Below are 115,343 nucleotides of genomic sequence, written 5' to 3' on the forward strand. Positions count from 1 at the left end.
TCAATGGCGACGGCACCGTGACCTACACACCGGATACCAACTACAACGGCCCGGACAACTTCCAATACACCATTGCGGATGCGGCAGGTAACGTCTCCAACGCAGCGACCGTCGAGCTCACCGTGACCCCGGATAACGATCCACCGGTGGCCGTCAATGACAACGGCAGCACCGCGGAAGACACCGCAGTCACCCTGAACCTGGCGAGCAATGACAGCGACGTGGACGATGGCCTAGACCTTACCAGCATCGTGATCACACAGCAGCCGGACCACGGCACACTGGTGGTCAACAGCAACGGTACTGTGACCTACACACCAACAAGTGGATACACCGGCCCTGATAGCTTTAAGTACACAATCGCTGATGTGGGTGGCAATGTATCGAATGCAGCTACGGTTTCGCTTAACGTGGTTGATACCAACAACTCTGTTGTTGCCAATGATGATGGTGGTTCGTCCAATGGCTTTGTTTATGTTGGTGCGAATGGTGGATCATGGACGGCACAGGGTGTAACTGTTGAAGCCTTTAACGCAGATGGTAGTGCCGGAACAATCGTAAGAAACTCTTCGTTCGGCTTTGGTATTGCGGGTACTCCGGATTCTGATGATGATCGTCAAAACCCGCCGCAGCTTGAATATGACACGGCAACCAATACCTCAGAATCACTCGTATTTACATACGATGATTTTGTGACATCGGCAGAAGTTGATATTGCTCGACTGTATGGAACTGAGTCTGTAAATGGGCAAGTCCATACCGAGCAAGGGGGCTGGATCGCTTATGTCGTCGATGATGCGGGTAATCAGCGTGTTGTGGCAAGTGATGAATTTAGTTTCGGAAGTTCTAGCAACGGTGGCACGATCACGATCACCGCACCAGCGGGTTACGTGTTTAACCGTATTGAGTTTGTAGCGACAGAGTACCGTGATGGCCGGGATACAACGGGCAGCGGGGACGCTTCTGACTATTTCGTTCAAGGTGTCTCAGCGACGACAGTATCGAGTGGCTACCAAGCAGCTGAGGGTGATGATCTAACGCTGTCAGTGAATGACTTACTGGCTAATGACTCGGACCCTGATGGCGACGCTTTCAGTTTTGCTGGTATTGTTGATGTGAATGGCCAACTGGTCACAACAGGTAGTGCTGTTGTCGATGCGAATGGCGCAACAGTGACGATCAGTGGCAGTACGCTGACATACAACTCGGGTAACCAAGGCCTCAATGTTGGTGAGGTCGGCAATGTCGACTTTACATATCGTATTGAAGATGCCAATGGCGCGACGGATGATGCCGATGTATCGCTCACGGTTGTGGGTACGCAAGGTACACCGGGTAGCGTCAATATAGATGGTACATCTGGCAACGATATCCTAGATGGCACCAGTGGCGTGGACACGTTTGTTTGGCTTGATGGAGAAAGCGGGACAGATACGATCAATAACTTCACGGTTGGTGGTCCGGGTGTTGGTGATCGGCTTGACCTCTCTGACCTGTTGGTTGGAGAAGAGAGTAATCCACTCTCTGATTACCTCTCTGTCTCGACGAACGGTACCGATACGACTATCGAAATTCGTCCGCAAGGCAGTGGCGGTAGTGTTGAGCAAACGATCGTGTTGGATGATGTGACGGGCGTTACGCTCCAAGATTTGGTGAATAACGACCAGATCATTACCGACTAACGCTCATAACACGATTGGACTTCAAGCCCGGCTTAGGCCGGGCTTTGTTGTTTTGGTGTGTAATGAGTTAGAAAAAACCAAAAAATTGATCTAAAATCGCCGTTTTTTAACACCTCAGGCCAAACTCCCATGCAAGCAGAAGAGATCGCGACAAACGAAGAGCGCAAAACCAAAACACGTTTAAACAAGTTGCAAAAACGCTTGCGCCGTGAAGTTGGGCAGGCGATTGAGGCATACAACATGATCGAGGATGGCGATAAAGTCATGGTGTGTTTGTCTGGCGGCAAAGACTCCTACGCTATGCTGGATATTTTGTTAAACCTGCAACGTAGTGCGCCCATATCTTTTGAGCTTGTGGCAGTTAATCTCGATCAAAAGCAACCTGGATTCCCTGAACATATTTTGCCCGAGTACCTTGAGGCTTTGGGTGTGCCGCATCACATTGTAGAGCGTGATACCTATTCGATCGTCAAAGAGGTTGTTCCCGAGGGCAAAACGACATGCGGACTTTGCTCGCGCCTACGTCGCGGGACGTTATACGGATTTGCTGATGAGATTGGCGCCAATAAAATCGCTTTAGGGCATCATCGCGACGATATTCTCGAGACATTCTTCTTAAACATGTTTTACGGCGGTAAGTTGAAAGCGATGCCGCCTAAGCTGGTCTCAGACGACGGCAAGAACATGGTGATTCGGCCGTTGGCATTCGCCCGAGAAAAAGATATTGCCGAATACGCGGAGTTGAAAGCCTTTCCTATCATTCCTTGTAATTTATGCGGCTCTCAAGAGAATCTTCAGCGCCAAGTCATCAAGGAAATGTTGCAATCATGGGACCGACAACACCCTGGGCGTATTGAAACGATGTTTCGTTCCCTACAGCATGTTGTGCCATCCCACTTAGCGGATACAGAACTCTTTGACTTCAAACGACTAGCGTTGGGCTTTGCTCATGGTATTGATCCTTCGCTAGGGGAATCGCGGCTAAGTGAGCCTCAGGCAATCGATATACTGTCGCTGTAACGTCGCGCCGATATCTAGTCATTGGTTTTGAACGGTTAGTTGTGTTAAAAAACAACTAACCGCATACACGGATGTAGCTCTAAAGCAACAGCAACTTGTCACCCTTAGGGTTGTGATGGTCGGTTAAATTGCTATTGATGAAGGCGCTTGAGAGGGCGTATGAGCGAAGACCGAGAAAAGCTATTCAAACGAGCAGAGTATCTGCGTAACCTTTTGATCGCGCACGTGACAGGCCGCACTGTTAACATGCTCGATTATCAAAAGCTGCGTCAATATTTTATGCAGCACAAAGAAGCCGGTGCATTCTTACCGCGAATCGTTATTAACCACGGTGATTTGTCTAGCGTTTGGCAGAGCATGAAATACGGCTTTGGTTCGCATGAAGAGCGCCGGGACGCTATCCTCGATCAGTTTCAACCGTTTTTAGAGCGCTTCAGTCCGCAGGAGGCTGCTGCGGATGATGCTGCGATTGAGCAGTTAAATGAAGTTGTTCTGTTTTCTCGTTGGAACGAGTTTATGGAACGTGTTGATAAGGAACCAGAGCTTGCCGTTGATGCAATGCAGCAAGATATCACTGCGTTGTGTTATCAGTTACTGAAAGAGCTCAAAGTTTTCCCTGACCCAAGGCGTAGTTCATTATCACAACTGGTAACGCTAACAGAACATGCGCTGCAGATAAGCCCTGACAGAGAGCACGCTAGAGTTGTCAAGGATATCGTATCTGGCTGTGCGGACTCACTTGCGGCAATTGAACACCTCTACGCTGAAAACTCTAAAGCCAACAGTGAGAAAACTATTGATAAAGAGATCGCGAAAGTGCTTGTGAGTCTCTACATCAGCCTTTCTACAATGCTGCTATCTAGTTGGCGTCTGCACCGCCTTGGTGCGGCTTCAAGTACAACTAAAGTTTAGCATCCTCCCCTGAACGACTCTGATAGCTTGGTTTTTTTAGTTTAGGAGTCGTGAATATGTCTCAGCTTATTGAAGAGTCTATTGTAGATGGTGTCGCTCACGTGACGCTGTGTCGTCCAGATGCGTATAACAGCCTTTCGATGGAGCTGATGACGGCGCTGACAGAGGCACTTGTAAATTACGATAGTGACGAGTCCGTACGCGTTGTTGTGATCGCCGGAGCGGGAAAAGGTTTTTGTGCCGGACACGATCTAAAGCAGATGATTGCTGCTGACAGTATGGAGTTCAATGAAACAACATTTAAACAGTGCTCTACACTGATGCAGACCATCGTTAATTTGAGCGTTCCTGTGATTGCTCAGGTGCATGGCGTAGCAACAGCGGCAGGGTGCCAACTCGTGGCGAGCTGCGACCTTGCATTTGCGGCGCAAAGTGCGCGTTTTGGTACGCCGGGTGTCAACATTGGATTATTTTGTTCAACACCTATGGTTGCATTAACACGTGCTGTCCAGCCAAAGCATGCGATGGAGCTGCTACTTACAGGTCAACTGATCGGCGCTGAGCGCGCGGTTGAAATGGGCTTGATCAATCAGCATGTTGAGGATGAGACGCTAAACAGTCATGTGGTGTCTGTGGCTCAGCTGATTGCGAGTAAGTCTCGCAAAACGCTGACGATCGGTAAGCAAGCTTTTAATCAGCAACGCAACTTAACGCTTGAGTCGGCATATGAGCATTGCAGCCAAGTGATGGTCGATAATATGCAAACGGATGATGCGCAAGAGGGTATTGCGGCCTTTATTGAAAAACGCCACCCCAAGTGGCGACACTCGTAGCGATTTCCTCTGTGCTTCAGATCGATTAGCATAGCGGCATCGACGGAAGAGGTGACAGCAGTGGAAACGGTTTCTCAATTTTCAGGCATCTTAGCAGCGTTAGAGGAGCCAGCTGCGATCCTTTCACCTGACTACAAAATTATTGCCGCTAACGATGCCTATATTGCGCACTACAAAGGCAGTGATGCTGTAGTGGGCCACCACTGCTACGAGGTCTCTCACCACTACGACGTTCCCTGTGATCAAGCGGGCGAATCCTGCCCGCTGCGTGAATGCCAGCGAACCGGGCGGCGTCAGCGCGTGTTGCACCTTCACAATACGCGCCATGGTGAAGAGCATGTCGATGTTGAAATGATACCCATCACTGATAGCTCAGGGCGGGTCAGCTGTTATCTTGAAAAGATGCAGGTTGTCAAAGAGGCCGCTGCTTCACCGGAGGAGCAGGGTTTGGTCGGCCGCTCTCCTGCGTTCATGGCAATGTTAGAGCTTGTACACCGTGCCGCGCCTAGTGACATTAGCGTGTTACTGCTCGGAGAATCCGGCACCGGAAAGGAGCTCGTCGCGCAAGCGATACATCAGGCAAGCCGCCGCAAACAGATGCCATTCGTTACCGTTGAGTGCTCTGGATTAAGCGAAGCGTTATTCGAGAGTGAACTTTTTGGTCATGAAAAAGGCGCTTTTACCGGCGCCGTTAGCAGTAAAGAAGGCTTGGTAGAAGCGGCTCGTGGCGGCACCTTGTTTCTTGACGAATTAGGTGACGTACCACTTGCGCTACAGGTGAAGCTACTGCGCTTAATTGAAACAGGAACGTATCGGCGAGTGGGCAGCGTAACGGTACATAAAGCCGACTTCCGCTTGGTGTGCGCAACTCATAAAGCCCTGCCTGACATGATTGAAGCCGGCACGTTCCGTAAAGATCTTTATTATCGTGTAAGTGCGTTTCCCATTCCGCTACCCTCTTTGTCACAGCGTGGCGAAGATCTTGCGCTGCTCGTAGAAACGCTATTGAAGCGGATTCCTGAGGGGAGTGGGTACCACCTTTCTGCTCGAGCGCTTGAGGCACTCGCAGCTTACGCGTTCCCCGGGAATATTCGTGAACTACGTAATATTCTGGAGCGGGGGATGTTACTCACGGATGATAATGTCATTGATATTGCTCACTTACCTCACGAGTGTGCTAACCGTACCGAACCATTGCCTACTGAGCAGCAGTTTGGTTGTACGGTCGTACCATTGCATGAGCTAGAGTCGTGCTATCTGGCACACTTAGTATCCCTATATCCTCGAAATAAGAAGCTGCTCGCTGAACAGTTAGGTATCAGTGAACGAACGCTTTATCGCAAGCTCACAAAAGCCGATGCCCTTATGCAAAAGTCGTGAGAGCTAAAATTCCTATTGCCATTGCATTAGTATCTGTTAATGTTGTTTCGGTTATATGCTTATCTTTAATTGTTATATGTAGGCGCGTTTCGATTGATGGACGGATAGACGATTGTCGAATAGTTGCTTATAACTAATGCGTATACTTTTATAACAAAAATAATAATAACCGCACGCGGTGAGGGCACATTGGAGGCGTTAATGTCCAGAATAATAAAAGGTTCGGGGACACGCGAGCTATTAGCGCAGTTAGCTGCAGAGTCAGAACACCTATCTACGCGCGATCGGCGCGATTTTCTTAAAAAAGGCATCATGGCTGTTGGCGGCATGGCAAGCGCCGTAACAGCAGGTAATGCGGTAGCCAATACATCGAATTTACCTCCGATGGAACCGCAATGGGGGAAGATGCTTGGGCATGGGGTTGTTGAGTACCCTTATGGTCAGCCGTCTAAGTTTGAAAGTCATGTTGTTCGGCGTACCGTACCCTGGTTAACCGCTGAATCCATCTCCTCTATTTCGATGTCTCCGCTGCAAGATCTTAAAGGTATTATCACCCCCAATGGGCTGGTCTTTGAGCGCTATCATGCTGGGGTTCCGCAGATTAACCCCGATGAGCATCGCTTGATGATTCATGGGCTGGTAGAGCGTCCGATTATCTTCACGATGGAAGATCTTATGCGCTTCCCGTCGGTTTCAGAAATTAAATTTATCGAGTGCCCAGCAAACGGCGGTATGGAGTGGAAAGGTGCGCAGATGGAAGCGTTGCAGTTTACTCACGGCATGCTGAGTTGCTGCGAGTGGACGGGTGTTCCGCTGCGTGTACTACTTGATGAAGTCGGCGTTAAACCCGAGGGCAAGTGGATTCTAGCTGAGGGTGCAGATGGCTCTCACATGAGCCGCTCTATCCCGCTTGAGAAAGCCCTCGACGACACCATTGTTGTTTATGCACAAAATGGCGAAATGCTGCGCCCAGAGCAGGGCTACCCGCTACGTCTGATTAATCCGGGTTGGGAGGGCAACACATCGATCAAGTGGTTGCGCCGTTTAGAGATCGGGGACAAGCCATGGTATCACCGTGAAGAGACCTCCAAATATACGGACCTCATGCCCGATGGTAAGGCGCGTAAGTTTAGTTTTGTACAAGAAACCAACTCGGTTATTACGTCACCTTGTCCTGAGCATCCCATCGTGCGCAAAGGCTTTCTCGAGATCGAGGGGATTGCATGGTCAGGACGCGGCCGTATCAAACAGGTCGATATCTCGTTTGATGGTGGTGTGACATGGAAGCCAGCAAACCTTAAAGGGCTCGTGCTCTCGAAAGCACTGACTCGTTTCAGCTTTGTCACCAAGTGGGATGGTCAGCCTTGGCTGCTGCAATCACGTGCTATCGATGAAACGGGTTACGTCCAACCAACACTTAAACAGCTGCGTGAAGCGCGTGGCGGCAACTCTATCTATCATAAAAACTCAATCCACACTTGGAGTGTAGCTGCAAACGGGGAGGTTAAAAATGTTCAAATTACCTAAGGCCGTTTGTGTGGCATCTCTTGTTGGTACGCTTGCTTTTAGTGTTGGTCAATTGGCCTATGCAGGTGAGAAGTTTGGTTTTGGCGAGACCGCAACACCTGAGCAGATCGCAGGTTGGGATATTGATATTCGACCTGATGGCAAGGGGTTGCCCAAAGGGCAAGGCTCCGTTGCTGATGGAGAAGCGGTTTATGAGCAACTGTGTGCAACCTGTCATGGTCTTTTTGGTGAAGGGGAAGGGCGTTGGCCGGTGCTAGCCGGTGGCCAAGATACGTTGACCGATGACCGTCCTGTCAAAACGGTGGGCTCTTATTGGCCGTATGCCTCAACTCTGTTTGACTATATTCGTCGCGCGATGCCATTCACTGCACCACGATCACTGACCGATGAACAAACTTACCAGTTAACCGCTTATGTGCTTTACCTCAACGAGATTGTAGATGAGGATTTTGTTCTTACGGATGAAAACCTAGCGGCGATCGAGATGCCCAACCAAGAGGGCTTCTTTGTTGATACGCGGCCGGATGTTAAAAATGCTCGCTGCATGAAAGACTGTGCCGACCCAGCTAAGCTCGTTGTTACTGGAACATTGCAAGGTATTACACCTGTTGGGCACTTCATTGAAGGCGCTGATGCACCCGCTGCCTCTCATGAGGCTCAAGAGGAACTTGAGCGTGAGAAAGAGCATCAACGGAAAGCGGCCTCTGGCCATGAGGATGCAGCGCAAGCCGCGACTGAAGCGCCAGCACCGCTATCGGATGCTGCGCTGGCAGGCCAATCCGTGTATAACAATGCATGCCAAGCATGCCATAACTCTGGAATCGCCGGTTCGCCAAAATTTGGCGATGCGAGTGCTTGGGCTCCACGCATCAAGCAGGGAATGGACGTTCTGATGGGTCATGCGATTAATGGCTTTTCGGGCGAGAGTGGCATCATGCCACCGAAAGGAGGCCGAGTTGACCTTAGTGATCAACAAGTTAAAGATGCAGTTGCCTACATGGTTGAGTCGTCTAAATAGTTGTTTGCTATATTAAGTAGCTCTACTATTGCTTATAATTATAAAAATAAACAGTGTCTGCGAGTAAGGCACGCCAAAAGGAGAGTCGAATGCGCAAGTTGACCCTATCGATATGTGCAGCAAGCTTGTTTGCCCTGTCTGCTGGAGGCGCACATGCCGCCTCTGAGGAGATGATCGCAGAGGGCAAGGCAGTTTTCATGGGTAAGTCCCGTGGTAACTGCATTTCATGCCATCAAATCAATGATCCTGATGCAAATCTACCGGGTAACCAAGGGCCGCCGATGATTGCTATGAAGCAGCGCTTCCCGGACAAGCGCAAGTTGCGTGCTCAGGTATGGGATGCCACCCGCAGCAACCCTATCAGTATCATGCCACCACTTGGTAAGCATTGGATCCTCTCCGAGGAGGAGATCGATGCGGTTGTTGAGTATATCTACCAGTTCTGATGTGCCCTTGAGGTAATAAGTAAAGAGGAAAACACTATGAGTTTACATCGTCGCACAGTGATTAAAGCGATTGCCACAGGGGGAGCGCTGGTAGGTGCGAGCGTGCTTATGCCAAAGCTAGCCTTTGCTGCTTGGAATAAGTCTGCCTTTGAAGCCAAAGATCAAACGGCCGCAATGAAAGCCTTGCTTGGCGCTGAAAATGCTGAAAATAGTTCCGAAGTGACGCTAAAAGCGCCAGATATTGCTGAAAATGGCGCAGTAGTTCCGGTCACTGTTTCATCGACTTTGGCTGATGTTGAGTCGATGAGTGTCTTTATCCAAGACAACCCATCACCGTTGGCTGCGGAGTTTATGGTTCCTGCAGGTACAGCTGCAAACGTCGCGACACGCGTACGTATGGGTAAGACCTCAAAAGTAACCGCAGTTGTGAAAGCGGGCGGCAAGCTATATAGCGCGTCTAAAGAGGTAAAAGTCACCATCGGTGGTTGTGGCGGTTAATAGGGGCTCAGGAGAAGAATCATGGCTAAAGGCATTTTAAAAGTAAAAGCAAAAGCGGCTGGCGGTAAAACGAAAGTTAAGATGATGGCTAAGCACATCATGGAATCTGGTCAGCGAAAAGATAAGAAAACAGGTGAGTTAATTCCTGCGCTGTTTCTACAAAACATCATGGTAAAGCTAGCAGATAAAACTGTATTTGAAGCGAACCTGGGGCCTGCAATTTCTAAGAATCCTTACCTTTCATTCTCTTTTGAAGGGGGGGCGAAGGGTGATGAAATGGTGATCACTTGGACAGAGAACTCTGGGAAAACAGCGACAGAAACAGCGAAAATTAAATGATGACACGTTCTGGGCAGGTTGCTAAGCCTTGCCTGCGTGCCTCTTTAACATTAAGTGGGTGCTACCTATGAAAATAATAAAGACACTCTCTCTTGGGGTTGGACTGATGGCTGTATCTCAGTTCGCCACTGCGGCAGGAGCTGGTAATACGATTGAAACGGTAAATCCTGAAGCAGATCGCATGGCGCTTCAGAATTTCTACAAAAAGCGTTTTCCTGATACGGAATTAGACGACTACGTTAATGGTATCTATTCAGTGGATGCCGCCTCACGAGCGCAGTGGGAGGAGCTGGAAGAGTTTCCTCCTTATGAATTTGCGGTTGAGGAAGGTGAGCGACTGTTTAACGAGCCTTTTGCAAACGGTAAAACGTATGCGAGCTGCTTTGCGAACGATGGCGTTGGCATTCGCCAGAACTATCCCTATTGGAACAAGCAAGAGGGTACAGTTAAGACGCTCGAAATGGAGATCAATGAGTGCCGTGAGAAAAACGGTGAAAAGCCGTTAAAGTGGGGTAAAGGCGAGATCGCTCGCATCTCCGCTTACATGGCTTGGACATCACGGGACAATGTCTTTGACATCAAAATCCCAGAAGATGACCCTCGTGCACTGGCTGCATACCTAGAGGGTAAAAAGTTCTTCTATTCTAAGCGTGGTCAGTTGAATCTATCCTGTGCGAACTGTCATCTGCAGGGCTCCAATGTTCGTATCCGTGCGGATCTACCTAGCCCAGCACTTGGTCATGTTAGCCATTTCCCCGTGTTCCGCTCAAAGTGGGGTGAGTTGGGTACACTGCATCGTCGCTACAAGGGTTGCCATAAAGACAGCCGCTCTAAGCCGCAAGAGATGCAGAGTGACATCTACCGCAACTTGGAGTACTTCCAAACCTACATGAGTAACGGTTTGGTAGTTAACGGGCCTGGCGCACGTAAATAGGATAAGGAGAAACCCATGAAGAAAACATTGTTACTGAGTGCGGCTATCCTTCTTACCCCTACGTGGGTTATGGCCGAGACACTACAAGAGGCGTTTGAGACTCACCGCGCTATGTATGGTAAAGACCATACCTTCACGTGGCAGGGAAAAGAGTACTCAACTAATCACCCTGAAGAGTTGGAAGCGCGTGTTGAGCCGACCCAAGGTAATGCAACGGCACTACTTGAGCTTGCGAAAGCGGAAAATAAGAAAGCTGCGAGTGCGGGTTACGAGTGGAAGCTGACGCGTGGTTTACTCAAAAATGCTGAGGCTGCAATAAAAGAGGGCGAGTACCAGCGTGCTCTAAATTTGGCAGCGCAAGCTAAGTACCATGCTCGCATCGGTATTGAGCAACATGCGTACGCGGAGAAAAACTGGCAGCTGTCGGTTCCGCAGTAGTCTGGATGACGAAAATGCCTGTAGCAGAGCGAATCTCTACAGGCATTTTTTATGCTTAAAGGGGAATAATTATGTCGATGTCCCGACGTGAGTTTGCACAGCTTATCGGTTTGGCTGGTGCGGCAGGTATGCTGCCAACAACAGGGTTTGCAGCAGCGAAACAAACGGCTGATCCGTATGAACTTGAGAACTTCGGTAACGTCCGTCTTTTACATATCACCGATTGCCATGCGCAGTTAAACCCGGTTTATTTCCGTGAGCCAAATGTCAATTTAGGTGTCGGCACTGCTTACGGTAAAGCACCGCACTTAGTGGGTGAAAAGTTGTTAGGTCACTTTGGTATTGCACCTAACACATTAGAAGCACACGCTTTCTCTTGTTTGAACTATGAGTCGGCCGCGCGCCAATACGGCAAAGTCGGTGGGTTTGCCCACCTAAAAACGCTGGTTGATCGCTTGCGCGAAACCTACGGACGAGAGAAAACACTCTTGCTAGATGGTGGAGATACTTGGCAAGGTTCGGGCACATCGTACAAGACGCGTGGCATGGACATGGTTAAAGCGACCAATGAGCTGGGCGTCGATATTATGACCGGCCACTGGGAGTTTACTTATCATCAGCAGGAAATTCTCGATAATATCAAAGCGTTTAACGGTGAGTTCCTCGCTCAAAACGTGTTTGTTACCGAGGATGCCCTTTTTGAAGGTGCCGACGAATATATCCACGATGAAGACACGGGGCATGTGTTTAAGCCCTATTCGATCAAAGAGATAGGTGGCGCACGCATTGCAGTGATTGGACAAGCGTTCCCACGTACAAAGATTGCTAACCCAGCGCGCTTTATCCCTGATTGGACCTTCGATATTTACGATGACCTGCTGCAAGAACAGGTTGATGCGATTCGCGCTAACGAAAAAGTTGATGCTGTCGTTGTGATATCTCACAACGGTATGGATGTGGATATCGCTATGGCCAGCCGCGTCTCTGGTATTGATGTCATCTTGGGCGGACACACGCATGATGGTATGCCAGAGCCAACAGTTGTAAAAAATGCGGCGGGTAAAACACTGGTGTGCAACGTTGGTTCCAATGGTAAGTTCCTTGGAGTGATGGATCTTGATGTCACCAATGGCAAAGTCCGTGGCTTCCGTTACCGCTTGTTGCCGGTGTTCTCTGAGCTGATCGCTCCGGACCCGAGCATGGCGCAGTTGATTACGGATATTCGTCAGCCATATACAAGTTGGTTAAACGAGGAGCTTGCACCGGCAGATGAGGTGATGTTCCGCCGGGGTAACTTTAACGGCACATTTGACCAAGTGATTTGTGATGCGTTGCGTAAAGTGAACGATGCGCAGGTATCGCTATCGCCGGGGTTCCGTTGGGGCACAACCGTCCTGCAGGGGCAAATGGTCACAATGGAGCATGTGCTTGATCAAACCTGTTTGACCTACCCAGAGACCTACGTACGCGAAATGACCGGGGCGGAGCTGAAACTTATTCTCGAGGATGTGGCTGATAACCTATTCAATCCAGAGCCATACTTGCAGTCAGGTGGCGATATGGTGCGAGTGGGAGGGTTTGACTATGTCTGCGACCCGACCGCTAAAATCGGCAACCGTATTAGTGAGATGACGCTAGATAACGGTGAACGTATCGATGCCAACAAACGTTACAAAGTGAGTGGCTGGGCAACTGTTGGTGCGCGTTCTGAAGGCGCTGATATTTGGGATGTTGTTGCTGACTACCTGCGTGATCGTAAAGTGGCTAGCATCGACAAGCTTAATACACCGAAACTCAAAAATGTTACCGGAAATCCGGGTATCGTCGACTACCCTGCATAATCCAACCAAGCGAGGTGGGGGCTTCCCACCTCGCTTCATTTCAAACAAGAGCTGATACGCGTCAACGTATTACCATGTAGCTCTACCCCGCATACATTCAAGAAACCTCATCCACTATATTGCTCCTTGAATTCATATAATAAAACAGATAGTTTCTACATCTTGCCTACGGGAATCTAAATTTTTTGTCTACTAGTCTAAAGGGTTAGTTGGCATAAGCGTCTACTACAACAGCTTTAACAACAATAATGGAACGATCCTTATGAAAAAAATGTTTAAAACCGCAGTTGCTGCGATCGCTTTGATCTCCTCTACGGTATCTCTGGCGGCAGATAAGTCTACGCTAGATAGCATCCTAGATGCTGGTGAGATGAAAGTTTGCTTTGATGCTGGCTACATGCCATTCGAAATGAAAGCAAAAAATGGCGGCTTTATCGGTTTTGACATCGATCTGGCGAAGCAGATGGCGAAAGCGATGGATGTAAAATTCACGCCAGTCAATACGGCATGGGACGGTATCATCCCAACCCTGCTGACCGGTAAGTGCGATATCATCATGGGTGGTATGACAATCACAGCGCAGCGTAACCTGAAAGTTAACTTCGCTGATCCGTATGTTGTTATTGGTCAAACAATTTTGGTTCGTCCAGAGCTGAAAGATAAGATCAAATCTTACCGCGACCTCAACAACGGCGAATACACTGTCGCAACGAAGCTGGGTACAACGGGTGAAGCTGCCGTTAAACGTATGATTGGTAAAGCAAAAATCAGCCTGTTTGAAACTCAGGCAGACGCGGTGCTAGAAGTGTCTAACGATAAAGCGGACGCGTTCGTTTACGACCTGCCATTCAACGCGCTATACGCTAGCCAAAACCCTGATCAGGTAAGCCACCTAGAGAAGCCGTTCACATATGAGCCACTGGGTTGGGCTATCCGTAAAGGTGATCCAGATTTCCTTAACTTCCTAAACAACTTCCTACGCCAGATTAAAGGCGACGGTAGCTACGATCGTATCTACGCGAAGTGGTTCAAGTCTGACAAGTGGCTGCAGCAAGTTCAGTAATCACGTTTCACTTAGCGCGCGCTTGCTAACACAGGTGCGCGCTTAGCTTTAGTTTTTCGCGGCCTTCTGGCCGTTTTGTTTTAATTAGAAAGGTCATTTTTACATGCACTCAAAACAAAGAGCATGGTTCTGGAACGCTGTGTTTTTCGCAGTGATTCTTGGGATTGGCTGCTCAGTTTATCTTGCGGGTAAGCGGATAGATTACACTTGGCGCTGGGATCGTGTGACTCCCTTCATTATCAATACCGACCCTATCTCCATTAGCGCTGAGCGCAACGGTACGGTTGAGATTAACGCCGATCAAAGCCAAATCACGCTGATTCCTGACTCGGGTGAAGAGTCATTCGTGATTACTGAGTTTACCGAGACACTGGTGAGCGATGGCGATCTCGTTTTTGAAGGCGACACGCTAGCGGAGCTGCATGGATGGCGCATAGGGCCAATTGTTGAAGGCCTCATTGTCACGGTAGAGATATCGCTCTACTCGCTGTTAATCGCCCTTGCATTGGGCTTGCTCATTGGCTTGATGCGGATCAGTGCGAACCCTGCGGCACGTAAACTCGCCATTGTTTACATCGAGGTGATACGTGGTACGCCGCTGTTGGTACAAATCTTCATTATGTACTTCTTTATCGGCACAGTACTTGAGCTTGAGCGTTTCACCTCAGGTGTGGTGGCACTATCGGTATTTACCGCCGCTTATGTTGCTGAAATCATTCGAGCCGGTATTCAGTCGATCCCCAACGGCCAGATGGAAGCCGCGCGCTCGTTGGGTATGAGTTACCCCAAGGCGATGATCTACGTCATTCTGCCCCAAGCGTTTAAGCGCACTCTTCCACCCTTAGCGGGACAGTTTATCAACCTGATTAAAGACTCCTCCTTGGTATCGGTTATCTCAATCACCGACCTGACCAAAGCGGGCCGAGAGGTTGTGAGTGGTAGTTTTGCACCGTTTGAAGTTTGGTTCACAGTGGCGCTTTTATATCTGCTGCTAACCGGTATTTTGTCTTGGTCTATTCAACGTTTGGAAAAGAGGTTATCAGCCAGTGACTAATACACCTGATGATATGATCGTCGCCAAAAACGTTGATAAGTATTTTGGTGAATTACACGCACTAAAAGATGTATCGGCAACGGTAAAACGTGGCGAAGTTGTTGTGATTGTAGGGCCATCTGGCTCTGGTAAATCCACGTTCTTGCGGACTCTCAATCAGTTAGAAGAGATCGATAGCGGCTCCTTAATGATTGACGGTACCGATATGTACGCCCGCGATACGAACATCAATAAGCTTCGTGAACACGTGGGGATGGTGTTTCAAAGCTTCAACCTGTTTCCGCACAAGACGGCACTGGAAAACGTAAAGCTGGCACCGTTAAAAGTGTCTGGCCGCGCTGAAGCTGAAGTGCATGAGAGTGCAAAAGAGCTGATGTATAAAGTTGGCTTGGCTGAGCGCATGGATAACTACCCCTCGCAGCTATCCGGCGGGCAGCAACAGCGTGTCGCGATTGCGCGAGCACTGGCTATGAAGCCGAGCATCATGTTGTTTGATGAGCCAACCTCTGCCCTCGACCCAGAGATGGTTGGTGAGGTGCTAGATGTGATGAAAGGGCTTGCGAACGAAGGTATGACGATGGTTGTTGTGACACACGAGATGGGCTTTGCGCGCGAAGTTGCCGATCGCGTGCTCTTTATGGAAGAGGGTGCGTTACTGGTGGATAAAAAGCCAGATGCCTTTTTCGATAACCCAGATCATCCTCGTCTTCAGCAGTTCCTGTCTAAGGTTCTGTAAGGGTTGTAAAAAAAGAGCGGCTTAAAGCCGCTCTTTTTCGTTATAGCGTCTGCTTTTTCCGCAGCCAAATTTTGGCATCGTGGAATACCGCTCCACCGCGCGGTAAAGCAGGCTCCGCGCTCACCAAAGCATTGATACCCACGCCCTCAGCAAATGCGGCGTTTGGCCATAAACCTTCTACGATAATGACACCCGGCTGCACACCATCAAATGGCTTCGCCCACAGTGTCACTTGACCAAGTGAGTTACCCAGAGTGACAAGGTCACCCTCGCTGATGCTTTGCTTGGCACAGTCGTTAGGGTGAATAAACGCGGTCGGGCGTTTCTCCTTCTTCACTGACCCTGGTGTTTCGCTAAATGACGTATTCAAGAAGGTCCGTGCCGGTGCGGTAACCAAACGGAATGGGTGGTCGCAATCTGCCGCTTCAATCAGCTCGGCGTGATCTGGCAAGGTAGGCAGCTTGCCCTCTGCATCCCCTAGGCTCTGCCAGTCGGCAAAAAAGTGGAAGCGGCCATCCGCATGACCAAACCCGTTTAAGAAGTGCGCATCAGCGAACGACTCAGCCAGGTCGATACCCTCTTGAGCATGGATCTCCTCTGCGCTAGGCAAACTGCTATGTTTGAGCGCTTGGTTGAGCAACTCCATAGAGGAGTGCGTGAATAACGTACTGCGTTCATGGCCTAGCAGTTGCGCCAATGCGCAGACCACATCATGGTTGCTACGACTATCGCCTTGTGGCGGAATGATCGCTTTGCTGACTTGAACATGCGTGTGGCCACTTGCTGTGTAGAGATCGTCGTGCTCTAAAAACGTCGTCGCAGGAAGCAAGATATCAGCCATAGCGGCTGTTTCGGTCATCATCTGTTCGTGGACGACAATAAACAGGTCATCGCGCTTAAAACCCTGATGCACCTTATTTAAGTCCGGTGCGACCACCATCGGATTGGTGTTCTGAATAAAAAGCGCTTTAACCGGCGGGCCATCACCAAGGTCATCTTGATTGCCAGTCAGTACTGGGCCAATACGCGACATATCCAACTCTCGTGTGGCGTGTGCTGCAAGTGACTTACCTTGCAGTAGGTCTTTATCGATCCCTTTATAGATATCGCCATGGCCGTAAAGGGCGCCGCCGCCTTTAACCTGCCATGCGCCTGTGATCGCAGGGAGACAAGAGACAGCGTGCATATTAGATGCGCCATTGCGAGAGCGGCTCATACCGTAACCTAAGCGGATGTAACTGCGCTGTGTGCCACCGTAGAGTCTTGCAAATTCAATAATCTGCTCGCAACTGAGCCCAGTTATCTCTGCCGCCCACGCGGGTGTTTTGGATGCTAAATGCTCGGCAACTTCGGGGGTGAAGTCTGTGTATTTTTCAAGGTAGTCATGATCGGCATACCCCTCTTTAAGGAGCTGATGCATCACCGCGCAAGCGAGGGCTCCGTCGGTGCCGGGGCGCAGCATCAGGTGCAGATCCGCTTTTGCCGCGGTGGGTGTGCGATAGGGGTCAACCACCACTAACTTCGCACCACGACGTGCCGCTTGCTGAATATGCGTCATCACATTAATTTGCGTGTGCACTGGGTTTCCACCCCAAACCACGATCACCTCACTGTGGCTGAGCTCTCGTGCGTCCACACCACGCTTTGTGCCAACGCCCGCCTGCCAACCTGCATTAGAGATGCCAACGCAGATCGTCTCTTTTTGACGCGAATATCCCATGGCATAGCGTAAACGATGGGTCGCTGCCAGTTGGCACCACCCCATAGTGCCTGCGTAGAAATAGGGCCAGATCGCTTGCGCACCGAACTCATCGGTAATTTGAGTAAAGCGGGTAGCAATTTCCTGTAGCGCCTCATCCCAACTGATCGGCGTGAACGAGGATAACCCTTGCCCCCGTGGGCCTGTCCGGCGCATCGGTACCGATAGACGCTCGGGGTGATGAACACGCTCTGCATAGCGAGCTACTTTGGCGCAGATGACGCCTGCCGTGTAGCTGTTGCGTTTGCTACCGTGCACACGGCCGATGGTGTTCGCATCTTTCTTTTCGACCTCCAGTGCACAGGTGCTTGGGCAGTCGTGAGGGCAGACAGCATAGTGTTTAATCGTTTCGGGTTTGCTCGCTTTCATGATGTTCTCGTACTGAGCAGATGTTGTTTTGGATCTGCTGCGAAAGTCTTATGTTAGGCTCGCTACTCTACACCATCTTCTGATCGGGGTGGCGATTTGGCGGGGCTTTGCTGCAAATTTGTGACAACTGCAAAATCTACCTTGAGACTCGGAATCACAGCCCGTAGTTTGCTAAACTACGCCCTTTCTTGATTTTGGAGCCTGTAGCATGAAGCTAACTCTCTCGATACTGTTTGTGGCCCTCGCATTGGCAGGTTGCCAGAGCACACCAACACAGCCAGAGACAGCAGCGCCGCAAACCGCACCAACCGACGAGCAGCAAACGGCTACGCCACCGTCAAAAGCATCGCAGAATCAAAATATTGACTATCTATCTGGTCAGTTGACCACTATGCAGGAGCAGCTGATCCAAACCCGTGCCGATATGGGCCGCTTAACTCAGAGCCAGCAGCTCTTGCTGGCCAAAACCCAGATGCTGATCGATGCGCAAAACACTGCACCGGCCGCGGCTAATGGTGCTGACAACAGTGTGTCTGTTCCAGCGATGGAGTCGCTCTCTGCGCGTATCGAGCATCTGTCAGATAAGTTAAATGCCGACTTTGATCTGGTATCGGTTTACAGTGCACGCGGTACATGGATTTTAGTTCGCTACAACCGCCGCACCGGAGAGGCTTGGCTGGCGGATGATGGCCGCTGGAATCAGTTAGCTGAGGAGGGCGAGTTACCTGTCTCCTTTTATGCCGTTAATTTACTGCCAGCTGCAAACGATGTGAAAGGCTATGTCGCGGCGCGTGTTGACCAACGAACCGGCCAAACTTGGATTCTAGTGGAAGACCGCTGGGCCTCTTTTTAGTATTTGCACAAGACCACATATGAACCACAACCCGGATGATCTGATTGCCATTTTTAATGGCTGTTTTGCTGACACACTCAATACTCGGTTGTTACGCGGCGACGATGAGCCGATCTATCTGCCTGCCAATGATCAAGTGCCCTATCATGGTATCTATTTTGCCCATGGGTTCTACGCCAGTGGTTTGCATGAGATCGCCCACTGGCTCATCGCGGGGCCTGAACGGCGTTTGCTGGAGGACTTCGGTTATTGGTATGTGCCCGACGGCCGTACTCAGGCGCAGCAACGGCTATTCGAGCAGGTGGAGATTAAACCCCAAGCGACGGAGTGGATATTAGCGCAGGCCGCGGGTTTTCGGTTCCGCGTTAGCGTTGATAATCTAGAAGGCGATCCGGGCGATACCGAACAATTCAAAGATAATGTGCATGCCCAAGTCTTAACTTACTGCCAAAAGGGTTTACCTGAGCGGACGCAAGTGCTGCGTGATGCACTGAGTCAGTTTTACGGTGTAGATCGTGAGTTAACGCCGGATAGCTTTGATCGTAGCGCTATTTAGCCGAATGCAAAGACCCAGTCTCGTTATGGCCTGTTTAGCTGATAAGACCAAAATGAGGAGTTTTTTCGTTCCAAAGTACCATATCTGGCCCACTGATCCCTTTTTATTATCTGTTGGTACCACCTTTCGATAACAAAAATAGAGGATCCAATTATGTGGACTAAACCAGCCTACACAGACCTGCGCATCGGCTTTGAAGTAACAATGTACTTCGCAAACCGTTAAGCCTTCGCAGCAATAGCTCTCCTTGGCCCCAGCGTAAGCTGGGGTCATCTACAGAAAAACTGATCCAATATTTGTCGTCCAATCCGCCACTCTAGCGAGCAGGTGTCGGGATTCGTGCGGCCAAAACTAGAAGTAGAATAATAATGAAAGTACAGGTATTAGGCTCAGCCGCCGGCGGTGGGTTTCCCCAGTGGAACTGCAATTGTAAGAACTGTTCAGGTGTTCGGGCGGGCACAATCAATGCAAAGCCGCGCACGCAATCATCGATCACGGTCAGCGCTGATGGTGAAAACTGGGTGCTGTTTAATACTTCCCCTGATATTCGCGAGCAGTTGGCAAATTTTGCGCCGATGCAACCCAATCGCGCGATTCGTGATACGGGTATCGCCGCCATCGTCTTTATGGATAGTCAGATAGATCACACCACGGGGCTTCTGATGCTGCGTGAAGGCTGCCCACACCAGATCTGGTGCACGGAGATGGTCGAGCAAGACCTCTCAACAGGTTTCCCTGTACTTTCGATGCTAAAACACTGGAATGGTGGCAACGAGGTTCATCGCATACCGGTGGGTGAGGCGGATAATAGCTTTACCATTGTGCAAGCGCCCAGTCTTAAGTTTACTGCGATTCCGCTGCTGAGCAGCGCGCCACCTTACTCGCCACACCGTGATGACCCGCATCCGGGTGATAATATCGGCATGCTCATTGAAGATACACGCAGCGGAAAAACGTTGTTTTATGCACCGGGCCTTGGCCAGATTGAGCCGCATCTACGTCCCTATATGGAGGCGGCGGATGTGCTGTTGGTTGATGGCACTATCTGGCAAGAGGATGAGCTAATCGTCACTGGTGTTGGCGATAAACTAGGTGTGGCGATGGGGCATCTGCCACAGTCGGGTGAGGGCGGTATGATCGAGTATTTAGATACGCTCCAAAAGCCGCGCAAGATTCTTATCCATATCAATAACACCAACCCCATTCTTGATGAGGATTCGCCAGAACATGCCGAGGTGCTGGCGCACGATATCGAGATTGCATTTGATGGGATGTCGATCGAGCTATGATCGCGCAAGAGGAGCCAATCATGACGACACACAGCAGCCAATACCCGCTCAGTCGGGAAGAATTTGAAGCCGCTCTGCGCGCTAAGGGCGACTTTTACCATACTCAGCACCCCTATCACATTGCGATGTATGAGGGGCGCTCCACGCCCGAGCAGATCCGTGGTTGGGTGGCCAACCGTTTCTATTATCAGATCAGCATTCCTGTTAAAGACGCTGCCATTATGGCGAACTGCCCAGATCGTGACGTGCGCCGTAGCTGGGTGCAGCGGATGCTGGATCATGATGGTTACGATGGCGCTGAAGGCGGGATCGAAGCATGGTTGCGGCTCGGAGAAGCCGTGGGCTTAACCCGCGAAGAGATCCTCTCGGGGGAGCATGTACTGCCGGGGGTTCGTTTTGCAGTGGATGCTTATGTTAACTTTGCGCGCCGTGCCACGTGGCAAGAGGCGGCTAGCTCCTCATTGACTGAACTGTTTGCTCCGGGTATCCACAAGAATCGTCTGGATACGTGGCCTAAGCATTATCCGTGGATTAAAGAGGAGGGCTATCAATACTTCCGCAACCGCCTGACTGAGGCACGGCGCGATGTGGTGCACGGGCTAGAGATTACCCTAGACCACTACACCACCCGCGAACAGCAGGAGCGGATGTTAGAGATTCTCCAGTTCAAACTTGATGTGCTGTGGTCGATGCTAGATGCGATGACCATGGCTTATGAGCTTGAGCGCCCGCCGTACCATACGGTGACGCCGAATAAGGTTTACCACCGAGGGTTGTTCAATGAGTAACTCTATTACCTTGCACACGGTGCCCAAGCTCAATCGGATGTTTCGCTTTCAGTGGGAGCAAGCGCAAGAGGCTTATGTGCTGCTCTACCCAGAGGGCATGATCCAGCTCAATGGACCTGCGGGTGAGATTCTCGCATTGGTAGATGGCGAGCGTGATGTGCAGCAAATCATAGTGCAGCTACAGCAGAAGTTCGCTGATGCGGGTGATATCAGCCAAGATATCGTCGATTTTTTGGGAGAAGCCCATGCGCAAAACTGGATCACCTTGTAGTGGGCAAAGCGGGCTTCCTAATCCAGCCTTTGGCCATGAAAAACCACACGGTAAACCCTTATGGTTGCTAGCGGAACTGACGTATAAGTGCCCGCTGCAATGCCCTTACTGCTCCAATCCACTTGATTTTGCCGGTGCTGGTGCTGAGTTAACCACCCAGCAATGGCTAGATGTGTTTGCGCAAGGCCGCGAAATGGGCGCTGTGCAGCTTGGTTTTTCAGGTGGTGAGCCGCTGGTGCGCCAAGATCTCGCAGACCTGATCGCGGGGGCGCATGAACTGGGTTATTACACCAATCTCATCACATCTGGCGTGGGTCTAAATGCAGGAAAAATGGCAGCGTTTAAACAGGCCGGGCTTGACCATATCCAGATCAGTTTTCAAGCCAGTGATGCTGACGTCAACAATATGTTGGCCGGTTCCAAAAAAGCCTTTGAGCAAAAGTTAGCGATGGCGCGTGAGGTCAAGGCGCAAGGCTATCCGATGGTACTTAATTTTGTCACACATCGGCACAATATTGATCAGATCGACCGCATTATCGAGCTATGCGTGGCACTTGAGGCCGACTATGTTGAGCTGGCCACATGCCAATATTACGGCTGGGCGTACGAGAACACAGAGCAGTTACTGCCCACTCAAGCTCAACTGGCGCACGCAGAAGCTGTGACAAACGACTACCGTGAGCGGCTGGCAGCAGCGGGTAACCCCATTAAGCTTATCTTTGTAACTCCCGATTACTACGAAGAGCGCCCCAAAGGTTGCATGAATGGTTGGGGGCAGGTCTTTCTAACCGTTACGCCAGATGGAACGGCGCTGCCATGCCACAGTGCGCGTATGTTGCCATTGGAGTTTCCCAATGTGGCTGATAGCACACTCAAGGAGATTTGGGACGCCAATCCTAGCTTCAACTATTTCCGCGGTGATGACTGGATGCAGGAGCCATGTCGTAGCTGCGATGAGAAGGATAAGGATTTCGGCGGATGTCACTGCCAAGCCTATATGCTAACAGGCGATATGCACAACGCTGATCCGGTGTGCAGCAAGTCGGCGCATCATCACAAAATTGTCGCTGCGCGTGAGCGTGCCGAAACCGTGACCAACGCACCTGATCAGTTCGTGTATCGCAACGAGCGTAACTCACGCGTTTTCGCGAAAGGGTAGAGAGATGCAAGCCGGTTTCTGGCACAGTGATCTTACGGCAGAACAGGCGGTAGCTGGTAGTACCGAGTACGGCCAAACGGCGTTGGATAGTGCAGGCCGCGCCTATTGGGTTGAGTTTCGACCGCACGAGCATGGGCGTAATTGCATCTGCAGAGAGGGCGCCCATAAGGGCACGATCGAGACATTAACGCCGGAAGACTGCAGCGTGCGCAGCCGGGTACATGAGTATGGCGGCACCAGCTGGAGCTTGTTAGACGATGACCGCCTAGTGTTTGTGAACGCAGCGGATCAGCAACTTTATCTGCAGCAGCTCGCAACCGGCACTATTCGCGCTGTTACGCATAGTAAGTCTGCGCGCTACCTAGAGCCGGTCTGGGATGTCCGATGTCAGCGTATTGTCGTTGTGGAGGAGCATCATGCCAGTTCGGGTGTTGATAATCGCTTAGTGTCTATCTCGCTCGATGGTGAACGCAATATCCTGCATGAGCAGCACGACTTTTATGCCTATCCGACCCTGAGTCCATGCTGCGGACAGTTAGCTTTTATTGCGTGGGACCACCCCCATCAACCTTGGACGGCCACTTACGCTTACCGCGCTAAGGTATCACCAACAGGCAATCTATCGGCACTAGCACGCATCGGCGACCAGCTGCCTGAGGCGTTGTCGCAGCCTCAGTTTGATGTCGCAGGCCAGCTCTACCTGATGACTGACCGGGAAGGCTGGTGGAATCTTTATCGCTGGGAAGCCGATGGCTTAACGCCAATACTGATAGATCATTGCGATATGATCATGGCGCCTTGGCAAGCAGGGCTGTGCCACTACGCGTTTAGCGGTGAGGGCAGCCTTTGTTCGGTAAAGCTGCATCATCAAGGCAGTGAGCTGTGTATCGATGGCCAAGCACTATCAACGGCCTTTAACCACTTTCGCTCTCTCGCTGTGCAGGGCAACAGGCTGGTCTGTGTTGCGGGCAGCACTGAGCGCTTAACGGCGGTTATCGCCATTGATCTTACGCACGCTAAGGTGACGGTACTACGTGGTAACGAGCAGCCACTCGCCCGCGAGGATTGTGCCTTACCACAGCCGTTCGAGTTTGGTGCCGATCAGCACCGTTGTTATGGGTATCTCTATCAGCCCGCCAATCAGCAGTATTTAGTAGCAGAACAGAGGCCGTTGGTGATCTTTCTGCATGGTGGTCCGACCGCGGCAACCTATCCGGTATTTAACCTCAAAATTCAGTTTTGGACGCAGCGCGGTTTTGCCGTTTTGGATCTGAACTACCGCGGTAGTGCTAACTACGGACGCAACTATCGTGCTGCGCTACAGCATCAGTGGGGAGAGCTTGAAGTGGCGGATATCCGCCAAGCGGTGGTGGAGCTGGTGGACCGTGCGAAGATCGACCCGCAGGGGATATTTATACGCGGCAATAGCTCAGGCGGATATTCAGCACTCAATGCTATGCGCAAGCTCAATTGCTTCGCAGGCGGTGCGAGCCTCTACGGCGTGACCGACCCGCAGCTGTTAAATGCGGCGACCCACAAGTTTGAGTCACACTATTTGAGTTGGTTGATTGGGGATCCCGTTCATGATGCGCATCGTTATGAAGAGCGTGCGCCTGTTCATGCGGCAGACCAGATACAGTGCCCAGTGATCTTTTTCCAAGGCGAACAGGATGCGGTGGTGTTGGCCTCGCAAACGCGGTCGATGGTGGCGTCGCTTAAAGCACAAGGCAAGCGTGTAGAGGCCCACTACTTTGAGAATGAGGCTCATGGCTTCCGTCAGGCTAAGAACGCGGCATGGGTGTTGGAGCAAGAGTTAGCGTTTTACCGCCGATCTCTCCACAATCAGGTGGATATTTAACGATCGATGGGTCGTATACCAAAGTAGTAATTGGAATCGTTCTGTTGCATAGCAGCATTGTTGGCAAAACTGATCAAGAATAGGGCACGAAGTACGCGCTCTTCGCTTACTGATCATTCTGAGGCTGTGAGTTGCCTATCTAATGCTCTTACCGTCGTTTTGCCTGCCGTTTGCAGGCTTTTTTTTGCCGCTAGATTTTGCACAAAGCAACCCCATTTTTGCGTTCGCAACATCGCTAATATAGTGAAAGCGGGCGCTGCGGAGCTGCTGCGAATCACGACGTGATCCATCGTTTACGTTACACTGCGCGATCAGCTAAAAAACAATAAAAACGAACGTCACATCGGATAGTGGAAGTGGAATGAGTAGAGTCGATGAGTAGCGATATTTCGAATCTGAGGAAGTTTGTTTCCCCAGAAATTATCTTCGGTGCTGGGGCCCGAAATTCGGTCGCCAACTACGCGAAGAATTTTGGTGCCCGTAAAGTGCTAGTGGTATCGGACCCTGGCGTGGCAGAAGCCGGATGGTTGCAGGAGGTATGTGACCTGCTTGAAGCGGCTGATATCGATTATGTTTGCTTCACGGATGTTTCGCCCAACCCGCGTACGTCAGAGGTGATGCAAGGTGCGCAGTTCTATCAAGAGCATCACTGCAATGTGATCGTTGCCATTGGCGGCGGCAGCCCGATGGACTGTGCAAAGGGCATCGGTATCGTCAGCGCCAATGGGCGGCACATTCTGGATTACGAAGGTATCGATACGATCCACTTGCCGATCCCGCCACTGATCTTCATTCCTACCACCGCGGGCACATCAGCCGATGTATCGCAGTTTGCGATTATCTCCGATCCTGTTGATCAGGTGAAAATCTCCATTGTTAGTAAAGCGGTTGTACCAGATGTTGCGCTGATTGACCCTGAAACCACCGTCACGATGGATCCGTTTTTGAGTGCCTGCACCGGTGTGGACGCGATGGTGCACGCAATCGAAGCCTTTGTCTCAACAGGTGCGGGCCCGCTGACCGATATGCATGCACTGGATGCGATTCGCCTGATCAACGAAAACCTGACGGCACTGGTCAATGATCCCTCCGATATCCGATTGCGTGAACAGGTGATGTTGGGCTCGATGAAAGCGGGATTAGCCTTCTCCAACGCGATTCTTGGTGCAGTACATGCGATGTCACACAGTTTGGGAGGCTATTTAGACCTACCTCACGGGCTATGTAACGCCATGCTGCTAGAGCATGTGATCGACTTTAACTACAAGGAAGCTGAAGATCGCTTTAAGGTAATTGCTGAGTCGCTGGCGATCGATACGCGCGGTATGTCCTCAGTGCAGGTACAAAAAGCACTGATCGGCCGTGTCACAACGCTGAAGCAAGAGGTGGGCTTGACCCAGCGTCTTGCCGAGAGTGGTGTGAGCCTTACGGATATTCCGACACTCTCCGAAAAAGCACTACATGATCCATGTATTCTTACCAACCCGCGCAAATCGAATCAGCGTGATGTAGAAGCGGTATATGAAGAAGCACTCTGACAATCCAGATCAAGCATTCGCCAACCTGATCGGGCTTGGTAATCACTCAGCCCGAAAAAGCTATTACTCTGAACTGGTGGGTAAGCTGGATGAGCTTGAGGCGGAGAAGAACCGCTACGAGTGGCTCTTTGAAAACGCCCAGCAGGGCATTTTGCAGGTCGCTTTAGATGGCGGTATCTTGCTGGCAAACCCTGCTATGGTGCAACTGTGTGGCTACCCAGACGCAACGACGTTTTGCCGCGATATTACGCAGCTCGAATCACGTCTGTTCAGTTGTACTGATGCGTACGAAGAGTTCCGTTATCAGTTGGTACAGTCTGGCAAAGTGTTCTGTTTTGAAACGCTGTTTCGCCGCTATAACGGCGAGTGTGTCCATGTCTCTATCAATGCCTTGCTGCGCCACGCTGATAAAGAGCAGCCAACGATTGAAGCCTTCGTTCAAGACATAACCGAACGTAAGAAAACCCAAGCCCGCCTTGAGGAGCTAAACGAAGAGCTGGAAGAGCGAGTGGCAAGCCGCACGCGGGAACTGGTGAAGCTCAATGACCAGCTATGGCAAGAGATCTCAGAGCGAGAGCTAGCCCAACGTGAGCTGAAAGTCGCCAAAGAGGCAGCGGAAGAGGCGAACCACAGCAAAGATAAATACCTTGCTGCGGCGAGCCATGATCTGCTGCAACCGATGAACGCAGCACGTTTGCTGATCGCTGCTCTGCGCGAACGCCCGCTAGCGCAGCAAGATGGGCAACTAGTTGAGCGTGTTCATCTGGCGCTTGAGAACGCCGAAGACCTCCTCACAGACCTGCTAGATATCTCTAAGCTCGACCAAAACGCAGTACAACCGGACATCAGCGAGTTTCGCGTCAGCCAGTTGATTCGCTCGATGGTCGGCGAGTTTTCGCCAGTGGCAGAGGATAAAGGCTTAACGATTAGCGCCTGCGATAGCCAAGCGGTCGTGCGTAGTGATTCACGCTTGCTGCTACGCATTATTCGTAACTTTATCAGCAATGCTATCCGTTATACCGAGCGGGGCCGTGTCTTGGTGGGCTGTCGCCGCCGCGCAGATACGCTGAGTATCCAGGTCTGGGACACCGGCACCGGTATTCCTCAAGAGAAGCAGGACGATATTTTCAAAGAGTTCCAGCAGCTTGAGTGCCATACCATGAAAGAGCGCCAAGGTGTTGGGTTAGGTTTGGCCATTGTCGATCGTATCGCCAAGATGCTCGATCACCCCATCGAAGTTTCATCCGTGGCGGGTAAAGGTTCTATGTTTGCTATCGATGTGCCGCTGGCACAGAACCAAGCGCCTTCGATGCTGATTAGCTCCTTCAGTATGCCCGTGCAGGACCGGCTCCAAGGGTTGCCGGTTCTTGTCATCGATAATGAAGAGAACATTCTGGCGAGTATGCAGGCGCTGCTCTCGCAGTGGGGTTGCAACGTGGTCACAGCAGCGAGTGCAGCTGAAGCGCTTGAGGCGTGTCGTCATCAAGGTGTTGCCCCTGAAGTGATTTTGGCGGATTACCATCTAGATCACGGTAAAGTAGGCACCGATGCGATTGTCTGGCTCCGTGAACAATTTGGTTTAGCGCTGCCTGCGGCGGTTTTGACTGCTGACCGCAGTGCAGACTGCCGTGCTGAGTTTAAACGCTTGGCGCTGCCGGTACTCAATAAACCGGTTAAGCCGAGTAAGCTCCGTGCGCTGCTGACTCATCTCGCTTGAGGGGTCCGAAGTAGTATATGGGTGCGCGATAGCAGCGATTAGAATAGTGAGAATATCTCCGCTGGGTGGGTCTGAATTTTGATGAATAAGCCGTTTATACAAGCCGCCTCCTATAGCCAAGACCCTGCTGTTGCCGCCCATGAGCTGCAGCGCCAACTCAGTGATACACAGCTCGGGTTTGTGCTTTTTTTCTGCTCCGCCGAGTATCCGCTCGATGCCTTAGCTCAGGCTCTCAATAGCGCTTTTCCAACGGTTGATATCGTCGGCTGCACCACTGCGGGCGAGATAACTGCTGATGGGTATGGGCAGGGCTGCATTAGTGCAATTGGCTTTTGCCAAGAAGCGTTCGCGATATCGGCTGCCCCGATAGAGGATCTCGACTCGTTTAAGCTCACCGATGCCCAGCTGCTTGTGGATGGCCTCATTCAGAACTGTCGTGAGCGGGATATAGCGCCGATAAAAGGCCGCTCATTTGCTATTACGTTGCTGGATGGACTATCGATCCAAGAGGAACGAGTCCTTGCAACGCTCAACTCTGTGCTGGGTAGTATCCCTGTGTTTGGTGGCTCGGCGGGAGATGACATCCATCTTGCGAAGACACATGTCTACTACCAAGGCCGTTTCCTCACCGATGCTGCCGTGATTATGCTCGTAAACACCACTTACGAGTTTGAGGTGTTTACCACCCACCATATGGGGGAGCCGTCTGAAAAGCTGGTGGTGACCGAAGCTGATGCCGAGGGGCGCTGTGTTTATGAGCTAAATGCCGAACCTGCTGCGCTTGAGTATGCGCGCGCGATTGGCGTACCGGTGGCTGCTCTCAATCATGAGGTATTTGCGCTAAACCCTGTGGCGGTGAAGCTAGGCGATGATTATTTCGTACGCTCGATTCAGCAAGTTAACCCCGATTTGAGCCTCAAGTTTTACTGCGCGGTGGAGAACGGCATCGTCTTAACGGTGATGCAGCCGCAAGATCTGGCGGCGAATTTAGTCCAGACACTTGAGTCGATCGAGTCGCGTATTGGCGAGCCGCAGCTCATTATTGGCTGTGACTGCTTTTTGCGGCGGATGGAGTGTGAGTTACGTGGGTGTTCTGAGCAGGTTTCCGATCTTCTGCAACAGCACCGTGTGATCGGCTTCAATACCTATGGTGAGCAGTATGAAGGGATGCATATCAACCAAACCTTTACCGGCGTAGCGATCGGGAGCCACCGCCATGAATGAGGCTGAACTAAGGGCGTACATCGCGCAACTAGAGAACGATAACCGCAAACTTAGGAAGATCAACTCGGTGTTGGTTGATCGGGTTGAAGCGGGTGGCTGCCAAGGTGCAAACCCCTATTCGGCGTTTGAGCACTCTGTTGTACTGGCTGAGCAAGTGCGCGAGCGTACCGAAGAGCTCAACCTTGCCCTCAGTGAAATTAAAGCCAGCCACCGCGCCTTAAAACATGCCAATAACGAGGCAGCGCTGGCGAACCAGCGTTTAGTGGATGCTATTGAAAGCATCTCTGATGCCTTCGTGCTGTTTGATCGCGAGCGGCGTATTGTGCTGTTTAATAGCAATTTCCGCGAAGTGTGGGCCGCCACGGGTCAAGAGATTGAAACCGGCGTGACCATCGCCGATATTACGCGCCTAGCTCATGAGAGTGGCTTGATCGATGAAGAGTACCCCGCGGATGTATCGGGCAGCCGTGTGTATCGGCTATGTAACGGTCGTTGGGTGCAGATGTCTGAGCGCCTGACCCAAGATGGCGGTTTGGTTATTCTCTTTACCGATATCACGGCGATTAAAGCGCGGGAAACCGCAGAAAAAGAGCACGCGTTAGCGCAGAAGACCAAGCTTTTGCAAAATGCCGTTGATAACCTCTCGCAAGGGGTTGTGCTGGTGACATCGGAGGGCCGTGTTGAGCTTTGGAACGATCGTTTCTTAAATCTGACTGGCGTATCGCTATCCGAAGTAGAGAGTTACCCGCCGTTTGCTGCATTGATGTTGGGCAACAATGCGATTTTGCAACATGCACTGACCGCAGCACAGCAGGGTAAGGTGCTCGCGTCTGAGCAGCGTGGTGTGCATGGGCAGGTGATTGAGGTACGCACCCACCCCATGCCGCAAGGTGGCTTTGTGAATACCTATACAGATATCACTGAACGCCATAAATACGCCGAAAGCTTGCGTCAGAGTGAGCAGTGGATCCGGCTGATTACTGACAATGTACCAGCATTGATTGCGTTCTTAGATCAGCAACTTAATTTCCGTTTTACCAACAAGGTGTATAACCAGTGGTTCGGGCTAGAGAGCAACAGCTTAAACGGCAGTAACATCTTCTCGATCTATACCCGTGAAGAGTATGAGCGGCTGCGCCCTTACATTGATAAAGCGCTGTCGGGGCAGAGTGTGACCTTTGAGGCGTGGCAGCGAAACGGCCTCGGTGAAGACCGCTATATGCTCAAATCCTATGTGGCCAACATCGATGCTGATGGCAATCCCGACGGCTTCTTTGTCATGATTCGTGACATCACCGAAAGACGACGCTCAGCTGAGGCGCTGCAGCTATCGCACCAACTGCTGGAACAACGGGTAGAGGAGCGCACCTCAGAGCTGACCGCCGTGAATGCAAAGCTGCGTTCAGAGATCACTGAGCGGGTTGAAGCTGAGTCGCGTATGCGTGAAGCAAAACAAGAGGCGGAGCAGGCTAACCTGTCCAAAACGAAGTTTTTGGCGGCGGTGAGTCATGATCTGTTGCAGCCGCTGAATGCGGCGCGGCTCTTCTCTGGGGCGCTGACCGAGCAGATTCAAGATCCGAAGCGTTTCGCACTAGCGCAGTCGGTTTCTAATTCGCTGGATGATGTTGAGTCATTGCTGCGCACGTTGGTGGATATCTCCAAGCTGGATGCGGGGGTCGTGACCCCAGATATTATCGACTTCAGTTTGCAAAATCTGATGAGCACCTTGGCTGCCGAGTACGAGCAGCTCGCAAGCACCGAAGGGCTGCGCTTTCGCTGGGTGGATTCACGCGTTACCGTGCGTACCGACTCGCAGCTGTTAGCGCGTATTTTGCGTAACTTTTTAACCAATGCCATCCGCTACACCAGCCATGGCAAAGTGCTGCTAGGCTGTCGTCACGTTGGTGATGATGTATGGATAGAGGTTCATGATACTGGCGTTGGGATTCCGAAGGGGCAGCTGAATGCAATCTTCGAGGAGTTCAAACGGCTCCAGCCCGAACGCCCCGGTTGTGAGCGTGGTTTGGGTCTTGGTTTGGCGATTGTGGACAAAATTTCACGGGTCTTGGGGCATGAGATTCGGGCCCGCTCCATCGAGGGGTTGGGTTCGGTATTCGCGGTTAAAGTCCCGAAAGTGAAGGCGCAAGCGCCGGTGCTATCAGGGCCTATTATGCCGCTGGTGACGGAGCGCTTATCCGGTGCGCGCATCTGGTTAATCGATAACGATGAGGCGATCTGCCAAGGGATGAGCATGCTGTTAGAGGGGTGGGGTTGTGAGGTGACAACCGCGCTCTCTTTCGCGCATTTGGCTGCGCAAGTTCAGTTTAATGAAACAGCGGATATCTTGATCGCCGATTATCATCTCGACAATGGCTGCAATGGTGTGGATGCTGCACGTGATGTACTGACCAGAGCCGCTGAGGCCATTCCTGTGCTGATGATTACGGCAAACTACAGTAAAGAGCTTAACCAAGAGGTGCGCGGGCTGGGTTATCACCTGATACATAAGCCGGTGAAACCGCTGAAGCTGAAAACAACGCTGATCCACCTGTTGGAGAGTAAACAGGCTGTTAGTTCAGTGGAGTAACAGCCTGCACCAAGCGGCAGCTATTTTAACGTTTGAGGTATTCGTTAAAGTCGATATTGCCCGCCGATAGGACTGCTTGAATGCGGTTATGCACGCCAAGTTTGCGTAAAATGGCGGATACGTGCGCCTTAACGGTGGTTTCAGCAATATTGAGGTTGTACGCGATCTGCTTATTCGATTCACCCTTAGACATGCGCTCTAAAACCAGCAGCTGACGACGCGTTAGGGATGACAGTAGCTCTGGCGGAATCTGGTTATCATCCTTACGCTGGTTGCGTCGATTGTCTGGTTGGCTAGAACGAATAATGTCGGAGGGCAGGTAGACGTTACCGGCTAAAATCTGTTCTAGTGCATCGGTCATTTGATCTCGGGGCGATGACTTGGTGATAAAGCCCACAGCACCGTAGGTAATCGCTTGCAGTACGGTTTGTTTATCCTCTTCGGCTGACACAATGACAACAGGAATCGTTGGTAAGTCATTCCGCAGGGTAATAAGGCCATTCAAGCCGTTCATGCCCGGCATGTTTAGATCAAGCAGAATAAGATCGAGTTCGTCCTCATTTTGCGCAATTTGTAATGCGCTATCGAGATCTTCAGTTTCCAATGTTTCACAGTTTGGGAAGCTGTTTTCAATGACATTGATGATCGCTTCACGAAACAGAGGGTGGTCATCTGCAATCAAGATCCTATACACAACACACATCTCCCACGCTTATAGTTATATTTTTTAGTCGGCGGTTACCGGCAGCGCTTATACTCTGTGGAACCGCACTTATTGTCCATCTCTTTTAAAGGGCACTGGTGTGGCTTTTACCAATGCTCTCTCATGCTCAGCCCAGCCATCCGTACCATTTCGATACCAGTAAAGCTGGGTGTAACCAAAGCTGGCCGCGCGTTTAACCGCGTTCCAAGACATCCAGCAATCCGCTGTACAGTAGATAACAACGGGATGCTGCAGGTTGTGCTGCGTCAATCGCGCCAAGTGGTTACGAAAATAAGCGAGCCAGTCTGGTGCTAGTTCGCCCGCTCCCACATTGGGCAACCAATGACTGCCGGGTAAGTGATAGCGGGGCGTTTGCTGGATAAATATGTGGTTCCACGTTGTTGGCTGAACGTCGAGTAACAGCGGCGGTGTAGTGCCTTGCAGCTGTGCGACGAGCGCCGGAGTATCCAGCGTTGTGGCATATTCGCTCTCCTGCGGTGTTGGGCTACGATAGCGATACAACCGATAGCCATCAAAGGAGAACAGCTCGAAGTCGTCAACTGCGGTTGAGCGGCTATCGATGCCTTGAGAGGCAGCATAGAGTCTTGGTATAAACAGCACAACACTTAGTGCAGCCACCATCATCGTAATGGCCGCTGCCCACCTTGCCAACATCGCCATTGTGGGTAACCTTTTTATTATTTTATGCCCTATTACACCGTGCTGAAGGTGCTACCAACAGTGTACTATCGGTTCAAAAAACAGGTACGAAAGTACTATTTTGCTGCACAAGTGATCTTCGTAACTTGAAATTATTGAAATATCGTCCTAGCCGCTTTGATTGCGTCTGTTAGGGCGTTGTTTGTGATCCCCACTATGATTGGCAAGCTTGTTGCCGCTATGCTGTTCAAGGAGAGCGCTGATGTTACAGCGGCCCAGTTATATATTGCCATGTATCGTCTTGGCTCAGTTGTTAGGTACCTCCACTTGGTTTGCGGGGAATGCCATTTTACCCGTGCTGCAAGCGCAGTGGGGGCTGGCGGATAGTGCAGTTGCGCCGCTCACCAACTCAGTCCAGTTAGGTTTTATCGTCGGAGCGTTAGTATTTGCCGTGCTAACGCTAGCAGATCGTCTGTCGCCGCGTGTGCTGTTCTTTTTATCCGCTTTGGGTGGGGCGTTTTTTAACAGCTTAATCGCGCTGTGGGCTGAAACTCTCGAAGATATTCTATTGTTGCGTTTTCTCGGTGGCTTTTTTCTTGCCGGTGTCTATCCGGTTGGAATGAAGATAGCGAGCGCTTGGTATCCGGAAGGATTAGGTAGGGCGCTCGGTTTTTTGGTGGGTGCGCTAGTGATAGGTACGGCATCGGCGCATCTGTTTTCAGCGCTGGTGGCGGAGCAATGGCGTTATGTGATCTACCTGTGCAGTGCCGCTTCGTTTATCGGTGGTTTGGTAATTTTATTCGGAGTGCCGGATGGGCCAGCGATGCATCGGGGTGCGCCGTTGCGGCTCTCTGGGCTTATCGCGGCTAGCCGCCAGCCAGCATTGCGTGCCAGTGCAGGCGGTTACTTCGGGCATATGTGGGAACTTTACGCGGTGTATGCGCTGGTACCTTACTGGTTGCTCGCGTGGAGCGCTCAACACCATCAAGATCTATCGGTTTCACTGTGGGCATTTGTGATCATTGGAATCGGCGGGCTGGGCTGTATGGTGGGAGGTTATGTCTCTCTTCACACCGGAAGCCGCCGTGTGGCTGCCGTGAACTTGGCGGTTTCTGGGTGTTGCTGTGTATTATCGCCGTTGATCTTTGCGTCTGACCTGTTCGCGCTGGTGCTCTTTTTCTGGTTGGTGTGGGGTTGGTCCGTGGCGGCTGATTCGCCGCAGTTCTCCTCTCTATCTGCGCAAACGGCGCCCAGCGATGCAGTGGGGAGTGCCCTCACGATGATCAATGCCGTCGGCTTTACCATCACGATTATAGCGGTGCAGTTAACCGGCTGGTTACTTACTTCTGTGCCGGTGCAGTGGGTCATGTGGCTACTGATTCCCGGACCTATTTTGGGGCTGTTGAGCTTGCGCCGGCTGCAAACGTTGCGTCCGACGCTGTAGTTTAACGCCCTGACTTACGAGGCCTAAAACCAAGCACTGCCAATGATGTAAAGAGGGCAGTTGCCCCGAGTGTTATCAGCAATGCGGTGGTGTTGAGTTGGCCATACAGCGCAAAGCGCACCAGTTCGACCGCGTAGGTGAAGGGGTTGATTGCGCACAGGGTGTAGAGCCAATCGTTGGCCTCTTGCATCTTCCAAAGTGGATAGAGGGCCGATGAGAGAAAGAACATGGGGAAGATGACGAAATTCATAACCCCAGCAAAGTTCTCCAATTGTTTAATCTGGGTAGATAACAGCAGTCCCAAAGAACTGAGCAGTAACGCTACGAGCAGCAACGCAGGTAGTGCCGTTACGTAGCCAATCATAGGGGGCTCAACATCCACCAACAGGGCCGCTAGCAAGAATGCATAAACCTGTGTCAGGGAGATGAGCGCCGTTGCCACCATCTTACAGAGCAGTAGAAAGGGGCGTGGTAATGGGCTCATCAGCAGAACGCGCATACTGCCCATTTCACGGTCGTAGACCATCGAAAGGCTGCTTTGCATACCGTTAAAGAGCAAAATCATGCAACAAAGCCCCGGCGCGATATAGGTTTCATAGGTGATATAAGTATCGTATGGCTGAATGATCGAGATACCCAGCGCAGCGCGAAAGCCTGCCGCAAAGACCACCAACCATAGTAACGGGCGCACCAGTGCGCTCAGAAACCGCGAACGCTGCTGTATAAAGCGTAAAAACTCTCTGATCAAAACGCCTTGAAAGCAGTGCCAAGCTGCGCTCAGTTTCATGCGGCTCCCCTCTGTTTGTCAGTACTCGTGAGTACATGGAACGCATCGCTGTAGTGGCTGCAGCCTGACTGCTCCAGAAGATCATCAGCGTGACCATTAAGCAGGACCTCGCCCTTGTGAAGCAAAATCACCGGATCATGCGGCTGAATCTCTTCCATGAGATGGGTGGCCCATAGCGCTGTAATATGGTCTTGTTCGCACAAGTCTCTTACGTAATTACACAACGCCAAACGGGTTTGTGGGTCCAAACCGACAGTGGGTTCATCCAGCAATAAAATATCGGGGGCATGCATAAGCGCCCGTGCGATTTCGACGCGGCGCCGGTGGCCACCGTTCAAAGCCCGCACTTTATCGTTGGCACGATCAGCCATCTCCATGCGGGCTAACTCACGCTCAACCAAGGGTTTTGCGTGCTGGCGCGAGATGCCATGCAAGGCGGCGTGGTAATAGAGGTTCTGCTTAACGGTAAGGTCCAGATCAAGGGAGCTTTGCTGAAACACCACTCCAACCCGCTGCATGACACTGGCAGGTTGTTGGCGAATGCTAAGTTCATCGATACAGATATCGCCATCCTGTAGCGCATTTAACCGCGTGATAAGCGAGAACAATGTGGATTTTCCCGCGCCATTTGGGCCCAACAACGCATGAAAACGCCCCGGCGTGAGCTGAAAGCTCACACCTTTCAGGGCGTTACGTGGGCCGTAAGCAAAGCTTAAAGACTCAACCGAAATACTCATAACACTCCTTGTGCTGAATGATGCTAGGCTTGAACTACTCAGGTTTGACGCGCACACCCCATGGATAACGGCCAACCTTGATACTCTTAACCGCTTTCATCTTATCGACATCGATGATGGACACATCGCCACTGATGCCGTTGGTTGTCAGCAGCTGGGTCTGATCTTGGTTAAAGTCCATATGCCATACACGCCGGCCCACTAATATGTAGTCGATCACCTCATAGTTTTGCGCATCGACAACCGCCACATGGTTGGCAGGTCCCAAGGCCACAAACGCGTACTTGCCGTCATCGGTTAGGCGCACACCAACCGGTTGTACGCGGTCAGGGTGGATACCTTTGATCTCGAATGTGAGTTTTTTAAAGATCTGGCGGCTAGCTACGTCGATCACTGATACGGTGCCACCGATCTCGGAACTGGCCCAAAGAATTTTACTGTCTTTGCTGAACTCCACATGGCGCGGGCGTTGGTCAACCAAGGTGTTGTCCACCAACTCATAAGTAGAGGTGTCGATCCAGTGAACCATGTTGGTGGTCTCGCTGGTATTGACGGCGATCTTGCCATCAGGGCTAACCGCCATCCCCTCGGGCTCGACGCCCACATCAATTTGGGCCAGCACTTCACTGGTTTCAGTATCAACAATGGTGACTAGCGCGTCATCTTCGTTGGAGATGTAGAGGTGGCGATCATTCGGGTGCAGTGCGAACTGTTCCGGGTCTTCACCAGAGGGTAGCTCTTTGATAATGGTTTTTGTGGCGACATCCATCACCTGTACGGTGTCGGAATCTGAGGCACAAATGTACAGCTTAGAGTAGTCTTTGGAGAACAGAATCCCACGCGGGCGCTCGCCCACACCGATCGTGTCTGTAACGGTTTGCGACTTCAGATCGATCACCGAGATGGTATCGTCCTTTTCATTAGATACATAGGCTAACTGAGCCATTGCACAGGAGGATGCAAGCAGCATAGCGCTGGTGAGTAGGGTAAGCGATGTACGGTGTGTCATGGGAACTCCTTATTGTGCTGTGCAGTTCACTTCTGGGCGGTCAAAGCCAAGGGTGTCTAGTTCATTTTTCGGGTGTAGAAACCCCTCTTGTGGTGACTGAGAAACAAGCGAGCGTGGATGTACTAGCGGGATAGGTTGGCGTAGCTGCCCGTTCCAATCGCGGTAGTCCAGTTTGCGTCCTTTAAAGCCAGCCAACTGAAACTTATCCGAGCGAATATAGCTTTTTACCTGACTAAAGCTGGCGCTGTTGGTGCGCGTAACAGCTTCTGCAACGGAGCGAACCGCAGCCCACGCTGCATAGTCTTTAGGCGTCATCCAGCGTTTGGCGAGCTTGTCGAAGCGGCTCTGTAACTGCGCCGCTCCCCACTGTTCCACAACGCGATGCCACGCCACCGGAGTGAGCCCCTGCGTACCAACGACTGGGCGCGGAAGCCAGGTGTTGTAAAGCACATATTCACCAAAATCGCCGCGTTCATCAGCGACAAACACCACATCGTAATCATCGGTTTGGGTAAAGAGTGGCAGCTCTTTTTGGGCGGTTCGGCGAAGATCACTATCAAAGGTCCAGTCTTTCTCTGCCACAATTTTGAGTCCAAAGCGTTTCGCGGCGCGCTCAAACGAGGCGGTGTAGGCTTTGTCTTCCGCGTTTGGCCCGGTGATGACTAAAACTTCATCAAGGCGCTTAGCTTTCAACCACTGTGCCAACGCGTCGGTTAACATGGCGCGGCTCGGCAGTGTGTGTAAGGTGTTGGACGCACAGGCAGATTGGCGGAGCGCATCGTCTGCGCTACCTGCGTTGAAGATCAGCGCCTCGGGCCCAAGTGCAGTTTGTAGTGCTTGTAGCGTCTTAGTTGGCACGTTGACCACAAAGAAGCGGTCACCCGCGCTGTAGCGTTGCTGCGCTATGTCGACCAAAGCGCTGGCATCGGCTTTGGAAAAGCTGTTGAGCGCATAGTGATGTTTGAGAAAGCGCCCAGTGGTGTTGCTGTCTTTAATGCCCAGTGCTGCACCTTGCAGCCCGGCATCGTCGGGTTCGGGTAGTACATTGGACAGTACCGGGCCGGTATCAACCTCTTGGTGTAAGTAGGTGATAGGAATATCGAGTTGTGCGGCACTGTGGTTGGCAAAGGTGAGCGAGGCGGCTAACAGTGCACTGGCAAGGGCGTTCTTGGTGTTTATCATCGTCGATAACTTCTATTTATTATGATTTTTGCCCAGCATAGGTGGGAAATCGTGAAGCAGGAATATGAAGAAAGTAGAAATCAATTAGTTCGGAAGTAGCATTCTTTTACCCAGAGCGGCGTTTAGCATAGAGCCACATAAAAACAACAGCGCATCAGTAGAGGTGGCAATATGACGATTCTAAAAACAGTAGGTTTGGCAGGTTTAGCGGCAGTAATGGGTGTATCGAGTACGATTGCGGCAGCTCAAGGTGATCTAACACGCCGACCCACCAAGCTACCTGATCTGGTGCTAGGAACAGAAGACAACCGCTACCATCTGTCACACAAAGAGTATCAACTCGAGACTGGTAAATCCTACAAGCTAAAAGTGATCTCCAGTGGCCAAACGGAGTATGCAGTGAAAGCACCGGGCTTTTTTAACTCGATCTTCCTGCGCAAGGTAGAGGCGGGTGATATGGAGATTAAAGCGGTGAGCTTGACTGAGCTTGAGTTTGAACAAGAGGGCGAGGCAGAGATCTACTTTGTGCCGATCAAGCCTGGGAAGTTCGAGTTCTTTGCCGAGGGCTTGGAAGCGAAAGGCATGGCTGGGGTTTTTAACATCGAGTAACGCCACCAACGCGCGACGCTCCTAGTGTCGCGCGTCTCTCCCTTGCTATTAGATGGCTGATAACTATCGATGTAAACAAAATGTTCATTCGATGGTAGCATGCGGGTATTCCTTCCCGAGACGGACATCTAATGAAAATTCTTATCACCGACGACCATTCGGTTGTACGCCAAGGCTATGCCAGTGTTCTGCCCACTGTGATCTCTCCATGCGAGATTCTCGAGGCTTCAAGCGGTGAGCAAGCGGCACAGCTTTACACAGAGCACCGCCCAGACCTGGTGATTATGGATATCAACCTTCCGGGAATTAGCGGCATCGAGGCGGCTACACGCATACTCGAAGCAGACCGTGAGGCCCGCATCATGTTCTTTAGCATGTATGACGAGGCGTTAATGGTGAAGCAGGCCCTTGATGCCGGTGCCATGGGGTACATCACAAAGTCGGGCTCCTCGAAAACACTGCTGGAGGCCGTCACCAAGATCAGCCGGGGCGAGATCTTTATCGAGTATGACCTTGTGATGAAGCTGGCGCTCAATAACCAAAGCGTGACAGAAGGGCTGTTGCGCGAGCTTACCCAGCGCGAGTTTGAGGTGTTTGTCATGCTCGCGCGTGGGCAGAATAACCAAGTGATTTCTGACACGCTGGGTCTGAATATCAAAACGGTTTCCAATTACGTCACCACTATCAAAAGTAAGCTGGATGCCTCTTCCACCGCTGAGCTAGTCCACATCGCTATCGATGCAGGCGTTGTTAAACTCGGCAGCTGAGAGCTTTTTCGGGCGCTAACCAGTACTTTAGTGCCACGCCTATTCCATCCTAGGAAGCATTCTGTTGCGGTGTTTGCATTGGGCATACTGCATCAGTACGGCTTTCGTTTTACATCTTAAATCAGCGCTTTATGTGTAAATATGCATGAATATTGTTGGCGACGAGCACAGGCCGATTGCCTTTGCAGGAGTGAATAGATGAGTGCAGTTTTACGACTTAACCTGCTGGTCGCGGGTGTTTTTACCGCTGTTTTAGTTATTACGCTTTATTTTATGCTCGGGCAAGCGGCCAAAGATATTAAGCGCGAGGTGGTTGCCGGTGTCAGCTTCACCCACCAGTTGTTAACGCTGGCGGGTGAAAACGAGGTATTGCTTAAAGAAGTACTCGAAGGTGACTCGCGCCACGTTCAGCTAGAGATGGCAGAGAGCTTAGCGGCATTTGAGCAATTAGACCGAGCCGAACCTGATGATGAAGAAGCGCCAGCGTGGTTTATCAATCTGATACCGGGTATTGAGCCGATTGTCGATAAGGCGTATTACCGTTATCTACCGGATGGGCGCGTTTTGCGGTTAAAAGCGGATCCCAGCGATGAGCTGGGGGAGGTGTGGGAGTCGGTACAGCAGGTGCTTTTCCTATTTGGCCTGAGCGTTGTACTGTCTAATCTCGCGATCTATCTAGGCGTACGCCAAGGGGTGCGTCCGGTAGCTGACTTTCTGGCCGCACTGCACGCCATTGAAAAAGGCCAGTATACGGCGCGGCTTGATCGTTATGGTGTGAGTGAGGTGAACTCTATCGCCGAGCACTTCAATGCGATGGCGGAGGCGTTAGAAGAGGCACAAAGCGATAACTCGCGCTTAACCCACGAATTGCTCCGCCTGCAAGAGACAGAGCGTGCGCACCTTGCCAGAGAGCTGCACGACGATCTAGGCCAGTACTTGGCGGGGATCCGTGCCCATGCTTATCTGCTCCAGCAGCGTGGTGACGACAAAGCCGTTGTGCAATCGGTGGGTGAGCATGTGGCTCAGCATTGCGATGCGATGCAGCAGAGCTTCCGCGCTTTGATCCGTAAGTTGCACCCTGTGATTTTGGAGCAGTTAGGTTTAGCAGAAGCGATTCGTACCCAAGTGGATCGCTGGCAACAAACCTACAGTCATCTGCAGGTCGACATGATGGTCGATGAGCCGCTGCCTTTATTCGATGATGAAACGAACACACATATCTACCGAGTTGTACAAGAGGCGCTCAACAACGTTGCGCAACATGCCAAAGCAACCCACGTTCGCGTACGGCTGAGTGCCGTGGATGGACAACTGAGTTTGCTGGTGGAAGACAATGGCAACGCCAGCCCGCCAAGCCGCAATAAGACCGGCTTAGGGTTGCGCTCGATGAGCGAACGTGCCCGCTGTATGGAGGGTGAACTCCAGTTTGAACAGCGCCAAGGACAAGGAACACGGCTATCGTTAACCGTACCGATTAGGGAGATAGAATATGAAGATATTGATTGCTGATGATCATGCAGTCGTTCGCCAAGGCTATGCGAGCTTGCTCTCGACGGTATTTGCGCCATGCGAAGTTTTTGAGGCAGTTAACGGGGATCAAGCGTTTAGCCTAAGTCAGGAACTAGAACCGGATGTGGTCATAATGGATGTCAACATGCAGGGGATCAGCGGCATCGAAGCGACTCGACGTATCTTGCAGCGTTGTCCAAACAGCAAAGTGCTGTTCTTTAGTATGTATGACGAGATCCCAGTGGTGACACAGGCTTTAGAGGCGGGTGCTAAAGGCTATATCACGAAAACCTGCACACCAGAGATCTTGATTGAAGCGGTGAATAAAGTCGCAGCCGGTCAGCTGTATGTTGAGCATGAGCTCGCGATGCGGTTGGCGGTGTCCCGCCCAGAGCAAAAAGACAAACGCTTAAAAGAGATGACACAACGCGAGTTCGAAATCTTTGTGATGCTGGCCCAAGGCCTGAGTGTAAAGGAGATCTCTGAGCAGCTCTCTATCAGTGCCAAAACCGTTTCAAACTACACAGCGATCTTGAAGAGCAAGTTAAATATCAGCTCTACCGCAGAGCTGGTCCACCTAGCAATCGAAACGGGGTTGGTGAAAGTGGGTACGCAAATTACCGGTGATTAGTCTGAATCTTTGGAAGCTGCGATAGAGGGGAGCCCAGCGTATCCCCTCTGAAGTGTTAGCGCTTCTTCTTTACGCTGCCTTGGCGGGCTTTGAAGCGCGGATTGCTTTTGCAAATAACATAGAGCCTGCCTCGGCGCTTGACCACTTGGCAATCCTTATGGCGTTTCTTCGCTGTCTTTAGTGAACTAACAACCTGCATTTTCTATTCCTTTGTCTGCTTTACGCGGCCTGCGAAACGTTTATTGAACTGTGCTATACGGCCTTCCGCTTTCGCTTGACGTTTTTCACCGGTGTAGATCGGGTGTGATGCACTCGAAACGTCTAGGTTAATTAGCGGGTAAGTTTTGCCATCTTCCCAAACTGTTGTTAGTGGGCTGGTGCACGTTGAGCGAATACGAAACTCGCGACCGCAGCTTGTATCTCGAAACACCACATAGTCGTAGTCTGGATGAATACCTTTTTTCATTACGCCTCCGTTTGTTATGTTATAACAATATAAATGATATAGATTATCATTTTCAAGTGCGTTATCGATATTTAATTTCTAGATTTAGATTGGTGGCGTGTGACTAACTTCAGGGGCATTGGGGGCAATTTAATGAGAAAAACGCAGCTGACCAGATTGATGGGGGAGCGGCTGCTTGCGCGGTAAAAGGCACAAGCAGCGTAAATATGAGTGGACTCGGCAGAGACGAAAAGAACGCTACTCAGTTTTTTGACCAGTCAAAGGGGCAGCCTTTACAGCCTTCCATATACGTGGCTTGGAACGTTGCGTAATGGCGACGTACGCCGGTGAAGTCTGCGTTTTCAAGTGATGCCGCGTTGAGTTTGGCTTCTTGGAGGTTCGCGTTGCTAAGATTCGCGCCCGAGAGGTCAACTTTGGTCATCCAGGCGATCTCAAGGTTGGCGGCCTGTAGGTCGGCAAATTGCATCTTAGCGCCACTAAAGCGAGCAAACTCTAAATTTGCGCCACGCATATTCGCCTTGTAGAAGTTTGCCCCTTGCCCAAATAGTGCCCAGCCTTGGATCGCTTCGAGATTCGCGTAGCTAAGGTTGGAGCCGCGCAGGGTTGCATGGCGAAGGTCTGCGCGGGCAAGATTCGCTTCAGTTAGGTTGGCTTTCTCGATCTTGGCGTTTTTTAAAATAGAGTGGCGCAGATCTGCGCCTTTTAGGTTGGCTCCGGTTAAGTCGATATGGCTGAGATTTAGGTGCCGTAAGTCTTGGAATGATAGGTCAACACCTGCGCATTTGGCTTCTGCTTCCAGTGTACAGCCGTTTATTTCGGGGGGCTGGGCGAAAAGTACAGATGAGGCAGTTAAGCTCAGCGCTAAGGTCCAATACTTCATAACGAGTCTCCAAAACCCGCGCCCGCATAAAGCGGGGCGGGTGTGATTCAGTTGGGCTGAATTAGCTCTTTGGTAACTTAAATACCCAGAATGATCCGCCTTGCGTGACCGGCTTGGTAAGGTCGGCCATATCGCCACCCCAGAGAGGTACCGCACCGCCGTAACCGCTGGCAACACCAATGTATTGCTGCCCATCTTGCTCCCATGTCACAGGGGAGGAGATGATGCCGGAGCCTGTTTGGAACTTCCAAAGCTCTTTGCCGGTTTTTGCATCGAATGCCTTAAAGAAACCATCGCCGGTGCCGGTGAAGATCAGTCCCCCTTTGGTGGCTAACACCCCCGCCCATAGTGGCAGTTTCTCTTTATGTGACCATTCGATTTTTCCGGTTTTTGGGTTCACCGCGCGTAAAATACCGACATGGTCGTCGTACATTTTGCGAATACGGAAACCTTGGCCTAGATAGGCAGCACCGCGCTTGTAGTGAACCTCTTCGGTCCAGTAGTCCTCTTTCCAGTGGTTGGCGCCAAGGTAAAAGAAACCCGTGTCTTGGCTGTAAGCCATTGGATTCCAGTTTTTACCCCCTAAGAATGGCGGCGAGACTTCAACCGATTTACCGCGCTTCTCGCCAGGTGCCGGTTTAGGTGGGCGCTGGCCTTCAACCTCAGCCGGGCGGCCGGTCTCTGGGTCGATATGGGTTGCCCATGTGATGTTATCGACAAACGGGAAGCCGCGAATAAAGTCGCCATTCTCGCGGTTTACGACATAGAAGAAACCGTTTCGATCAGCATGGCCGGTTGCTTTGATGGTTTTGCCGCCATCTTGGTACTCAAACAACACCAGCTCGTTATTGCCAGAGAAATCCCAAGCATCGTTCGGCGTATGCTGGTAGAACCATTGCACCTCGCCAGTAGCCGGATCAACAGCGACTTGGCCCGAGGTGTAAAGGCTATCGTAATCTGCCGGGTTACCATCTGGGGAGGTACGTGCCCAACCGTTCCAAGGTGCCGGGTTGCCCGCACCAACAATAATCATATTGTTCTCGACATCGAAGCTTGCCGATTGCCAAGGCGCGCCGCCACCATGACTCCATGCTTCAACTTTGCCGGTTGGGGAGTTCGGATCATCCGGCCACGAAGGCGCGCGTGGGTCGCCTGTCGGCGTGCTCTTTTTACCATTGAGGCGTCCGTAATGGCCCTCGACAAATGGGCGCATCCAGATCTCTTCGCCGGTCATTGGGTCACGAGCAAACAGCTTTCCGACCACACCGAACTCATCACCAGAGCTACCATGGATCAGCATGACTTTGCCCGTTTTCTGATCTTTGATAATCGTTGGTGCACCGGTCATGGTGTAGCCTTCGGTGTGATCGGCAAACTTCTTCTTCCACTTGACCTTACCGGTCTTTTTATCCAGCGCAACGATCGCGGCATCTAGGGTGCCAAAATAAACGAGATCGCCGAAGATGGCGGCACCACGGTTAACAACATCGCAACATGGGCGGATATCGTCGGGTAAACGGTGCGAGTAGGCCCACAGCTTTTCACCGGTTTTTGCATCAAGTGCGAAGATACGTGAGTACGAGCCGGTGACATAGATAACCCCGTCGTGGACCAGCGCTTGGGATTCCTGTCCACGCTGTTTTTCTCCGCCAAACGAGAACGACCATGCAGGTACCAGATTCTTAATCGTAGTGGTGTTTACCTCGGCTAGATCACTCCAGCGCTGGGCTTTAGGGCCTATGCCGTAACCAAGTACATCTTCCGGTGTTTGAGCATCATTCTTGATGTCGTCCCATGTCACAGGTTTGGCATGAGCAACCCCTGTGATAACGGCCAAACTGAGTGCAGCGCAGAGAGGCTTCAATCCGATTTTGTTTATTTTTGTCATTGTAAAAACCCTTTATTCAGGAGGTTCGTGGCTTGCGATGAATTGATCGCTCTGTTCATTCTCAGCGCTGCATAGCGCAGCGGACAACGGCATTTAGCCCCGCTATTGCGGGCGTCTCACCTGAATTTGAGGGAGCAATTCCCTGTGGTATTAGGGAAAAAACCCGTAGTAATTAGGTTGGCGTAGTGCGTAGGTAGTAGAGCGGGTTAGCAAATGGTGTACTTAAGTTGCGGTATGTGGCGGCTTTCCTACCAAGGGAGTAGTTTTTGAAACCCAAAGTACAATTCTGGGCGATTTTGCCCTCGGCCTACTATATAGACATCCCAGCCGCAGAGGGTGACGCGGCGAGCAAACAGATGCGTTGGTTTGCTCTTTAGAGAAAGAGCGGTTGATCAAACTGCATTGGTATCAACCCACGCAACGAATATAAAAACTAAGTGGTGAAAGAAAGATGTCTATTCATAAGAAAGCTTTAGGTCTAACAGCAGTTGGTTTCCTGACCGCGGCCATCGCTGGTCAAGTTATCGCGCACGGTGATGTAACGCCGCAAAGTATTGACGTTGAAGGCTTGCAGCCACTCGGCGAAGAGTGGCTAGACGAGAATCCATACAACGCTGACTACGATAACCGTGATTTGGCCGTCAAAATTGGTGAGTCTGCTTACACGCAAAATTGCGCTCGTTGCCACGGCCTTGACGCTATCTCTGGCGGTATAGCACCGGATTTACGTTACCTAGAGACAGGTATTGAGGGTGACGAATGGTATAAGTACCGCGTTGTAAACGGTGCGGTGCGCGATGGACGTGTTTACATGCCAAAAATGGCAGAACACCTCAGCCAAGAAGCCCTATGGGCGATTCGCGCTTGGCTAGAAACGCGTGCTACCGATGAGTAAGTTAGCGCTACTAACCGCTATTATCTTCGCTAACGTCAGCCTGCATAGCAGCCTGGCGTTTGCGCGTTATTACGATGATGTGATCGATAGCGGCTATATCAAAGTGGGTTTCTATCGCGATTTTCCTCCCTATTCTTATCTTGAAGATGGCCAGCCTAAGGGTGTGGATGTTGAGATAGGGCAGCGTATCGCGAAAGCATTTAACCTAGAGTTCCGCCCCCATTGGATCACTCCCGATGAAAACTTAGAGGACGATCTCCGTAATAATGTCTGGAAAGGGCACTATCTGGACAAAAACGAGCAAAACCCGTTAGCGCTGAAAAACATTGCTGATGTGATGATGCGCGTTCCCTATGATCGCGAGTACAGCTACATGCGCGACTCAACGGGTTATGTCATCAACGATATGGTTGTGATGTTTGGCCCTTACCAGCGTGAGAGTTGGCAAGTGGCTTACGATCATACGCAGATCGATAATGTCTCCACCTTGGCCGTGTTCCAATACCATCCCATCGGCGTTGAGATCGACAGCTTACCGGCCTTTTATCTGACCTCCGCTTTTGGTGGGCGGATGCGCGATAACACGCATCATTTTGCTAATGCACGCGCTGCATATGCGGCGATGTCGGCAGGAAAGGTCGATGCAATTATGGCGATGCGAGCAGAGGTCGATTGGCTGCTGGCCAGCGCCCCCAATGCAAACTTCTCACTGGCGTCAAACGGCTATCCCACGATGGGTAAGCAGAAATGGGATATCGGGATGGCGATTAAACACACCTATCGTCAGCTAGGCTATGCCATTGCTGATGTGGTCGAAGGCATGGTGTTGTCTGGTGAGATGGAGACGATCTACAAGCGTTACGGCTTACGCTATGAGCTTCCGGAGTTTTACCAAACCCAACAAAACTAACATCCATACAACCCGAAAATAAAAATAAAAGGGGAGACCTGTTATGCGAGCTAAGCAAATTATCGCTGCGGCACTGCTGTCATTAGGCTGTGTGGCGGCGCACGCCAACGAACCTGATCCACTCAACTCGCCGCTGTGGGACTATATGCGCCAGCAGTTTATTGGCGACGCTCCGTTTCGCTTTGATCCTGAGGTTAAAGTTGAAGTGCCCACCTTTGCTGAAGACCCGACCCAAGTGCCAATTACCGTTGATGCACAAAACTTGGCTGGTGAGATTGAGCGCATTGTTGTGTGGGCGGATCTCAATCCCATTCAGCATATCTTTACCTACCACCCCCATCCTGATGTGGTGCCACGGGTATCGCTGCGCATTAAGGTCCAGCAGGGAACAGCGGTTAGAGCGGCTGTGTTAACCAAGTCAGGCGTTTGGCATATGGGCGGTAGCTATCTGGATGCTGCCGGTGGCGGTTGTACAACACCAAGCACGGGGGCTGGAAATCCCTATTGGGAGAGCCACCTAGGTGAGATGAAGAGCCGTTTCTTCTCCCGCGAAACGGGCGGGCGGTACAAGTTCAAGATCATCCACCCGATGGATACCGGCTTAGTGGATGCTATCCCTGAGTTTTACATTGAGCAGGTTGTTGTGCGGAACGCGCAGGGTGATGATCTGGCGCGCCTAAAATTGTCGCAACCGGTGAGTGAAAACCCTGTGATCACGCTGGATGTGCGTCATCCGAACCAGAAGCACATGATCTGGCTACGGGATAACGGCGGCAATGAATTTGAGCAAGCACTCTAGGAGGGTAGAGAGATGATAATTCGATGGCTCCTCAGTGTTCTTGTGTTTGGGGCAGCGCAAGTGAGTGCTGCGCCGTTAACTTACAATTTGAAAGCTCAACTCATTGCGCCCAACACCTATGTGTTACAAGGAAAACTTGAGGACTTTTCGCGCGAAAATGGCGGTAACATCGTCAATACTGGGTTTATTGTTACGGAAGAGGGGGTTGTTGTTATCGATACGGGCCCCTCGCTTCGGTATGGCCGTGCGCTACGTGAGGTGATTAAACAAACAACGGATCAACCGATAAAGTTAGTGCTGAACACCCATCACCACCCTGATCACTTCTTGGGAAATCAGGCGTTTTCCGATGTTGATATCTACGCACTGAAGCAAACTTCCGAGCAGATTGCTCAGCATGGTGATGCTTTTGCGGAAAATATGTACCGCTTGGTCGGCGATTGGATGCGCTCCACTGAGGTTGAAGTGCCACGTAAAGTCATCACCGAATCGGAAATCACGCTGGGGTCTCATCGGCTTGCGTTGATGCCCTTTAGTGGTCATAGCGGCGCAGACTTAGTGATTAAAGACCATAAAACCGGCGTCGTGTTTGCGGCCGATATGGTGTTTTATCAGCGCGCGTTAACAACCCCACACACGCCGGGCTTGGCTATTTGGCTTGAGCAGATAACGGAACTGGGTGAACTTGACTACACCGTTATGGTGCCGGGACATGGGCCACTGATTGAAGATGGACGCGCTATTGCGCAGATGCAGAGCTATCTGCGCTGGTTAGATCAATCGCTGACGAAGGCTGCACAAGCAGGCTTAAGTATGACTGAGGTGATGAAAACACCGATCAAGGCGGAGTTTGCTGAGCTAGCGCTTAGCCGTCGGGAATTTGCCCGAACGGTCGCCCACCTTTATCCGAAGTATGAGGAGGCTAACTTTTAGTTGGCCGCCGAGCGCAAACGGTGACCTTCAAGGGAGTCTTTCAGACTGTTAAGTTATCAGGTAACTGTTGCTAACACATTGATTTTATTGATCTGTCAGGTGACAGTCATGTTTATGTCGTGGTTCGCACGTTTATAGCGTTGTATAGTCGATACATACATAACAGGAGGTGTGATGACTATTCGGCAGCTACGGCAAAACAGGGGCTGGTCTCAAGAGCAACTGGCAGAGGTTGCAGGGCTTAGCGTAAGGACGGTACAGCGTTCAGAGAAGGGCCAGTCAGTGGGTGCTGAGTCTCTGAAAGCGATTGCTGCGGTGCTTGAAGTTGACCTTGCCCAACTGCACGTTGCTCAAGCACGTGATGAAACCTTGGTGGCAGGTACCTCAGCAGAAGAGCTAGCCGCGCGTCAGCACGTAAAGGCGGTGAAGAGCTTCTACTCCCACCTCCTGTCTTATACTGGCGTCATGGTCTTGTTGCTGCTCATCAATGTATTCACTTATTCTGGGTATTGGTGGGTAGTTTGGCCAGCGCTTGGCTGGGGAATAGGTGTGGTATCTCATGCTGCGCGGGCTTTTGATCTGATCGACTTGTTCGGGGGTGATTGGGAAAAGCGGGCTATTGAGAAGCGCTTAAACAAGCCGTAGTGAGTGTTGTTGTGCCTGTTTTGTGCAGGCACAACAACAAAGGCTTAGATTAAGAGTTTCCGATCTGCTTACCGAGCATTCTGGCCATCGTGCCATCTTTATCAATAAGACTATGTTTCACGGCACCAGCAACGTGTAGCAGTACCGCTGCGATCATAATGTTCGCACCAACACCATGCATAGTGTGGCCAATCTGGCTTAGCATCTCGTTCTCTTCGCCTGCTGGTATTAATGGCAGGCCAAATACCCCTACTGGGTATCCACCGCCCACCGACATCATCACGCCTGATATTGGCATAAACAGTGTGCCTGCCAGCAACAAGATATGGGTCACTTTGGCGGCACTCAGTTGCCAGGCGGCGCTTTCTGAGATCGGCGTTGGCAAGCCCTGTTTAGCGGTATTGATCAAGCGCACAAGAGCGAGCAGCAACACAATGACGCCAACGGATTTATGCAAGCCTATTAATGATCCTTTGTTTGCAGACGCTGCAAACTCATCGAGATAGATACCAAACGCCAAGCTGCCAATCATGCCCACAGCGATTAACCAGTGAAGGCGGATAGTGAGTTTTGAAAGTGAAATTGCTCTGCTCATCTTTAGGTCCTTGTTTGTTATGGACAAATTATCCCGCTAAGCCTTTGGTTTCGTAAGGTTTTAACGTGTAAAGCTAGGTAAAGATTCGTAAAGCGGGAGGCCGCCGCAAGAGACGGTGCTTTGGTCGGTATTACTACCAAGTGATGAGAAAACTACTTCGGCTGATTAATTGTTGGAAAAACTCGAAAACAAAACAATTGCCTGCATGATTTGGGAAATTTTCCCGACTCTCTCCTAAAGCCAAGAATAAAATCCGTAAAGGAGCGTACGATGAAGAAATTCGCACTGTCTGCCCTCGTTGCAGCCATGTCAGTTGCGGGCGCTGTTCATGCAGGTGTTACTGACGAAGATATCCTCAAAGATCAGATGACAGTGGAAGATGTCGTCTCAAATGGTATGGGCTTGCGTGGCCAGCGCTACAGTCCAATGGACAAGATCAACACAGGCACCGTAAAAGATATGCGTCCGGTGTGGGCGTTCTCATTTGGTGGTGAGAAGCAGCGCGGCCAAGAGTCGCAGCCGATGATCAAAGATGGCGTTATGTACGTGACAGCCTCTTACTCACGTGTTTTCGCTATCGATACGAAAACGGGTGAAGAGCTTTGGGAGTACAACGCACGTTTGCCCGATGGCATCATGCCGTGCTGCGACGTAATCAACCGTGGTGTTGCGCTGTACGACAACCTGGTGATCTTCGGTACGCTAGATGCCAAGCTGGTTGCGCTAGATGCTAAGACCGGCAAGGTGAAGTGGAAGAAAAAGGTAGAGGACTACAAAGCAGGCTACTCGATCACTGCAGCACCGATTGTCGTAAAAGGTAAGGTGATTACCGGCGTATCCGGTGGTGAGTTTGGTATCGTGGGTAAAGTTGAAGCGTACGATGCGAAAACCGGTAAGCTGGCGTGGTCTCGCCCAACCGTTGAAGGCCACATGGGGTACATCTGGAAAGATGGCAAAAAGATGGAGAACGGCATCTCCGGTGGCGAAGCGGGTAAAACTTGGCCCGGCGATCTGTGGAAATCAGGCGGTGCAGCAACATGGTTAGGCGGCACCTACGATCCAGATGTTGATCTACTTTTCTTCGGTACGGGTAACCCTGCGCCATGGAACTCGCACTTGCGCCCAGGTGACAACCTGTTCTCTTCATCGCGTTTGGCGATTGATCCCGATACCGGCAAAATCGTTTGGCACTTCCAGACGACTCCACATGATGGCTGGGATTATGACGGTGTAAACGAGCTGATCTCTTTTGACTACCAAGAGGGCGGCAAAACGGTTAAGGCCGCAGCAACGGCTGACCGTAACGGTTTTATGTATGTCCTTAACCGCGAAGATGGTGGTTTTATCCGTGGCTTCCCGTTCGTGGATAAAATCACGTGGGCAAAAGGTCTAGATCCGAAGACGGGCCGCCCGATCTACGACGAAGCGTTCCGCCCAGGTAACCCTGCCGACTCTGCTGATGGCAAAAAAGGTAAGTCGGTTGTTGCGATTCCATCCTTCCTCGGTGGTAAGAACTGGATGCCGATTGCGTACAGCCAAGATACCGAGCTGTTTTATGTGCCATCAAATGAATGGGCGATGGATATCTGGAATGAGCCAACCGCTTACAAAAAAGGTGCGGCGTACTTAGGTGCGGGCTTCACAATCAAGCCGATGAACGACGAGTACATTGGTGTATTGCGTGCCATGGACCCGAAAACGGGTAAAGAGATCTGGCGTCATACGAACTACGCACCACTGTGGGGCGGCGTACTGGCAACGAAAGGTAATTTGGTTTTCTTCGGCACACCAGAAGGCTACCTGAAGGGCTTGAACGCGAAGACTGGCGAGGTGGAGTATGAGTTCAACACCGGCTCTGGCATCGTGGGTTCACCGGTAACGTGGGAACAAGATGGCGAGCAGTATCTGTCCGTTGTTTCCGGTTGGGGTGGCGCAGTACCGCTATGGGGTGGTGAGGTTGCTAAGCGCGTGAAGCACCTTAACCAAGGTGGCACTGTCTGGACCTTCAAGCTACCTAAGAGCTAAGTTATTAGCCCATCGCTGAGCGCATTCGCGCTCAGCTTCTCCTTTCTCTCTGTTTTATTGCCAATGCATCACCTGCCAATTACGCGCGTCACTGACCGCTAGCAGTTGCGGGTCCGGAGTTACCGCGACAGGGTTATCAACATGCTCCAGCAGTGGTAAATCATTGTGTGAGTCGGAATAGAACCAACTGCCCGCAGAGCTTTCGTTTTGCTCGCGTAGCCACTGCGTATAGAAGAATACTTTGCCCTCCTGATAGCAGATCACCTCATGACCGGCGCCAGTAATTAAGCCCGCTCGCGTTTCGATCTGCACGCCAATGGCGTCTTCGATACCCAGAAACTTTGCGATCGGTTTAACAAGGAAATCCACTGATGCAGAGATCACCACGCAGCGATCACCAGATGCTTGATGTTGCTGGATGTTAGTAAGCGCATCGGTGCGGATAGCCGGTACAACATAATCGCGGATAAAGTCATCGATACCGGCGGTTGCTTCATCTGGCGTTTGGCCGATATGCGTTTTCAGGATCATTTTTAAGTAGTCCTGCATATCGAGCGTGCCGTTCATATACTGCTGACGTTGCCGTTCGGCTTCCTCTATCAATTGAGTGCCCGCTTGGTCGGTATCAATCAGATACTGTAACCAAAGTTCAGAACAATCAGCGTTGATAAGTGTGTGGTCGAGATCGTAAACAATAATAGCCATAGCGTTAAACTTGCATTCCTAACTGAAAATATCGTCTTAAAAATTGGCTGCATCGATCAGCATTGGCATTCCGTTGCGGCTAGATAGCTCATCCAAACTGAGGTGGCAACGGATGCGGTTGCCGCCAGCCTGCTGCCATGGCGGTGTTGCTTGGCGGCAGCGGGGCTCAGCGAGTGTACAACGGCGCTGATAGGCGCAGCCTTGTGCAGGAGGGTGTTGCTCGGCGGTGTCATCACCGCATAGTTGTGGCGCATGATCTGGATCGGGTTGGAGCACGGCGTTGAGCAAGGCGCAGGTATAGGGGTGCTGATAGCCACCAAAGACTGATTCCACCGAGCCAACCTGACAAAGGCGCCCTTGGTAGAGCACGGCCACCTCATCGGCGAGTGCTTTCACGACGGCGAGATCATGAGCAATAAATAGATAAGTGACCCCTTTATCTTGCTGTAGCTCTTTGAGCAGCTTTAATACGGCCGCCTGAACGGATACATCCAGCGCTGAGGTTACTTCATCACAGAGTACGAGCTCAGGATCACCAGCGAAGCAGCGCGCGATTGCGACTCGCTGTTTCTCCCCACCGGATAGCTGGCCGGGCATCCGGTCTAGATAGTGAGGAGCAAGGCGCACCAGTTGCAGCAGTTCCGCTGCTCGTTGGCGGCACTCGGTGTTATTGAGCCCGAAGTAGAGGCGTAATGGCTGCTGTAGAATTTCAAACACTGTATGTCTTGGGTTGAGCGATGCATCGGGGTTTTGGAAGATCATCTGCACCTTGCGCTTCAACTGGCGATCACGTTTTTCAACGGGCTGGTTTAAATCAGCTTGCTGCAGTTGAATTTGGCCTTGGCTGGGCGTTTGAATCCCGCTAATCGCTTTCATAATGGTGGACTTTCCGCTACCCGACTCACCCACGAGCGCCAGTGTTTGGCCCTGTTTGAGAGTTAAATCAATATCGTCAACGGTTGCCACCGGCGCGGGACGGTTGCGCAGCTGCTCGAAAAATCCGGGTTTGTGATAGCTGATCTTTAGCTCTCTGATATCCAGCAATGTATCGGCATTTTGCTTGGTAGGCGGCACTAGGTGGCTAACGGCAGTGTTGCTTGCCGGTAGTTGGCCGACATGGTGGCAGCGCACCCATTGCTCTTTATGGGGTAAGAGTTGCGCATCTTGCTGGCACTGGTCAGTTGCATATTGGCAGCGTGCGGCAAAGGCGCAGCCCTGCGTGACAGAGCCAACTTTGGGTGGGTAACCTGCGAGTGATGGCGGCAACCCCTTGGCATCTAAACGCGGGATCGCGCGCAGCAAACTTTGTGTATAGGGGTGGGCTGGCGTGCGCAAGACGTCTGCGCAGCGCCCCAACTCAATGATCTCGCCCGCATACATCACGGCGATACGATCACTAATGCGTGCTACGGCGCCAAGATCGTGACTCACGAACACCATTGTCATTCCCATCTCAAGGCGCAAGGATCGCAGCAGCTCAAGGATATGAGCCTGAGTGGTCACATCAAGACCGGTGGTGGGCTCGTCTAACACCAATAGCTCAGGGTTTCCGGCGAGCGCCATCGCGATCGCAACGCGCTGTTGCTGGCCGCCAGAAAGTTGGTGTGGGTAGCGCGCTAGCATCGCCTCGGGAGCGGGCAAGCGGACCTGTTGCAGCAGTTCAATGGCGCGTTGCCGCCATTGTTCGCGCGGTACGTTGGAGTGCAGCCGCAGTGCCTCGGTTAATTGGGCTTCAATCTTCATCGTTGGTGTTAATGATTGCCCCGCATTTTGTGGGATAAGGCCGATTTTTCCTCCCCGAAGCGACGCCAGGTTCGCGCTGGAGAGGGTAAAAAGGTTATTGTCGTGAAAATCGATTTGGCCGCTGATCACCTCAGATCCGCCGCGCAGAAACGCCATCATGGCAAGCGCTAAGGTACTCTTACCACAACCTGACTCGCCCACTAAACCAATGGATTCGCCTTTGCGGATCTCTAGGTCGATATGCCGTAGGACCGAGACAAGGTCTCCAGCACGGTTGCGATAACCCAGAGAGAAATCTTGAACATGTAAAATAGAGTTGTGCATGGTGCTTTCCAGTTATACGGGGGCTTTGGCGCGATCAAGGCCAATCGCTTTGGCGAACGCGTCTGCGGTAAGGTTGATGCTGATGATGAGGCTCGATAGCGCCAGTGCCGGGAAGAGAACTGCCCAAGGCGCAATTGAGATCATGCCGCGGTTGTCAGCGATCATCAGCCCCCAGTCTGGAGTGGGTGGCACGACACCAAACCCCAAGAAAGAGAGTGAGCTAAAGGCGAGTAACATCCACGCCCAACGCATGGCCGCTTCCACAAGCAGGGCATCCAGCACATTGGGCAACAGCTCTTTGGTGACGATTGTGAATTTGCTCTCACCACGGGTTTTGGCCGCCAGTACAAAGTCTTTGGGCACATATTCCAGTGTGGCGCCGCGCACTACACGAATAACGGCGATACCGTAGAAAAAACCTAACGTGAGTACTAACGTCAGCCCACTTTGACCAACCAAAGCGATAATCAGCAGCAGAAAGAGCAGCCATGGAATCGCAAGCAGCGCATCGACAAAACGCATGAACCACTCGTCGGTCTTGCCGCCGATAAAGCCGAGTGTGATTCCTGCTAGGCTGCCCCACACCATCGCCAGCAATGTGCCGAGTAATGTGATGGTGATCGCCTCTTTGCCGCCGATGAGTGTGCGGCTAAAGAGATCTCGCCCAAGGTTATCGGTACCAAACCAATACTCAGACGATGGGGTTTGAAACATGATATAGCCATTTTGCAGGGTCCAGTCATGGGGTGCGAGCCACGGGCCGATGGCAGCAGCAACTAAATGTAGAAGTAAAACAGCTAAACCGATCATGCCCGATGTCGAGCGGCGCATGTTCTGCCATGCTTGTTGCCAACGGGAGCTATTTGGGTGTATTGCGACAGGCGCGGTGATTGCGGTCATCTTATGGCTCCTTAGCGGGCGCTACGTAGGCGTGGATTCAGGGCAAGCGAGGCGAGGTCGGCCAGTAAGTTACAGAGCACATAGACCGCTGCTAAAATCAGTGCGATCGCTTGTACCAGCGGTAAATCGCGATCATAGATGGCGCGTATCATCAACGTGCCGATGCCGGGGTAGTTAAACACCTGCTCGATAATCACCACGCCGCCGAGTAACCAAGCGATCGTTAGAGCAATGATGTTAATCGCCGGTAACATGGCGCTCGGCAGCGCATGGATAAAGACGATACGCCAATAAGGTACGCCTTTAAGGCGTGCCATCTGCACAAAGTCGCTGGCCATCACATTGATCATTGATGAGCGCACCATACGCAGAATGTGCGCCATCATTACCAATGCGAGCGTCACCATCGGCAAGATAGTATTTGGGATCAGCTCGCTCAATGGGGCGCTGTGCCGAACGGTGGTAATGGCTGGAAACCACTGTAATTGAATCGCAAAGATATAGATGAGCAGCGTTGCGGTGACAAACTCGGGAATCGTCATGGCAAAAATAGAACCGCCAGAGATCACCATATCAGGAGTGCGATCACGACGTAACGCCGCCAGTACGCCAAGTAGTATCGCCATAGGAATACCAATGAGCGCCGCCCCCAGGCCCAGGACTGCGGTGTTGCGCATTCGGTTGGCCACTAGATCATTGATGGGTTTGTCGCGCTTTAGCGAGGTGCCTAAATCGCCCTGAAACACACCCGCACTCCATGTGGCGAAGCGCTGTAGCGCCGGTTGATCGAGATTGCGCTGCTGACGGCAGTTTTCAAGGCGGGTGCCCTGTGCATCGCGACCAAGAAAAGCGGTACATACGTCTCCCGGTAGTGCTTCGGTGACGCTGAAAACGAGCACGCAGACGGTGGCTAGTGTCAGGAAAGCCAGCGCCAAACGCTGGAGGATCAGTTTTATCATGGTTTACTTTCGTTAGCTTATGAAAACGTTTCGAGCAGCCGTATCAGTAATGGCACGGCTGTTGGAAAGGCTTTCAGGTTGGGTGAAGCAACACCAAAGCGTGTGCGTGCTCTGGTGCTGCTAAGGCGCGGCGTTAGTCGGCGTTCACTCGGTTCCAGCGAATTGAGAAGTTCTCAACAGGATCTAAACCGGTCACGTTGCTTCGCATCACGCGGGTTTGGTTGAGGTGGTAAGGAATGAGTGCACCACCTTGCTCCCAAAGGGTGCTTTGTAGATCCGCATAGAGAGCCTTGCGCTTATCAAAGTCGAGTTCCGAGCGTGCTTTATCGAGCGCGCTGTCAAAGTCGGCATTTTTAAAGAAGGTTTCATTCCATGCTGCGGTTGAGCGGAATGCTTCGTTCAACACCTGATCAGCAGGGCGCTGCGACCAACGTGTTGCCACGGCTGGGTGTTTCATCCAAACATCGCTCCAATAGCCATCTGATGGCACCATGTTGACCTTTACGTTGATGCCAGCGGGTTTCGCTTGCTGTTGGTATACCTCAATCATCCGCAGCCATTCGGGTTCGTTATCAGCGGCGCTGATCTCGACATCAATCCCGTTTTCATAGCCTGTTTCTTTAAGCAAGCGCTTCGCCGTTGCGATGTCTTGATCGCAGTTGATCTCGGTGCGGTACTGGTCTCCTGACCAGACGGGGTGATCGCAAGTAACGGTGCCAGCGCCTTCGCCTGAAACGAGCTTCATCATCTCATTTCGATCAACCGCTAAACGCAGCGCCTTACGGACTTTGGCGTTATCAAAAGGGGCTGTATCGGTGCGGAATACAAGGGCGCGCCATTCGCCCGTGGCAATGCTCTGTGTTTTGAACAGTGGATTGTTTGTGAAAAGGCGCTTTTGCTGGGAAAGGACGCTGTCTTCAAAGTCGATCTGGCCAGCCATAAGGGCTTGCACACGCGCTTGTGAATCTGGAATCCCGATAATTTCCATCGCGTCGGCAGCGGGTGCGCCTTCCCAATAGTTGGGGTTTGCTTTCAATACGGTAGTGCCCTCTGGATCAAGCTCATCCAGCATGAAAGGGCCGGAGCCGATGCCTGTTTTGGCAATCTCATCACCGCTGTTTTCTGGGATGATACGCACGCGGTAGTCCATCAGGAGCAGCGGAAGATCGGCATGGGGCGCGGACAGTTTGATCTCGACTTTGTGGTCGTTGATAACCTTAACGGTATCGATCACACCCAGTACGGCTGCCACTGGTGAGTCGATCTTTGGATCTTTAATGCGTTCCAGCGTGTACTTGATATCCGCCGCGTTTAGGTCGGACCCGTCGTGGAATTTAACGCCTTGACGTAGTTCGAGTGTCCATGTTTTGGCATCTTTTGATGCTGACCAGCGTGTAGCGATATCTGGGCTTGGCTGGCCACTTTCGTCTTGGCGTACCAAGCGGCTGTAGAGCATCTGGTTGGCATAGAAAAAACGGTTGGGTGAGATGGGGTCTAGGGACTCCGCACCGGCATAACCGACATCATGGGCAAGACGAAAGTTACCTGCAGCGGTCACGCCGCTAAGAAGAGCTGAAGCGACTGCCACGGATAGCGCTAGCGTTTTCATGTGATTCTCCAGAAGTGTGTAAGTGTTTAGTTAAGCGCCGCTTCGGTTATCGAAGCAGCGCTGTGCTGAGTGTGCTGTTGCAACAAAGAGGTGGCCTTCCACGGCGTGTTAACCCCGAGAATATCTGCCATGGTTTGGGCGAACTGGGTTTTGTCTGCGCGCCCAAGCTGTCGGCTGGGTACGTCGGGACCGCTGAAGATGCAAAAGCGGAAATCGGCATCAGTGCCGGGACGCATCCCGTGATTAGAGCGATATTTTGACGGGCCATAGATACCTTCGCCTGCGGTTTTGCTGGCCTCAAAGCTGATATCGGAGTTCTCCGGCACGGTGAACACGAGTAGCTGCGCAGCGTCTTCTGGCGGTAGGAAGTCGTTATTCCATGGCTCGATGCCTTCGTCACACAGGAGCTTCGTAATGCGCTCGGACTCCATTGGGTTTGCGGGCTTAATCAGCAGCATGGCGCCTTCGCTGCTCCAGATCACGTCGTCGCCTAGCAGGCGGTCGACGTAGAGCGCACGTGGCATTGCGTTGTGTCCATGATCACTGCAGATCGCAAAGTTGTACTGATCGAGCATATTGGCAGCATCCAACCGTGCAATCAGTGTTCCGAGTTGTGCATCGGCGGTGCGTAGAGACCAGCGTGTTAAATCGTGGTCTGGCCCGAACTTGTGTAGGAAGTAGTCGGTGATCGTAATCTCTAAGAGGATAAAGTCGGGTGCTTGTGATGATGTGGCAAGCCCCGCTGCAATATCGAGATATTGCTGATCAGCCAGCATCCCCATCTGCAGCTTGATATCCGGCGTCTGGTTTGGCTTTACCGGTGTCTCGGTGTTGAGGGCGGCAATGCGTCCATCAGGATCAATGACCCCGTTTGCGCGTAACCATTGCTGATCTGCAGTGCAAGGCTGCTCATCTTTACCGCGCATGATCATCTCGTCTACCCACCATGGGCCGCAGTAGAGCGATGTATCTTCAGGGCGAACCATGCCGTAGCCAATAGATGCCACATCGAGCCCTTGTTGTTTAGCCAAAGCCGGCAAGGTTGGGCATTTCACATCATAAGGGTTGGCCCAACGAAACTGACCGTCGGCAAAGATCAAGTTGCCATAGATGGCATGCTCAGCCGGAGAGACGCCTGCAATAATCGAGGTGCGCCCCGGACACGAGGTGCCGCAAATTTCTGGGCTCATCCCTGACACTTGCGTGCCTGCGCGGGCTAAACGATCCAGATTAGGGAGGTGCTGACGGTAGCTTTCGAAGTGCTCAGCACTGATGCCGTCGATCATAACCAGTATGAGTTTTCCCATTATTTCCACACCTTCTTGAGTTAGCTCGTTTTGATGGGAAGGGAGTTTAGGAGCGCTTTATGTCAGTAATATGAGTAAAAATGCCGTTGTAAGGGAGGATTCTTAAGGGGGCTCTTAGAAACACTAATGCCAGAGAGGTGGGCTGTTGAACTGATGCTCAGGCCCAAGCTAATTACTACCAAAGGAGTAATTTTTCGATTCCAAGGGATGATACCGACCATTTGAGGTGGCTAGCTACTATGAGGGTGTCATGAAACAGCGCTGTCGCAACAGACAGGTGAATAAAAACAAGAGGCACTCATAAGATGATTTACGCAAAGCCAGGTACAGACGGGTCTGTAGTTTCATTCAAAGAACGTTACGGTAACTTCATCAACGGAACATGGAAGGAGCCAGTTAATGGCCAGTACTTCACAAATACCTCACCGGTAAACGGTGAAGCGGTATGTGAGATCCCACGTTCTACGGCGGAAGATATCGAGCTAGCGCTAGATGCAGCTCATGCAGCGAAAGACGCATGGGGCAAAACGTCTGTTGCGGAGCGTTCAAACATCTTGCTAAAAATCGCTGATCGCATCGAAGAGAATTTGGAGCGTTTGGCTGTTGCTGAAACGTGGGATAACGGTAAAGCGGTACGTGAAACGTTGGCCGCCGATGTGCCTCTATCAGCAGACCACTTCCGCTACTTTGCCGGCTGTATTCGCGCACAAGAAGGCACGATTGGCGAAATTGACGAAACAACCGTTGCATATCATTTCCATGAGCCGCTGGGTGTTGTTGGCCAAATCATCCCTTGGAACTTCCCACTGCTGATGGCTGCATGGAAGTTAGCGCCTGCGCTCGCGGCCGGTAACTGTGTTGTTCTGAAGCCTGCTGAGCAGACGCCTGCCTCTATTTTGGTGCTGATGGAGTGCATCGGTGATCTGTTGCCAGCGGGTGTGCTGAATATCGTCAACGGCTACGGTGCTGAAGCAGGCCAAGCACTGGCAACTAGCAAGCGTATTGCGAAGATCGCTTTCACAGGTTCCACGCCGGTGGGTTCGCACATCATGAAATGTGCGGCTGAAAACATTATCCCATCCACCACAGAGCTGGGTGGTAAGTCACCGAACATCTACTTCAATGATGTGATGGATCAAGACGATAACTTCGTCAGCAAAGCTGTTGAAGGTGCGGTGTTGGCATACTTCAACCAGGGTGAGGTTTGTACGTGTCCTTCGCGCTTGTTGGTGCAAGAAGACATCGCTGATGCGTTCATCGCTAAAGTGATTGAACGTGCCGGCCAGATCAAACGTGGTAACCCACTCGATACGGAAACGATGGTGGGTGCTCAGGCGTCTCAAGAGCAGTTCGACAAGATTCTAGGTTATATGGATATCGGCCGTGAAGAGGGCGCAGAGATCCTAATGGGCGGCGGCGTTGAGCAGCTTGAGGGCGAATACGGCGGTGGCTACTACATCAAGCCTACGCTCATTAAAGGCACCAACGATATGCGTGTCTTCCAAGAAGAGATCTTCGGCCCAGTGGTTTCTGTGACGACCTTTAAAACAGAAGAGGAAGCACTAGCTATCGCAAACGACACTGAGTTTGGTCTTGGCGCAGGTGTTTGGAGCCGTGACACAAACATCGCTTACCGCATGGGTCGTGGCATTCAGGCCGGCCGTGTATGGATGAACTGCTACCACCTATACCCAGCGCATGCCGCATTCGGTGGTTACAAGAAGTCGGGTGTAGGCCGTGAAACGCACAAAATGATGCTTGAGCACTACCAGCAAACGAAGAATATGCTGGTTAGCTACGGCGAAAGCCCACTCGGTTTTTTCTAAACCTCTGTCCCCCGCATACTGGTTTTTTGCGGTATGCGTCGCAGGTATCTCGCGGAAAACCCGCATTCCTACGGCCCCTTTGGGGCCGTTTTTTTGCTTCCTATCTGCCGTTCGGTGAGCTCTTTTCTGCTGATTAAATCATCTGTGTTAGGTAAGGTTGATGCCACTTTTGCCGTCTCAGTGATTGGCTACTGTTGCAGTGAGTGTTCGGATTCGGAATGTCGCGTCCGAGATCTCTTTTTTCAAGAAAGCTGCTTTTAGCGTGTCTTGGTATAAAGCTCAGTGTGCGAAGTGCGATTATCTTGTATATTAGTGTTTTCTTATTTTGATTTTGTGCTATGAGTAAACTAATTCCCCCAGTGGTTGAAAATCCCTTTCAGCCCTTTGGTTCATCCTATTTTGGTGAAGTCGCTACCGATACATTCCTTTACCGCTTGTTGCACCTGAGCTTGGATGCAGGAGAGCGCTGGTATCTTTACGCTACGCGGATACAGGAGGATAAAAGCACAGATGCGGTTGAGTATGTGCTGGGTGTGTTCGATAACATAGGGCAGGCTGAGTACTTCTTGATGCTTCATCAAGGGAACGAGTTGAAAATTCCAGCGCTGCGTTTGGCGCAGCCCGCGGTTTTGAGGGTAGAAGCCGGTGTACCTTGTTATCCCCTTTATGCTGGAGTCTATCGGGTGGGGTTTAAATCTTATGTGGTCGCCAAAACAGATGATCCAGAAGTGCGTAGTGTCAACTATGTGCAGTCCTATAAAACGCAATATCTCGGCGAATTTGAAGAAGTTGAATGCTGTTTAGCGATCTACACACACTTTGACACGCGTTTGCGCGGTTGCAGCATGTGCTAACGAGTGGTGAGCCAGCAGCTACACATCGTGTGTCGCTGGTGGGTCTCATAATATGTCCCGAAGCAAACTCCATTTGGCGTTCAGTAGAGGGGGAAATGCTTTTGGCTTTCTGGTTACGCTGCTTGTGCAGTCATCTTTTGGGGATTACTTGGAAGCATGGGTCGTATGCAGTTGAGAACAGGAGGTGGGGAAACAACGCGGCATAATTAGCACAGCATGTGCTGATAGGGTTTCAACACCTGCTGTGCGGGAAGCTTAGTGCTTGTGCTGGTGGTGCTTCATCCCAGCCATCACCTTCTTAACAGGTAACGTCACTGTCTGACTGCTGTTGTCAGAGAACTGCAAAGTAACGTCTACGTTCTTTCCTTCAGGCAGGTCTGTATTGAGACCGATAAACATGACATGGTAGCCACCCGGCTGCAGATTGGTCATGCCGTTAGCCGGGATCGTAATCTCTTTGACTTGGCGCATACGCATCACTCCCTCTTCATTGATGTGATTATGCAGCTCAACTGATTTTGCAACGTCACTTTTTGCTGCGATAAGTGCAACAGGTGCGCTATCGGTATTTTTGAGCATCATGAACGCTGCGCTATTCATCTGGCCAGGCGGAACCGCGCGCGCATAGGGATTTTCTACCACAACGTCTGCGTGTGACAGTGAAGCTGCGCTTAGTAGCGTCGCAAACAAAACCTTTTTCATTTCATCTTCCTTATTTGTTACTGCCCAATAGCGCTCGAATCTCCGTGAGAACCTGAGCGGGAGAGGTGTTATGCAACAAGGTTTTAACGAGATTACCTTGTTGATCGATTAAATAGATACGCGATGAGTGATCCACGGCATAGCCCATCGCAGAGTCCTTCATTTCTACCATTCGGTAGAAAGCTCCGTATTGCTTAACGACCTGATCTATCGCTTCTCGGCTGCCTGTTAAGCCGGTAAAGAGCGGACTGAAAAACTGAACATAGGTGGCGAGACGTTCGGGTGTATCTCTGTCTGGGTCAACTGATACAAAGACGCCGGCAACCGCTTGTTGCTCCGTTTCCGAGAGTTCGTTGAAGGCTTGCGTTGTAACGGCAAGTGCGGTTGGGCAGACATCCGGACAGGAGGCATAACCGATATACAGCGCCACAACCTTGCCTTTGAAGTCTGCAAGTGACACTTCGCCTGTGGCTGATTGCAAGGTGAAGTCTCCGCCCAAACTACTGTAACGTGATTCCTCAGTTGCTGCAGGGCGATAAGCAAATGCAATTGCTAAGCCCAACAAGAGGAAGAAGGTTAAGACTAGGAGAGTACGCAAGGTGCTTAATGTTTGTTTGCTCATTTTGCTTCAAACTCAAAGATTGCCGTTATGGGAGCGTTGTCAGAATCACGAAGTATGACAACCTCCGCTTGCCAAACCATTTTGCCTGTCGTGCAAACAGCTAGCTCAGTTGTTGCGGTCCAATGGTTATTTGAGATGCTAAATGGTGTTTGGTTGATGCCCATATACATCTCCTTTCCCTTTAGGTTAAGGCTAGCGCTTTTAATCTCTCCCAATCCATGTGTATCAAGTTCGAATGCGAGAGGCTTAAGAGAAGCAGGCGAGCTATCAACGGATAAAACGATCTCTTGGCCATTGAGCGAAGCGGTGCAGCGCCCAGACTCAAGAGAGCACTCAGAAAGCGGTACAAGAGTGCTTGCAGGTGCTTTTGTTGCCGAGGTAATCTGGTTTAAATTACCTAATATCAGAAGTGTGGCCGCCCCTAGGGTTAGCAGTATGAGTGCCTTCTGCTTGGATTTCATATGGCTCTTTTGTATCAAGTGTTAGCATTAGAATAGCGTCGAGCCAGTATAAGTGGAATGTGGCGTTTTGTCGCACCAGCGATATATCCAACGGCAGTAAGCTTTACGCTGCAGGCAGCATCTTACGAAGCGGTTTTGATGAAGTAGGGTTGACGGACCTATGAAAACAATAATTTGTGTACTTTTCAGTCTGAGTGTTTCACTGGTTACCATGGTAGCGGGTGCACAAGAGTATGTTGTAACCGATGAGCCGATTAATGTGCGCTCGGGGCCGGGAACGAACTACGCTGTAAAGTTCCAACTCCATAAAAATGCTATCGTTGAGGCGATGAGAATCCAGAACAGTTGGGTTGATGTGCGTTATCGGAAAGAGGGCGGTGAACAGCGTGGTTGGATGCATGTTAACTTTCTCAGCCCTGCTGAACCAAAATTTGTTGAGCCATCGGTGGATGTAATCGCACTGAAACTGAATTGCTTACCGGCCGATGATAGCGAGCAACATGTTGAAGGGTGCTTACTTGATCTTGACCTTGCGATTACTGCGCCAGATAGATTTGAAGCAGCCAATGTTTCTTGTAACTCGATATTAACGTTGCACTCGGGAAGTAGCCGTGAGCAAATTGAGGAAGTTGGGCATATTCGCACCCCGATAAAAAACGGTCAGGGTGCAGCACGCATGCAGCTGATGATTTTTCCGCAACGTGATTATCCCGTATCGGAAGTTACGCTCAATGAATATCGCTGTGAAATCAAAGCGGTATGAGCAGAAGGAGCTGGGAGCGATCAAGTGTTGTGCAACAGTCTAATGTTCGGCTTATCTTATCCAGTTATACTAAAAACCTGCTATTTTTAATGGATTATTACGGTACTGAACTCGTTTAAGAGGTACCGCGTTTGCGATTCCTGCTAGTGGAGCAAAGATGATTAAAGGATTTGGCAGAACCTCGCGTTGGTTCAACCTGCTATATAGTTTGTTGGCGCTGCTGATGTTGATGGCACTCTTTACGTTTGGATACGCAACGTGGATAGATGTGAAGGGCCAAGCAGTTGAGTCGTTAGAACCGCACAATAAAACTCTGACTCAAGTTATCGAACGGTTTTTTAATCACCAAGAAACGCTTTTGACGGATCTGGCCGCAGACCTTCGAGAGCGATCCACCACCCGAGAAGACCTTTCTGGGCGTTTAAATGACTTTCTGCAAGCCACACCGCAGATGCGAGTGCTTGCTGTTCTTGATCGTCGTGGGACAGTGATCGCGGCTACGGGCGATCTATCAGCAACGGATTGGCTTGATCTGTATGAAAGCGATGACTCAGTTATCGGCCGTCCATTCCGACCAAGCTTTGTTGGTGAGAACGTTTTACCTTTGCGGGCTCCGATTTTTGACGATATGGGTCGGCCCAATGGTTATGTGGTTGCAGCTTATCGTATGCTTGGTAATAACACCATTTGGCAGGAAGCTGAGGAATCGGAAGCCGGACGTCGTTCCATGCTTGTCGGTGAAGATGGACGTATCTACCTTGCTTTCCCAGAAACAGAAACCCTGTGGCAAAGCTTCCTATCTTTTACGGTAACCGAGCCATTTCTTGATACGCTTTCTAGTATTACCAATCCTGAGGCCGAGTCTTCGGCCAAGGTGAATTATCAAGACGAAGACCTGCTCATTACAGCGAGCCACCTTGATAAGTATCAGATGTTTGTGGTGAGTGCACTGCCATCGCATGACCTCTACCAGCGATGGCTGGAGCGGATGAAGTTTGTTGCGCTGACGGTGCTGATCTTTTTGGGTGCTGGCTTGCTCGTTTTCCGTAACATCTTTAGCCGTGCCTCACGTGTTGAGGTGGCGCGCAATGAAGCAGAGAGTAACGTGAGCAAACTCTCACAGGCCATTGAGCAGAGCCCAAGTAGTGTTGTTGTGACTGACTCGCATTGGGTGATTGAATACGCAAATAGCCGTTTAGGTATTGCCGGTGACGATCCGCGCCGCATTGAAGAGGGGCGCAGGCTTACTGAAGTGTTCCCGCACACGGTGCTGGCGGGAGACTTGTCGTTAATCTCCGAAAACCTGCAGCATGGCAACAACTGGTATGGGGAACGCCGTGCTCGCGAAGAAAAGCAATGGTATTCGTTCTCGGTGAGCTCAATGACGGATGATCTTGGGCACATCACAAACTACGTAATTATCGCCCAGGATATTACCGAGCGTAAAAAAGCCGAGGTGAAACTGTATAAGCAGGCCAACTACGACGCTCTGACAGGGTTGCCTAACCGTAGAAGAACGAATGACCTGCTGGCTGAAAAGATGAAAACGGCTTGGAAGCAAGATGGTAAAGTGGCCATCCTATATATGGACATGGATAACTTTAAGCAAGTGAACGATACGTTTGGTCACTTGCTGGGTGATCAGCTTCTTAAGTACGTTGCTGCACAGCTCCAAAAGGTGGTGGGCAGTGCTGGCACCGCGTGTCATATGAGCGGTGACGAGTTCCTTATTTTCATGGGGTTTGAAGAAAAGTATGAAGTCACTGCTATGGCCGAAGCGCTGTTGGCAGCGATGCGTGAGCCGGTATTCCTTGATGGTAAAAAACTGTTTACTTCCGTGAGTGTTGGTATCTCTTGCTTCCCTGAGGATAGCGCGGAACCAGAAGGTGTCTTGAAGCAGGCTGATATCGCGCTCTACGAGGCTAAAAATCGTGGTCGGAGCTGTTATAGCTTTTTTGATCATGAGTTGGATGAGAGAAACAAACGTCTTGTCGAAATTCAATCCGAGTTACGTAACGCGTTAGAGCGCAAAGAACTCTTTATGGTGTATCAAACAAAGAACCATATCCACGACGAGCGTGTCTATGGTTTTGAGGCCTTGATGCGTTGGAATAGCGGTAAGCTCGGCTTGGTGCGCCCAGACGAGTTTATCGAGGTAGCTGAAGATATTGGTATTATCGATCAGTTGGGCGAGTTTGCACTCGTACAAGCGTGTGCCGATCTGCAGCGGTTTGAGTCCTATTCCTCTGAGCCATTAACCATGGCAGTGAATGTTTCGATGAGGCAGCTTACAAACTCCGACATTATTGCGACGGTTTCTCGTGTTTTGAATGAGTCGGGTCTTGAACCTGCGAAGCTTGAATTGGAAATTACAGAGTCGTTATTGGCAGAGAGTATGGAGGAGTTGCAACCTATCTTGAATGGTTTGTTGCAGCTTGGTGTGACACTAAGTATTGACGACTTCGGTACAGGATATAGCTCCCTTAGCTATTTGACGCGTTTCCCCGTATCAACGCTGAAGATTGATCGCTGTTTCGTGACCAACATCGTCTCTAATAAGAGCGATGCAACATTGACGCACACCGTTGTAGGCATGGCTCACAAGCTGGGTTTAAAAGTTGTCGCTGAAGGGATAGAAGATGCAGATCAGCTCGCATTGTTGCGAGTATATGGCTGCGATATTGGGCAGGGGTACTTCTTTACGAAGCCGCTTGAGTTCGTCGATATGGTGGAGCATTTGAAACAACAGCGGCCCCAACCTGATTGGGCGATCTAACCCATTTAAAACCTCAGGGTATACTTATCTGCTCTGAGGTTTTTGAGCAGAAAGCTCAATAATTCCGATAGCGCCGTTTTGCAGTGCTTGATGTACGTTTTTTCCCATTGTCGCGAACTGGTTCCCAAGCACCGCAGCAGGACTGAGTCCAGATCTTGCTTGGCCAGACTGCTCTTTGCCTGTCTGGCGAGCGCGCCACATTAGGGCTTGTTCGGTCCAATCATCACAGCTTGATATCTCAAAGCCTGCGCTTTCAATTTGTCGGCGAATATCCTGAGCGCAGTGGAGGAAAGATAGCTCCGCTCTTGCCGCCCAAGGCACTGGAAACTCAATCGCCTCAGGGTTTTGACCCTTGATCACCTCATGACAGACGATACGACCGCCCGGCTTAAGAACGCGTAGAGCTTCTTTTAATGCTTCGCTTGGCTTAGGAATATTTAGGAGCGAATGTTGGAAAATGACGCAATCAAAATAGTCACTCGCAAAGGGGAGTAACTGCGCATCGCCTGAAACAACCGAGATACATTCAGAGCCAGACAGCAGGTTGAGCGCTTGGTTGAGTTGGCTAAATGCGTGTGTAAAGTCGAGCGCGACACCATCGATCTCTTGCTCGCTAGCGGCTAAGCGAAGCAGCCCTCCGAGACCTGCGCCAACATCAAGCACCCTTGGATGGGAGTAAGGTTTTATGTGTTCTAAAAGCTGCTTCGAGGCTTTAATGCCGCCGATATGCAACTGGTCAAGGGGAGCTAAATCAAAGCAAGTTGGCCCCTCGGGAAAGCTATCAGCAACCTGCTGAATGAGCTGGTTATAGTTTAAGTGCTGACTATAGTGGTCGTTAAGCTCTGTCACCGGAGATCCTTTGCTGTTCTTTTTTATGAATTCTATGTATAACCGGTGTTCCCTAAATGGACAATTGATCATTTATCTAACATGTTGCGTTTATTGAAGTTTTTGTCACTTATTGGTTGTGTCTTCGCGTTGCAAGGTTGCGCTCAGGCTGCTGTCGTCAGCCCTACCGTTAATGTGGACGTTTTAGCTTACTATCCCGCCGATATCGATGAGTCGTCTGGCCTCGTTGCTGCGTCAGGCCGCTACTGGACGCACAACGATAGCGGCGGTGATGCCGTCTTGTTTGGTTTGGATAAAGCGACTTTGAATGTTGATCATGAGGTTAAGCTGCCCGGTGCAATGGCGACTGATTGGGAGACCGTTACAGCCAGTGATACGCATCTGTTTATTGGCGATTGTGGTAATAATCGCGGTGCTAGAAGGGACTTGGCGATTTATAAAGTAGCTGTCGACGATCTGGCAAAACCGATAGCTCCAGTGGAGAAGATCGACTTCAGCTTTTCAGGCCAGCAGGATTACTCTAAACGTAAGTCGCATGATTATGATTGTGAGGCGATAACGGCCGTGAATGATCAGTTATGGCTGTTCACGAAAAACCGTAAAAGTCTCACAACGGATCTCTATATTCTCTCTCAACGGGGAACACCACAACGAGCCGTCAAGCAGCAGAGCTTTCCGGTTGATGGTTTGATTACAGGAGCTGATTACAATGCACAAACGGGCGTGTTAGCGCTACTGGGTTATACCAAAGCATCTGTCTGGGGTTTTTCGTTTATCTGGCTGGCACCCACCAACTCTGCTTCAGAGATCCTTTGGGAGAAGGCTGTACGGTTGATTGTGCAGCCATACGGTCAGTGGGAGGGTATCGCATGGGAGTCATCTGATGCGCTGCTTTTGACGGCTGAACGCAGTGCGCTTGGGCCAAATCAAGTGGGACGTATTAAGGTAACAACGCTTCCTGAAATATCCATAAGGCACTAATTTCCTTTATACTAGCTCGGTTATTGTTCGCCAGAGCAAGTTTTTAATTAACAATCGATGAAATGGAATACCATGCTTCAGATCTATAACACCCTGTCCAAGCAGAAAGAACCGTTTAAACCCCTAATCGACGGGCATATTAATATGTACGTGTGTGGCATTACGGTCTATGACTACTGTCATATCGGACATGCGCGTGTCATGGTCTGTTTTGATGTGATCACTCGTTACTTGCGGGCACGTGGTTGGAACGTAAAGTATGTCCGTAATATCACCGATGTTGACGATAAGATCATCAAGCGTGCGAATGAAAACAATGAGTCGGTTGATGCCCTCACTGAGCGCATGATCGCTGCGATGCATGAAGATGAAGATGCACTGGCGGTACTGCGTCCTGATATCGAGCCGCGTGCGACGGGCCATATTGGCGATATCATCGCGATGACTCAAGTGTTAATCGATAAGGGCTATGCCTACGCTGCAGAAAACGGCGATGTGTATTATCGCGTTGAAAAGTTCGAAAATTACGGGCGACTCACTAACAAAAACGTGGACGAGCTGCGCTCTGGTGCACGTGTTGAAGTGACAGATGCGAAAGAGAGCCCTCTAGATTTCGTACTTTGGAAAGCAGCGAAGGAGGGCGAGGTAAGCTGGGAGTCTCCTTGGGGAGCCGGCCGCCCGGGCTGGCACATTGAATGCTCTGCGATGTCTAAGTGTACGCTAGGCGATACCTTTGACATTCACGGTGGTGGCCCAGATTTACCGTTCCCTCATCATGAAAATGAAATTGCTCAGTCTGAAGCTGCGAATGGCTGCAAATTTGCTAACACGTGGATGCACGCAGGTCCTGTTCGTGTAAATAGCGAAAAAATGTCAAAGTCTTTGGGTAACTTCTTCACTATCCGAGACGTGTTAGCAAGCTATAACGCGGAAGTTGTGCGCTTCTTCCTAGCGCGTGTTCATTACCGTACTTACATCGACTACAGCGAAGATAGTTTAAAAGAAGCTCAAGTGATGCTGAGTCGTTTCTATCAAGCTTTAGCGAGCGTTGAGGCCGTTGATGAGCCGCTAGAAAATGACTACGACGAACGCTTTTTTGCTGCAATGGATGACGACTTCAATACTCCTAAAGCCTTCGCCGTGTTGTTTGATCTAGTCAATGAACTCAACACACATGCGCGAGAAGATAAAGTCACCGCAGGCCGACTTGCCGCGCAGCTAAAACGCTTGGGCGGGATCTTAGGGTTGTTGCAACAACCTGCTGACAGCTTCTTGCAAGGTGATGATAAAGAGGGTGAGATTACGTCGACCGAGATTGAGGCTCAAATTGAGTTGCGAGCGCAAGCTAAAGCAAACAAGGACTATGCCGAAGCTGACCGTATTCGCCAAGCCTTGCTAGAGCAGGGTGTCGTCTTGAAAGATAGCCGAGAGGGCACGACTTGGTATCGTGAAGATAGTTAAGCTGAAATAGAGTACAAAAAAGCGCCATCAGGCGCTTTTTTTATGTATGTTTACGACAGGGCGCTCGTCAGTTTTCGTTGGCGATAGGCGGCAAACGTCGCCATCATCAATAAAGGTATACCAAGCTCCATGGTTTCTTCGAATGTTTCGGCCTTTTCGGCAAAGTCAGCAGAGACTTGTATCCCGATATCTCCGAGCTTACGGTCAATGCCGTCCATCGACTTAGATACAACGAGAAAAGTCACCACAAGCGCCGCGCCAATCTGGACTTTATCTAGACGAAGCAGGCCTTGTATAAAAGGTTTAGCGTGGTTGCTCACAATTTTGTATACAAAAAATAGCAGCAATCCAACAACACATGCGCCTATTAGCTTTTCAGTGAGAGGTACTTGATCGCTTAAGTAAAAACGGCTCTTTAGAACGCCCATCGTTGTAAAGCGTTTGTCAAAGTCGAGCTCACGCATAGCAAAAAGCATGGTTATGCCGACCAGGTAGTAGTAGCGTGTGATAAATGTCTTGCCTCCGACGATACACATAATCGCCGCACAAATGACATACGCGATAGCGGAAGACATCTCCACTGGCCCATCTTCACTTAGCCAATAGGTTTGTGCGTCCAGCGGGAGGGTGGTTGCATAGATGGCACCAACGAAGACGCCTGCAACAATAAGAATATAAGCGTGACGTAAAACGAAGTTCATAAAACTGAGTAATTCCTTGTGGCTCGACGAATAGATCAATATAGACTATCGCCGAGCAATCCATATAAATCTAGTTAGCTATCGCGCTCGGCGGCCTCCAATGTGTTTTCCATAAGGCAAGCAACAGTCATCGGTCCAACGCCGCCCGGTACGGGGGTGATCCAACCCGCTCGCTCTGCTGCTACATCGTACTCTACATCACCGACAAGGCGGCCATCGTCGAGACGGTTGATACCAACATCGATAACAATTGCCCCTTCTTTAATCCATTCGCCTTTGACTAATCCGGGAATACCCACGCCAACTACAACAATGTCTGCCCGTGCAAGGTGGCTTGGCAGATCGCGTGTGAAACGGTGAGTTGTTGTCACGGTGCTACCCGCTAGCAAAAGTTCCAACGACATCGGGCGGCCAACAATATTAGATGCGCCAACAACAACGGACTCCAAGCCGTGAAGGTCTACGCCTGTAGATTCCAGAAGTTTCATAACGCCTTTTGGCGTGCAGGGGCGCAGTGTCGGCATCCGCTGCGCTAAACGTCCTAGGTTGAAAGCATGGAAACCATCTACGTCTTTGCTCGGTTTGATACGCTCAAGTACTTCATTCCCATCTAATCCCTCAGGCAATGGCAGCTGAACCAAAATGCCATCGACCGCATCATTACTATTGAGGTCGTCAACAAGCGATAATAATGAAGCTTGCGTGGTCGTTTCGGGTAGGTCGTAAGATAGCGACTCAATACCAACCTCTTTACATGCGTTCTTTTTATTACGGACATAAACATGTGAGGCTGGATCGTCGCCGACAATAACAACAGCCAAGCAAGGGGCTCTTTTCCCTGACTCAAGGCGCTGGCCGATGCGTTTTGCTACTTGTTGTCGAACCTCAGAGGCGATCTGTTTTCCATCTATAATTTTGGCGGTCATCGTTTCTAATTACCTAGCGTGACGTGATATTTTTAATTGGGCGGGATTTTCTCATGTAAATGGGCCCACGTCCAAGCACTATAGTAGAAGCCTCTAAAAACCAGTTGACGACATAATAGGGCTGCATTAGGATACGCGCTCTCTTTGGGGGGCTCTTGAATCTCGGTTCAGCAGCAGGGCTTCTCAAAGACTTCCCTATATGGGGCTATAGCTCAGTTGGATAGAGCATCCGCCTTCTAAGCGGACGGTCGCGGGTTCGAATCCTGCTAGCCCCGCATCTCTGTGATTGACTTCTTCTCTTATCTATAAAAGTTATCAGCTAATTGAATTTTCAGTATTCGCTACTGAGTACTATTCCTTATCGCGTATTCTGAACAGGCTGATGTAGCTAATTGAATTAGTTGTAAAAAATATGATTTTTTTGTTTTTAAAGTGTTGACAGGGCTGTCATCGGTCCATAGAATACGCCCCATCTTGTTGAGGGGCACTTCAAACAAGGTTCTGAAGATGGTGGGCGTAGCTCAGTTGGTAGAGCTCCGGATTGTGATTCCGGCGGTCGTGGGTTCAAGCCCCATCGTCCACCCCATTTTCAGAGTGCTATGCGGACGTGGTGAAATTGGTAGACACGCCAGATTTAGGTTCTGGTGCCTAGCGGTGTGAGAGTTCGAGTCTCTCCGTCCGCACCATTTCAAAGGTTGATTTGGTGCACAAAAAATTGGATTATGGTGGGCGTAGCTCAGTTGGTAGAGCTCCGGATTGTGATTCCGGCGGTCGTGGGTTCAAGCCCCATCGTCCACCCCATGTAGTAAGCTTTCGTTGTGCGGACGTGGTGAAATTGGTAGACACGCCAGATTTAGGTTCTGGTGCCTAGCGGTGTGAGAGTTCGAGTCTCTCCGTCCGCACCATTGAAAGACTCTTTGGTGCCTTCACTTCTAAGTTTTATCTCTCCTTGTTCTTAATCGAGTATATTTTCTTGCCTCTTATTGGCGCGTGTTTCTTACGTTCCGATGGTTGTTCTAATCTATGTTAGTTCGGTTCGGCCATAGCTGCCATGTGGATTATCCCGGCCTGAGTTGACTCATATCTCTTGACTATTGTGTCTAACTACCGGAGAATTTTGCGCTTTATAAATTTACGCTGGGATTTTTGTCATCCCAGTGATGTAAAGGTTCTGTGAACTGTTTTTAGGTGAGATGCCGGATAAACATTGCTTCATAGACGCATATAAACCGGTAAACGTATTTTTGGTGAGGAATTCCATGCAAGTTTCTGTTGAAACGACCTCTGCTCTAGAGCGTCAGATGACCATTACTGTCCCTGCAGAGCGCATTGAAAGCGATGTTGATAAGCGCGTACAGCAGACAGCTCGTACTGCACGTCTAGATGGCTTTCGCCCAGGTAAAGTGCCTTTGAAAGTTGTTAAAAAGCGTTACGGCGCTGGAATTCGTCAGGACGTTTTGGGTGAAGTGATCCAGCAGAGCTTTTACGAAGCTGTGCAGCAGGAAAAAATCGTGCCTGCAGGCAGCCCGCAAATCGAGTTCAAAAACGACAAAGACGGTGAAGACTTTGCGTTCGTAGCAACATTTGAAGTGTACCCTGAAATCGAGCTAACTGATTTCTCTACAGCAGAAGTTGAGAAGCAAACATCATCTGTAACTGACGCTGATATTGAGCAGATGGTTGATACGTTGCGTAAGCAGCAAGCAGATTGGACTGCTGTTGAGCGCGCAGCTCAAGACGGTGATCGCGTAAACATCGACTTTGAAGGCTTTGTTGACGGCGAAGCGTTTGAAGGTGGTAAAGCGGAAGGTCACGATCTAGTGCTTGGTTCTGGCTCTATGATTCCAGGCTTTGAAGATGGCTTGGTGGGCGCTGAGGTAGGTGCAGACGTTGAGCTAAACGTTAACTTCCCTGAAGAGTACCATGCTGAAGAACTGAAAGGTAAAGCAGCAGTATTCAAGGTAAAAGTAAACACAGTATCTGAGCCTGTTTTACCTGAACTAGACAAAGCATTCTTTGAAAAATTTGGCCTAGAAGCGAATGATGTTGAGTCCTTCCAAGCGGAAGTACGCAGCAACATGGAGCGCGAGCTGAAAAACGCGCTAAAAATGAAGCTGAAAGATCAAGTGTTCTCGAAACTTGTTGAGCTAAATGCTATCGAAGTTCCTAGCGCATTGGTTGACACTGAGATTGACGCTTTGCGTCGTCAAGCTGTTCAGCAATTCGGTGGTGGTCAAGATCTTGATCCGAATATGCTTCCGAAAGAGATGTTCGAAGATCAAGCGAAGCGTCGCGTAACCGTTGGTCTGTTGGTTCAAGAAGTTGTTAAGGCGGCTGAAATCACAGCGGACGAAGCGCGTGTTCGTGAAACAGTTGAAGAGCTTGCTGAAACATACCAAGAGCCACAACAAGTGATCGATTGGTACTACGGCAACGAAGAAATGCTGAATCAGGTTAAGAGTCTGGTGATGGAAGACCAAGTGGTTGATCACCTGCTATCTTCTGCTAAAGTCAATGAAGTGGCGGTAGCGTATGAAGAGGCGATTAAGCCAGCTCAGCAGAATAACGGCGCAGAGTAAGTAACGTCTGTGCCGATGGCACACGACTAGATGAAAAACGATAGTTGGTGCTAGCAGTAGCTCTGGCTGTCGTTTTTTATTTTTGGTAAGGAGTAAATTGCATGTCATTAATCCATCAAGGCAACTCACAGATCATTGAAAATTCGGGTCTGGTGCCGATGGTAGTAGAGCAGTCTGCGCGCGGAGAGCGTGCGTATGATATCTATTCTCGCTTGTTAAAAGAGCGTGTGATTTTTTTGGTAGGCCCAGTAGAAGATCATATGGCCAACCTTATTGTTGCACAGATGCTCTTTTTGGAAGCTGAAAATCCAGATAAAGATATCCATCTGTATATCAACTCACCGGGTGGTGCAGTGACTGCAGGACTGGCGATTTACGATACGATGCAGTTCATTAAGCCTGATGTAAGCACTATGTGTATCGGGCAAGCAGCTAGCATGGGTGCTCTGTTGTTGGCATCTGGTGCAGCAGGTAAGCGTTACGCGCTGCCTAATGCTCGTGTCATGATTCATCAGCCGTTGGGCGGTTATCAAGGACAGGCTTCTGACATCGAGATTCATACGAAAGAGATTCTGAGCATTCGAGAGAAGTTAAATCAGATCTTGGCTGATCACACTGGTCAATCCATCGAAACGATCGCGCGTGACACTGACCGTGATAATTTCATGGCGCCGGCGGCGGCAGCTGAATATGGATTAATCGATGCCGTTCTCGAGAAGCGAGGTGGCGACAGCTAACCGCTGTTGTAACCATAAGGGAAGAGGTGGTTGTTTTTTTTCTGTATGCCCCCACCTACACTATACCGCTTACATGCATGAGGTAGTCGAATGAGCGACGAAACCAACGATAAAGACAACGAACAAGGGAAGCTTTTTTGCTCTTTTTGCGGCAAGAATCAAGATGAGGTAAAAAAGCTTATCGCTGGGCCTTCAGTCTTTATTTGTGACGAATGTGTTGACCTTTGTAACGATATCATTCGTGAAGAAATTCAAGATGTAGAGGAGCATGAGTCTCAAGACTCGTTGCCTATTCCATCGGAGATTAAAGCGAAGCTCGATGAGTACGTCATAGGTCAAGACCGCGCGAAAAAAGTACTCTCTGTAGCGGTTTATAACCACTACAAAAGACTCCGATTCCAGAGTAATTCCAAGGATGACGATATCGAGCTGGGTAAGAGCAATATCTTGTTCATTGGCCCGACAGGTAGTGGTAAAACCCTGCTTGCACAGACGCTCGCGCGTATGCTGAATGTGCCGTTTACGATTGCGGACGCCACAACGCTCACGGAAGCCGGTTATGTTGGTGAAGACGTTGAGAATATCATTCAGAAGCTATTACAAAAATGCGACTATGATATCGAACGTGCGCAGTTAGGTATTGTTTACATTGACGAGATCGATAAGATTTCGCGTAAGTCAGATAATCCTTCAATCACGCGTGATGTGTCTGGTGAAGGTGTTCAACAGGCCCTGTTGAAGCTGATTGAAGGCACTGTTGCGTCAGTCCCACCACAAGGTGGCCGCAAACACCCTCAGCAAGAGTTTTTGCAGGTTGATACCTCAAATATCTTGTTCATCTGCGGTGGCGCATTTGCTGGGTTAGAGCAGATCATCCGTGATCGTTCAGAAAAAAGCTCGATCGGCTTTAGCGCGACGGTCAAGAGTAAAGATGATACCCGCTCAGTATCTGAGACGCTCTTGGATATTGAGGCAGAAGACCTCGTTAAGTTTGGATTGATCCCAGAGTTTGTGGGTCGTCTGCCGATGATCGCGACACTGGCTGAGCTTGATGAAGAAGCGCTGGTGACGATTCTTACTGAACCTAAGAACAGCTTGACACGTCAGTACTCGAAGTTATTCGAAATGGAAGGTGTTGAGGTTGATTTCCGTGAAGATGCTCTTCGTGCTGTGGCTCGGCAGGCGCTAGAGCGCAAGACCGGTGCGCGGGGTTTGCGCTCTATCTTGGAAGCGACCCTCTTAGAGATGATGTACTCACTGCCATCTATGGATAACGTCGTTAAAGTCGTGATTGATGAGGGTGTGATTAACGGGACTTCGGAACCTATTCTTATCTACGAAAATGCGGAGCAAGATACAAAAGCTTCCGGTGAGTAGTTCGAAAAGGCGCTTAGGCGCCTTTTTCTTTGCCTTATGATTGAGTTATTCCTCTTGGGCGAGTGCTTTTCTTAGCTGTTCAATGACACGGGTGGAAAGGCGTTTAATCACCAGCTGTTTGTTTTCCTCATCAAACTCAATGTCGTTGCCGGTACCGGGTGTTCCAATCGACTTTTTTGACAGGTCCGCTTGCCAATTGTCAGACTTTAACTTGAGCTTGGTTAGGTTATTGAGCGTGTGGGTGTGCGGTTGGAACTCGTGGCTAACTTGGTAGCGCTCGCCATTGGCAAATCGGCTGAAACTGCCGCTGAGCTCCTCCGCTTGTTCAGGGGGAATATATTGATCAAAAATCTGTTCAACTTCAGGTAGGTTTGCCGTCAGCTTTTCACTGCGTTGTCGATTGAGATAGCTGACCACATCTTCTACAACTTGCTCACGTTCATCGTACATACCATGCTCAGTGCAGAAATCCTTGGCTGCTTGCAGTAGGTCACTGGTGGATTTTTTTGAGGGCACCACATCCGTGCAGCCGAAGGCTGTCGCGAAATAATGAGTTACGCTGCCGGTCTCTTTAGTGCCAGTAAAGCTGAGATAGCTCTCCTTGCCTTTACGGAAGTTCGTGATATTTACTTTCGCTGCTTGGTGTAGTTTGTCTAGATCGAGTTGATTAATTTGCTGTGGTGTTAGGTCGTCACCTAAGGAGATGGTGGCGCGGTTCCTTACCAGGGCGACCAGAAGGAACTCGTAGCGTTCCAGTGCGTAGTGGGAGAAGACAACATAGCCACCTGTTGCAGAGCGCGCCGATGGTGCGTCGATCGCGACTGTAAGCTGGGCTAAGCCGGTATCGCATAGCGTGCTGAAAGCATCTGAGGTTTGCTCACTCTCTAGGTATTGGCTAAATGCGTCGATAAACGGATACCCCGCAGGGTTTTCTTGATTGAATGAGCCGTGAGTGAGTGTCGAGCGCCGAGCGAGGGCGTTATTCAGTGATTCAACCATTTGGCTGGCAATATCAGTGCTTGAGGTAACCACGCCGCCGCGGTCTGCAACCACAGCGGGTTTTTCCTCTTCTTTCATTACTTCACGAATAACGAGATGCTTTAACTCCACGAGGCGCTCCTTTCTTAGTTTCCTCGCTATTCTAATCGCTTTTTGGGTTGCTCGCTTGCCTTCGGATAAATTGGGCTTAATTGTCTGATATCACTACAACTTCAGTGAGTTTCCTTTTATGCTGGAGCCACATCATTTTAGTAAGCGGAGTGGCTAATGAACTACCATGCAGAACTTGTCGCAGAACTTAATTTGCTAAATCAGTTTGATTTGAGCACGACGCAAACCGGTATTAAAATTCATCATGACGCTTCACCAGAGGTGATTGCGGCTGCGCAGCGCCTTTTTGATAAAGGTTTGATCTCACAAGTCGATGGCGGCTACCTTACCGACTTAGGTCATCAAGCGGCGGAGCATTCACAGTCATTGGTGTCCATCCTGACCTCGCCTGTTGCGCTCGATACGACCTGCTAACATGGCCCTGAAACCAACGATTTACAAAGTAGAGCTGCAACTGTCTGACTTCAATCGAGATTGTTATGACAACGTCGGTCTAACAGTTGCGCTGCACCCTTCAGAAACACCCGAGCGCATGCTCATCAGGCTGATTGCGTTTGGTTTGCACTATTGTTCTGATCTGAGCTTTAGTCGAGGACTATCTGCAACGGACGAAGCTGATCTATGGGAGCGCTCGCCGAGTGGTGAGATTCTTCAATGGATTGAAGTGGGGCAAGCATCGCCAGAGCGTATACGCAAAGCGGTGAGCTTAGCCAAGAGTGTGAGTCTATACAGCTACGGCGATAGCCTCGACCTTTGGTGGGAAAAGGAAGCGGCAAGCTTTCAGGCGCTTCCTCGCACCACCGTATGGGCACTACGCTGGGCGCAAAAGTATGATTTTGGCGGCTTCTTAGAGCGTAAGATGGCGATCACGCTCACGATTTCAGATGATGATATCTATGTCCACAGTGAGGGTGAGCAACTAACGTTAAAACGGAAGTTGCTTGCAGGTGTGAGTTAGGCGCGTTGTTCTAAATTTGGGCCGCTAACTAAAAGGCGAAGAAGGTCGCTGCGGGTGATGATACCTGCGACAACGTGGTTTTCATCGATAACAGGGACGCAGCTGACCTTATGGTCCATAAAAATAAGTGCTATATCCCTGACTAGCGTTTCCGGAGACACCGCGATAAGGCTTTTCCGCTGGATGAGCGTGTCAACAAAGCTGCTGGATGTTGTACCGTGCTTAAGGATGTCACCCGTAGTTAAAACACCGACAGGTTCGCCTTGAGCGTTTGCTACCACTAGGTGATTGATATCTTCCTGCTCTGTCAAATCCCAAGCTCGCTTTACTGTGTCGAATGTCTTTACCGATATCACAGGCGAGCTCATTATGTGTACAGCGTTTAGTCTGCGTCTATCCTGCAGAGAATCTGACTTTCTCCCTGTCTCTTCATAAAGCTGAGATGAGCGTGACGTACTGCCGCGTTGCTGTGTCTGAGCCGCGCTGTTTAAAACGGTGACTTGCGGCTGTTGTGGCTGTTGCTGCTGCGGAAGTTCATTGTAAGGCAGTGAATTTTGCGCAGCCGATGTCTGTGAAGTCGCATCCACTCCGCGTTGAGGAAACTGAGCATCGGAAAGGTTTTTTACAAGGTTGCCGTTGTCGTAAATGAGTAGGACCATACTCAACTCCACTGTTTATTACGCTATCGGCATGGCTTGAAAAAACTCAAGCTTGCCAAGAAAGTGTGGACTTTTGCCCACATTTTTCACGATATCTACCAAATTTGCTTGATATATTACCATGTTTGGACTACCGCGCATCGATTTGATTCCCAATTATCGCTGGTTTTTATATTATAAATGTCTAATATATAATATAAGTTATTAAGCATAGGGGTATGAGATGAAGTGGCTGGCGTTATTTTTGGGCGTAATCGTGGTGACTAGCGTGCGAGCCGCTTCGGTCGATGTGTTGGCTGTTACGCAGGTGTCTGTTGCCAAAGAAAGGCTGGTTGAAGGAGTTGTTGAAGCCGCTTCGGTAACAACCGCATCAGCTGAAACGACTGGGCGTGTGGCAGAGGTTTTAGTAGATGTCGGGGATCTTGTGTCTGCAGGCGCAACCGTTCTGCGTTTAGTTTCTGTGGACCAGCAGGCCGGTTTGGATCAAGCCCGTGCCCAAGTGGCTGAGGCGCAAGCAAGCTATTCAGCAGCACGACAGCAGTTTGATCGAGTGGATCCCCTCTATGCGAAGCGGTTGCTATCAAAGTCTGCCTATGATGATGCACAAAGCGCATTGAGAGCGGCGCAGGCTCGCCTTAAAAGTGCTGAAGCCAGCCTAAAAAAGGCGCAACAACGAGTGTCTTATACGACCGTTAAAGCGGCCTATGGTGGTGTTGTGAGTGCACGTCATGTGGAGGTCGGTGAGGCGGTACAGCCGGGGACGCCGATGTTGAGTGGGTTTGACCCTAAACGCCTTCGCGTCATTGCTGACATACCGCAATCTCTGGTAGAGCACAGAGCTTTTCAGCCTGACGTACAGATAGAACTGCCAGATAAATCGCGAGTTTCACCCATTTCGGTAACCTCCTTTCCGATGGCTGACCCACACTCTGGTACACGGCGCATTCGTCTCAACCTTCCCGGTGATGTTAAAACCCTATATCCGGGGCAGCTTGTTAAAGTTGCCGTGCAGCTTGGTCAGCGCCAAACCATTCGAATTCCGCTTTCAAGCTTGCTGCGCCATTCGGAAGTTTCCGCCGTGTACGTTTGGAGTGATGAGCGCGTAGCCCTTAGGCAGGTTCGTGTAGGTAGGCAGTATGGCAACGAGATCGAGGTGTTAGCGGGCTTACGTGCGGGGGAATCGATTCTGCGTTTTGTTGATCAGGGTGCATCGTATGTGCTTTCTAGCGCAGAGGAGGGTCGTTAGATGCAGAGCCTTGGTGTCTCGGGCCGTATCGCTCGCCAATTTATGGGGTGGCAGCTAACGCCGCTGCTCGCGATCGTTGGGCTTCTCATGGGACTTTTTGCCGCGATCATTACGCCGCGGGAGGAGGAGCCACAAATTGATGTCACCATGGCGAATGTTGTGGTGCCGTTTCCCGGTGCTTCTGCGGCTGATGTGGAGTCGATGGTAGCCACACCGCTTGAGCAAATCTTGAGTGAAATATCGGGAGTGAAGCATATTTACTCCGTCTCCCAGCCTGGCACAGCGGTTATTACTGTTCAGTTTGATGTGGGTATCGCGCGCGAACCCGCACTTGTTCGTCTATATAACGCGGTTTATTCCAACCAAGATTGGAAAGCAGGCCAATTAAAGCTTGGCCCTGTGATTATCAAGCCCAAAGGCATTGATGATGTTCCTGTGCTGAGTTTGACGTTACATAGCCGTGCAGACACGTTAGGCGCTTACGAGCTTAAGAAGTTAGCGCATACGCTTGAAACGGTGTTACAGACGGTTGCTGGAACGCGTGATATCGAAACGATAGGAGGGCCAGATGAGGTTGTTAAAGTCACGCTAGATCCGCAAAAACTCGCCGCAAGAAACCTATCTATCGGGGCGATTACTCAAGCGCTACAGATGAGTAATGTTGTCAATCAGGCCGGCAGTATCGTAGCTAACAACCGGTCGACGCATGTGTTAGCCGGATCGTTCTTGAGTTCCACAGATCAACTCGAAGCGCTGGTGGTAGGGCTGCATGCAGGCAAACCGATCTATATAACGGACATCGCAACGGTCGAGCTTGCACCAGAGCTGATTGATGATTACGTCTGGTATCGGGATAAAAAGGTTGATGTGCGCCCTGCAGTGACGCTGACTGTCAGCAAAAAGCCCGGTGAAAATGCAGTCGATGTGGTGGAGGGCGTACTTAAGCGTATCGAGCAGTTAAAAGGCGTTTTGATCCCAACTGACGTCGATATAACAATCACGCGTGACTATGGAAAAACGGCAAACGATAAGGCCAATACGCTCATTAAAAAATTAGTGTTTGCGACGATCTCTGTTATCGCGCTGGTGCTCTTTTCATTGGGGCGCAGAGAGGCGTTTATTGTTGGCAGCGCTGTGGTGTTAACGCTGTTAGTGACGCTATTTGCTTCTTGGGCTTGGGGTTTTACATTAAATCGCGTCTCCCTTTTTGCGCTTATCTTCTCGATAGGTATCTTGGTGGACGATGCAATCGTGGTGGTTGAGAATATCCATCGCCACCTCAGCCGAGGCGGTTGTACCCTTCTAGAAGCGATCCCACGTGCGGTTGATGAAGTAGGCGGACCAACGATTTTAGCTACGTTTACGGTGATTGCTGCGCTATTGCCGATGGCTTTTGTAACCGGCTTGATGGGGCCTTACATGGGGCCGATTCCCATTAATGCATCAATGGGCATGTTGTTATCTTTGATTATCGCGTTTACCTTCACCCCGTGGCTGAGCGCAAAGCTTCTAAAAAAAGAGCACGCTCACCTAGAGCCCGAAGGCGAGGTTAAGCCAAGTATGTGGGCATATCGCTTGATGACCCCGTTCTTAGGGTGTGGAGCAAAAAGGCGTAACCGTTATCTGCTTGGTTTGGCATTGGTTGTGTCGATAGGTGCGGCCATCTACTTAGTGGCTGCGCAAGCCGTGGTGATGAAGATGCTGCCATTCGACAATAAAAGTGAATTTCAAGTTGTTGTCGATATGCCAGAAGATGCGCCGCTTGAAGCAACCAATAGCGTATTGCTTGAGCTGTCAGACTATCTGCTGACGATACCGGAAGTAATTAATGTGCAAGGTTATGCTGGAGCAGCATCTCCCATCGGGTTTAACGGCCTTGTGCGGCAGTATTACCTGCGCAGTGCGCCAAATCTGGGTGATTTGCAAGTGAACTTGGTCGCTAAAGAGGATCGAGAGCGCAGCAGTCATGATATTGCTCGAGCGGTTCGAGCAGAGTTGCATCGTATTGCCGCAAGTTCGCAAGCTGCTATTAAGATCGTGGAGGTGCCGCCTGGGCCGCCCGTTATGGCACCTCTGGTGGCCGAGGTTTATGGCTCCAATTACCACGAGCAGCAGCGCCGCGCACTGGAACTCACAGAAAAACTCACGACGGTGGCGGGGGTTGTGGACGTTGATAATACGGTTGAGGTATCGCCCGCCCGCTTGTTGGTCGACGTCGACCGCGCAAAAGCCAGCCGCTTGGGCGTTGCGCAGAGTGATATCGTCACAGCGATTAGCACAGCATTGAGCGGTATGGATGTCGCTTATCTACATAATGGTGTAGCGAAGTATCCATTACCTATTCGCGTTCAGCTGCCTGAGTTTGATAGCGACTCCTCTGAAGCGTTTATGGCGCTTAAGCTGCCATCAGCGTCCGGTGCATTGGTGCCGTTATCTGAGCTAGTTACCCTCAATCGTGTACCGTGGGAGCAGAGTATCTATCATAAGAACCTGCTGCCAGTGGTATATGTCACGGCTGATGTTGCAGGTGACCTAGACAGCCCGCTTTACAGTATGTTTGCGATGGTTTCTGAGCTACCCGATGTTGAGCAGTGGTTCATTCAGCAGCCTGATACCCACTTTCTACCTAGCGTTAAGTGGGATGGAGAGTGGCAGATCACCTATGAGACTTTCCGAGATATGGGAGCGGCCTACTCTGTTGGGCTGATCCTAATCTACCTTTTGGTGGTTGCTCAGTTTGGGTCTTATCGAGTGCCTTTGGTGATTATGGCGCCTATTCCTCTGACAATGATCGGAATCTTGCCGGGGCACGCTTTGCTCGGCGCTCAATTTACTGCCACCTCGATGATTGGGATGATTGCATTGGCGGGAATTATTGTGCGCAACTCAATTTTGCTTGTGGATTTCATTAATCAACAGCTTGATGCTGGAGTGTCGCTTGACGATGCTGTTGTGAGTGCGGCATCCGTGCGAGCTAAGCCCATCATACTCACGGCTCTGGCGGCGATGGTGGGGGCTCTGTTCATCCTCGATGATCCGATCTTTAGTGGCCTAGCGGTGAGTTTGGTGTTTGGGTTGCTTGTCTCAACACTGCTGACGCTGATTGTCATTCCAGTGCTCTACTACAGCTTGCTGCGCCGTAAATTAGGCGTTGTGACCTGAGGTTTTCGACCCCTCAGTTAGCTAGCTAGGGCACAACAAGCTTGTGTCCTGGCAGAAATTGATGCAGCCTCATAAAAAACAATGAAGTAGGAGTGTAGGTTTATGAGCGCAGCGCTAATACGATCTTCCCATGATACTGCGTTAGCCGAGAAGCTAGCACAAACGCCTGAAGTCGTTGCGATACAGCAGCAGATTGCCCAGATGGAAGCTCAGGGGGTGCAAAGTGTTAGGCGTCGCTTGTTATCTACATCCGTTAGGCTGAGCCCTGTAATGGCGCCCAGCCTTAGCCGTATAGCGCAAGATTGTGCGGAAAAGCTAGGTGTCACGATCCCCATTGAGCTTTACGCTTACTCTAGTCCTCACTTTAACGCTGCATGTGTTAAGCCAGAGGAAGGGCGGCTTTTTATCATGTTTTCCTCAAGTTTATTAGATAGTTTTGATGAAGAGGAGTTACGGTTTGTAATGGGGCATGAGCTTGGCCACTTTGTCTACCAGCACCATGATATTCCGGTTGGCTATCTGCTTAAAGGCAAGACGAGTATCCCGCCTGATCTTGCGCTGCGCCTAACAAGTTGGTCCCGTTATGCGGAGATTTCTGCTGATCGAGCCGGCGCTTTCTGTACGCAAAACCTACATGCTGTTGCGCGAGCTCTATTCAAGCTAGCGTCGGGTGTTACGAGCACGGCGGTAAGGTTTAATCTAGATGATTTTCTGAGCCAAGTGGATGATATGCAAATCACTGATGAGCAGTCGGGTTCGAGTGCAAGTGCAGAGGACTGGTTCTCTACTCACCCGTTCAGCCCGTTGCGTGTTAAAGCTTTGCAGCTCTTTCATCACTCTGAGCTGATGATGAAAGGCGGTGCAGCGCAGATGGATCTGGAGATGGGTGTCGAGGGGCTGATGGGTCTGATGGAGCCAAGCTATCTAGAGTCTCGCACGGAATCTGCGTTGGCGATGCGCCATCTACTGTTTGCTGGCGCACTCCTGGTAGCAGATGCTGATGGAGGTATTTCGCCGAACGAGATAGCGGTGTTTGAGCAGTTTTTTGGTCGCTACAAGTACCGTGAGGACTTTAACCTTCAGAAACTAAAGCAGGAGCTACCTAAGCGCGCAGCGCAGGTTGTGAAGCATGTGACACAGCCGCGCCGTATTCAGCTTATCCGTGATCTTTGTTTAATGGCGAAGGCGGATGGCGGCGTTACTCACGCTGAGATTGTTGTGCTTAAAGAAATTTCGCATCGTTTAGAGGTACCTGTGCTGGTAGTGGATACCTTTATCAATGACTCATCAGGTATTGATTGGGTAGCTGAATAGCGCCGTTCAGCTATGCTGGGAGGTAGTGAATTGTTGATAGGAGGTGTTATGAGACAGGTTTTAATGGTGTTAACGCTGTTGGTTAGCATGCAGGCGTATGCTCAAGGGCAGCACGGTGCTACCGATAAAGCCGAACCGCTAGTGTGGCAGTCTGGTGGCGATGTGGAGATGTTCTGGGAGGCGTATACCGCGAGCAAAGGTGGCATAACTTGGGGGCGGTCTGATCAGTATCCTGAGTATAGCCACGTAAAAGAGGGTGATACATTCCTCGTAGAAGTAAAGCAGGGCGTTTGTCTTATGGAGTTTTTCCATAGTCGCTGGCGCCGTGCGAACGATGTGCGGCGTTGGAGCGAGGACATGAACAGATACGGTGGTTGTCCGTACGTCTTCGACTGATTTTGAGGATAGAGAGAGCAAAATCTGCTCTCTCAAGCTGCATTACGCTTTTTTGAAACTACCTACGAGCATCAGCAGTGCGGCCATTACCAGCAGTACGGCAAGGGCGACTAATCCCTCGGCCATTGTGATGCCGAACAGCAGTTCTGGTGTATAGCCACACGCTTCCCACGGTTCGAAAATCGTCGCTGACCACTTGTCCAGCGGCAGCCAATCTGGAAAACCAGAATCCAAAGTACATGCGCCATCAATGAAACCGCGCTCAATCCCGAGGGTGACGTAAGCACGCTCTAACATGCCGATAGCGGCGCCTAAAAAGAGCACACTGCTAAATCGTTGTGCAATCTGGCAGCTGTTTGAAAATAAGCCGACGAGTGCGACCAATATAATCGCGAAGACCCAAGCACGAATATGTACACACAGTACGCAAGGTCCGTAATCTAGCTGATATTGGAAGAAGAGAGCGACCGCTTCCATGGCAATACCGAGGGCTAAGATAAGAATCCACATCCAGGTGCGGCCCCGTGGTGTGGTGAAGCAGTTGAGCATAAAACATGTCCTAGAAATTTAGTTTTTCTTTAGATAACGATAACGGAAAAAGTTTGCCATTATTTTTCGTTAATCTAAGCTAAATTTTAACACTTTCAATTAATTAAGCGCTTATATTTGCCCGAAACGTCCAGTTTTTTGTCACTGGCTATGCCGCTAGTTGGCACAGACGGCTTTGAGTAAACAATTTGAGTAAACAACAAGTGCTTATGAGTCACTAGTTAGGTGGTCGCGCTATAGATAGTAGGTTTCCTATGGCTTGACCTACAGCCTAGAGTTACGTTTTGATAACAGCGAAGCACATGATATCTACTCCGATGACACCCTGAACCTTGCTTAGGAGGCTGTATGGGAAATTCGCTAGCATATACATTGCGATCACTCTTTTCTAAGCAGAGCATTGGCGGCACCGTATTAGTGATCGCCAGCATCATCGCGCTCCTGCTGGCCAACTCTCCTTACCAGCAATTCTATAGCTACCTTATCGATACGCAGTTGGCAGTTAGCTTGAACGGCGCCAGCCTTTCTAAACCACTCTTGCTATGGGTGAATGACGGCTTGATGGCGCTGTTTTTCTTGTTGGTAGGGTTGGAGCTAAAACGCGAGTTCTTAGTGGGTGAGCTGAAAGAGTTTGAACACGTTATGTTGCCTGGCTTGGGGGCGCTGGGTGGAATGGTGGTGCCTGCTCTCATTTACTTTGCGTTGAATCGCGACAACGCATCTGGGTTGCAGGGGTGGGCTATTCCTGTGGCGACCGATATCGCTTTTGCGTTGGGGGTTCTATCGCTGCTGGGTGATCGGGTCCCCTTGGCGCTTAAGGTTTTTTTGGCGTCATTGGCGATCTTCGATGATATCGGTGCCGTTATCATTATCGCTGTGTTTTACACTTCAGACATCTCGCTAGTAGCTTTGGCAATCTCTGGATGTTGTATCGCGGCTTTATTTGCTTGTAATCGCTTTGGTGTACCTTATCGGCGCGTCTATTTGATCATTGGGTTAGTCATGTGGGTCGCACTTTTGAAGTCCGGCGTACATGCAACCTTGGCGGGCGTGCTGCTTGCGATGTTTGTCCCGATTACTGTGCCGGGAAAAGAAAAGCGCTCACCGCTACGTAACTTAGAGCACGACTTGATGCCAATTGTTACGTTTGTGATTTTACCTATTTTTGCGTTTTGTAACGCTGGCGTTAGCTTGGCTGGGGTTGGCATCGCTCAACTCACACACCCAGTAACATTAGGCATTGCGTTAGGGCTTGCGTTAGGAAAGCCTATCGGTGTGTTTGCATTCTGCTGGGTTGGTGTGCGTTTTGGCTTTGCAAAGCTCCCTGAATCGATTGATTGGGGCAAGCTATTTGGTGTCGCGCTGCTTTGCGGTATCGGTTTTACGATGAGCTTATTTATCGGCTCCCTTGCCTTTGGTGAGACCGGTGTAAACCAAGTGTTTGATGAGCGTTTGGGGATTATGCTCGGATCGTTTGTGTCGGGCGTTATTGGCTTTTTTGTGATTCGGCGCTATTGCCCTGCAAAGAACCAAGCAAGGTAGCTGCTGGGAAACAAAAAGCCCCGCGGTTGAGCGGGGCTTATTTGGTGGTGTGACTAGCGAGTTGTCAGCACACCTTTGAGTTTTTCGTGCATTTGTAGCAATGCTTTCTCAGTGGCATCCCAGTCGATACAGGCATCAGTAACAGAAACGCCGTACTCGAGATCGGCTAGATTATCTGGAATCGACTGGTTACCCCACGCCAAGTTGGATTCGATCATTAAGCCAACAATCGACTTGTTACCTTCAATAATTTGGTTGGTAACGTTATCAGCAACTAAAGGCTGAAGTGCTGGATCTTTGCTAGAGTTCGCATGGCTGCAATCAACCATGATGTTTGGCTGCACGCCAGCTTTCTCTAGTGCTTGCTCACACAGCGCAACGCTAACGGAGTCATAGTTTGGCTTGCCGTTACCACCACGCAGCACAACATGCCCGTATTGGTTGCCCTTGGTGCGAATAATAGATACCTGCCCATCTGGGTTAATACCCAAGAAACTATGTGGGTGGCTAACGGATTTCAGGGCATTGATCGCCACATCTAGGCCGCCATCAGTACCGTTTTTAAAGCCCACTGCACAGGACAGACCAGACGACATTTCGCGGTGTGTCTGAGATTCAGTTGTACGCGCACCGATAGCAGACCAAGCGATCAGATCTTGCATGTACTGAGGTGAGATAGGATCCAGTGCTTCGGTTGCCAGTGGTAGCCCCATCTCTGAAAGATCGAGCAGTAGCTTACGCGCTTTATGTAGACCCTCTTCAATTTCGAACGAATCGTTTAGGTGAGGGTCGTTAATTAAGCCTTTCCAGCCAACAGTCGTACGTGGTTTTTCGAAATACACACGCATGACGATATAGATCGTTTCGTTAACCTTCTCAGACAGCGCTTTTAGGCGCTTACCATATTCGATGGCAGCATCCACGTCGTGAATAGAGCATGGGCCAATCACAACAAACAAACGCTTGTCTTTACGGTCTAAGATATCGCGGATAACCTGACGCCCTTCCATAACAGCAGCTGCAGAGCTGTCTGTGATCGGGAGCTTTTGTTTCAGACCTTCCGGCGTTACCAAGACAGAGTGAGATTCTATATTGAGGTTTTCTACCCGATTATCAGTCATGGTGCATTTCCTGAAGCATTAACAAGTGCAAGTTTCAGCTCACACGTTTTCTAAGGGCCGATACTTTTACCATAATTACATGAAGTTTATAAGGCTATCTGTGATCTTCTGGTGAACAATACGACGAATGAGTAGTGTTAGAATACAAAGGTGCTAGTAAAGCATTGAGCTTTAAGTGGAAAAAAACTTTAAAATGGGCAGTAAAGCGCGAACTCTTGTAGGTGTTACGAGTCCATAGCCCACCGGTCAGTCGTGTAGGAGTAACTCAACGGTGTTGTTGAACAGTCGTTATTTTGCATCGCTATTTTTTATGCTGAGCCTGCTATTCTCTCAGCTTGCTGTAGCTAATTTTTTTGAGAGCAGTAGCAATCCATTTGGAAAAAGCCAGCAGGATGGGCCGTTGCCGGTGGAGGAGGCGTTTGTCTTTAGTCCTGAAGTAGGAGAGGACGGGCGCGTCGTGCTGCGGTGGCAAATTCCTGAAGGCTACTATCTGTACCGTGATCGCGTACAAGTCACCCCTCCTGACACCATTGAGGTTGTTTCGCGCTCCAATAGCACAACAGATACGAAAGACGACCCGCTGTTTGGCACCGTTGAGGTATTTCATTACGACGCCGAAGTGGTGCTGCAGCTCAAAAGCTTGCTAGAAATACCAACTGATGGCGTTTTAAGTGTTAGTTATCAAGGTTGCTGGGAGGGAGGTATCTGCTATCCACCTGTTAGTAAAGAGCTTCCTGTTTCAGCGGTGCCGGCTAAGTTAACGCCGGTAAGCGCAGCGAGCGTACCCGCAGCTACCACTTCCAAAGCTAGCGGTGCTGCCGTATCCGAAGTGGCTCCTCGTGGTGGTGTTAGCGAACAAGACAAGTTCGCCCAGTTATTATCTGGCAAGGATTGGTTGTTAACACTTGGAGCTTTTTTCCTCGCAGGTTTAGCGCTCTCGCTAACGCCGTGTGTTTTCCCAATGATTCCTATTATCTCAAGTATTATCGCAGGCCATGGGCATCGCATCACAACGCGAAAAGCGCTGGGGCTCTCCACGGTATATGTACTGGCTGTGTCTGTTACTTACACCATTGCGGGCGTCTTAGCAGGGTTGTTTGGTGAAAACTTGCAGGCTGCTTTCCAAAACCCATGGATTATTGGCTTTTTTAGCGCAGTTTTTGTTGCATTGGCACTGTCAATGTTTGGCTTTTATGACCTCCAGCTGCCAGCATCTTGGCAAAGCCGTCTCAGTCAGCGTAGCAATGATCAGAAGGGTGGCACAGTAACGGGTGTTGCGGTGATGGGATTGCTTTCGGCGCTGATTGTCGGTCCGTGTATGGCGGCGCCATTAGCGGGTGCGCTGATCTATATCGGTCAGTCAGGTGATCCAGTCATGGGCGGTGCGGCGCTATTTGCTCTGAGTATGGGGATGGGAGTGCCCATTCTATTGGTGGGAGCATCGGCAGGAAAGTTACTTCCCAAAGCTGGCCTTTGGATGGACTCTATCAAAGCAGGTTTTGGTGTCCTGCTGATTCTGATGGCCATTTGGATGCTTGATCGTGTTGTTTCTGCGCAAGTCACCATGGCTCTTACAGCCATCGTGCTTATTACCACTGCGATCTATATGCGTGCACTGGACCAACTCTCCTCCGAAGCTAAAGGTTGGCATCGTCTATGGAAAGGCATGGGGGTGCTGATGCTGCTCTATGGGGTAGCACTGATGATTGGGTTGCTATCAGGGGCGAACAGCATGGTTTACCCGTTGCAGTCGTTGGCGTCTGCTAATGGCGCAGTTGCACCGAGCAAACAGGTGGCCTTCACCAAAGTGACGACCATGGCGCAATTGGAGCCACTGCTTGCGGATGCTAAGCAACAAGGTAAACCCGTTATGCTCGACTTCTATGCTGATTGGTGTGTGTCGTGCGTCGAGTTAGATACATTCACTTTTTCAGATGCCGCGGTACAACGCTCACTTGATGCCTTTGTCTCGATTAAGATTGATGTGACATCCAACGATGATGCAGCTAAGGCCCTTAACAAGGCGTACAGCGTTATTGGGCCGCCAGCCTTGATCTTCTATGATGCTCAAGGTGAGTTGCGCCCAGAGTATACGGTTATCGGTATGATTAGCGCCGACGATTTTATTGGTCACATTGCGCCGCTGGCGGCACGCTAGTCGCGCTTGAAGGGGAGTCTACTATGGCTCTCCAGATTTTCTTTAGTCCCTCCTCGAAAAAAGCTGTCTAACGCACTCCACTGACCTCCGGTTCATTTAGCTAATACGCTCTCTTCTTTATGCTTTCATAAGCATTCGTCTCTCTTTGAAAGCAATCTTCGCTGGGCGGTTTGATCTGCGCCGCAAAGTTTTATGCCACAGAACAAGTAACTTCTTAATTAGTAGTATTTAGATCAAAAAACTCCTTCTAAATCATGCGCTTTTATAGAAGAGCAGCTATGCTGGCAGCGAGACATCAGAGTTAAGATAAGGTTCAACTGAGACTGTTATTATTTTCAGACAGTGTTTGAAAATAAGTTTAGATCGAAAGTTGCGTGGCTACTGAAGGAGTTTTGTTTGCGTTTTCTCATCTCTTTGTTTTTCTGCCTCATTGCAACCTCTAGCATGGCCGCTGCAAGCACTGGTCTCGAAAAGAAGCATCGTTCGATTGCTTTTTTCTACAGCCCTGACCTGCCGGTACAGGAGGCGTCGCTCTATCCTCGACTTGTTGTTCAGCCCAACGCCATCGAAGCATGGCAGCTTGAGTTTTTGCACCAGCGCGGCACGCAAGTCTATGCGTACCTAAGTGTAGGTGAAGTTGTTGCTGATAGCTCAGCTCCCATTTTGGCGGTAAACGAGAATTGGGGTACTCAAGTGCCCGATCTGACGAGCTTAGAATGGCAGCGCTCATTGGTAGCTAAGGCGCAACGCTATCAGGAGCAGGGGTTTGACGGTCTATTCCTGGATACGATGGATAGTTTTCATTTAGTCGGTGCCGAACGATTTGAGCCTCAGCGTCAGGCGTTACTAGCGATTGTTAAGCAGCTCTCAGCGCAGATGGCGGGGAAGCTCATCTTTAATCGCGGCTTCGATATTCTTGATGAAAGTGTTGGGCTAGCGGAGGCCGTTGTCGCTGAAGGGCTATATAGCCACTACAACAACCAGCGAGATAGCTATGGCGAGTCTGACCCCGAAGGACGACGTTGGCTGATGGGGCGGCTCAAGCACGCAAAGTCGCTAGGCTTTGATGTGCAGGTCATCGATTACGCGCAGGCTTTGCCAATGCGAGAGGCGATGGCTGACCGTATCAACAAAGCAGGGTTTAAGGCATGGGTAACCGATGGGCAACTATCGGAATGGGGAACTAGCTCATTGCGGCCGGTGCCTCGTAAGCTACTTGCGCTCTATGATAGCCGCGATGAAAGCTTCGTAATGAGCCAGATTCACAAACACCTCGGTACGATGATTGAGTACCTTGGCTACAACCCTGTTTATATCGATCTGGCTGAGAGGTTACCACCCAAGGTCGACCCTGCATTGTATGCTGGCGTTGTGTTTTGGCCTCAACAGCATGGACTCTACTCTGAGCAGCTAGATGCGTGGCTAGGCGAGGCTATGCACAAGATTCCAATGCTTATTTTAGGGTCTGCGCCAACCAATGCTGGTTTACTGCGTCAATTTGGTGTTAAGCCTGCCACAGCAAAAGCACCTTATAAGGTGCACCGTCTGGGTCCCGCGATTATCGGTGAAGGTGCGGTCGAGTGGGATCGGCAAGATATCGACCAGTATGTGCGAGATGACTCAGTTACAGGCGAAGTGCTCTTCTCGTTAAAAGATGCCTACAACAAAGAGATCGTCCAAGCGATTAAAACCGATGCGGGCATGTTGGTGCTAGGCCTGTGGCCAATCGATCTACTGCCAAACGGTGTGATGCGTTGGCGTCTTGATCCTATCTATCTACTTAAAAAAGGTCTCGGCCTGCAAGACATTCCTGCGCCTGACGTATCGACAGAAACTGGACGCCGTTTACTGCTTGTACACATTGATGGTGATGGATTCCCAAGTAAGGCGTTTATTAAAGGGACGCCGCTGGTGCCCAAAGTGATACTTGATGATGTACTGCGTAAATATCAGTTACCAACCACCGTATCTGTTATCGAAGCAGAGGTGGGCCCGAAAGGCTTATACCGCTTCCAAAGTCCGAAACTAGAAACATTAGCACGAGAGATCTTCTCGGAAGACTACGTTGAGATGGCATCGCACTCATTTAGCCATCCATTTTTCTGGGAGTATCTGGTTGGGCGCTCCAAGGTGGATGAATCAGATACACTTTACGGTTTCCACTTGGATGTGCCCGGCTACAAGGTATCACTTGAGCGCGAAATTACCGGTTCCATCGATTATATTAACAGCGCGCTTGCCCCCGAAGGAAAGCGCGTGAAGATGATGCTGTGGACTGGGGATGCTACCGCTCGCGTTGAGGCTCTCAGGCTGGCAAAAGCTGCCGGTGTGTTGAATGTGAACGGCGGTGTTACTTATACCAATAAGAATCATCCGTCGTTATCTCAAGTGTGGCCCGTTGGGCGTCCAGAGAAAGAGGGGTTGGTTCAGTTGTATGCGCCAATCATGAACGAGAACGTTTATACTAATGACTGGACTGGACCGTTTTATGGCTTCCGCGATGTGATCGATACGTTCAAAAAGACGGACGTTCCTTATCGCCTCAAGCCTATGAATATCTACTATCACTTCTATTCGGGTACGTACCCTGCGAGTGTGAAAGCGCTACAAGCGGTATACCAATATTCGATGGAACAACCCCATACGGCTGCCTATCTTTCCGAGTACGCTGAACGCGCAAAAGATATCTACGATGTTGCGTTGGCAAAACACGCCAATGGTAGCTGGGTGTTAGCTTCTCAAACTCTGAAGACGGTTCGTTTCGATCAAGAGGTGGCTGTCACCAATCTTGGTAGTGAGGGCGTTGCGGGGTTTGTTGCGGAAAAAGAAAGGACCTATGTCCATCTTGTTGGTAAAAACCCGATTATTGCGCCAGGAAAGTGGAGCCGAAAAACCCCTCGCGTTGTTGATGGGAATGTTTTACTTGAGCGCTGGCAACCGCAAGGTAATGAAACGCTGTTAGATTTCACCGCTTATGAAGCGGCAGAGCTGGCACTTGCTGTATCTGGCCGTTGTCACTATCAGGCGAATGGGCAGCGTTTTACGCCGAAAAAAGTGGGGAACAAGCAGGTATTGCGTATGAGCAAAGGTGTTTATCGAGGCTCACTGGTTTGCCGTTGATAGGGTTGGGTAATGAGTATGGAAACTGAATTCGACGAGCAACAACCGTTTATTCGTAAACGCTATGTTTTTATTCTGCTGCTAGTGATTGCTGGGGCGCTTTGGGCAACTTATAACCAATACAGTAGCCGGCAGTTAAGCCCTGTGGTAGCTGCTCAAAAAGCGCCAAGTCAGGTCAGTTCTGCATACTTGAAGGCAGAAACTCTAACGCAACCTGATAACGCAGATGCCGCGTTGCTTAGAGCTCAAGATTTGATCGATCAGGGTAAATATACCCAAGCAAGCGCCTTATTGGAGCCTTTGGTGCAGCGTCATGATGCTCGGGCTGAGCGTTTGCAGCGGGCGATTCTGTATGGTGCTTGGGCGAGTGTCTCTGGTGCGGATAAGCATGAGCTTGAGCTACAGATCCGCTCGACAATTAAAGGCTTAACGCCAGCTCAGGTCACGGCTGATGATCTGGCGGTTGCAAGAGCGCTGGGGATGAACCGCTGGTTGTCTTTCTATTATGAAGCCCAAGGTGATCTATTGGCAGCCGCGCAAGCCCTGTTAGCGGCAGGCGATGGTAAAGCTGCCATCACGCTTTTTGATGAGGCTGTGACGCCTGCGAACCTGATGGAGGGTATTGCCCTCGCTCAAGCGGCTGGACAGCACGAACGCGCGATTGAATGGTTACAACGCTATCCAGAAGCTTTGCCTGATTACTATGACCAACTACTAAAATTAGCGGAAATTGTCGGTCGCACTGATTTGACCAGTTTGCCCGATAACCTTTTTCCCGCTCACTTTGAGCAACGCGAAAAGTGGCTAGAGCCTGCAATCAACAGCCGCATCGCCGCAGGAGATTTGGCTGGCGCGCGTCAATTGGTTGATCAAGTGGTCGAGAGTCGCCCGTCTGATAGCTCACTAAGATATCGTCGTTGGCAATTGCAGCTTTGGTTGGGTCATCCGGAGCTTGCGACACAAGATGGTGCTTGGTTGCTTGCCCATGCACCGAGCGAAGATGTGTTCAATGAAACCATTAGACAGGGTTGGGCGGCATATGAGTATGACCAGCTTACCCAGTATTACCGCGATTACACGCAAACAAACCGCATTCGCGACCCTGCAATTGGCAAATGGGTCGAGGCGCATGAATTGGCAGGCACGCCTGAAATGGGCATTACTGATCTGCGCAATTATGCGGCACGGTTTGGCTACAGTCAGATGTTACTAGACTGGGAGATTCATCTGTTAGAGCGCACGGGTAACATGGCTGACATGCCCGATAAGTTGAGCGTTTTCAAACAGGTAGGTTTAGCTAATAGTCGCCAATATCACAGTCTTGCAATGGCGTTTGCTCTTAAGCGTGACTATGCCAATGCATATCATGTGCTGGCTTCTGCGCCACTGGCGGTTATGCAGGATGACGAAGATTATTGGAGCATGCTAGCTGAGATGGCTTGGCGTATCGGTGATGAACGCGCTATCGCACGCAGTTATGCGGAGTTGATCAAGCGCGGTGAAGCTCAAGAAACCGAGAAAGCCCGCTACCTTGAGGCGAAGTTTGGCAGAAATGTCGAGTCGAAGCTTGATTGGCTCTGGCAAGATTTTGACAAGGCTCCGGATGCTAGCAAGCTAATCCAAATCGCAACGCTGACAAGCCGCTCGGATCGAGACGCAGACATTAAACGGTTAGCTCAAGCGGTAGATGCGTTTCGTAACGAGCCTTCCAGCTCAGATGTTTATACTGTGCTTGGGCAGCTTGCGTTAGCAAGTGGTGATATCCCACAGGCGGAGCAGTATCTAGATCACGCTATCGAACTAAACCCCAATAACGTATCTGGTCACCAATCGCTTGGTTGGCTCTATCTTGAAAAACGGGATGAAGCCCTAATGCGGCCTTTCTACTACCGTTGGTCAGATCAATGGCCAAATCAGGATTGGCGCTTATTGCTTGCGGGGATGAGTGATGCACTTGGTCTTGATCGGCAAGCTATATTTCTTTATCAAAAATCGCTTGCTAACGATAGCGATAACATCGCGATCCTATATCAACTGAGCGAAGTGCTATTACGCACGGACCAAATTGACGCTAGCTGGCGCATTCGGCGCTATATCGCGAGCCGCTTATCGAAGCTAGAGACCATGCCGGACTATATTGCTGATGCGGTCATCGAGCAGTTCTTCGGCTCAGCAAGTGCAGCAGCATTTGCCGCGCGCCGCTGGTTGCAGCAGCCAAGTGAAGAAGCAGACCTTGCTTTGTTGCGATTGCTTGGGGAAGGGCGATCTGAATTTGGGCGCTATATGTTCGGCCGCCAAGTTTGGCACGAGATCGATCTGCCCGGGTGGTTCCAGCTATCCCAAGCTCTGCAGCGGAACGACACACAGCGCATAGCGGCGCTGTTAAAAGAGTTGGACCCCAACGCGTTACCAACGTTAGATCGTATTGCCGCGATGAGAAAAATGGGCCTCTTCGCAGAGGCATTCCAGCTGGCAGAAAAGCAGCTTGAAGATCAGGATTACTCGGCAAATCAGAAGCGTCAGCTATTCAGCGAATGGTACGGTTTGCGCCGTTATCATAACCGCAGTTTTAGCGCTTCGTATTCGAGCAATCGGGATGATGACGAGCGCCTGCGTCTCACGTTGAACTTCCCATGGCGTAGCCTGCAAGTATCGGCTGAGCTGGAGCAGTACAAGTACCGCCGCAGAGAAGACACTGAAAGAATCAATTGGCAGCTATCGCTGCAGCGTTTCTTTGCTGATTCTGAGTATGGCCTGCAAGTTAGCGGTGATAACGCAGAACTCGGCAGCCGGGTTGGAGCATCATTCACTTACCGCGCGCAGATGACACCCTATCTTGTTTGGGGAGTTGAGGCGGGCTTCAACGAAGAGAACAAACAAAACAAAGCGTTTGAGCGTGGTGCGGCTCAACATCGCGTGGCGATGACGGCTGAATACCAGATCTCTGCGCGTACTCGCGCATCGGCAAAAGCGGCACTGCTGCGTTATCTGGATCGAGACCAACATACACTGAGCGATGGCGCGGAGATTTCGCTGCAGCTCAGCGAATCGCTAGCAGCAGGGCATACCCACCTTGAGATTTACGGTGATGTGACTGCGCAGTTTTTTGATAAAGAAGGGGCGCTTGGAAAGCCAGATGAGCGACGCCCATTGGTTTTGGATCCTTATCAACGTATCGCTGCGGGTGTTCGTGTTGGGCAAGGTTATATGGGGCAGCGGCCTTTAGTTCATTCCGCTAACCCGCGTTGGGAAGCTGACCTATCGGTTGGGTACCGCCCCAAGCTGTCGCGCTTTGATTATGCTGCTAAGGCTCAGATTGGTTGGCGCTTGAGCGGTGATGATCAACTGTCGTTGGGTGTTGAGCATCAATCAAAGCCGCGCTCAGGCCGCGACAGCTCAGAAGTTAAACTCGATTATACGAAACAATTTTAAGGACTTTTGATATGAAAAAGTGTGCTCTTGCTCTACTCGCAGTGACCGCATTGGCAGGATGCTCAAGCCACTACAGTGGCCAGTCTTTTGCGCTGTCTGAGAACGATGCAGTTGTGTTGATGCCACTAGTGAATCATTCGACAACACCACTCGCCGGAGAGAAAGCCGAAGATATCCTGCGCAGTCTCTGGATTCAGCAAGGCAACACTGCGTTGACAGTTTACCCTCGTGGTACTGCGGCGAATGATGGCCTGCCAGATTTGGATGATCAGAAGCGCTACGAACGTGTTCGTGGCTGGTTAGCGCAACAGTCAGCAAGTTACTACTTGAGTGGTTCGGTTTCGGAGTGGCGCTATAAGTCGGGTTTGAGCGGCGAGCCGACGGTTGGCTTGACTGTTAATCTGCATCGCACTAGCGATGACCAAGTTGTTTGGAGTGCAACTGGCGCTCGCAGTGGTTGGGACCGTGAGAGCTTATCGGGCACGGCACAAAAGGTTATGGCAAAAATCCTATCTGATATTGAGATGGAAACAGAGTGATTAGAAGCGTCTGGCGTACAATCAGTTTATCGGGTTGGCAGGAAGCCCTCGGGTTGACGCTGATGGCAGTTGTACTGCCATGGCTGTTGTTCTCGAGTGATCCGCTGTTACTGGAAACACACTTTTTCTGGCCCATCATTGGCCCGTTGCTGGTGGCGTTGCGCTATGGTTTCGGTTTAGCGCTTTGCAGCGTTTTGGGTGTGATTTTGTTTCAGCTCTGGGCTTTGTTCAGCGGTGTGGCGATTTATATCGATCCATACCCCTTTGAAGCGATCGCTGCTTATGTATTGGCTGTCTTGGTGGCAGGCGAGTTTCGTGATGCCTGGGCGCGCCGGATTGAGCAACTCGAAAAGAGCTATGCCTACTCCCAAGGTCGCTTACGCTCTTTTGCTGCGAACTATCATCTGTTGCAAACCAGTCACCATCGCATGGAACAAGCGATGGCAGGCCATGCTTTAAGCTTGCGTGAATCAATGCAATCGATCCGTAATATCTTTGCAGAGCAAAAACCGAGTCTAGAGGGGTGTGCGAGTCAGGTCTTGGATCTCTTCGTCGAGTATGGCGGCTTCCAAACGGCCGGGCTGTTTGGCGTCAATAACGGAAACGTAGATGCAGAACCGGTAGCCTCTGTCGGTCGTTTTTCAGCGCTGATTCGCGGAGATCAAGTGATGGCTCAAGCGCTAGAAACTGGGCATGTTATTGCGGTTGATCAGTCGACGAACCCCGATAAAGAGCACTATCAGTTGGCGGTGCCTGTTTGTGATGCCGCTGGTACATTGCACGCAATTGTACTTGTTGAACAAGTACAGTTTTTCTCGCTTACCGATCAAAACTTAACACTACTAGCCGTGATGGCCGGTCACATCGGCGATTCGTTGCGCGAGTCCTACGAAAATCCCTTACTGGTCGCGGCCGATAGAGCATACTTTATGCGCTGTATTGAGCGAGCCCAGATTGATGCAGAACAGCATGGCGTCAGTTGTCAATTGATCAAGGTGTCTTCGCAAATAGCCGATAAAGAAGTTCGGTTGCTCTACCAGTATGTTTCATCAACCCGTCGTGGACTCGATCTGTACTTTCAGCAGGATGAGCAGACGTGGCTGGTGCTGATGCCTCTGACAGAAGAGAGCGATGCACGCGCATTTTTACATCGTTTGGAACGCTGGAGTACTGAGCGGCTTGGGAAAACTCTGGATGAAGTGGGTGTCTCAATCGAGGCCCCACTTAGCTTTCCGTTGGCAACTCATACCCTTGCGAGCATGGTTAACCAAGCAGCTCCTGAAGAGAGAGTCGCATGATCGCGGTTGGGCTACTGGCTTACTTAACGACTGCACTTGTCGTCGCGCTTGTGGTTTGGCGTAACTTACCAAGCTCTTACCAATTGGGCGGAGCTAAAGGGTTTGCTTTGCTATTGTCTCTTAACCTGTTCTTGCCGGTCTTGGGCATGTTGTTTACGGGTATTATTCTTCTGTTTAGCCTCTATTTTCCTGAAGATCAAAAGGCTGCTAATACTCGGCAGTTCGAAGTGCCAGACCTGCCCCATACGCCTCAGGAAGAGGTTGCACCGCTCTATTCGCATGGCGGATTGCGCGCCGTATTAAAACACGCAGATAGCTCGGACAAGCGCCAAGCTGCAGTGTTGTCCACGCGCCAGATGAAGGATAAAGACGCGATTCCAATCTTACGCTTGGTCCTCAATGACTTAGAGGATGACGTACGTTTGTTAGCGTATTCGTTACTTGACCAGAAAGAGTCACGTATCAATGCCAATATCTATTATCTCAATCTATTGCTGGGTCAAAAGACGGGTGTCGATAGAAAAGCCCGTATTCTGCGTAAGTTGGCCGAGTGCTATTGGGAGTTAGGCTATCTTGGTATCACTGAGGGAGAGTTGAAGCGCTTCGTGCTGGCTGAATCAGTCCGCTATGGTGAGGAGGCGATCTCAATTGCTGATAACTTAGCCACTCGTCTGCTGCTTGGGCGTGCTTATCTTGCCCTTGATGATCCTGGGGCAGCACGCGAGCATCTTTTATTCGCATTCGATAGCAACAGCGCCAAACAACAAGTGTTGCCCTATCTTGCGGAAGCAGCCTTTAAGCAGAAGCGTTATAACGAAGTGAAGCAATACTTAAAGGATATCCCGCAAGTGCAACAGAATTTGGCGCTACGAGCGGTTAAGGAGTACTGGTCATGAGTGCTGATGTTGTTTTGCTGCTGGAAGGTACCTATCCGTATGTACGTGGTGGCGTTTCCAGTTGGGTGCATCAGATCATCCAGGGTATGCCACACCTCACATTTCACTTAGTCTTCGTGGGCGGTGATCCCGAATTTTATGGCGAGCAGAAGTATGAGTTGCCTGATAATGTGGTGGGGCTCGATACTCACTACATTATGGATGAGTCTTACACGAAAGCGCGGGCTTCAAAAGGTAACGCTTCGGCCTATGACAAGTGGAAGCGTTTTGAAACTTACTTTCATGATACTCAGGAAGCGGTGCCCACTGAGTTGCTTCGAGAGATGTTCTCCTTGTTGGGTGACGATAGTGGCATCCCTGTGCAGGACTTTATGCATTCGAAAGAGGGGTGGCACGCTTTAGTTAAGAGCTATCGAACCTATTGCCCAGACTTCCCATTTACCGACTTTTTCTGGGCCTACCGCAACCTTTATTTGCCATTGTTGAAATCAGCAATCATCGCCAGAAGTTTACCGAAAGCGCGTTTGTATCATTCGATATCAACGGGTTATGCAGGTTTCTTGGGTGCGGGCGCTAATGCGCTTCATGGCACGCCGTTACTTATTAGCGAGCACGGTATTTACACGAAAGAGCGTAAAATCGATCTTGCCCAAGCAAACTGGATAGCAGGGGATGATCAACTGGTTGAGGAAGGGCTCGCTGTGAATATGGGTTATATCCGTAGGATGTGGATACGCTTTTTTGAACAGCTTGGCCTGAGCGGATATCACGCTGCCGCCAAAATTACAGCGCTCTATGCAGGTAATCAGCGCCGCCAGCTAAAGGATGGTGCCGATGCACAAAAAACGCTGGTTGTTCCAAACGGTATCAATATCGAACGCTACAGCGATGCGCTGGCGAGCCGTGGTAAAGAGATTCCTAAAGTGGCGGGCCTCGTTGGGCGTGTGGTTTCGATCAAAGATATTAAGACCTTTATCCGTGCGCTACGTCACGCCTGCGGCACAGACCCACAGATTAAAGGAGTAATCATCGGCCCGTACGACGAAGATCCTGGCTACTACGAAGAGTGCCGTCAGTTGGTGGATACCCTAGGTCTTGCCGATAAAGTGACCTTTATGGGGATGCAAAATGTTGCCGAGATACTGCCTCAGCTGGGCGTGATGGTCTTAACATCGATCTCGGAAGCGCAGCCTTTGGTGCTATTGGAGGGTATGGCAGCGGGCGTACCGTTTGTGGCGACTGATGTGGGTTCGTGCCGTGAAATTGCCGAGGGTATGACCGACGCAGATCAACAGCTCGGTCAGGCTGGAATGGTTGTGCCGATCGCATCGCCGCAAAAAACCGCCGACGCCATCGTTGAACTATTAAATGATCAAGATAAGTGGCATGACATGCAGCATGCAGGGTTGGCGCGCGTCAAAGCCATCTACGATGAAAAGATGATGTATGAGAGCTATAAGCAGCTATATAGCGAGGTGATGGCATGGCCGGAATAGGGTTTGAGATTAAGAAAATCCTCAAAAAGAACTCGCTTCTCTCGGTCTTCGAAGCATACGGGTATGCTGGGCTTATCGGCTCTGGGCCTTGGGTTTTATCTATCTTAGCGATGGTCGTGGTTGGCTTAATCAGCATCGGAGTCATGGTCTCCCAGCAGATGCTGATCCAGTTTTTGGTATCGGTAACCTACCTAATGGCCGGCTCGCTGATTCTGACCGGTGGTTTGCAGCTTATGCTGACCCGGTTTGTGTCTGATCTATTATTTTTAAAAGCAGATAAAGAGGTGCTGCCTAATGTTCTCGGTGCGGTTACGATTGTAACGCTCGTATCCGGCGTGTTAGGTTTTGCTACCATTCCATTATTTCCGGAAAATACCCTGTTCTACAATCTCCTTTTAGCCGGGTCGTTTGTCGCGCTCTGTAACCTTTGGATGATGGTTATTTTCCTGTCCGGGTTGAAAGAATATAAGTTGGTTTTAGCAGTGATGTTGGCTGGCTATACCTTGCTTGTTATCCTTTCTGCGCTTTTAAATGGCTTTCAGTTAGAAGGCTTGATTACGGCGTTTTTCTTCTGCCATGCATTTCTGTTTTTTGCCTTTCTTGCCATTGTCATCCGTAAGTATCCTGCATCGGGTAACTTAGTATCCTTTCGTTTTTTGGATAAAGAGAAAGCGTTTTACAGCTTATTTTTATGCGGCACGCTCTACAACTTAGGCGTTTGGTCAGACAAGTTCGTATTTTGGTTCTCGCAGGCCACATCAGAACATGTGGTTGGCCTATTTCGGGCGAGTTTGATCTACGACATCCCGATTTTCCTGGCTTACTTATCGATCATTCCCGGAATGGCCGTGTTCTTGGTGCGTATCGAGACAGACTTTGCTGAGCAGCATAGCAAGTACTACCAAGCGGTGCTGGGGAATGCGACGTTGAGTGAAATTTTAGCGATCAAGAATGAGATGATCGCTGCGGTTCGACGCGGTATCTACGAGATCTTTAAGATCCAAGGCATTACCGTGATTGCCCTACTGATTTGGGGTGGTGTGCTGTTAGAAATGTTAGGTATCGATTTAGAGTACCGCGCATTGCTAAATGTGGATTTAGTGGGAGTGGCAGTACAGGTCATCTTCCTGAGTATTCTTAATGTGCTGTTTTACCTTGATAAGCGTTGGGTTGCTAATGCGCTTACAGGGTTGTTTTTTGTCGTTAATTTGTTTTTTTCGATGTTATCTATCAAACTCGGGCCGGCGTTCTATGGGTACGGGTTTGTGCTAGGTGTTTCCGTACCCACTATCGTGGGTTTGTTGTGGCTTAATAAAGTATTCAATGATTTGGAATACGATACATATATGCTGCAAAAGTAAGTTTTATCGGTTCGGTTATTTGTTTTTTGGTTCTTTAAAGGGTGAGAGTTATGCAGTCCGAGAACTCGGTGCGGTTCGTGAAATGGGGTATCGCAGCGGCCGTGATAGGCAGTGTTTTAGTTGGCGTGAGTGTGGTGAGATCTGGAGCGCCAGAGGAGGTGACTTACGATGCTGCCGATAAAGCCAAGTGGACGACGAGAATTCTAAAACACTCGCGCTCAGGTAATATCGAAGATGCGCTGCAGCTTCTAGAAACAGCGACGCAGCGCCAACTGATGAGTGATCTCGATTCAAGGCTGTTGAAAGGGCAATTGCTGATTGAGTTGCAGAAGTATGAAGAGGCCGAGCGTGTTTTGACGGCTGCTGCGAATCAATACTCTGGTAGCTACGAGGCACATAACAACTTAGCTATCGCCTTATCTCGGCTTGGTAAGTACGAGCGCTCGATGGATATGCTGGTCAAAGCGCTGGAAACGCATCCGGGGTATCATAAAGTTTATGAAAACATAAATAGCCTCTCAGCTGCGATGACATCAGGTGCCTATCTCAAGGCTCTTAAACTTGAAAACAACGCACGCGTCGTACCCATGAGCTACCTTGGTGGTAGCGATCAGATAGCTCAGGTAAAACCTTCAGTGTTGGCAGAACAACCTAATATTGCCGGTAAGGGTGATCAGGTTGAACGTCAAGCCGATAGCGAAGCGGCAGAGAAAACTCAGGCGTTGTTAGCTTCGACGCAGAGCTTTTTGCAAGAATTAGACAAGTCCGGCGCTGATCAATCTGAGTCTAATGAAAAAACGCGTGAATCAAGCGCCTCCGAAGCGCAGCTAGCATCCAGCGAAAACGAGGCTGTTCAGCAGCGAATCGTCTACCCAGAAGATGAAAATTCAGGTGTGACAGCACAGCAGAAGGTGGCGGCAAAAGAGGCCAGCAATGAGGTACTAGCGTTACTTGATGACTTGAATATCTCTGAAGACAAAGCCGTTGAAAAAGAGATGGCAGCGGTAACTGACGTTAAAAAAGCTGCACAAGTTGCTCAGGACACGGTGAGCCAAGAAGCGATTGCCGCCAGTGCAGATGACTACAGTCAAGCTATTAGTGAGCAAGTTCAGGCATGGGCGCTAGCGTGGTCAACCAAAGATCTTGAACGTTACTACGGTAGCTACGTTAGTGACTACTCTTCGCGCCGTTACGCGACCAATAAAAAATGGCGTAAAGAGCGCGCAAAACGTATCAACCGAGCTAAGAATATTCAGGTTGGTATCGGTGAGCTGAGTGTACAACTCGTTAATCCAAATACTGCAACGGCCACCTTTGTGCAGTCCTATCAAGCGAGCAACTATGCGGATAAGACTCGTAAAGAGTTTCGTTTGTTAAATGTTAATGGGGAGTGGTTAATTAGCGAGGTTAAAACCATCCCGATGTAACAGGCAAAAAAAAGCCCGGACAATGTCCGGGCAATGCGCTACAAGTGTTTAAAAGACCATTTCGGGAACTTCATCTGGCACAATTAATTTACCAGCTGTTTTCTCGACGATCTCTTCAACGGACACTCCAGGTGCACGTTCTTTTAGAACAAACGCACCATCTTCAATCTCTAAATAAGCTAGGTCAGTCAGTACCTTTTTAATGCACCCAGCGCCTGTGAGTGGCAACGTGCATTTTTCTAGTAGCTTAGAGTCGCCATGCTTAGAGGCATGGGTCATCAGTACGATAATATTGTCTGCACCTGCCACTAGGTCCATCGCGCCGCCCATCCCTTTGATGAGTTTTCCAGGGATCATGTAGGATGCGATGTTGCCCTCGATATCTACCTCGAAAGCTCCCAGTACTGTTAAGTCAACATGACCGCCACGGATCATGGCGAAAGACTCTGCAGATGAGAAAATTGACGCGCCTGTTACCGTTGTAACGGTCTGTTTACCAGCGTTGATCATGTCGGCGTCAACTTCTTCTTCGGTTGGGAACTGGCCCATACCAAGCAAGCCATTCTCTGATTGCAGCATGACATCCATGCCCTCAGGGACATAGTTTGCAACCAGTGTTGGGATACCAATACCCAAGTTTACGTAGTAACCGTCTTGTAGCTCACGCGCTACGCGCATTGCCATCTGTTCGCGAGAAAGTGCCATTGTTTGTCTCCTCCCTTAAGCTTGGCGCACAGTGCGTTGTTCGATGCGTTTTTCGAAGTTGCCTTGGATGAGGCGATCAACGTAGATACCCGGCGTGTGAATCTGTGTTGGATCAAGTTCGCCCGGCTCAACAATCTCTTCGACTTCGACAACCGTGATCTTGCCAGCCGTCGCAGCCATTGGGTTGAAGTTCTGTGCCGTGTGGCGATAGATAACATTACCGAAGCGGTCCGCTTTCCAGCCCTTAACGATTGCGAAATCACCTTTAATCGACTCTTCAAGAATGTACTTGCGGCCATCAAATTCGCGTACGTCTTTGCCTTCGCCTACCAGCGTGCCGTAGCCTGTTGCTGTGTAAAATGCAGGGATGCCAGCACCACCGGCACGCATCTTCTCGGCTAGGGTGCCTTGAGGCGTCAATTCAACTTCAAGTTCGCCTGCTAATAGTTGTTTCTCGAACAGCGCGTTTTCACCGACGTAAGAGGAGATCATCTTTTTGACTTGGCGATCTTCCAGCAAGACACCAAGACCGAAGCCATCAACGCCACAGTTGTTGGAAACGATGGTAAGCTCCTTAGTGCCTTTGCGCTTGATTTCAGCGATCAGGTTTTCTGGAATGCCGCACAAACCAAATCCACCTGCGATGACGGTCATACCATCTTCGAGACCCGCCATAGCTTCTTCGTAGCTACCTACTACCTTATCGAAACCGGACATTGATATCCTCCATGTCAAGCTGCTTGTTGTTTGTTGTTATCAGCCAAAAATTTCAGAGCGCTCTAAATTTGGGCTGTGATGTTGTTTGAGTAGTTTTATACAACGGTTTATATTTATCCAATGAAATTATTCAAACAAATAATAAATTTTTTTAATGAATATAACCGTTAAACAACTGCGAGCATTTGTAGCCGTTGCGAAAACACGCAGCTTTACTGAAGCCTGCGACCAGCTGCACCTCTCTCAACCGGCGCTTAGTGTTGCAATCAAAAATTTAGAGGACGCCTTGGGTGGGCAGTTGTTGGCGCGTACGACACGCACATTAGCGTTAACGCCCGAAGGAGAGGCCTTCTATCCGACGGCGCAGCGCCTTCTGGCTGACTTAGATGAAGCGTACGAGGAGATGCACAACCGCTTCTCGCTCTTTCGTGGAAAAATCGCGATTGCCAGTATGCCGTCGTTTGCGTCGAATCAGTTGCCTGCGGCACTGAAAATCTTTCGGGAGCGCTTTCCTGCAATTAACGTGATGGTCCACGATGTCATCGCCGAGGATGTTGTTGATATGGTGCGCACCGGGCGAGTCGAGGTGGGAGTGACCTTTGACCCTGACGATGCAGGTGATCTGAACTTTCATCCGCTGTTTGATGATCGATTTATTGCAGTGATCCCAATGAACCACCCCTTAAGTGCGCAATCAGTGGTGCGCTGGCCAGATTTGCTAGAGGATGATTTTATTATCTTGCAGCGGCCATCGAGTGTGCGTCTGTTGGTAGAAAGCAAATTAGAGTCGCAAGGGATGACCTTAAACCCGCAGTATGAAACCCATCAGCTTGCGACGATTGGGCGTATGGTTGCGACCGGTTTAGGGGTGAGTGTCGTTCCTTCCCTCTGCTTACGGCAGATGGAGGAGCTTGGTGCTCTCTGCCGCCCGTTGGAGGCGCCGATCGTCAATCGGCGCGTTGGTATCCTCACGCGCAGGCGCTATCCACTTTCTACCGGCGCGCGTGAACTGGTTGATGTGTTGGCTCATGCGTTTTAACTGCTAGGGCTTGGCTCATCTAGTTGTTGCCATACTGGGTTACCCCATAACGGCACCGTAGACAATGAATGCTTATGGCTACCGTTAACCTCTTTGGTGGAGTAGCTCACGTAGATGAGCGTTTTGTTTTTCGCATCAAAGATTCGGCGCACCTTGAGTGACTTAAAGAGAATACTTTTTGATGCTTTAAAGATCACTTCACCGCCTTTGCTGCGATCAATCTGGTCGATCATCGCTTTGGTGATTGGCCCGGTTTGGCGGCAAGCAATGGACATATCAGAAGGATCAGCGAAGTCTAGGTTTGCTTCGACATGGGCGATATGACAACTCACCCCTGATATGTCTGGGTCTTGCACGATCTCGAGCTTGATATCTTTAGTGGTGAACACGCCCAAGCTCACTTCGCCTACCTCCGTGTCAGAGCAGCCAGAGAGCGTGAGTGCAGCAGAGATAAGTAGTGAACCAGCGGTGAGTTTTTTCATAGAGACCCCGAAAAGATTGTCGAAACTGTACCTAGCTCACATCTACCGATGTTTGCTAGGCTCGACGATCTTCTCATATTGGCGTGAATAAGTGATGAAAATAGCAGTATTTTGTGGCTCGAGCCCTGGCAAAAATAACCTTTACCGTGAAGCTGCAGACCAGCTTGGGCGCTTCCTCGCAGAGCAGGGCCACGTATTAGTATATGGCGGTGGGCGCACCGGTTTGATGGGGCAGGTTGCTGATAGCACTCTGGCTGCCGGCGGTGATGTGGTGGGTGTTATGCCTATTGCCTTGACCGAGAAAGAGATTCAACACCCTCACCTGAGTGAGCTACATATCGTTGCAGATATGCATGAGCGCAAGGCAAAAATGGCTCAGCTTGCCGATGCATTTATCGCCATGCCCGGTGGCGTGGGTACGATGGAGGAGATCTTCGAAGCGTGGACTTGGGCACAGCTTGGCTACCATCACAAACCATGCTGTTTTCTCAATGTGAATCACTACTACGATGGGTTGTTCACATTTATCGATACGATGATCAGCCAAGGCTTTATGCGCCCCGAGTACGGCGAGATGGCGCAGATTAGTGATGATCCGGCGCAGCTGTTAGCGATGATCGAAAGCTACACACCACCGAGTGATAAGTGGTAGAGAATCATGCCAGATAGCTTGCTTGCGGTGCTGCCGCTGTTCGTCGTGATCGCTGTGGGGTATATCGCTAAGCAGCGCGTATTTGATAGCCAGTTTTTGCCCGGTATCAACCAGTACGTCTATTTTATTGCTGTTCCGGCACTGCTTTTTCAGGCGGCTAGCCAGCAATCACTCGCTAGTTTGTTTAATCCTGCCGCTTGGGTTGCGTTTGTATTAGGTGCAGCTTTGACAGCCGCGGTCGCATTACTACCGCTTATGTTACGCGGCCATACGGAACGCGAGGGGCTGATTTTACGGGGTCTGAACAGCACTTTTGCCAACTATGCGTACATGGGTATTCCGCTCTCGTTTGCAGTACTTGGGGGTGCGGCTTACGGCGCAACGGTGAGTATTATCCTTGCCGGTAATATTTTGCTGATCGGCGGCGCGCAACTGCTGATAGAGGCAACACGGCAGTCTGGCTTAAACCTGTTGGCGGTTTGGCAGGTGATCGACCGTGCTATGCTCAGAAACCCTATCTTCCTCGCAACGGTTGCAGGGCTGGGCGTATCATATCAACAGTGGACACTGCCACAAGTGGCGTTAGATAGTCTTGCTCTTATCGCCCCTTCAGCGGTGCCTGTGGCACTGTTTTGTTTAGGAGCCAGCTTGCAGTTTAAGCGCACGGCGCTGCGCATAGGTGAGGCGATATGGTTGATTTTGATAAAACTCATCATACATCCTTTGCTAACGCTGCTAGCTTGTCGCTTGGTGGGCGTAAACGACCCGATATGGCAGATGACTATGGTACTGTTAACCGCATTGCCTACGGGTGCGTTGGCCCATGTGGTGGCTATGAAGTACCAAGTCTTCGAGAAAGAGACCTCCCAGTTGGTGGTATTCTCAACCGTTTTATCTTTGTTCAGCGTACCTATCTGGTTAGATGTATTGAGTTAGACGCATAGCTAGCATGTTGTAGAGGGAAGGAGAACCAATGCAAGCGATTACAGAGCAGTTAACCCAGTGGAGTCATGAGATTGAAACGGGTGAACTGAGAGGGTGGATGACACCCCATTGTGGCAATAACGGGCGTCCGGTGATCTTTTTTCTGCATGGAAATGGGTTGTCCAGCCTGACGTATTGGCCTTTTCTTGAGAAATTCCAAGACCAATATGATCTCTTTTTAGGCGCGGTGGCGGGTCACGGCGACAGTGATGCACCAAACCCAAAACAACCACCCAGCTGGAACAAGATGGCGGCGCAAGCGTGTGAAGCGTTGCAGGCGCACCGTGCATCATGGGCGAAAGACACCCCTGTTATTGCGATGGGGCATAGTTTCGGAGGTATCTGCATCACACTCATCAATGCACAGCAGCCCGGTATTTTTGATCAACTTGTACTGCTTGACCCCGTGGTGTTTCCAAAATCTACCATCGCTGCTGTTAGGCTGGCGAATATACTTGGGCTTAGTCATCACATTCCTCACGCTAAGAAAGCCTTGCAGCGCCGCAATAGCTGGGCTTCACGGCAGGAGGTACATCGTAGCCTCAAAGGGAGAGGTGTATTTAAGACGTGGCAGGATGATGCGTTGAACTGCTATATCGATCATGCTGTGCGCCCGGGGAGTGCGGGTACGTGGGAGTTGCGCTGCCCTCCATGGTTGGAAGCACGTATCTTCTCTAGCTCACCTAAAGGACTGTGGAGTGCAATTGGCAAGTTGCCGGCGCACACACAGATTGTACACGCAACGGACACCTTTCCATTTGTCCCCAAAGGCGTGGCTAAAGCTGAGCGTGCAAATCCCAATATTCGTGTTACGCAAATTGAGGGTGGCCACTGCTTTATGCAGGAGGATCCAGATAAAGCCCATAAGTTAGCTAAAACTCTATTGGCGTTCCCGCGATGATTACCGCGCTAGCGATCAATAACTATCGCTCGATACTCTCGTTAGAGTTGTCGCTCGGGGCGCTCAACGTAGTAACCGGAGCAAATGGGTCTGGGAAATCAAACCTCTATCGTGCGCTGAGGTTACTTGCCGAAACGGCGCAAGGTGGCGTTGTAAATGCACTTGCCAAAGAGGGTGGGCTGGCATCAACGTATTGGGCTGGCCCAGAGGTGATCTCTAAACGTATGAAAGAGGGTGCCGTGCCAGTGCAAGGCGGCCCGTTGCAGAATACGAAACGCTTAAAACTCGGCTTTGCGACCGATAGCTTTGGCTATGCCATATCCCTTGGCTTGCCGATTCCTAGCCAGTCGCTTTTTTCGCTGGATCCAGAGGTGAAACGCGAAGCGATCTGGAATGGCGAAGTGTACCGTCCAGCCAGTGCTTTAGTTGATCGAGAAGGGCCCCATGTTAAAGTGCGTGACTGCCGAAGGTGGCGCACGGTAACCAGTCATTTAAACAGCTTCTCTAGCATGTTTGATGAAATAGCAGATCCTGTGAATGCGCCAGAGGTGCTGCAGATGCGTGAGATTATTCGCGGTTGGCGCTTCTATGATCACTTCCGGACTGACCTTGATGCGCCTGCGCGTAAACCGCAACTAGGAACACGTACACCTGTTCTTAGCCACGATGGGCATGATCTAGCTGCAGCGATTCAGACCATTCGTGAAATCGGCGATGCGCAGGCACTGGATAAAGCGGTGAGTGATGCGTTTCCGGGAGCGCGTCTGCATATTGCCGCTCAAGAGGATGGTCGCTTCTCATTAGCTTTTCAGCAACATGGTTTATTGCGCCCACTCACAGGGATGGAGCTTTCGGATGGAACCTTGCGCTACCTCTTGCTAGTTGCTGCGCTGTTAACACCAAGGCCACCCTCGTTGATGGTACTTAATGAGCCCGAAACCAGTTTGCATCCTGATCTTTTACCATCGTTGGCGCGGCTGATTATATCGCTTGCTGAGCGTACCCAAGTTTGGGTGGTATCCCATGCGCCGCGTTTGATCAGTGCGCTCAATCAATCGCCGCTGTGTAACGGCATCACGCTAGACAAGCAGCTCAGCCAAACCGAAGTAGTGGGGCAAGGTATGTTCGATGCGCCGCCTTGGCGTTGGCCAGATAAAGGCTAGCTACTCCACCTTGTAAGATACAGCCCCGGTACGCATTCGGCGATATTGGGTGGGTGAGATCCCCATCACCTTTTTGAAAATACGCGAAAAATAGTAAGCATCGTCGTAACCAACCGCGAAGCTGACTTCGCCAATCGCGTTGTTGGTTGCGTCCAGCAGATAGCAGGCTTTCTCGATTTTTAGGTGAATAAAGTGATTGATCGGTGTTGTACCGGTCAGCTCTTTATACTTGGTTACAAAGTGAAACTTTGACAGATTTGCCGCAGCTGCCAGCGTATCTAGGTCGAGCTGTTCGTGAACGCGTGCTTGCATCAAGCTATGAATACGCTCTAAATCCAGAGAGTTTGCCGCCTCTTGTTGACGGGCAAGCGGCCTGATCTCTGCGATGAGCGTTAACAACTGCCTTAACAAGCTTGAGGCATGAATGAAGCCATTGAGGTCGTAGCTGGTTTGTCGACTGCCCAGCAACGCCTCAAACTCGCCAACCAGTCTTGAGTGCATGCCCAGTGGTGTGACATAGGAGGATGTGTTGTCTCCCGGACCTGCGCTGTTAGCAATATAGTCAATAAAGTCGTCGGCTCTTGGGCCTGCGAAGTGAATCCAATAGATTGTCCAAGGTTGTGAATGGTCGGCGTGATAAGCGTGGCTTTTGCCGCGCGGCAGCAGAATTAAGTCGCCCGCTTGAATGTGATATTCACTCTTTTCGACGGTTAACTTACCGGCACCATCTAAGCAATAGATCAATAGGTAGTCATCATGTGTGCGCCGCAACATAGTGTGGTTTCTAGCACTTTTGTAGTATCCGAAGCCCATGGGATATAGGTCTTGGCTGATCGGATGGTGACGTAATTGGTCAATGATTTTGCGTGGCACAACAAAACGAGAGCTCTCGGGCGGGAGTGGCCACTTAGATGGTTGGCTCATATCGTTAGACCTTTGTATTAGGGAATACCACTATTATATCGCAATATAGTCCAGTAATCTCACAATATTATCAATCCCGAGCACCTCGGGGCTGTGCTTAAATGACGTTAACGTAAACGTGCAAAGCTAAGCGCGATGCACAACCAGACAACAATAATATAACGGGGCAAGGTACAGATTATGACTCAACAAGTTCCTCTACTGATTAACGGTGAACTCGTCCAGAGTAAAACAGAGAACTGGATTCCAGTTACAAACCCAGCAACACAGGAAGTGATTGCGCAGGTGCCTTGCGCGACTGAGCAAGAAGTAGAACAGGCGATCGATGCAGCAAAAGCGGCATTCGAAACTTGGAAAGATATGCCAGTAGGTGAGCGTGCGCGTTTAATGCTGCGCTACCAAGCGATCTTGAAAGATCGCCAAGAAGATATCGCACGCCTGATTTCGCAAGAGGTGGGTAAGACTTTCGAAGATGCGAAAGGCGACGTATGGCGTGGTATCGAAGTTGTAGAGCACGCTTGTAATATCGCATCACTATCTATGGGTGAAACGGTTGAAAACGTAGCACGTAAGATCGATTGCTACAGCATCACTCAGCCACTCGGTGTATGTGTAGGTATCACACCGTTTAACTTCCCAGCGATGATCCCTTTGTGGATGTTCCCAATGGCGATCGCGTGCGGTAACACATTTGTTCTTAAGCCATCTGAGCAAGATCCACTAACTCCTATGTTGTTAGCTGAGTTGTTCAAAGAGGCGGGCGCCCCAGACGGCCTTCTGCAGGTTGTTCACGGTGGTAAAGAGGTGGTTGATCAGTTGCTGGTTCACAAAGACACACCAGCGATCTCTTTCGTAGGTTCTGTTGCTGTAGGTGAGCATATCTACCGTACTGGCACGGACAAAATGAAGCGCGTTCAGGCGTTTGCCGGTGCGAAGAACCACATGGTTGTCATGCCAGATGCGCAGAAGAACCAAGTTATCAATAACATCGCAGGTGCGTCTGTAGGTGCTGCGGGTCAGCGCTGCATGGCGATCTCTGTTGCGGTATTCGTTGGTGAATCTCGCGAGTGGATCCCAGAAGTACGTGATGCACTGGCAAAAGTACGCCCAGGTGCGTGGGATGATCCAGAAGCGGGCTACGGTCCACAAATCAATCCTCAGGCTAAGCAACGTATCTTGAACTTCATCCAAGAGGGTAAAGATGCGGGTGCTGAATGTATTCTTGATGGTTCTGAGTGTGTTGTAGATGGTTTCCCAGATGGTAACTGGGTTGGTCCAACGATGTTCCGTAACGTGACAACGGATATGTCGATCTACCAAGAGGAGATCTTCGGCCCTGTTCTGATCGCTATCGAAGTTGACACGATCGAAGAAGCGATCGAGATGATCAACAACAACCCATACGGTAACGGTACATCAATCTTTACGGCATCCGGTGCGGCTGCTCGTAAGTACCAGCACGAGATCAAAGTAGGTCAGGTCGGTATCAACGTACCGGTGCCTGTACCTCTACCAATGTTCTCATTCACTGGCTGGAGAAAGTCATTCTATGGTGATCAGCACGCTTACGGTAAGCAGGCTGTTAAGTTCTACACCGAAACGAAGACGATCACGGCGCGTTGGTTCGAAGATGATATCGATACTGGCGTAAACACTACGATTAACCTGAAGTAACACTAGGGTTTTATCGGACGGTACGAAGCAAAGTCTTGGGGGCCTTTTAGTGTTCTCAAGACTTTTCTGTATATAACAATAAGAAAAAGATGGTGTTGGCTCGATAACACCCTGAAAGGGAGAAACCGATGGATTTCGAACTGAATGAAGATCAGATCGCTTTTGCAGACATGGCAAAAGCCTTTGCTCAAAATGAGATGGAACCTCACGCCGCAGAGTGGGATGAGAAACAGATATTTCCAGTAGAGACCCTGCAAAAAGCAGGTGAACTCGGTTTTTGTGGACTCTACTCCCCAGAGGAAGCGGGTGGCTTAGGCCTTAGCCGCTTGGACTCGAGTATTATTTTTGAACAACTTGCGATGGGCTGTACCTCAACCACCGCATTTATCACGATCCACAACATGGCAACTTGGATGATCGCGGACTTCGCGAATGAAGCGACGCGTGATTTTTGGTGTCCTGATCTCACCTCGGGTCAAAAGTTGGCCTCCTATTGTTTAACTGAGCCAAACGCAGGCTCGGATGCAGCATCTCTGAAAACCACAGCACGTCGCGATGGCGATAATTATGTGCTCAACGGCAGCAAGATCTTCATCTCGGGTGCGGGTAGCACCGATGTGCTTGTGGTGATGGCACGGACTGGCGAGGATGGGCCGAAAGGTATCTCGGCTTTTGCAGTAGACGCCAAGCTTGATGGCATTGTTTACGGCCGAAAAGAGGACAAGATGGGCTGGAATAGCCAGCCGACTCGCATGATCACCTTCGAAGATGTGGTGATCCCGGCGAGCTGCTTAATGGGTAATGAGGGCGATGGTTTTAAGATCGCGATGAAAGGCCTTGATGGCGGCCGTATCAATATTGCGACCTGCTCTGTAGGCACAGCGCAAGCTGCGTTGAATCGTGCCAAAGAATATATGCACGAGCGTAAGCAGTTTGGTAAAGAACTTGCCCAGTTCCAAGCGCTGCAGTTTAAGTTGGCGGATATGGCGACTGAGTTGGTGGCCGCTCGCCAAATGATTCGTTTAGCAGCCAGCAAGTTGGATGCTAACCACCCAGACAAAACGACGTACTGTGCGATGGCGAAACGTTTTGCAACAGATGTGTGCTTCAACATCTGTGATGAAGCGCTACAGATCTTTGGTGGTAACGGCTACATCAAAGAGTATCCGATGGAGCGTTATGTCCGCGATAACCGTGTTCACCGGATCTTGGAAGGTACGAACGAGATTATGCGCGTTATCGTTGCGCGCCGACTACTGCTAGAAGACGCAGCGGATATTCTGTAACAGGTTTTGGAGAAGAAAATGACCGACAAATTGATCGTTGAAAAACAGGGTAACGTTGCTGTCATCACCATGAACAACCCCCCAGCAAATACCTGGACGGAAGAGAG

At 50.5% G+C, this 115,343-nt stretch carries 104 protein-coding genes and 5 tRNA genes (1 of these 109 running past the window's edge); 77 read left to right on the plus strand and 32 right to left on the minus strand.

What is annotated here, in order from left to right; all coding sequences use genetic code 11:
* The 16 genes from E4L36_RS13415 to E4L36_RS13490 all read left to right on the plus strand — a co-directional run.
* On the plus strand, positions 1-1,682 hold a 1,682-nt coding region (locus E4L36_RS13415), incomplete at its 5' end, for a tandem-95 repeat protein (RefSeq protein WP_136681023.1).
* A 129-nt stretch (positions 1,683-1,811) separates the two neighbouring features.
* Complete coding sequence (gene ttcA, locus E4L36_RS13420) at positions 1,812-2,702, plus strand: tRNA 2-thiocytidine(32) synthetase TtcA (RefSeq protein ID WP_136681024.1); 891 nt, start codon at positions 1,812-1,814, stop codon at positions 2,700-2,702.
* A gap of 159 nt (positions 2,703-2,861) precedes the next feature.
* Positions 2,862-3,614 (plus strand): hypothetical protein, encoded by a 753-nt coding sequence (locus E4L36_RS13425; protein WP_136681025.1) that lies wholly within the window; start codon positions 2,862-2,864, stop codon positions 3,612-3,614.
* A 56-nt stretch (positions 3,615-3,670) separates the two neighbouring features.
* Positions 3,671-4,447 carry an enoyl-CoA hydratase gene (locus E4L36_RS13430; RefSeq protein WP_136681026.1) on the plus strand — a complete coding sequence of 259 codons (777 nt, stop codon included), beginning with the start codon at positions 3,671-3,673 and terminating at the stop codon, positions 4,445-4,447.
* Between the two features lie 60 nt (positions 4,448-4,507).
* On the plus strand, positions 4,508-5,827 hold the full coding sequence (locus E4L36_RS13435) for a sigma-54-dependent Fis family transcriptional regulator (protein ID WP_240770731.1): 1,320 nt from the start codon (positions 4,508-4,510) through the stop codon (positions 5,825-5,827).
* Positions 5,828-6,028: 201 nt separating this feature from the next.
* Complete coding sequence (soxC, locus tag E4L36_RS13440; protein ID WP_127694024.1) at positions 6,029-7,354, plus strand: sulfite dehydrogenase; 1,326 nt, start codon at positions 6,029-6,031, stop codon at positions 7,352-7,354.
* Entirely contained in the window at positions 7,338-8,372 is a 1,035-nt protein-coding gene (locus E4L36_RS13445) for a c-type cytochrome (RefSeq protein ID WP_136681028.1), read from the plus strand. The genes soxC and E4L36_RS13445 overlap by 17 nt, the downstream gene beginning before the upstream one ends.
* Positions 8,373-8,461: 89 nt before the next feature.
* A complete protein-coding gene (gene soxX / locus E4L36_RS13450; protein ID WP_127694022.1) occupies positions 8,462-8,818 on the plus strand; it encodes a sulfur oxidation c-type cytochrome SoxX in 357 nt (118 codons plus the stop codon).
* A 36-nt stretch (positions 8,819-8,854) separates the two neighbouring features.
* Positions 8,855-9,316, plus strand: coding sequence for a thiosulfate oxidation carrier protein SoxY (gene soxY, locus E4L36_RS13455; protein ID WP_136681029.1), 462 nt, complete (start codon positions 8,855-8,857; stop codon positions 9,314-9,316).
* Between the two features lie 21 nt (positions 9,317-9,337).
* A complete protein-coding gene (gene soxZ / locus E4L36_RS13460) occupies positions 9,338-9,655 on the plus strand; it encodes a thiosulfate oxidation carrier complex protein SoxZ (RefSeq protein ID WP_127694020.1) in 318 nt (105 codons plus the stop codon).
* Positions 9,656-9,722: 67 nt separating this feature from the next.
* Positions 9,723-10,589, plus strand: coding sequence for a sulfur oxidation c-type cytochrome SoxA (soxA, locus tag E4L36_RS13465; RefSeq protein ID WP_136681030.1), 867 nt, complete (start codon positions 9,723-9,725; stop codon positions 10,587-10,589).
* A gap of 15 nt (positions 10,590-10,604) precedes the next feature.
* Entirely contained in the window at positions 10,605-11,027 is a 423-nt protein-coding gene (locus E4L36_RS13470) for a hypothetical protein (protein ID WP_136681031.1), read from the plus strand.
* A 71-nt stretch (positions 11,028-11,098) separates the two neighbouring features.
* Positions 11,099-12,868, plus strand: a complete 1,770-nt coding sequence (soxB, locus tag E4L36_RS13475) for a thiosulfohydrolase SoxB (RefSeq protein ID WP_136681032.1) — start codon at positions 11,099-11,101, stop codon at positions 12,866-12,868.
* A 262-nt stretch (positions 12,869-13,130) separates the two neighbouring features.
* Positions 13,131-13,931, plus strand: coding sequence for a transporter substrate-binding domain-containing protein (locus E4L36_RS13480; protein WP_136681033.1), 801 nt, complete (start codon positions 13,131-13,133; stop codon positions 13,929-13,931).
* Between the two features lie 103 nt (positions 13,932-14,034).
* Complete coding sequence (locus E4L36_RS13485) at positions 14,035-14,985, plus strand: amino acid ABC transporter permease (RefSeq protein ID WP_136681034.1); 951 nt, start codon at positions 14,035-14,037, stop codon at positions 14,983-14,985.
* A 13-nt stretch (positions 14,986-14,998) separates the two neighbouring features.
* Complete coding sequence (locus E4L36_RS13490) at positions 14,999-15,721, plus strand: amino acid ABC transporter ATP-binding protein (protein ID WP_136681241.1); 723 nt, start codon at positions 14,999-15,001, stop codon at positions 15,719-15,721.
* A gap of 40 nt (positions 15,722-15,761) precedes the next feature.
* On the opposite strand, the gene E4L36_RS13495 is transcribed toward E4L36_RS13490, so the two are convergent.
* The gene (locus E4L36_RS13495) at positions 15,762-17,849 is read right to left on the minus strand and encodes a molybdopterin oxidoreductase family protein (RefSeq protein WP_136681035.1); all 2,088 of its coding nucleotides are present in this window, start codon (positions 17,847-17,849) and stop codon (positions 15,762-15,764) included.
* Positions 17,850-18,057: 208 nt separating this feature from the next.
* On the opposite strand from E4L36_RS13495, the gene E4L36_RS13500 reads away from it, so the two are divergent.
* The 12 genes from E4L36_RS13500 (at position 18,058) to E4L36_RS13555 (ending at position 31,689) form a co-directional block, all read left to right on the plus strand.
* Complete coding sequence (locus tag E4L36_RS13500) at positions 18,058-18,702, plus strand: hypothetical protein (protein WP_136681036.1); 645 nt, start codon at positions 18,058-18,060, stop codon at positions 18,700-18,702.
* A gap of 19 nt (positions 18,703-18,721) precedes the next feature.
* Complete coding sequence (locus E4L36_RS13505) at positions 18,722-19,258, plus strand: elongation factor P hydroxylase (protein ID WP_136681037.1); 537 nt, start codon at positions 18,722-18,724, stop codon at positions 19,256-19,258.
* Positions 19,259-19,411: 153 nt separating this feature from the next.
* Positions 19,412-19,483, plus strand: coding sequence for a pyrroloquinoline quinone precursor peptide PqqA (gene pqqA / locus E4L36_RS13510; protein WP_003243383.1), 72 nt, complete (start codon positions 19,412-19,414; stop codon positions 19,481-19,483).
* A 143-nt stretch (positions 19,484-19,626) separates the two neighbouring features.
* Positions 19,627-20,547 carry a pyrroloquinoline quinone biosynthesis protein PqqB gene (pqqB, locus tag E4L36_RS13515; protein WP_136681038.1) on the plus strand — a complete coding sequence of 307 codons (921 nt, stop codon included), beginning with the start codon at positions 19,627-19,629 and terminating at the stop codon, positions 20,545-20,547.
* Between the two features lie 20 nt (positions 20,548-20,567).
* Positions 20,568-21,335, plus strand: a complete 768-nt coding sequence (pqqC, locus tag E4L36_RS13520) for a pyrroloquinoline-quinone synthase PqqC (RefSeq protein ID WP_136681039.1) — start codon at positions 20,568-20,570, stop codon at positions 21,333-21,335.
* Positions 21,328-21,606, plus strand: coding sequence for a pyrroloquinoline quinone biosynthesis peptide chaperone PqqD (gene pqqD, locus E4L36_RS13525; protein WP_136681040.1), 279 nt, complete (start codon positions 21,328-21,330; stop codon positions 21,604-21,606). Before pqqC ends, pqqD begins: the two co-directional genes overlap by 8 nt.
* On the plus strand, positions 21,581-22,765 hold the full coding sequence (gene pqqE, locus E4L36_RS13530) for a pyrroloquinoline quinone biosynthesis protein PqqE (RefSeq protein ID WP_136681041.1): 1,185 nt from the start codon (positions 21,581-21,583) through the stop codon (positions 22,763-22,765). The genes pqqD and pqqE overlap by 26 nt, the downstream gene beginning before the upstream one ends.
* 4 nt (positions 22,766-22,769) lie before the next feature.
* The gene (locus E4L36_RS13535; protein ID WP_136681042.1) at positions 22,770-24,623 is read left to right on the plus strand and encodes a prolyl oligopeptidase family serine peptidase; all 1,854 of its coding nucleotides are present in this window, start codon (positions 22,770-22,772) and stop codon (positions 24,621-24,623) included.
* Positions 24,624-24,997: 374 nt separating this feature from the next.
* On the plus strand, positions 24,998-26,161 hold the full coding sequence (gene ercA, locus E4L36_RS13540; protein ID WP_136681043.1) for an alcohol dehydrogenase-like regulatory protein ErcA: 1,164 nt from the start codon (positions 24,998-25,000) through the stop codon (positions 26,159-26,161).
* Positions 26,145-27,878, plus strand: coding sequence for a NahK/ErcS family hybrid sensor histidine kinase/response regulator (locus tag E4L36_RS13545; protein ID WP_136681044.1), 1,734 nt, complete (start codon positions 26,145-26,147; stop codon positions 27,876-27,878). The genes ercA and E4L36_RS13545 overlap by 17 nt, the downstream gene beginning before the upstream one ends.
* 81 nt (positions 27,879-27,959) lie before the next feature.
* A complete protein-coding gene (gene nosP / locus E4L36_RS13550; protein WP_136681045.1) occupies positions 27,960-29,102 on the plus strand; it encodes a nitric oxide-sensing protein NosP in 1,143 nt (380 codons plus the stop codon).
* Positions 29,095-31,689, plus strand: coding sequence for a NahK/ErcS family hybrid sensor histidine kinase/response regulator (locus E4L36_RS13555; RefSeq protein ID WP_136681046.1), 2,595 nt, complete (start codon positions 29,095-29,097; stop codon positions 31,687-31,689). The genes nosP and E4L36_RS13555 overlap by 8 nt, the downstream gene beginning before the upstream one ends.
* A 25-nt stretch (positions 31,690-31,714) precedes the next feature.
* Here the strand turns inward: E4L36_RS13555 and E4L36_RS13560 are convergent, their stop codons facing one another.
* Both E4L36_RS13560 and E4L36_RS13565 read right to left on the minus strand, forming a co-directional pair.
* A complete protein-coding gene (locus tag E4L36_RS13560; protein WP_136681047.1) occupies positions 31,715-32,383 on the minus strand; it encodes a response regulator transcription factor in 669 nt (222 codons plus the stop codon).
* Between the two features lie 78 nt (positions 32,384-32,461).
* Complete coding sequence (locus tag E4L36_RS13565; RefSeq protein ID WP_206064559.1) at positions 32,462-33,073, minus strand: rhodanese-like domain-containing protein; 612 nt, start codon at positions 33,071-33,073, stop codon at positions 32,462-32,464.
* A gap of 241 nt (positions 33,074-33,314) precedes the next feature.
* On the opposite strand from E4L36_RS13565, the gene E4L36_RS13570 reads away from it, so the two are divergent.
* The gene (locus E4L36_RS13570; protein ID WP_136681048.1) at positions 33,315-34,496 is read left to right on the plus strand and encodes an MFS transporter; all 1,182 of its coding nucleotides are present in this window, start codon (positions 33,315-33,317) and stop codon (positions 34,494-34,496) included.
* 1 nt (position 34,497) lies between these two features.
* Here the strand turns inward: E4L36_RS13570 and E4L36_RS13575 are convergent, their stop codons facing one another.
* From E4L36_RS13575 to E4L36_RS13590, 4 genes are read right to left on the minus strand one after another with little or no spacing between them, the layout of a single operon-like run.
* Complete coding sequence (locus E4L36_RS13575; protein ID WP_240770732.1) at positions 34,498-35,283, minus strand: ABC transporter permease; 786 nt, start codon at positions 35,281-35,283, stop codon at positions 34,498-34,500.
* Positions 35,280-36,020 (minus strand): ABC transporter ATP-binding protein, encoded by a 741-nt coding sequence (locus E4L36_RS13580; protein WP_136681049.1) that lies wholly within the window; start codon positions 36,018-36,020, stop codon positions 35,280-35,282. The genes E4L36_RS13575 and E4L36_RS13580 overlap by 4 nt, the downstream gene beginning before the upstream one ends.
* A 34-nt stretch (positions 36,021-36,054) precedes the next feature.
* A complete protein-coding gene (locus E4L36_RS13585) occupies positions 36,055-37,029 on the minus strand; it encodes a YVTN family beta-propeller repeat protein (protein ID WP_136681050.1) in 975 nt (324 codons plus the stop codon).
* A gap of 9 nt (positions 37,030-37,038) precedes the next feature.
* Complete coding sequence (locus E4L36_RS13590; RefSeq protein WP_136681051.1) at positions 37,039-38,211, minus strand: ABC transporter substrate-binding protein; 1,173 nt, start codon at positions 38,209-38,211, stop codon at positions 37,039-37,041.
* A gap of 171 nt (positions 38,212-38,382) precedes the next feature.
* On the opposite strand from E4L36_RS13590, the gene E4L36_RS13595 reads away from it, so the two are divergent.
* The 4 genes from E4L36_RS13595 to E4L36_RS13610 all read left to right on the plus strand — a co-directional run bounded on the left by E4L36_RS13595 (position 38,383) and on the right by E4L36_RS13610 (position 41,727).
* A complete protein-coding gene (locus tag E4L36_RS13595) occupies positions 38,383-38,820 on the plus strand; it encodes a copper-binding protein (RefSeq protein WP_136681052.1) in 438 nt (145 codons plus the stop codon).
* A gap of 131 nt (positions 38,821-38,951) precedes the next feature.
* Positions 38,952-39,587 carry a response regulator transcription factor gene (locus tag E4L36_RS13600; protein ID WP_136681053.1) on the plus strand — a complete coding sequence of 212 codons (636 nt, stop codon included), beginning with the start codon at positions 38,952-38,954 and terminating at the stop codon, positions 39,585-39,587.
* 198 nt (positions 39,588-39,785) lie between these two features.
* On the plus strand, positions 39,786-41,096 hold the full coding sequence (locus E4L36_RS13605; RefSeq protein ID WP_136681054.1) for a sensor histidine kinase: 1,311 nt from the start codon (positions 39,786-39,788) through the stop codon (positions 41,094-41,096).
* Positions 41,077-41,727 (plus strand): response regulator transcription factor, encoded by a 651-nt coding sequence (locus E4L36_RS13610; RefSeq protein ID WP_136681055.1) that lies wholly within the window; start codon positions 41,077-41,079, stop codon positions 41,725-41,727. Before E4L36_RS13605 ends, E4L36_RS13610 begins: the two co-directional genes overlap by 20 nt.
* Before the next feature lie 55 nt (positions 41,728-41,782).
* Here the strand turns inward: E4L36_RS13610 and ykgO are convergent, their stop codons facing one another.
* From ykgO to E4L36_RS13630, 4 genes are all read right to left on the minus strand, one after another.
* Positions 41,783-41,926: a type B 50S ribosomal protein L36 gene (gene ykgO, locus E4L36_RS13615; protein ID WP_136681056.1), complete on the minus strand. Its 144-nt coding sequence runs from the start codon at positions 41,924-41,926 to the stop codon at positions 41,783-41,785.
* A 3-nt stretch (positions 41,927-41,929) separates the two neighbouring features.
* A complete protein-coding gene (locus tag E4L36_RS13620; protein ID WP_127693992.1) occupies positions 41,930-42,193 on the minus strand; it encodes a type B 50S ribosomal protein L31 in 264 nt (87 codons plus the stop codon).
* A 241-nt stretch (positions 42,194-42,434) separates the two neighbouring features.
* A complete protein-coding gene (locus E4L36_RS13625) occupies positions 42,435-43,073 on the minus strand; it encodes a pentapeptide repeat-containing protein (protein ID WP_136681057.1) in 639 nt (212 codons plus the stop codon).
* A gap of 61 nt (positions 43,074-43,134) precedes the next feature.
* A complete protein-coding gene (locus tag E4L36_RS13630) occupies positions 43,135-44,961 on the minus strand; it encodes a methanol/ethanol family PQQ-dependent dehydrogenase (protein ID WP_136681058.1) in 1,827 nt (608 codons plus the stop codon).
* A 451-nt stretch (positions 44,962-45,412) separates the two neighbouring features.
* Here E4L36_RS13630 and pedF point away from each other — a divergent pair, with 451 nt between their 5' ends.
* From pedF to E4L36_RS13655, 5 genes are all read left to right on the plus strand, one after another.
* Positions 45,413-45,856, plus strand: coding sequence for a cytochrome c-550 PedF (gene pedF, locus E4L36_RS13635; RefSeq protein WP_136681059.1), 444 nt, complete (start codon positions 45,413-45,415; stop codon positions 45,854-45,856).
* The gene (locus E4L36_RS13640; protein ID WP_136681060.1) at positions 45,849-46,766 is read left to right on the plus strand and encodes a transporter substrate-binding domain-containing protein; all 918 of its coding nucleotides are present in this window, start codon (positions 45,849-45,851) and stop codon (positions 46,764-46,766) included. Before pedF ends, E4L36_RS13640 begins: the two co-directional genes overlap by 8 nt.
* Before the next feature lie 43 nt (positions 46,767-46,809).
* Positions 46,810-47,565 carry a quinoprotein dehydrogenase-associated SoxYZ-like carrier gene (locus E4L36_RS13645; RefSeq protein ID WP_136681061.1) on the plus strand — a complete coding sequence of 252 codons (756 nt, stop codon included), beginning with the start codon at positions 46,810-46,812 and terminating at the stop codon, positions 47,563-47,565.
* A gap of 12 nt (positions 47,566-47,577) precedes the next feature.
* A complete protein-coding gene (locus tag E4L36_RS13650) occupies positions 47,578-48,498 on the plus strand; it encodes a quinoprotein relay system zinc metallohydrolase 1 (RefSeq protein ID WP_136681062.1) in 921 nt (306 codons plus the stop codon).
* A gap of 174 nt (positions 48,499-48,672) precedes the next feature.
* A complete protein-coding gene (locus E4L36_RS13655; RefSeq protein WP_136681063.1) occupies positions 48,673-49,143 on the plus strand; it encodes a 2TM domain-containing protein in 471 nt (156 codons plus the stop codon).
* A 49-nt stretch (positions 49,144-49,192) separates the two neighbouring features.
* Here E4L36_RS13655 and E4L36_RS13660 read toward each other — a convergent pair whose 3' ends face one another.
* Positions 49,193-49,738 carry a cytochrome b gene (locus E4L36_RS13660; protein WP_136681064.1) on the minus strand — a complete coding sequence of 182 codons (546 nt, stop codon included), beginning with the start codon at positions 49,736-49,738 and terminating at the stop codon, positions 49,193-49,195.
* A 270-nt stretch (positions 49,739-50,008) separates the two neighbouring features.
* Here E4L36_RS13660 and E4L36_RS13665 point away from each other — a divergent pair, with 270 nt between their 5' ends.
* Positions 50,009-51,763 carry a PQQ-dependent methanol/ethanol family dehydrogenase gene (locus tag E4L36_RS13665; RefSeq protein ID WP_127693984.1) on the plus strand — a complete coding sequence of 585 codons (1,755 nt, stop codon included), beginning with the start codon at positions 50,009-50,011 and terminating at the stop codon, positions 51,761-51,763.
* Between the two features lie 54 nt (positions 51,764-51,817).
* On the opposite strand, the gene E4L36_RS13670 is transcribed toward E4L36_RS13665, so the two are convergent.
* The 6 genes from E4L36_RS13670 to E4L36_RS13695 all read right to left on the minus strand — a co-directional run bounded on the left by E4L36_RS13670 (position 51,818) and on the right by E4L36_RS13695 (position 59,310).
* Complete coding sequence (locus tag E4L36_RS13670; protein ID WP_136681065.1) at positions 51,818-52,468, minus strand: HAD family hydrolase; 651 nt, start codon at positions 52,466-52,468, stop codon at positions 51,818-51,820.
* 36 nt (positions 52,469-52,504) lie between these two features.
* A complete protein-coding gene (locus E4L36_RS13675; RefSeq protein ID WP_136681066.1) occupies positions 52,505-54,535 on the minus strand; it encodes an ABC transporter ATP-binding protein in 2,031 nt (676 codons plus the stop codon).
* Positions 54,536-54,547: 12 nt separating this feature from the next.
* Positions 54,548-55,435, minus strand: a complete 888-nt coding sequence (locus E4L36_RS13680) for an ABC transporter permease (RefSeq protein WP_136681067.1) — start codon at positions 55,433-55,435, stop codon at positions 54,548-54,550.
* Between the two features lie 11 nt (positions 55,436-55,446).
* Positions 55,447-56,394, minus strand: coding sequence for an ABC transporter permease (locus E4L36_RS13685; protein ID WP_136681068.1), 948 nt, complete (start codon positions 56,392-56,394; stop codon positions 55,447-55,449).
* A 133-nt stretch (positions 56,395-56,527) separates the two neighbouring features.
* Positions 56,528-58,003, minus strand: coding sequence for an ABC transporter substrate-binding protein (locus E4L36_RS13690; RefSeq protein ID WP_136681069.1), 1,476 nt, complete (start codon positions 58,001-58,003; stop codon positions 56,528-56,530).
* A gap of 26 nt (positions 58,004-58,029) precedes the next feature.
* On the minus strand, positions 58,030-59,310 hold the full coding sequence (locus tag E4L36_RS13695; RefSeq protein WP_136681070.1) for an alkaline phosphatase family protein: 1,281 nt from the start codon (positions 59,308-59,310) through the stop codon (positions 58,030-58,032).
* A 305-nt stretch (positions 59,311-59,615) separates the two neighbouring features.
* Here E4L36_RS13695 and E4L36_RS13700 point away from each other — a divergent pair, with 305 nt between their 5' ends.
* Both E4L36_RS13700 and E4L36_RS13705 read left to right on the plus strand, forming a co-directional pair.
* Entirely contained in the window at positions 59,616-61,136 is a 1,521-nt protein-coding gene (locus E4L36_RS13700; RefSeq protein WP_136681071.1) for an aldehyde dehydrogenase family protein, read from the plus strand.
* 338 nt (positions 61,137-61,474) lie between these two features.
* Entirely contained in the window at positions 61,475-61,990 is a 516-nt protein-coding gene (locus tag E4L36_RS13705; RefSeq protein ID WP_136681072.1) for a hypothetical protein, read from the plus strand.
* A 255-nt stretch (positions 61,991-62,245) separates the two neighbouring features.
* Here E4L36_RS13705 and E4L36_RS13710 read toward each other — a convergent pair whose 3' ends face one another.
* The 3 genes from E4L36_RS13710 to E4L36_RS13720 are packed head-to-tail and all read right to left on the minus strand — an operon-like array spanning position 62,246 to position 63,775.
* On the minus strand, positions 62,246-62,692 hold the full coding sequence (locus tag E4L36_RS13710; protein ID WP_136681073.1) for a copper chaperone PCu(A)C: 447 nt from the start codon (positions 62,690-62,692) through the stop codon (positions 62,246-62,248).
* Between the two features lie 10 nt (positions 62,693-62,702).
* Positions 62,703-63,314 carry an SCO family protein gene (locus tag E4L36_RS13715; protein ID WP_136681074.1) on the minus strand — a complete coding sequence of 204 codons (612 nt, stop codon included), beginning with the start codon at positions 63,312-63,314 and terminating at the stop codon, positions 62,703-62,705.
* Positions 63,311-63,775 carry a hypothetical protein gene (locus E4L36_RS13720; protein WP_136681075.1) on the minus strand — a complete coding sequence of 155 codons (465 nt, stop codon included), beginning with the start codon at positions 63,773-63,775 and terminating at the stop codon, positions 63,311-63,313. The genes E4L36_RS13715 and E4L36_RS13720 overlap by 4 nt, the downstream gene beginning before the upstream one ends.
* A 160-nt stretch (positions 63,776-63,935) precedes the next feature.
* On the opposite strand from E4L36_RS13720, the gene E4L36_RS13725 reads away from it, so the two are divergent.
* Together E4L36_RS13725 and E4L36_RS13730 are read left to right on the plus strand one after the other, a co-directional pair.
* Positions 63,936-64,538 carry an SH3 domain-containing protein gene (locus tag E4L36_RS13725; RefSeq protein ID WP_136681076.1) on the plus strand — a complete coding sequence of 201 codons (603 nt, stop codon included), beginning with the start codon at positions 63,936-63,938 and terminating at the stop codon, positions 64,536-64,538.
* A 157-nt stretch (positions 64,539-64,695) separates the two neighbouring features.
* Positions 64,696-67,314: an EAL domain-containing protein gene (locus E4L36_RS13730; protein ID WP_136681077.1), complete on the plus strand. Its 2,619-nt coding sequence runs from the start codon at positions 64,696-64,698 to the stop codon at positions 67,312-67,314.
* Positions 67,315-67,338: 24 nt separating this feature from the next.
* Here the strand turns inward: E4L36_RS13730 and E4L36_RS13735 are convergent, their stop codons facing one another.
* Positions 67,339-68,163, minus strand: coding sequence for a methyltransferase domain-containing protein (locus tag E4L36_RS13735; RefSeq protein WP_169051546.1), 825 nt, complete (start codon positions 68,161-68,163; stop codon positions 67,339-67,341).
* Positions 68,164-68,244: 81 nt separating this feature from the next.
* Between E4L36_RS13735 and E4L36_RS13740 the strand changes: the two genes are divergently transcribed.
* A complete protein-coding gene (locus tag E4L36_RS13740; RefSeq protein WP_136681079.1) occupies positions 68,245-69,144 on the plus strand; it encodes a hypothetical protein in 900 nt (299 codons plus the stop codon).
* Between the two features lie 72 nt (positions 69,145-69,216).
* Entirely contained in the window at positions 69,217-70,605 is a 1,389-nt protein-coding gene (cysS, locus tag E4L36_RS13745; protein WP_136681080.1) for a cysteine--tRNA ligase, read from the plus strand.
* Between the two features lie 50 nt (positions 70,606-70,655).
* Here the strand turns inward: cysS and E4L36_RS13750 are convergent, their stop codons facing one another.
* Together E4L36_RS13750 and folD are read right to left on the minus strand one after the other, a co-directional pair.
* On the minus strand, positions 70,656-71,306 hold the full coding sequence (locus E4L36_RS13750; protein ID WP_136681081.1) for a hypothetical protein: 651 nt from the start codon (positions 71,304-71,306) through the stop codon (positions 70,656-70,658).
* A 74-nt stretch (positions 71,307-71,380) separates the two neighbouring features.
* Positions 71,381-72,232, minus strand: coding sequence for a bifunctional methylenetetrahydrofolate dehydrogenase/methenyltetrahydrofolate cyclohydrolase FolD (gene folD / locus E4L36_RS13755; protein ID WP_136681082.1), 852 nt, complete (start codon positions 72,230-72,232; stop codon positions 71,381-71,383).
* Between the two features lie 201 nt (positions 72,233-72,433).
* Between folD and E4L36_RS13760 the strand changes: the two genes are divergently transcribed.
* The 8 genes from E4L36_RS13760 (at position 72,434) to clpX (ending at position 76,925) form a co-directional block, all read left to right on the plus strand.
* A tRNA-Arg gene (locus E4L36_RS13760) sits at positions 72,434-72,507 on the plus strand.
* Positions 72,508-72,742: 235 nt separating this feature from the next.
* Positions 72,743-72,818: transfer RNA gene (locus tag E4L36_RS13765), tRNA-His, on the plus strand.
* A 15-nt stretch (positions 72,819-72,833) separates the two neighbouring features.
* Positions 72,834-72,918: transfer RNA gene (locus tag E4L36_RS13770), tRNA-Leu, on the plus strand.
* 39 nt (positions 72,919-72,957) lie between these two features.
* Positions 72,958-73,033, plus strand: a tRNA-His gene (locus E4L36_RS13775).
* Between the two features lie 19 nt (positions 73,034-73,052).
* Positions 73,053-73,137, plus strand: a tRNA-Leu gene (locus E4L36_RS13780).
* A gap of 354 nt (positions 73,138-73,491) precedes the next feature.
* Positions 73,492-74,811 carry a trigger factor gene (tig, locus tag E4L36_RS13785; RefSeq protein ID WP_136681083.1) on the plus strand — a complete coding sequence of 440 codons (1,320 nt, stop codon included), beginning with the start codon at positions 73,492-73,494 and terminating at the stop codon, positions 74,809-74,811.
* A gap of 101 nt (positions 74,812-74,912) precedes the next feature.
* Positions 74,913-75,548, plus strand: coding sequence for an ATP-dependent Clp endopeptidase proteolytic subunit ClpP (gene clpP / locus E4L36_RS13790; RefSeq protein ID WP_127693962.1), 636 nt, complete (start codon positions 74,913-74,915; stop codon positions 75,546-75,548).
* Between the two features lie 90 nt (positions 75,549-75,638).
* The gene (gene clpX / locus E4L36_RS13795; RefSeq protein WP_127693961.1) at positions 75,639-76,925 is read left to right on the plus strand and encodes an ATP-dependent Clp protease ATP-binding subunit ClpX; all 1,287 of its coding nucleotides are present in this window, start codon (positions 75,639-75,641) and stop codon (positions 76,923-76,925) included.
* A 45-nt stretch (positions 76,926-76,970) separates the two neighbouring features.
* On the opposite strand, the gene E4L36_RS13800 is transcribed toward clpX, so the two are convergent.
* Positions 76,971-78,035, minus strand: coding sequence for a nucleoid-associated protein (locus E4L36_RS13800; protein ID WP_136681084.1), 1,065 nt, complete (start codon positions 78,033-78,035; stop codon positions 76,971-76,973).
* Between the two features lie 156 nt (positions 78,036-78,191).
* On the opposite strand from E4L36_RS13800, the gene E4L36_RS13805 reads away from it, so the two are divergent.
* Both E4L36_RS13805 and E4L36_RS13810 read left to right on the plus strand, forming a co-directional pair.
* On the plus strand, positions 78,192-78,449 hold the full coding sequence (locus E4L36_RS13805) for a TIGR02647 family protein (RefSeq protein ID WP_136681085.1): 258 nt from the start codon (positions 78,192-78,194) through the stop codon (positions 78,447-78,449).
* A 1-nt stretch (position 78,450) separates the two neighbouring features.
* Complete coding sequence (locus E4L36_RS13810; protein ID WP_136681086.1) at positions 78,451-78,993, plus strand: YaeQ family protein; 543 nt, start codon at positions 78,451-78,453, stop codon at positions 78,991-78,993.
* Here E4L36_RS13810 and E4L36_RS13815 read toward each other — a convergent pair.
* On the minus strand, positions 78,990-79,652 hold the full coding sequence (locus E4L36_RS13815; RefSeq protein ID WP_136681087.1) for a CBS domain-containing protein: 663 nt from the start codon (positions 79,650-79,652) through the stop codon (positions 78,990-78,992). The genes E4L36_RS13810 and E4L36_RS13815 overlap by 4 nt on opposite strands.
* A gap of 223 nt (positions 79,653-79,875) precedes the next feature.
* Between E4L36_RS13815 and E4L36_RS13820 the strand changes: the two genes are divergently transcribed.
* From E4L36_RS13820 to E4L36_RS13835, 4 genes are all read left to right on the plus strand, one after another.
* A complete protein-coding gene (locus E4L36_RS13820; RefSeq protein WP_136681088.1) occupies positions 79,876-80,898 on the plus strand; it encodes an efflux RND transporter periplasmic adaptor subunit in 1,023 nt (340 codons plus the stop codon).
* Positions 80,899-84,060 carry an efflux RND transporter permease subunit gene (locus E4L36_RS13825; protein ID WP_136681089.1) on the plus strand — a complete coding sequence of 1,054 codons (3,162 nt, stop codon included), beginning with the start codon at positions 80,899-80,901 and terminating at the stop codon, positions 84,058-84,060.
* Between the two features lie 102 nt (positions 84,061-84,162).
* Positions 84,163-85,374: a M48 family metallopeptidase gene (locus tag E4L36_RS13830; RefSeq protein WP_136681090.1), complete on the plus strand. Its 1,212-nt coding sequence runs from the start codon at positions 84,163-84,165 to the stop codon at positions 85,372-85,374.
* 48 nt (positions 85,375-85,422) lie between these two features.
* Positions 85,423-85,770 (plus strand): hypothetical protein, encoded by a 348-nt coding sequence (locus E4L36_RS13835; RefSeq protein WP_206064560.1) that lies wholly within the window; start codon positions 85,423-85,425, stop codon positions 85,768-85,770.
* A 42-nt stretch (positions 85,771-85,812) separates the two neighbouring features.
* On the opposite strand, the gene E4L36_RS13840 is transcribed toward E4L36_RS13835, so the two are convergent.
* The gene (locus E4L36_RS13840; RefSeq protein WP_127693952.1) at positions 85,813-86,319 is read right to left on the minus strand and encodes a disulfide bond formation protein B; all 507 of its coding nucleotides are present in this window, start codon (positions 86,317-86,319) and stop codon (positions 85,813-85,815) included.
* 348 nt (positions 86,320-86,667) lie between these two features.
* Here E4L36_RS13840 and nhaA point away from each other — a divergent pair, with 348 nt between their 5' ends.
* The gene (gene nhaA, locus E4L36_RS13845) at positions 86,668-87,861 is read left to right on the plus strand and encodes a Na+/H+ antiporter NhaA (protein ID WP_136681091.1); all 1,194 of its coding nucleotides are present in this window, start codon (positions 86,668-86,670) and stop codon (positions 87,859-87,861) included.
* A gap of 53 nt (positions 87,862-87,914) precedes the next feature.
* Here nhaA and E4L36_RS13850 read toward each other — a convergent pair whose 3' ends face one another.
* The gene (locus E4L36_RS13850) at positions 87,915-88,982 is read right to left on the minus strand and encodes a 3-deoxy-7-phosphoheptulonate synthase (RefSeq protein ID WP_136681092.1); all 1,068 of its coding nucleotides are present in this window, start codon (positions 88,980-88,982) and stop codon (positions 87,915-87,917) included.
* Positions 88,983-89,253: 271 nt separating this feature from the next.
* Here E4L36_RS13850 and dsbD point away from each other — a divergent pair, with 271 nt between their 5' ends.
* The 9 genes from dsbD (at position 89,254) to E4L36_RS13895 (ending at position 104,709) form a co-directional block, all read left to right on the plus strand.
* A complete protein-coding gene (gene dsbD, locus E4L36_RS13855; protein WP_240770740.1) occupies positions 89,254-91,140 on the plus strand; it encodes a protein-disulfide reductase DsbD in 1,887 nt (628 codons plus the stop codon).
* Between the two features lie 396 nt (positions 91,141-91,536).
* Entirely contained in the window at positions 91,537-94,260 is a 2,724-nt protein-coding gene (locus tag E4L36_RS13860) for an endo alpha-1,4 polygalactosaminidase (protein WP_136681093.1), read from the plus strand.
* An 18-nt stretch (positions 94,261-94,278) separates the two neighbouring features.
* Positions 94,279-97,692 carry a tetratricopeptide repeat protein gene (locus E4L36_RS13865; RefSeq protein ID WP_169051547.1) on the plus strand — a complete coding sequence of 1,138 codons (3,414 nt, stop codon included), beginning with the start codon at positions 94,279-94,281 and terminating at the stop codon, positions 97,690-97,692.
* A gap of 11 nt (positions 97,693-97,703) precedes the next feature.
* Positions 97,704-98,231: a protein PelC gene (locus tag E4L36_RS13870; RefSeq protein ID WP_127693947.1), complete on the plus strand. Its 528-nt coding sequence runs from the start codon at positions 97,704-97,706 to the stop codon at positions 98,229-98,231.
* Positions 98,228-99,529 carry a PelD GGDEF domain-containing protein gene (locus tag E4L36_RS13875; protein WP_136681095.1) on the plus strand — a complete coding sequence of 434 codons (1,302 nt, stop codon included), beginning with the start codon at positions 98,228-98,230 and terminating at the stop codon, positions 99,527-99,529. The genes E4L36_RS13870 and E4L36_RS13875 overlap by 4 nt, the downstream gene beginning before the upstream one ends.
* Positions 99,526-100,425, plus strand: coding sequence for a hypothetical protein (locus E4L36_RS13880; protein ID WP_136681096.1), 900 nt, complete (start codon positions 99,526-99,528; stop codon positions 100,423-100,425). The genes E4L36_RS13875 and E4L36_RS13880 overlap by 4 nt, the downstream gene beginning before the upstream one ends.
* Complete coding sequence (pelF, locus tag E4L36_RS13885) at positions 100,422-101,921, plus strand: GT4 family glycosyltransferase PelF (RefSeq protein ID WP_136681097.1); 1,500 nt, start codon at positions 100,422-100,424, stop codon at positions 101,919-101,921. The genes E4L36_RS13880 and pelF overlap by 4 nt, the downstream gene beginning before the upstream one ends.
* Positions 101,909-103,282 (plus strand): exopolysaccharide Pel transporter PelG, encoded by a 1,374-nt coding sequence (gene pelG / locus E4L36_RS13890; RefSeq protein WP_136681098.1) that lies wholly within the window; start codon positions 101,909-101,911, stop codon positions 103,280-103,282. The genes pelF and pelG overlap by 13 nt, the downstream gene beginning before the upstream one ends.
* A 50-nt stretch (positions 103,283-103,332) precedes the next feature.
* Entirely contained in the window at positions 103,333-104,709 is a 1,377-nt protein-coding gene (locus E4L36_RS13895; protein ID WP_136681099.1) for a tetratricopeptide repeat protein, read from the plus strand.
* A 48-nt stretch (positions 104,710-104,757) separates the two neighbouring features.
* Here E4L36_RS13895 and E4L36_RS13900 read toward each other — a convergent pair whose 3' ends face one another.
* Positions 104,758-105,414: a CoA transferase subunit B gene (locus E4L36_RS13900; RefSeq protein ID WP_127693941.1), complete on the minus strand. Its 657-nt coding sequence runs from the start codon at positions 105,412-105,414 to the stop codon at positions 104,758-104,760.
* A gap of 15 nt (positions 105,415-105,429) precedes the next feature.
* Positions 105,430-106,131, minus strand: a complete 702-nt coding sequence (locus tag E4L36_RS13905; protein ID WP_127693940.1) for a CoA transferase subunit A — start codon at positions 106,129-106,131, stop codon at positions 105,430-105,432.
* Between the two features lie 154 nt (positions 106,132-106,285).
* On the opposite strand from E4L36_RS13905, the gene E4L36_RS13910 reads away from it, so the two are divergent.
* Positions 106,286-107,170: a LysR family transcriptional regulator gene (locus E4L36_RS13910; RefSeq protein ID WP_206064561.1), complete on the plus strand. Its 885-nt coding sequence runs from the start codon at positions 106,286-106,288 to the stop codon at positions 107,168-107,170.
* Here the strand turns inward: E4L36_RS13910 and E4L36_RS13915 are convergent.
* Positions 107,167-107,652, minus strand: a complete 486-nt coding sequence (locus E4L36_RS13915) for a CreA family protein (protein ID WP_136681100.1) — start codon at positions 107,650-107,652, stop codon at positions 107,167-107,169. The two genes, E4L36_RS13910 and E4L36_RS13915, sit on opposite strands and share 4 nt — an antisense overlap.
* Positions 107,653-107,746: 94 nt before the next feature.
* Between E4L36_RS13915 and E4L36_RS13920 the strand changes: the two genes are divergently transcribed.
* The 4 genes from E4L36_RS13920 to E4L36_RS13935 are packed head-to-tail and all read left to right on the plus strand — an operon-like array spanning position 107,747 to position 111,352.
* On the plus strand, positions 107,747-108,304 hold the full coding sequence (locus E4L36_RS13920; RefSeq protein ID WP_169051548.1) for a TIGR00730 family Rossman fold protein: 558 nt from the start codon (positions 107,747-107,749) through the stop codon (positions 108,302-108,304).
* Between the two features lie 6 nt (positions 108,305-108,310).
* Positions 108,311-109,240, plus strand: a complete 930-nt coding sequence (locus E4L36_RS13925; RefSeq protein ID WP_136681102.1) for an AEC family transporter — start codon at positions 108,311-108,313, stop codon at positions 109,238-109,240.
* A gap of 37 nt (positions 109,241-109,277) precedes the next feature.
* A complete protein-coding gene (locus E4L36_RS13930; protein WP_136681103.1) occupies positions 109,278-110,189 on the plus strand; it encodes an alpha/beta hydrolase in 912 nt (303 codons plus the stop codon).
* Positions 110,186-111,352 (plus strand): AAA family ATPase, encoded by a 1,167-nt coding sequence (locus tag E4L36_RS13935; RefSeq protein WP_136681104.1) that lies wholly within the window; start codon positions 110,186-110,188, stop codon positions 111,350-111,352. Before E4L36_RS13930 ends, E4L36_RS13935 begins: the two co-directional genes overlap by 4 nt.
* On the opposite strand, the gene E4L36_RS13940 is transcribed toward E4L36_RS13935, so the two are convergent.
* The gene (locus tag E4L36_RS13940; protein WP_136681105.1) at positions 111,353-112,276 is read right to left on the minus strand and encodes an AraC family transcriptional regulator; all 924 of its coding nucleotides are present in this window, start codon (positions 112,274-112,276) and stop codon (positions 111,353-111,355) included.
* Between the two features lie 180 nt (positions 112,277-112,456).
* Between E4L36_RS13940 and E4L36_RS13945 the strand changes: the two genes are divergently transcribed.
* The 3 genes from E4L36_RS13945 to E4L36_RS13955 form a co-directional block, all read left to right on the plus strand.
* Positions 112,457-113,950, plus strand: coding sequence for a CoA-acylating methylmalonate-semialdehyde dehydrogenase (locus E4L36_RS13945; protein ID WP_127693933.1), 1,494 nt, complete (start codon positions 112,457-112,459; stop codon positions 113,948-113,950).
* A 128-nt stretch (positions 113,951-114,078) separates the two neighbouring features.
* A complete protein-coding gene (locus E4L36_RS13950) occupies positions 114,079-115,236 on the plus strand; it encodes an acyl-CoA dehydrogenase family protein (protein WP_136681106.1) in 1,158 nt (385 codons plus the stop codon).
* A gap of 18 nt (positions 115,237-115,254) precedes the next feature.
* Positions 115,255-115,343 carry the 5' end (the start) of an enoyl-CoA hydratase gene (locus tag E4L36_RS13955; RefSeq protein ID WP_136681107.1) on the plus strand. It continues 688 nt past the right edge of the window, so only the first 89 of its 777 coding nucleotides appear in the window; its start codon is at positions 115,255-115,257; the stop codon falls past the right edge of the window.

The sequence above is a fragment of the Neptunomonas sp. XY-337 genome (assembly GCF_004959845.1).
Classification (GTDB): domain Bacteria; phylum Pseudomonadota; class Gammaproteobacteria; order Pseudomonadales; family Balneatricaceae; genus Neptunomonas; species Neptunomonas marina.

Coding starts and splice junctions, on each gene's coding strand:
- ttcA (WP_136681024.1), top strand. CDS start 1,812: ATGCAAGCAGAAGAGATCGCGACAAACGAAGAGCGCAAAACCAAAACA.
- E4L36_RS13425 (WP_136681025.1), top strand. CDS start 2,862: ATGAGCGAAGACCGAGAAAAGCTATTCAAACGAGCAGAGTATCTGCGT.
- E4L36_RS13430 (WP_136681026.1), top strand. CDS start 3,671: ATGTCTCAGCTTATTGAAGAGTCTATTGTAGATGGTGTCGCTCACGTG.
- soxC (WP_127694024.1), top strand. CDS start 6,029: ATGTCCAGAATAATAAAAGGTTCGGGGACACGCGAGCTATTAGCGCAG.
- E4L36_RS13445 (WP_136681028.1), top strand. CDS start 7,338: ATGTTCAAATTACCTAAGGCCGTTTGTGTGGCATCTCTTGTTGGTACG.
- soxX (WP_127694022.1), top strand. CDS start 8,462: ATGCGCAAGTTGACCCTATCGATATGTGCAGCAAGCTTGTTTGCCCTG.
- soxY (WP_136681029.1), top strand. CDS start 8,855: ATGAGTTTACATCGTCGCACAGTGATTAAAGCGATTGCCACAGGGGGA.
- soxZ (WP_127694020.1), top strand. CDS start 9,338: ATGGCTAAAGGCATTTTAAAAGTAAAAGCAAAAGCGGCTGGCGGTAAA.
- soxA (WP_136681030.1), top strand. CDS start 9,723: ATGAAAATAATAAAGACACTCTCTCTTGGGGTTGGACTGATGGCTGTA.
- E4L36_RS13470 (WP_136681031.1), top strand. CDS start 10,605: ATGAAGAAAACATTGTTACTGAGTGCGGCTATCCTTCTTACCCCTACG.
- soxB (WP_136681032.1), top strand. CDS start 11,099: ATGTCGATGTCCCGACGTGAGTTTGCACAGCTTATCGGTTTGGCTGGT.
- E4L36_RS13480 (WP_136681033.1), top strand. CDS start 13,131: ATGAAAAAAATGTTTAAAACCGCAGTTGCTGCGATCGCTTTGATCTCC.
- E4L36_RS13485 (WP_136681034.1), top strand. CDS start 14,035: ATGCACTCAAAACAAAGAGCATGGTTCTGGAACGCTGTGTTTTTCGCA.
- E4L36_RS13490 (WP_136681241.1), top strand. CDS start 14,999: ATGATCGTCGCCAAAAACGTTGATAAGTATTTTGGTGAATTACACGCA.
- E4L36_RS13495 (WP_136681035.1), bottom strand. CDS start 17,849: ATGAAAGCGAGCAAACCCGAAACGATTAAACACTATGCTGTCTGCCCT.
- E4L36_RS13500 (WP_136681036.1), top strand. CDS start 18,058: ATGAAGCTAACTCTCTCGATACTGTTTGTGGCCCTCGCATTGGCAGGT.
- E4L36_RS13505 (WP_136681037.1), top strand. CDS start 18,722: ATGAACCACAACCCGGATGATCTGATTGCCATTTTTAATGGCTGTTTT.
- pqqB (WP_136681038.1), top strand. CDS start 19,627: ATGAAAGTACAGGTATTAGGCTCAGCCGCCGGCGGTGGGTTTCCCCAG.
- pqqC (WP_136681039.1), top strand. CDS start 20,568: ATGACGACACACAGCAGCCAATACCCGCTCAGTCGGGAAGAATTTGAA.
- pqqD (WP_136681040.1), top strand. CDS start 21,328: ATGAGTAACTCTATTACCTTGCACACGGTGCCCAAGCTCAATCGGATG.
- pqqE (WP_136681041.1), top strand. CDS start 21,581: ATGCGCAAAACTGGATCACCTTGTAGTGGGCAAAGCGGGCTTCCTAAT.
- E4L36_RS13535 (WP_136681042.1), top strand. CDS start 22,770: ATGCAAGCCGGTTTCTGGCACAGTGATCTTACGGCAGAACAGGCGGTA.
- ercA (WP_136681043.1), top strand. CDS start 24,998: ATGAGTAGCGATATTTCGAATCTGAGGAAGTTTGTTTCCCCAGAAATT.
- E4L36_RS13545 (WP_136681044.1), top strand. CDS start 26,145: ATGAAGAAGCACTCTGACAATCCAGATCAAGCATTCGCCAACCTGATC.
- nosP (WP_136681045.1), top strand. CDS start 27,960: ATGAATAAGCCGTTTATACAAGCCGCCTCCTATAGCCAAGACCCTGCT.
- E4L36_RS13555 (WP_136681046.1), top strand. CDS start 29,095: ATGAATGAGGCTGAACTAAGGGCGTACATCGCGCAACTAGAGAACGAT.
- E4L36_RS13565 (WP_206064559.1), bottom strand. CDS start 33,073: ATGGCGATGTTGGCAAGGTGGGCAGCGGCCATTACGATGATGGTGGCT.
- E4L36_RS13570 (WP_136681048.1), top strand. CDS start 33,315: ATGTTACAGCGGCCCAGTTATATATTGCCATGTATCGTCTTGGCTCAG.
- E4L36_RS13575 (WP_240770732.1), bottom strand. CDS start 35,283: ATGAAACTGAGCGCAGCTTGGCACTGCTTTCAAGGCGTTTTGATCAGA.
- E4L36_RS13580 (WP_136681049.1), bottom strand. CDS start 36,020: ATGAGTATTTCGGTTGAGTCTTTAAGCTTTGCTTACGGCCCACGTAAC.
- E4L36_RS13585 (WP_136681050.1), bottom strand. CDS start 37,029: ATGACACACCGTACATCGCTTACCCTACTCACCAGCGCTATGCTGCTT.
- E4L36_RS13590 (WP_136681051.1), bottom strand. CDS start 38,211: ATGATAAACACCAAGAACGCCCTTGCCAGTGCACTGTTAGCCGCCTCG.
- E4L36_RS13595 (WP_136681052.1), top strand. CDS start 38,383: ATGACGATTCTAAAAACAGTAGGTTTGGCAGGTTTAGCGGCAGTAATG.
- E4L36_RS13600 (WP_136681053.1), top strand. CDS start 38,952: ATGAAAATTCTTATCACCGACGACCATTCGGTTGTACGCCAAGGCTAT.
- E4L36_RS13605 (WP_136681054.1), top strand. CDS start 39,786: ATGAGTGCAGTTTTACGACTTAACCTGCTGGTCGCGGGTGTTTTTACC.
- E4L36_RS13610 (WP_136681055.1), top strand. CDS start 41,077: ATGAAGATATTGATTGCTGATGATCATGCAGTCGTTCGCCAAGGCTAT.
- ykgO (WP_136681056.1), bottom strand. CDS start 41,926: ATGCAGGTTGTTAGTTCACTAAAGACAGCGAAGAAACGCCATAAGGAT.
- E4L36_RS13620 (WP_127693992.1), bottom strand. CDS start 42,193: ATGAAAAAAGGTATTCATCCAGACTACGACTATGTGGTGTTTCGAGAT.
- E4L36_RS13625 (WP_136681057.1), bottom strand. CDS start 43,073: ATGAAGTATTGGACCTTAGCGCTGAGCTTAACTGCCTCATCTGTACTT.
- E4L36_RS13630 (WP_136681058.1), bottom strand. CDS start 44,961: ATGACAAAAATAAACAAAATCGGATTGAAGCCTCTCTGCGCTGCACTC.
- pedF (WP_136681059.1), top strand. CDS start 45,413: ATGTCTATTCATAAGAAAGCTTTAGGTCTAACAGCAGTTGGTTTCCTG.
- E4L36_RS13640 (WP_136681060.1), top strand. CDS start 45,849: ATGAGTAAGTTAGCGCTACTAACCGCTATTATCTTCGCTAACGTCAGC.
- E4L36_RS13645 (WP_136681061.1), top strand. CDS start 46,810: ATGCGAGCTAAGCAAATTATCGCTGCGGCACTGCTGTCATTAGGCTGT.
- E4L36_RS13650 (WP_136681062.1), top strand. CDS start 47,578: ATGATAATTCGATGGCTCCTCAGTGTTCTTGTGTTTGGGGCAGCGCAA.
- E4L36_RS13655 (WP_136681063.1), top strand. CDS start 48,673: ATGACTATTCGGCAGCTACGGCAAAACAGGGGCTGGTCTCAAGAGCAA.
- E4L36_RS13660 (WP_136681064.1), bottom strand. CDS start 49,738: ATGAGCAGAGCAATTTCACTTTCAAAACTCACTATCCGCCTTCACTGG.
- E4L36_RS13665 (WP_127693984.1), top strand. CDS start 50,009: ATGAAGAAATTCGCACTGTCTGCCCTCGTTGCAGCCATGTCAGTTGCG.
- E4L36_RS13670 (WP_136681065.1), bottom strand. CDS start 52,468: ATGGCTATTATTGTTTACGATCTCGACCACACACTTATCAACGCTGAT.
- E4L36_RS13675 (WP_136681066.1), bottom strand. CDS start 54,535: ATGCACAACTCTATTTTACATGTTCAAGATTTCTCTCTGGGTTATCGC.
- E4L36_RS13680 (WP_136681067.1), bottom strand. CDS start 55,435: ATGACCGCAATCACCGCGCCTGTCGCAATACACCCAAATAGCTCCCGT.
- E4L36_RS13685 (WP_136681068.1), bottom strand. CDS start 56,394: ATGATAAAACTGATCCTCCAGCGTTTGGCGCTGGCTTTCCTGACACTA.
- E4L36_RS13690 (WP_136681069.1), bottom strand. CDS start 58,003: ATGAAAACGCTAGCGCTATCCGTGGCAGTCGCTTCAGCTCTTCTTAGC.
- E4L36_RS13695 (WP_136681070.1), bottom strand. CDS start 59,310: ATGGGAAAACTCATACTGGTTATGATCGACGGCATCAGTGCTGAGCAC.
- E4L36_RS13700 (WP_136681071.1), top strand. CDS start 59,616: ATGATTTACGCAAAGCCAGGTACAGACGGGTCTGTAGTTTCATTCAAA.
- E4L36_RS13705 (WP_136681072.1), top strand. CDS start 61,475: ATGAGTAAACTAATTCCCCCAGTGGTTGAAAATCCCTTTCAGCCCTTT.
- E4L36_RS13710 (WP_136681073.1), bottom strand. CDS start 62,692: ATGAAAAAGGTTTTGTTTGCGACGCTACTAAGCGCAGCTTCACTGTCA.
- E4L36_RS13715 (WP_136681074.1), bottom strand. CDS start 63,314: ATGAGCAAACAAACATTAAGCACCTTGCGTACTCTCCTAGTCTTAACC.
- E4L36_RS13720 (WP_136681075.1), bottom strand. CDS start 63,775: ATGAAATCCAAGCAGAAGGCACTCATACTGCTAACCCTAGGGGCGGCC.
- E4L36_RS13725 (WP_136681076.1), top strand. CDS start 63,936: ATGAAAACAATAATTTGTGTACTTTTCAGTCTGAGTGTTTCACTGGTT.
- E4L36_RS13730 (WP_136681077.1), top strand. CDS start 64,696: ATGATTAAAGGATTTGGCAGAACCTCGCGTTGGTTCAACCTGCTATAT.
- E4L36_RS13740 (WP_136681079.1), top strand. CDS start 68,245: ATGTTGCGTTTATTGAAGTTTTTGTCACTTATTGGTTGTGTCTTCGCG.
- cysS (WP_136681080.1), top strand. CDS start 69,217: ATGCTTCAGATCTATAACACCCTGTCCAAGCAGAAAGAACCGTTTAAA.
- E4L36_RS13750 (WP_136681081.1), bottom strand. CDS start 71,306: ATGAACTTCGTTTTACGTCACGCTTATATTCTTATTGTTGCAGGCGTC.
- folD (WP_136681082.1), bottom strand. CDS start 72,232: ATGACCGCCAAAATTATAGATGGAAAACAGATCGCCTCTGAGGTTCGA.
- tig (WP_136681083.1), top strand. CDS start 73,492: ATGCAAGTTTCTGTTGAAACGACCTCTGCTCTAGAGCGTCAGATGACC.
- clpP (WP_127693962.1), top strand. CDS start 74,913: ATGTCATTAATCCATCAAGGCAACTCACAGATCATTGAAAATTCGGGT.
- clpX (WP_127693961.1), top strand. CDS start 75,639: ATGAGCGACGAAACCAACGATAAAGACAACGAACAAGGGAAGCTTTTT.
- E4L36_RS13805 (WP_136681085.1), top strand. CDS start 78,192: ATGAACTACCATGCAGAACTTGTCGCAGAACTTAATTTGCTAAATCAG.
- E4L36_RS13810 (WP_136681086.1), top strand. CDS start 78,451: ATGGCCCTGAAACCAACGATTTACAAAGTAGAGCTGCAACTGTCTGAC.
- E4L36_RS13815 (WP_136681087.1), bottom strand. CDS start 79,652: ATGGTCCTACTCATTTACGACAACGGCAACCTTGTAAAAAACCTTTCC.
- E4L36_RS13820 (WP_136681088.1), top strand. CDS start 79,876: ATGAAGTGGCTGGCGTTATTTTTGGGCGTAATCGTGGTGACTAGCGTG.
- E4L36_RS13825 (WP_136681089.1), top strand. CDS start 80,899: ATGCAGAGCCTTGGTGTCTCGGGCCGTATCGCTCGCCAATTTATGGGG.
- E4L36_RS13830 (WP_136681090.1), top strand. CDS start 84,163: ATGAGCGCAGCGCTAATACGATCTTCCCATGATACTGCGTTAGCCGAG.
- E4L36_RS13835 (WP_206064560.1), top strand. CDS start 85,423: ATGAGACAGGTTTTAATGGTGTTAACGCTGTTGGTTAGCATGCAGGCG.
- E4L36_RS13840 (WP_127693952.1), bottom strand. CDS start 86,319: ATGCTCAACTGCTTCACCACACCACGGGGCCGCACCTGGATGTGGATT.
- nhaA (WP_136681091.1), top strand. CDS start 86,668: ATGGGAAATTCGCTAGCATATACATTGCGATCACTCTTTTCTAAGCAG.
- E4L36_RS13850 (WP_136681092.1), bottom strand. CDS start 88,982: ATGACTGATAATCGGGTAGAAAACCTCAATATAGAATCTCACTCTGTC.
- E4L36_RS13865 (WP_169051547.1), top strand. CDS start 94,279: ATGGAAACTGAATTCGACGAGCAACAACCGTTTATTCGTAAACGCTAT.
- E4L36_RS13870 (WP_127693947.1), top strand. CDS start 97,704: ATGAAAAAGTGTGCTCTTGCTCTACTCGCAGTGACCGCATTGGCAGGA.
- E4L36_RS13880 (WP_136681096.1), top strand. CDS start 99,526: ATGATCGCGGTTGGGCTACTGGCTTACTTAACGACTGCACTTGTCGTC.
- pelF (WP_136681097.1), top strand. CDS start 100,422: ATGAGTGCTGATGTTGTTTTGCTGCTGGAAGGTACCTATCCGTATGTA.
- pelG (WP_136681098.1), top strand. CDS start 101,909: ATGGCCGGAATAGGGTTTGAGATTAAGAAAATCCTCAAAAAGAACTCG.
- E4L36_RS13895 (WP_136681099.1), top strand. CDS start 103,333: ATGCAGTCCGAGAACTCGGTGCGGTTCGTGAAATGGGGTATCGCAGCG.
- E4L36_RS13900 (WP_127693941.1), bottom strand. CDS start 105,414: ATGGCACTTTCTCGCGAACAGATGGCAATGCGCGTAGCGCGTGAGCTA.
- E4L36_RS13905 (WP_127693940.1), bottom strand. CDS start 106,131: ATGTCCGGTTTCGATAAGGTAGTAGGTAGCTACGAAGAAGCTATGGCG.
- E4L36_RS13910 (WP_206064561.1), top strand. CDS start 106,286: ATGAATATAACCGTTAAACAACTGCGAGCATTTGTAGCCGTTGCGAAA.
- E4L36_RS13915 (WP_136681100.1), bottom strand. CDS start 107,652: ATGAAAAAACTCACCGCTGGTTCACTACTTATCTCTGCTGCACTCACG.
- E4L36_RS13920 (WP_169051548.1), top strand. CDS start 107,747: ATGAAAATAGCAGTATTTTGTGGCTCGAGCCCTGGCAAAAATAACCTT.
- E4L36_RS13925 (WP_136681102.1), top strand. CDS start 108,311: ATGCCAGATAGCTTGCTTGCGGTGCTGCCGCTGTTCGTCGTGATCGCT.
- E4L36_RS13930 (WP_136681103.1), top strand. CDS start 109,278: ATGCAAGCGATTACAGAGCAGTTAACCCAGTGGAGTCATGAGATTGAA.
- E4L36_RS13935 (WP_136681104.1), top strand. CDS start 110,186: ATGATTACCGCGCTAGCGATCAATAACTATCGCTCGATACTCTCGTTA.
- E4L36_RS13940 (WP_136681105.1), bottom strand. CDS start 112,276: ATGAGCCAACCATCTAAGTGGCCACTCCCGCCCGAGAGCTCTCGTTTT.
- E4L36_RS13945 (WP_127693933.1), top strand. CDS start 112,457: ATGACTCAACAAGTTCCTCTACTGATTAACGGTGAACTCGTCCAGAGT.
- E4L36_RS13950 (WP_136681106.1), top strand. CDS start 114,079: ATGGATTTCGAACTGAATGAAGATCAGATCGCTTTTGCAGACATGGCA.